This window comes from Pseudomonas sp. FSL W5-0203 (genome assembly GCF_001896155.1).
Classification (GTDB): Bacteria; Pseudomonadota; Gammaproteobacteria; order Pseudomonadales; family Pseudomonadaceae; genus Aquipseudomonas; species Aquipseudomonas paracarnis.
Map to the genome: position 1 here is coordinate 173,015 of NZ_MPOR01000003.1, position 115,343 is coordinate 288,357.

General features: G+C 60.1%; 103 protein-coding genes, 2 tRNA genes and 3 pseudogenes (2 of these 108 running past the window's edge). 56 read left to right on the forward strand and 52 right to left on the reverse strand.

Going from position 1 to position 115,343, the window contains the following annotated elements; genetic code table 11:
- The 9 genes and pseudogenes from hisI to BOP96_RS04585 form a co-directional block, all read left to right on the forward strand.
- Positions 1-124, forward strand: the end of a protein-coding gene (gene hisI, locus BOP96_RS04550) for a phosphoribosyl-AMP cyclohydrolase (RefSeq protein WP_073451960.1). The gene continues 269 nt to the left of window position 1, outside the view; the window shows 124 of its 393 coding nt (coding positions 270-393); its start codon lies beyond the left edge, outside the window; the stop codon is at positions 122-124.
- 2 nt (positions 125-126) lie between these two features.
- Positions 127-459, forward strand: coding sequence for a phosphoribosyl-ATP diphosphatase (locus tag BOP96_RS04555; protein WP_003187881.1), 333 nt, complete (start codon positions 127-129; stop codon positions 457-459).
- A 27-nt stretch (positions 460-486) separates the two neighbouring features.
- A complete protein-coding gene (locus BOP96_RS04560; RefSeq protein ID WP_003187877.1) occupies positions 487-765 on the forward strand; it encodes a twin-arginine translocase TatA/TatE family subunit in 279 nt (92 codons plus the stop codon).
- Between the two features lie 10 nt (positions 766-775).
- On the forward strand, positions 776-1,183 hold the full coding sequence (gene tatB, locus BOP96_RS04565) for a Sec-independent protein translocase protein TatB (protein WP_003187876.1): 408 nt from the start codon (positions 776-778) through the stop codon (positions 1,181-1,183).
- On the forward strand, positions 1,180-1,971 hold the full coding sequence (gene tatC, locus BOP96_RS04570) for a twin-arginine translocase subunit TatC (protein WP_003187874.1): 792 nt from the start codon (positions 1,180-1,182) through the stop codon (positions 1,969-1,971). Before tatB ends, tatC begins: the two co-directional genes overlap by 4 nt.
- The gene (locus BOP96_RS04575) at positions 1,968-2,675 is read left to right on the forward strand and encodes a 16S rRNA (uracil(1498)-N(3))-methyltransferase (RefSeq protein ID WP_014716554.1); all 708 of its coding nucleotides are present in this window, start codon (positions 1,968-1,970) and stop codon (positions 2,673-2,675) included. The genes tatC and BOP96_RS04575 overlap by 4 nt, the downstream gene beginning before the upstream one ends.
- 237 nt (positions 2,676-2,912) lie before the next feature.
- Positions 2,913-3,971, forward strand: a pseudogene (locus tag BOP96_RS30820) (methyl-accepting chemotaxis protein); the annotation flags it as partial.
- A gap of 144 nt (positions 3,972-4,115) precedes the next feature.
- Positions 4,116-4,829, forward strand: coding sequence for a methyl-accepting chemotaxis protein (locus BOP96_RS30825; RefSeq protein WP_370712509.1), 714 nt, complete (start codon positions 4,116-4,118; stop codon positions 4,827-4,829).
- 135 nt (positions 4,830-4,964) lie between these two features.
- Positions 4,965-6,872: a methyl-accepting chemotaxis protein gene (locus tag BOP96_RS04585; RefSeq protein WP_014716552.1), complete on the forward strand. Its 1,908-nt coding sequence runs from the start codon at positions 4,965-4,967 to the stop codon at positions 6,870-6,872.
- A gap of 113 nt (positions 6,873-6,985) precedes the next feature.
- On the opposite strand, the gene BOP96_RS04590 is transcribed toward BOP96_RS04585, so the two are convergent.
- The 20 genes and pseudogenes from BOP96_RS04590 to hutC all read right to left on the reverse strand — a co-directional run bounded on the left by BOP96_RS04590 (position 6,986) and on the right by hutC (position 31,905).
- Positions 6,986-7,720, reverse strand: coding sequence for an amino acid ABC transporter ATP-binding protein (locus BOP96_RS04590; RefSeq protein WP_060768085.1), 735 nt, complete (start codon positions 7,718-7,720; stop codon positions 6,986-6,988).
- Complete coding sequence (locus tag BOP96_RS04595; RefSeq protein WP_019820013.1) at positions 7,713-8,672, reverse strand: amino acid ABC transporter permease; 960 nt, start codon at positions 8,670-8,672, stop codon at positions 7,713-7,715. Before BOP96_RS04595 ends, BOP96_RS04590 begins: the two co-directional genes overlap by 8 nt.
- A 130-nt stretch (positions 8,673-8,802) precedes the next feature.
- A complete protein-coding gene (locus BOP96_RS04600) occupies positions 8,803-9,600 on the reverse strand; it encodes a transporter substrate-binding domain-containing protein (RefSeq protein ID WP_032901820.1) in 798 nt (265 codons plus the stop codon).
- A gap of 219 nt (positions 9,601-9,819) precedes the next feature.
- Positions 9,820-10,620 (reverse strand): transporter substrate-binding domain-containing protein, encoded by an 801-nt coding sequence (locus BOP96_RS04605; RefSeq protein ID WP_014716548.1) that lies wholly within the window; start codon positions 10,618-10,620, stop codon positions 9,820-9,822.
- A gap of 178 nt (positions 10,621-10,798) precedes the next feature.
- Positions 10,799-13,377: pseudogene (mdoH, locus tag BOP96_RS04610) on the reverse strand (glucans biosynthesis glucosyltransferase MdoH); the annotation flags it as partial.
- Positions 13,370-15,106: a glucan biosynthesis protein G gene (locus BOP96_RS04615; RefSeq protein WP_014716546.1), complete on the reverse strand. Its 1,737-nt coding sequence runs from the start codon at positions 15,104-15,106 to the stop codon at positions 13,370-13,372. The gene BOP96_RS04615 and the pseudogene mdoH, both read right to left, overlap by 8 nt.
- Positions 15,107-15,373: 267 nt before the next feature.
- On the reverse strand, positions 15,374-15,811 hold the full coding sequence (gene dtd / locus BOP96_RS04620) for a D-aminoacyl-tRNA deacylase (protein ID WP_014716545.1): 438 nt from the start codon (positions 15,809-15,811) through the stop codon (positions 15,374-15,376).
- A complete protein-coding gene (gene pip / locus BOP96_RS04625; RefSeq protein WP_014716544.1) occupies positions 15,808-16,779 on the reverse strand; it encodes a prolyl aminopeptidase in 972 nt (323 codons plus the stop codon). The genes dtd and pip overlap by 4 nt, the downstream gene beginning before the upstream one ends.
- A 610-nt stretch (positions 16,780-17,389) precedes the next feature.
- A complete protein-coding gene (gene hutG, locus BOP96_RS04630) occupies positions 17,390-18,190 on the reverse strand; it encodes an N-formylglutamate deformylase (protein WP_014716542.1) in 801 nt (266 codons plus the stop codon).
- Between the two features lie 12 nt (positions 18,191-18,202).
- A complete protein-coding gene (gene hutI, locus BOP96_RS04635; protein WP_014716541.1) occupies positions 18,203-19,408 on the reverse strand; it encodes an imidazolonepropionase in 1,206 nt (401 codons plus the stop codon).
- A 15-nt stretch (positions 19,409-19,423) separates the two neighbouring features.
- A complete protein-coding gene (locus tag BOP96_RS04640; protein ID WP_014716540.1) occupies positions 19,424-20,833 on the reverse strand; it encodes an amino acid permease in 1,410 nt (469 codons plus the stop codon).
- Positions 20,834-20,997: 164 nt separating this feature from the next.
- Positions 20,998-22,536, reverse strand: a complete 1,539-nt coding sequence (gene hutH / locus BOP96_RS04645) for a histidine ammonia-lyase (protein ID WP_020302387.1) — start codon at positions 22,534-22,536, stop codon at positions 20,998-21,000.
- Between the two features lie 26 nt (positions 22,537-22,562).
- A complete protein-coding gene (gene hutH, locus BOP96_RS04650) occupies positions 22,563-24,071 on the reverse strand; it encodes a histidine ammonia-lyase (RefSeq protein ID WP_058410923.1) in 1,509 nt (502 codons plus the stop codon).
- A 121-nt stretch (positions 24,072-24,192) separates the two neighbouring features.
- Positions 24,193-25,017 carry a quaternary amine ABC transporter ATP-binding protein gene (locus BOP96_RS04655; RefSeq protein ID WP_014716537.1) on the reverse strand — a complete coding sequence of 275 codons (825 nt, stop codon included), beginning with the start codon at positions 25,015-25,017 and terminating at the stop codon, positions 24,193-24,195.
- Positions 25,014-25,865, reverse strand: a complete 852-nt coding sequence (locus BOP96_RS04660; protein ID WP_020302389.1) for an ABC transporter permease — start codon at positions 25,863-25,865, stop codon at positions 25,014-25,016. The genes BOP96_RS04655 and BOP96_RS04660 overlap by 4 nt, the downstream gene beginning before the upstream one ends.
- Positions 25,866-25,936: 71 nt before the next feature.
- Entirely contained in the window at positions 25,937-26,902 is a 966-nt protein-coding gene (locus BOP96_RS04665; protein WP_014716535.1) for an ABC transporter substrate-binding protein, read from the reverse strand.
- A 69-nt stretch (positions 26,903-26,971) separates the two neighbouring features.
- Positions 26,972-28,417 carry a purine-cytosine permease family protein gene (locus BOP96_RS04670; RefSeq protein ID WP_014716534.1) on the reverse strand — a complete coding sequence of 482 codons (1,446 nt, stop codon included), beginning with the start codon at positions 28,415-28,417 and terminating at the stop codon, positions 26,972-26,974.
- A gap of 148 nt (positions 28,418-28,565) precedes the next feature.
- A complete protein-coding gene (hutU, locus tag BOP96_RS04675) occupies positions 28,566-30,236 on the reverse strand; it encodes a urocanate hydratase (RefSeq protein ID WP_014716533.1) in 1,671 nt (556 codons plus the stop codon).
- 401 nt (positions 30,237-30,637) lie between these two features.
- Complete coding sequence (locus tag BOP96_RS04680) at positions 30,638-31,198, reverse strand: HutD/Ves family protein (RefSeq protein WP_032901815.1); 561 nt, start codon at positions 31,196-31,198, stop codon at positions 30,638-30,640.
- On the reverse strand, positions 31,195-31,905 hold the full coding sequence (hutC, locus tag BOP96_RS04685; protein WP_224796965.1) for a histidine utilization repressor: 711 nt from the start codon (positions 31,903-31,905) through the stop codon (positions 31,195-31,197). Before hutC ends, BOP96_RS04680 begins: the two co-directional genes overlap by 4 nt.
- 147 nt (positions 31,906-32,052) lie before the next feature.
- Between hutC and BOP96_RS04690 the strand changes: the two genes are divergently transcribed.
- The gene (locus tag BOP96_RS04690; RefSeq protein WP_032901814.1) at positions 32,053-33,417 is read left to right on the forward strand and encodes a formimidoylglutamate deiminase; all 1,365 of its coding nucleotides are present in this window, start codon (positions 32,053-32,055) and stop codon (positions 33,415-33,417) included.
- Between the two features lie 126 nt (positions 33,418-33,543).
- Here BOP96_RS04690 and BOP96_RS04695 read toward each other — a convergent pair whose 3' ends face one another.
- Entirely contained in the window at positions 33,544-34,113 is a 570-nt protein-coding gene (locus BOP96_RS04695) for a lipocalin family protein (protein WP_014716529.1), read from the reverse strand.
- A 30-nt stretch (positions 34,114-34,143) separates the two neighbouring features.
- On the reverse strand, positions 34,144-34,398 hold the full coding sequence (locus BOP96_RS04700; protein WP_003187823.1) for a hypothetical protein: 255 nt from the start codon (positions 34,396-34,398) through the stop codon (positions 34,144-34,146).
- 220 nt (positions 34,399-34,618) lie between these two features.
- Here BOP96_RS04700 and BOP96_RS04705 point away from each other — a divergent pair, with 220 nt between their 5' ends.
- Together BOP96_RS04705 and BOP96_RS04710 are read left to right on the forward strand one after the other, a co-directional pair.
- Positions 34,619-34,891 (forward strand): type II toxin-antitoxin system Phd/YefM family antitoxin, encoded by a 273-nt coding sequence (locus tag BOP96_RS04705; RefSeq protein WP_003171142.1) that lies wholly within the window; start codon positions 34,619-34,621, stop codon positions 34,889-34,891.
- Complete coding sequence (locus BOP96_RS04710) at positions 34,888-35,211, forward strand: type II toxin-antitoxin system RelE/ParE family toxin (RefSeq protein WP_014716528.1); 324 nt, start codon at positions 34,888-34,890, stop codon at positions 35,209-35,211. The genes BOP96_RS04705 and BOP96_RS04710 overlap by 4 nt, the downstream gene beginning before the upstream one ends.
- Positions 35,212-35,268: 57 nt before the next feature.
- Here BOP96_RS04710 and BOP96_RS04715 read toward each other — a convergent pair whose 3' ends face one another.
- Positions 35,269-36,279 carry a class 1 fructose-bisphosphatase gene (locus BOP96_RS04715; protein ID WP_003187818.1) on the reverse strand — a complete coding sequence of 337 codons (1,011 nt, stop codon included), beginning with the start codon at positions 36,277-36,279 and terminating at the stop codon, positions 35,269-35,271.
- Positions 36,280-36,495: 216 nt separating this feature from the next.
- Positions 36,496-38,946, reverse strand: coding sequence for a glycogen/starch/alpha-glucan phosphorylase (locus BOP96_RS04720; protein ID WP_020302392.1), 2,451 nt, complete (start codon positions 38,944-38,946; stop codon positions 36,496-36,498).
- A 237-nt stretch (positions 38,947-39,183) separates the two neighbouring features.
- Between BOP96_RS04720 and BOP96_RS04725 the strand changes: the two genes are divergently transcribed.
- Entirely contained in the window at positions 39,184-39,618 is a 435-nt protein-coding gene (locus tag BOP96_RS04725) for a YkgJ family cysteine cluster protein (protein WP_003187815.1), read from the forward strand.
- 209 nt (positions 39,619-39,827) lie between these two features.
- Here the strand turns inward: BOP96_RS04725 and typA are convergent, their stop codons facing one another.
- Positions 39,828-41,648, reverse strand: coding sequence for a translational GTPase TypA (gene typA / locus BOP96_RS04730; protein ID WP_014716526.1), 1,821 nt, complete (start codon positions 41,646-41,648; stop codon positions 39,828-39,830).
- Between the two features lie 139 nt (positions 41,649-41,787).
- Entirely contained in the window at positions 41,788-43,242 is a 1,455-nt protein-coding gene (gene thiI, locus BOP96_RS04735; RefSeq protein WP_014716525.1) for a tRNA uracil 4-sulfurtransferase ThiI, read from the reverse strand.
- Between the two features lie 334 nt (positions 43,243-43,576).
- Between thiI and glnA the strand changes: the two genes are divergently transcribed.
- The 4 genes from glnA to ntrC all read left to right on the forward strand — a co-directional run bounded on the left by glnA (position 43,577) and on the right by ntrC (position 48,606).
- The gene (gene glnA / locus BOP96_RS04745; protein WP_003187811.1) at positions 43,577-44,983 is read left to right on the forward strand and encodes a type I glutamate--ammonia ligase; all 1,407 of its coding nucleotides are present in this window, start codon (positions 43,577-43,579) and stop codon (positions 44,981-44,983) included.
- A 204-nt stretch (positions 44,984-45,187) separates the two neighbouring features.
- On the forward strand, positions 45,188-45,724 hold the full coding sequence (locus BOP96_RS04750) for a chorismate mutase (protein ID WP_014716524.1): 537 nt from the start codon (positions 45,188-45,190) through the stop codon (positions 45,722-45,724).
- Between the two features lie 363 nt (positions 45,725-46,087).
- The gene (gene glnL, locus BOP96_RS04755; RefSeq protein WP_073451963.1) at positions 46,088-47,173 is read left to right on the forward strand and encodes a nitrogen regulation protein NR(II); all 1,086 of its coding nucleotides are present in this window, start codon (positions 46,088-46,090) and stop codon (positions 47,171-47,173) included.
- Positions 47,170-48,606, forward strand: a complete 1,437-nt coding sequence (gene ntrC, locus BOP96_RS04760) for a nitrogen regulation protein NR(I) (protein WP_003187806.1) — start codon at positions 47,170-47,172, stop codon at positions 48,604-48,606. Before glnL ends, ntrC begins: the two co-directional genes overlap by 4 nt.
- A gap of 440 nt (positions 48,607-49,046) precedes the next feature.
- Here the strand turns inward: ntrC and BOP96_RS04770 are convergent, their stop codons facing one another.
- Complete coding sequence (locus BOP96_RS04770) at positions 49,047-49,487, reverse strand: hypothetical protein (protein WP_019819992.1); 441 nt, start codon at positions 49,485-49,487, stop codon at positions 49,047-49,049.
- On the opposite strand from BOP96_RS04770, the gene BOP96_RS04775 reads away from it, so the two are divergent.
- Positions 49,486-49,941, forward strand: a complete 456-nt coding sequence (locus BOP96_RS04775; RefSeq protein ID WP_003171120.1) for a tRNA (cytidine(34)-2'-O)-methyltransferase — start codon at positions 49,486-49,488, stop codon at positions 49,939-49,941. The genes BOP96_RS04770 and BOP96_RS04775 overlap by 2 nt on opposite strands.
- 158 nt (positions 49,942-50,099) lie before the next feature.
- Here the strand turns inward: BOP96_RS04775 and secB are convergent, their stop codons facing one another.
- Genes secB through BOP96_RS04790 form a run of 3 tightly spaced genes read right to left on the reverse strand, consistent with a single transcriptional unit; the run spans position 50,100 to position 51,291 of the window.
- Positions 50,100-50,579, reverse strand: a complete 480-nt coding sequence (gene secB, locus BOP96_RS04780; RefSeq protein WP_014716520.1) for a protein-export chaperone SecB — start codon at positions 50,577-50,579, stop codon at positions 50,100-50,102.
- Positions 50,580-50,621: 42 nt separating this feature from the next.
- On the reverse strand, positions 50,622-50,876 hold the full coding sequence (gene grxC, locus BOP96_RS04785) for a glutaredoxin 3 (RefSeq protein ID WP_019819989.1): 255 nt from the start codon (positions 50,874-50,876) through the stop codon (positions 50,622-50,624).
- Position 50,877: 1 nt separating this feature from the next.
- A complete protein-coding gene (locus BOP96_RS04790) occupies positions 50,878-51,291 on the reverse strand; it encodes a rhodanese-like domain-containing protein (RefSeq protein WP_003187796.1) in 414 nt (137 codons plus the stop codon).
- A gap of 151 nt (positions 51,292-51,442) precedes the next feature.
- On the opposite strand from BOP96_RS04790, the gene gpmI reads away from it, so the two are divergent.
- The 4 genes from gpmI (at position 51,443) to BOP96_RS04810 (ending at position 56,643) form a co-directional block, all read left to right on the forward strand.
- Positions 51,443-52,969, forward strand: coding sequence for a 2,3-bisphosphoglycerate-independent phosphoglycerate mutase (gene gpmI, locus BOP96_RS04795; protein ID WP_038448523.1), 1,527 nt, complete (start codon positions 51,443-51,445; stop codon positions 52,967-52,969).
- A gap of 258 nt (positions 52,970-53,227) precedes the next feature.
- A complete protein-coding gene (locus BOP96_RS04800; protein ID WP_019819986.1) occupies positions 53,228-54,523 on the forward strand; it encodes a murein hydrolase activator EnvC family protein in 1,296 nt (431 codons plus the stop codon).
- A 30-nt stretch (positions 54,524-54,553) separates the two neighbouring features.
- Positions 54,554-55,867 (forward strand): S41 family peptidase, encoded by a 1,314-nt coding sequence (locus BOP96_RS04805; protein ID WP_020302395.1) that lies wholly within the window; start codon positions 54,554-54,556, stop codon positions 55,865-55,867.
- A gap of 2 nt (positions 55,868-55,869) precedes the next feature.
- The gene (locus BOP96_RS04810) at positions 55,870-56,643 is read left to right on the forward strand and encodes a divergent polysaccharide deacetylase family protein (protein WP_073451964.1); all 774 of its coding nucleotides are present in this window, start codon (positions 55,870-55,872) and stop codon (positions 56,641-56,643) included.
- Between the two features lie 136 nt (positions 56,644-56,779).
- Here the strand turns inward: BOP96_RS04810 and BOP96_RS04815 are convergent, their stop codons facing one another.
- The 7 genes from BOP96_RS04815 to BOP96_RS04845 all read right to left on the reverse strand — a co-directional run bounded on the left by BOP96_RS04815 (position 56,780) and on the right by BOP96_RS04845 (position 62,601).
- The gene (locus BOP96_RS04815) at positions 56,780-57,535 is read right to left on the reverse strand and encodes a substrate-binding periplasmic protein (protein WP_073451966.1); all 756 of its coding nucleotides are present in this window, start codon (positions 57,533-57,535) and stop codon (positions 56,780-56,782) included.
- A 66-nt stretch (positions 57,536-57,601) separates the two neighbouring features.
- The gene (gene hisF, locus BOP96_RS04820) at positions 57,602-58,372 is read right to left on the reverse strand and encodes an imidazole glycerol phosphate synthase subunit HisF (protein ID WP_003187786.1); all 771 of its coding nucleotides are present in this window, start codon (positions 58,370-58,372) and stop codon (positions 57,602-57,604) included.
- A gap of 9 nt (positions 58,373-58,381) precedes the next feature.
- Entirely contained in the window at positions 58,382-59,119 is a 738-nt protein-coding gene (hisA, locus tag BOP96_RS04825; protein ID WP_003187784.1) for a 1-(5-phosphoribosyl)-5-[(5-phosphoribosylamino)methylideneamino]imidazole-4-carboxamide isomerase, read from the reverse strand.
- A 39-nt stretch (positions 59,120-59,158) separates the two neighbouring features.
- A complete protein-coding gene (locus tag BOP96_RS04830) occupies positions 59,159-59,416 on the reverse strand; it encodes a DUF2164 domain-containing protein (protein WP_014716514.1) in 258 nt (85 codons plus the stop codon).
- Positions 59,416-60,054: an imidazole glycerol phosphate synthase subunit HisH gene (gene hisH / locus BOP96_RS04835; protein ID WP_014716513.1), complete on the reverse strand. Its 639-nt coding sequence runs from the start codon at positions 60,052-60,054 to the stop codon at positions 59,416-59,418. The genes BOP96_RS04830 and hisH overlap by 1 nt, the downstream gene beginning before the upstream one ends.
- Positions 60,054-60,650 carry an imidazoleglycerol-phosphate dehydratase HisB gene (gene hisB / locus BOP96_RS04840; protein WP_003187781.1) on the reverse strand — a complete coding sequence of 199 codons (597 nt, stop codon included), beginning with the start codon at positions 60,648-60,650 and terminating at the stop codon, positions 60,054-60,056. Before hisB ends, hisH begins: the two co-directional genes overlap by 1 nt.
- Before the next feature lie 292 nt (positions 60,651-60,942).
- Positions 60,943-62,601, reverse strand: coding sequence for an OFA family MFS transporter (locus tag BOP96_RS04845; protein WP_073451967.1), 1,659 nt, complete (start codon positions 62,599-62,601; stop codon positions 60,943-60,945).
- 326 nt (positions 62,602-62,927) lie between these two features.
- Between BOP96_RS04845 and BOP96_RS04850 the strand changes: the two genes are divergently transcribed.
- The 5 genes from BOP96_RS04850 to BOP96_RS04870 all read left to right on the forward strand — a co-directional run bounded on the left by BOP96_RS04850 (position 62,928) and on the right by BOP96_RS04870 (position 67,500).
- Complete coding sequence (locus tag BOP96_RS04850; protein WP_073451969.1) at positions 62,928-65,144, forward strand: AsmA family protein; 2,217 nt, start codon at positions 62,928-62,930, stop codon at positions 65,142-65,144.
- A complete protein-coding gene (gene mutY / locus BOP96_RS04855) occupies positions 65,141-66,208 on the forward strand; it encodes an A/G-specific adenine glycosylase (RefSeq protein ID WP_073451971.1) in 1,068 nt (355 codons plus the stop codon). The genes BOP96_RS04850 and mutY overlap by 4 nt, the downstream gene beginning before the upstream one ends.
- A complete protein-coding gene (locus BOP96_RS04860) occupies positions 66,205-66,477 on the forward strand; it encodes an oxidative damage protection protein (RefSeq protein WP_014716509.1) in 273 nt (90 codons plus the stop codon). The genes mutY and BOP96_RS04860 overlap by 4 nt, the downstream gene beginning before the upstream one ends.
- Positions 66,478-66,580: 103 nt before the next feature.
- A tRNA-Phe gene (locus BOP96_RS04865) sits at positions 66,581-66,656 on the forward strand.
- Positions 66,657-66,828: 172 nt separating this feature from the next.
- On the forward strand, positions 66,829-67,500 hold the full coding sequence (locus BOP96_RS04870) for a hypothetical protein (protein WP_038448516.1): 672 nt from the start codon (positions 66,829-66,831) through the stop codon (positions 67,498-67,500).
- 36 nt (positions 67,501-67,536) lie between these two features.
- Here the strand turns inward: BOP96_RS04870 and BOP96_RS04875 are convergent, their stop codons facing one another.
- On the reverse strand, positions 67,537-69,144 hold the full coding sequence (locus BOP96_RS04875; protein WP_014716507.1) for an ArnT family glycosyltransferase: 1,608 nt from the start codon (positions 69,142-69,144) through the stop codon (positions 67,537-67,539).
- 87 nt (positions 69,145-69,231) lie between these two features.
- Complete coding sequence (locus BOP96_RS04880) at positions 69,232-70,197, reverse strand: arsenic resistance protein (protein ID WP_073451973.1); 966 nt, start codon at positions 70,195-70,197, stop codon at positions 69,232-69,234.
- Between the two features lie 158 nt (positions 70,198-70,355).
- On the opposite strand from BOP96_RS04880, the gene BOP96_RS04885 reads away from it, so the two are divergent.
- The gene (locus BOP96_RS04885) at positions 70,356-70,769 is read left to right on the forward strand and encodes a hypothetical protein (RefSeq protein ID WP_014716505.1); all 414 of its coding nucleotides are present in this window, start codon (positions 70,356-70,358) and stop codon (positions 70,767-70,769) included.
- 119 nt (positions 70,770-70,888) lie between these two features.
- Here BOP96_RS04885 and gabP read toward each other — a convergent pair whose 3' ends face one another.
- On the reverse strand, positions 70,889-72,280 hold the full coding sequence (gene gabP / locus BOP96_RS04890; RefSeq protein ID WP_020302403.1) for a GABA permease: 1,392 nt from the start codon (positions 72,278-72,280) through the stop codon (positions 70,889-70,891).
- Positions 72,281-72,835: 555 nt separating this feature from the next.
- On the opposite strand from gabP, the gene BOP96_RS04895 reads away from it, so the two are divergent.
- The 9 genes from BOP96_RS04895 to BOP96_RS04935 all read left to right on the forward strand — a co-directional run bounded on the left by BOP96_RS04895 (position 72,836) and on the right by BOP96_RS04935 (position 81,368).
- Positions 72,836-73,609, forward strand: a complete 774-nt coding sequence (locus BOP96_RS04895; RefSeq protein WP_010213906.1) for an ABC transporter ATP-binding protein — start codon at positions 72,836-72,838, stop codon at positions 73,607-73,609.
- Positions 73,610-73,622: 13 nt separating this feature from the next.
- Positions 73,623-74,375 (forward strand): ABC transporter substrate-binding protein, encoded by a 753-nt coding sequence (locus tag BOP96_RS04900; protein ID WP_014716503.1) that lies wholly within the window; start codon positions 73,623-73,625, stop codon positions 74,373-74,375.
- Positions 74,376-74,449: 74 nt separating this feature from the next.
- Complete coding sequence (locus BOP96_RS04905; protein WP_005783890.1) at positions 74,450-75,145, forward strand: ABC transporter permease; 696 nt, start codon at positions 74,450-74,452, stop codon at positions 75,143-75,145.
- Positions 75,146-75,183: 38 nt separating this feature from the next.
- Positions 75,184-75,873 (forward strand): ABC transporter permease, encoded by a 690-nt coding sequence (locus BOP96_RS04910; RefSeq protein WP_032803763.1) that lies wholly within the window; start codon positions 75,184-75,186, stop codon positions 75,871-75,873.
- The gene (locus tag BOP96_RS04915; RefSeq protein ID WP_073451975.1) at positions 75,854-77,041 is read left to right on the forward strand and encodes a methyltransferase; all 1,188 of its coding nucleotides are present in this window, start codon (positions 75,854-75,856) and stop codon (positions 77,039-77,041) included. Before BOP96_RS04910 ends, BOP96_RS04915 begins: the two co-directional genes overlap by 20 nt.
- 501 nt (positions 77,042-77,542) lie before the next feature.
- Positions 77,543-77,618: transfer RNA gene (locus BOP96_RS04920), tRNA-Thr, on the forward strand.
- A gap of 412 nt (positions 77,619-78,030) precedes the next feature.
- The gene (locus tag BOP96_RS04925; RefSeq protein ID WP_019817886.1) at positions 78,031-79,374 is read left to right on the forward strand and encodes a CHASE2 domain-containing protein; all 1,344 of its coding nucleotides are present in this window, start codon (positions 78,031-78,033) and stop codon (positions 79,372-79,374) included.
- 37 nt (positions 79,375-79,411) lie between these two features.
- Complete coding sequence (locus BOP96_RS04930; protein WP_014716500.1) at positions 79,412-79,777, forward strand: hypothetical protein; 366 nt, start codon at positions 79,412-79,414, stop codon at positions 79,775-79,777.
- Positions 79,778-79,790: 13 nt separating this feature from the next.
- A complete protein-coding gene (locus BOP96_RS04935; protein WP_019817885.1) occupies positions 79,791-81,368 on the forward strand; it encodes a M48 family metallopeptidase in 1,578 nt (525 codons plus the stop codon).
- Positions 81,369-81,449: 81 nt separating this feature from the next.
- Here the strand turns inward: BOP96_RS04935 and BOP96_RS04940 are convergent, their stop codons facing one another.
- Entirely contained in the window at positions 81,450-82,766 is a 1,317-nt protein-coding gene (locus tag BOP96_RS04940) for an OprD family porin (protein WP_014716498.1), read from the reverse strand.
- A 407-nt stretch (positions 82,767-83,173) separates the two neighbouring features.
- On the opposite strand from BOP96_RS04940, the gene BOP96_RS04945 reads away from it, so the two are divergent.
- Complete coding sequence (locus tag BOP96_RS04945) at positions 83,174-85,249, forward strand: TonB-dependent receptor (RefSeq protein ID WP_038448508.1); 2,076 nt, start codon at positions 83,174-83,176, stop codon at positions 85,247-85,249.
- 317 nt (positions 85,250-85,566) lie between these two features.
- On the opposite strand, the gene BOP96_RS04950 is transcribed toward BOP96_RS04945, so the two are convergent.
- From BOP96_RS04950 to BOP96_RS04960, 3 genes are all read right to left on the reverse strand, one after another.
- Positions 85,567-85,782, reverse strand: coding sequence for a hypothetical protein (locus BOP96_RS04950; RefSeq protein ID WP_014716496.1), 216 nt, complete (start codon positions 85,780-85,782; stop codon positions 85,567-85,569).
- Between the two features lie 235 nt (positions 85,783-86,017).
- A complete protein-coding gene (gene aguA / locus BOP96_RS04955) occupies positions 86,018-87,124 on the reverse strand; it encodes an agmatine deiminase (protein WP_019817883.1) in 1,107 nt (368 codons plus the stop codon).
- Positions 87,125-87,244: 120 nt separating this feature from the next.
- On the reverse strand, positions 87,245-90,154 hold the full coding sequence (locus BOP96_RS04960) for an aminotransferase (RefSeq protein WP_073451978.1): 2,910 nt from the start codon (positions 90,152-90,154) through the stop codon (positions 87,245-87,247).
- 153 nt (positions 90,155-90,307) lie between these two features.
- On the opposite strand from BOP96_RS04960, the gene rfbB reads away from it, so the two are divergent.
- The 7 genes from rfbB to BOP96_RS04995 are packed head-to-tail and all read left to right on the forward strand — an operon-like array spanning position 90,308 to position 97,377.
- Complete coding sequence (rfbB, locus tag BOP96_RS04965) at positions 90,308-91,390, forward strand: dTDP-glucose 4,6-dehydratase (protein WP_003187719.1); 1,083 nt, start codon at positions 90,308-90,310, stop codon at positions 91,388-91,390.
- Positions 91,387-92,262 carry a glucose-1-phosphate thymidylyltransferase RfbA gene (gene rfbA, locus BOP96_RS04970; protein WP_003187717.1) on the forward strand — a complete coding sequence of 292 codons (876 nt, stop codon included), beginning with the start codon at positions 91,387-91,389 and terminating at the stop codon, positions 92,260-92,262. Before rfbB ends, rfbA begins: the two co-directional genes overlap by 4 nt.
- Positions 92,259-92,804 carry a dTDP-4-dehydrorhamnose 3,5-epimerase gene (gene rfbC / locus BOP96_RS04975; protein ID WP_054922633.1) on the forward strand — a complete coding sequence of 182 codons (546 nt, stop codon included), beginning with the start codon at positions 92,259-92,261 and terminating at the stop codon, positions 92,802-92,804. The genes rfbA and rfbC overlap by 4 nt, the downstream gene beginning before the upstream one ends.
- Entirely contained in the window at positions 92,801-93,670 is an 870-nt protein-coding gene (gene rfbD / locus BOP96_RS04980; protein WP_073451980.1) for a dTDP-4-dehydrorhamnose reductase, read from the forward strand. The genes rfbC and rfbD overlap by 4 nt, the downstream gene beginning before the upstream one ends.
- A 34-nt stretch (positions 93,671-93,704) precedes the next feature.
- Positions 93,705-95,513 carry a sensor histidine kinase gene (locus BOP96_RS04985; RefSeq protein WP_032901796.1) on the forward strand — a complete coding sequence of 603 codons (1,809 nt, stop codon included), beginning with the start codon at positions 93,705-93,707 and terminating at the stop codon, positions 95,511-95,513.
- Positions 95,510-96,895 carry a sigma-54-dependent transcriptional regulator gene (locus BOP96_RS04990; protein WP_020302411.1) on the forward strand — a complete coding sequence of 462 codons (1,386 nt, stop codon included), beginning with the start codon at positions 95,510-95,512 and terminating at the stop codon, positions 96,893-96,895. The genes BOP96_RS04985 and BOP96_RS04990 overlap by 4 nt, the downstream gene beginning before the upstream one ends.
- A 26-nt stretch (positions 96,896-96,921) precedes the next feature.
- Positions 96,922-97,377 (forward strand): thioesterase domain-containing protein, encoded by a 456-nt coding sequence (locus tag BOP96_RS04995; RefSeq protein ID WP_073452006.1) that lies wholly within the window; start codon positions 96,922-96,924, stop codon positions 97,375-97,377.
- A 127-nt stretch (positions 97,378-97,504) separates the two neighbouring features.
- On the opposite strand, the gene cysQ is transcribed toward BOP96_RS04995, so the two are convergent.
- Positions 97,505-98,341 (reverse strand): 3'(2'),5'-bisphosphate nucleotidase CysQ, encoded by an 837-nt coding sequence (gene cysQ, locus BOP96_RS05000; protein WP_073451982.1) that lies wholly within the window; start codon positions 98,339-98,341, stop codon positions 97,505-97,507.
- The gene (gene nudE, locus BOP96_RS05005; protein ID WP_014716485.1) at positions 98,338-98,904 is read right to left on the reverse strand and encodes an ADP compounds hydrolase NudE; all 567 of its coding nucleotides are present in this window, start codon (positions 98,902-98,904) and stop codon (positions 98,338-98,340) included. The genes cysQ and nudE overlap by 4 nt, the downstream gene beginning before the upstream one ends.
- Positions 98,905-98,991: 87 nt before the next feature.
- Between nudE and yrfG the strand changes: the two genes are divergently transcribed.
- Positions 98,992-99,654, forward strand: a complete 663-nt coding sequence (yrfG, locus tag BOP96_RS05010) for a GMP/IMP nucleotidase (RefSeq protein WP_014716484.1) — start codon at positions 98,992-98,994, stop codon at positions 99,652-99,654.
- A 47-nt stretch (positions 99,655-99,701) separates the two neighbouring features.
- On the opposite strand, the gene lysM is transcribed toward yrfG, so the two are convergent.
- Entirely contained in the window at positions 99,702-100,142 is a 441-nt protein-coding gene (gene lysM / locus BOP96_RS05015) for a peptidoglycan-binding protein LysM (protein ID WP_003187704.1), read from the reverse strand.
- Between the two features lie 242 nt (positions 100,143-100,384).
- Here lysM and fdhD point away from each other — a divergent pair, with 242 nt between their 5' ends.
- The 3 genes from fdhD (at position 100,385) to BOP96_RS05030 (ending at position 104,401) form a co-directional block, all read left to right on the forward strand.
- Positions 100,385-101,224 carry a formate dehydrogenase accessory sulfurtransferase FdhD gene (gene fdhD / locus BOP96_RS05020; RefSeq protein WP_003187702.1) on the forward strand — a complete coding sequence of 280 codons (840 nt, stop codon included), beginning with the start codon at positions 100,385-100,387 and terminating at the stop codon, positions 101,222-101,224.
- Positions 101,221-103,569, forward strand: a complete 2,349-nt coding sequence (locus BOP96_RS05025) for an FdhF/YdeP family oxidoreductase (RefSeq protein ID WP_020302413.1) — start codon at positions 101,221-101,223, stop codon at positions 103,567-103,569. The genes fdhD and BOP96_RS05025 overlap by 4 nt, the downstream gene beginning before the upstream one ends.
- A 349-nt stretch (positions 103,570-103,918) precedes the next feature.
- On the forward strand, positions 103,919-104,401 hold the full coding sequence (locus BOP96_RS05030) for a glycine zipper domain-containing protein (RefSeq protein WP_014716482.1): 483 nt from the start codon (positions 103,919-103,921) through the stop codon (positions 104,399-104,401).
- 146 nt (positions 104,402-104,547) lie between these two features.
- Here the strand turns inward: BOP96_RS05030 and BOP96_RS05035 are convergent, their stop codons facing one another.
- From BOP96_RS05035 to BOP96_RS05045, 3 genes are all read right to left on the reverse strand, one after another.
- On the reverse strand, positions 104,548-104,979 hold the full coding sequence (locus BOP96_RS05035; RefSeq protein ID WP_032894109.1) for an acyl-CoA thioesterase: 432 nt from the start codon (positions 104,977-104,979) through the stop codon (positions 104,548-104,550).
- Between the two features lie 12 nt (positions 104,980-104,991).
- On the reverse strand, positions 104,992-106,929 hold the full coding sequence (locus BOP96_RS05040) for a RecQ family ATP-dependent DNA helicase (protein ID WP_014716481.1): 1,938 nt from the start codon (positions 106,927-106,929) through the stop codon (positions 104,992-104,994).
- A gap of 225 nt (positions 106,930-107,154) precedes the next feature.
- A complete protein-coding gene (locus BOP96_RS05045) occupies positions 107,155-108,330 on the reverse strand; it encodes a tetratricopeptide repeat protein (RefSeq protein WP_073451984.1) in 1,176 nt (391 codons plus the stop codon).
- A 175-nt stretch (positions 108,331-108,505) separates the two neighbouring features.
- Here BOP96_RS05045 and BOP96_RS29435 point away from each other — a divergent pair, with 175 nt between their 5' ends.
- From BOP96_RS29435 to BOP96_RS05070, 6 genes and pseudogenes are all read left to right on the forward strand, one after another.
- The gene (locus tag BOP96_RS29435; RefSeq protein ID WP_120247828.1) at positions 108,506-108,676 is read left to right on the forward strand and encodes a YhfG family protein; all 171 of its coding nucleotides are present in this window, start codon (positions 108,506-108,508) and stop codon (positions 108,674-108,676) included.
- Positions 108,676-109,275, forward strand: a complete 600-nt coding sequence (locus BOP96_RS05050) for a putative adenosine monophosphate-protein transferase Fic (RefSeq protein ID WP_032901793.1) — start codon at positions 108,676-108,678, stop codon at positions 109,273-109,275. Before BOP96_RS29435 ends, BOP96_RS05050 begins: the two co-directional genes overlap by 1 nt.
- 300 nt (positions 109,276-109,575) lie before the next feature.
- On the forward strand, positions 109,576-109,872 hold the full coding sequence (locus tag BOP96_RS05055) for a hypothetical protein (protein ID WP_032901792.1): 297 nt from the start codon (positions 109,576-109,578) through the stop codon (positions 109,870-109,872).
- A 289-nt stretch (positions 109,873-110,161) separates the two neighbouring features.
- Positions 110,162-110,638, forward strand: a complete 477-nt coding sequence (locus BOP96_RS05060; protein ID WP_032901791.1) for a hypothetical protein — start codon at positions 110,162-110,164, stop codon at positions 110,636-110,638.
- Between the two features lie 281 nt (positions 110,639-110,919).
- Positions 110,920-111,276 (forward strand): DUF1493 family protein, encoded by a 357-nt coding sequence (locus BOP96_RS05065; RefSeq protein WP_032901789.1) that lies wholly within the window; start codon positions 110,920-110,922, stop codon positions 111,274-111,276.
- Positions 111,277-111,467: 191 nt separating this feature from the next.
- Positions 111,468-112,332 (forward strand): annotated as a pseudogene (locus BOP96_RS05070) (EamA family transporter).
- Between the two features lie 57 nt (positions 112,333-112,389).
- Here the strand turns inward: BOP96_RS05070 and BOP96_RS05075 are convergent.
- Together BOP96_RS05075 and hslO are read right to left on the reverse strand one after the other, a co-directional pair.
- Positions 112,390-113,931 (reverse strand): phosphoenolpyruvate carboxykinase, encoded by a 1,542-nt coding sequence (locus BOP96_RS05075; protein ID WP_005783824.1) that lies wholly within the window; start codon positions 113,929-113,931, stop codon positions 112,390-112,392.
- Between the two features lie 179 nt (positions 113,932-114,110).
- Positions 114,111-115,013, reverse strand: coding sequence for an Hsp33 family molecular chaperone HslO (gene hslO, locus BOP96_RS05080; protein ID WP_073451986.1), 903 nt, complete (start codon positions 115,011-115,013; stop codon positions 114,111-114,113).
- Positions 115,014-115,137: 124 nt separating this feature from the next.
- Here hslO and BOP96_RS05085 point away from each other — a divergent pair, with 124 nt between their 5' ends.
- Positions 115,138-115,343, forward strand: the 5' portion of a protein-coding gene (locus BOP96_RS05085) for a phosphatase PAP2 family protein (RefSeq protein ID WP_020302422.1). Its footprint extends 598 nt past the window's final position; the window shows 206 of its 804 coding nt (coding positions 1-206); its start codon is at positions 115,138-115,140; its stop codon lies off the right edge, out of view.

Sequence of the window (115,343 nt, forward strand, 5' to 3'; positions counted from 1 at the left end):
CGGCGGCATTGCCTGCCACACTGGCCGCCACAGTTGCTTCTATCGCGTGTTCGAGAATGGCGAATGGAAGGTCGTGGAGCCGGTGCTCAAAGACCCGCACACCATCTACCCAGCAGGACACTGAACATGAGCGATACCCTGAACCGTGTGGCCCAGGTGCTGGAAGACCGTAAAGGCGCGGATGCCGACAGCTCCTACGTCGCCAGCCTGTACCACAAGGGTCTGAACAAGATTCTGGAAAAACTCGGCGAAGAATCCGTCGAGACCATCATCGCGGCCAAGGACGCGCAAATCAGCGGTGATTACAGCGATGTAATCTATGAGACCGCAGACTTGTGGTTCCATAGCCTGGTGATGCTCGCCCAACTGGGGCAGCACCCACAGGCCGTGCTGGATGAACTGGACCGTCGCTTCGGCTTGTCCGGGCACGCCGAGAAGGCCTCGCGCCCGTCCGCCTGAATAACGTAAGACTTGAGGATTTGAAGCATGGGCATTTTTGACTGGAAACACTGGATCGTCATTCTGGTGGTGGTGGTATTGGTGTTCGGCACCAAGAAGCTCAAGAACCTGGGCACCGATGTGGGCGAGTCGATCAAGGGCTTTCGCAAAGCCATGAACGATGATGAAAAGCCAGCCGAGCCAAGCGCCAACCCGGTGCCACCGGCCCAGCCTGTTCACCCGCAGGCCACCCAGCCGATCACCGAGCGCCGTACCTTCGACGTGCAGGCTGAAAAGGTCCAAGAGCCGACCCGCAAAGACTCGTGAGCACTGACTAATGTTTGGTATCAGCTTCTCTGAACTGCTGCTCGTCGGCCTGGTGGCCCTGCTGGTACTGGGGCCGGAACGCCTGCCCGGTGCCGCACGCACCGCCGGCTTGTGGATCGGGCGCCTCAAGCGCAGTTTCAACGCGATCAAACAGGAAGTTGAACGGGAAATCGGTGCCGACGAAATCCGTCGGCAATTGCACAACGAGCACATCCTCTCGTTGGAGCAGGAAGCCCGCAAGATTCTTTCCCCGGTGCAAGAGCCGGCCAAGCCGGTAACGCCGGTGGCCGAGCACAGCATCGCGCCAGCCCCTGTGGCCGACGCCGCACCGGCAGCGCCCGCTCCTACGACGCCCGCGCCGACGCCCGTTGCGTCGCCCGCACCCCATGACCCTACATTGCCGCCGCGAGCCCCATGAGCGCTGATAAACCGGAAAACGACCAGCATATGCCGCTGGTCTCGCACCTCACCGAGCTGCGTACCCGCCTGCTGCGTTGCGTGGCGGCGATCTTCATCATCTTTGCAGGGCTGTTCGCCTTTACCCAGCAGATCTACACCTTCGTCTCGACGCCCCTGCGCCAGTACCTGCCGGCCGGCGCGACGATGATCGCCACCGATGTGTCGTCGCCGTTCCTGACGCCCTTGAAGCTGACCATGATGGTCTCGCTGTTCCTGGCGATCCCGGTGATCCTGCATCAGATCTGGGGGTTTATCGCGCCAGGCCTGTACAAGCATGAGAAGCGCATCGCCGTGCCGTTGCTGGTGTCGAGCATCCTGCTGTTCTACACCGGCATGGCCTTCGCCTATTTCCTGGTGTTCCCACTGATCTTCAAGTTCTTCGCCGCCGCGACTCCAGCCGGTGTGGAAATGATGACCGATATCACCAGCTACCTCGATTTCGTGATGACGCTGTTCTTCGCCTTTGGCGTGGCGTTTGAAATTCCGGTAGCGGTAGTGTTGCTGGTGTGGATCGGCGTGGTCGACGTCAAGTACCTGAAGAAGATCCGCCCGTACGTGATCATCGGCTGCTTCGTGGTCGGCATGATCCTCACGCCACCGGACATCTTCTCCCAGACCTTGTTGGCCGTGCCGATGTGGATGCTGTTCGAAGTGGGCATCCTGTTCAGCGGCTTGATCAGCAAGCGTGGCGAACACCCGGATGACGCGCCTGTCGACGACGACCAGCCGCCTGCGACCCAGCCGTGAACCTGCTGCTGCTCGAAGAGGCCGACTTTATCGCGGCCGACCGTGTAGTGCTGCGCGATCGGCGCCTGGTGCATATGCAGGAGGTTCACCGCGCCGCCGTCGGTGACTCCCTGCGCGTGGGCCGGATTGGCGGGCTAATGGGCAATGCCCAACTGCTGCGCCTGGAAGCCGCTGAAGCCGAACTGCAAGTGAGCTTCGACCAACCGCCACCGAGCAAATTACCCCTGACCTTGCTGCTGGCCCTGCCCCGCCCGAAGATGCTGCGCCGGGTGCTGCAAACCGTGGCGGCCATGGGCGTGCCCAAGGTGGTGCTGGTCAACAGCTACCGGGTGGAAAAAAGCTTCTGGCAAACCCCGTTCCTGGAGCCGGAAGCGGTGCGCGAGCAATTGATCCTCGGCCTGGAACAAGCGCGGGACACGGTGCTGCCCGAGATCATTATCGAGAAACGCTTCAAGCCGTTTGTGGAAGATCGGCTGCCGGCCATGGCGGCTGGCACCCTGGGCCTGATCGGCCATCCGGGCGATTACCCAGCCTGCCCCCGAGCCCTCGAGGAACCGGTGACCCTGGCGATCGGCCCGGAAGGCGGCTGGATTCCCTATGAAGTGGACTTGCTGGCCAAGGCCGGTTTGCAGCCGGTGCAACTGGGTGCACGTATTTTGCGCGTCGAAACCGCCGTAACGGCCCTGCTCGCCCGCCTGTTCTAACCCCCCGACTGATCGTTCCCACGCTCTGCGTGGGAATGCCGCTCAGGACGCTCTGCGTCCGCCCTTGTGACGCAGAGCGTCACGCCATTCATTCCCACGCAGAGCGTGGGAACGATCAGCAGAGCGTGAGAACGATCAGCAGAGCGTGGGAACGATCATGTGCATAGCTACAGAATCTCGCGCCCGTGCCGATAGCCTTTGAATAAGTCCAAGCCTTGTTCCAGGGGAGTTCGCAGCATGTATGGTTGGTTAGCCGAGAAGTTGGGGAATGTAAGCGTCAACCGCAAGCTGAGCGTCGGCTTTGGCCTGGTATTGGTCCTGACGCTGTTGATCACCTTTACCGGCTGGACCGGCCTGGGGGATGTGATCAGCCGCGGCGACAAGCTGGGCTTCATTTCCAGCCTCAATGGCCTGACCAAAGACCTGCGCCTGGCACGTCTGGACTTCGATATGCGCCGTGGCGAGCAAGGCACGGACAAGGTCGACGGCCTGCTCGCCCACCTCGACAGCGGCCTGAAGACCGCCGCCGAGCTGATCGAGCAACCTGACGACAAAGCCCTGGTCGAGCAACAGCAGGAAGCCTTGAACCAATACAAAAAGGCCTTCGCGGCCATGGTCCAGGCGGGCCTCAAGCGTGAGGGTGCTCGCAGCAAGCTCGGCGACACTGCCGACAATGCTGTCGCCAAGATCAATGAAATCGAAAAAGCCCTGCTGCAAGGTGACAGCGTCACCCAGTTCAACAGCGTGGTGGAGCAGAGCAAGCTGATCCAGCAATCGCGCTTCCAAGTACGCGGCTACACCTACAGCGGCAAGGTCGAAGCCGAGCAACCGGCCCTGGATGCTATCGACAACGCCCTGAAGAAAATCACCGAACTGCAAGGCCAGCTGCCGGCCCAATACCAGGCCAACCTGCAAGAAGCCGGGGCTTCACTGCAAGCCTACCGCGCCGCCGTCAGCCAGTATCGCGATTCCCAGGTCGCCAGCGCGGCTGCGCTGAAAACCATGATCGCCCAAGGCGACATCCTGCTGGGCCACAGCGAAAAACTCACCGTCTCCCAGACCGCCGTGCGTGACGCAGATGCCGCGCAGGCCAAATACCTGTTGCTGCTTGCCACCGTGCTGGCGCTGATCGTCGGCATCTTCGCAGCCTGGGCCATCACCCGCCAGATCGTCATCCCCCTGAACCAGACCCTCAAAGTCGCCGAGCGTGTGGCCTCCGGCGATCTGAGCCACAACCTGGAATCGGGCCGCCAGGACGAACTGGGTCAATTGCAGCGTGCCATGCAAAGCATGACCGTAGGCCTGCGCGAGTTGATCGGCGGGATCAGCGACGGTGTCACCCAGATCGCCAGCGCCGCCGAGCAGTTGTCGGCCGTGACCGAACAAACCAGCGCCGGGGTCAACAGCCAGAAGGTCGAGACCGACCAGGTGGCCACCGCCATGAACGAGATGGCGGCCACCGTGCAGGAAGTGGCGCGCAATGCCGAAGAGGCCTCGGAAGCCGCCGTGGCTGCCGACCAGCAAGCCCGTGAAGGCGACCAGGTGGTAGGTGAAGCCATCGCCCAGATCGAGCGCCTGGCCACCGAGGTGGGTAATTCCACAGTGGCCATGGGTGAACTCAAGCGCGAGAGCGACAAGATCGGCAGTGTGCTCGACGTGATCAAATCCGTAGCCCAGCAAACCAACCTGCTGGCCCTTAACGCCGCCATTGAGGCCGCGCGTGCCGGTGAGGCCGGCCGTGGCTTTGCCGTGGTGGCCGACGAGGTGCGCAGCCTGGCCCAGCGCACGCAGAAGTCCACTGAAGAGATCGAAGAGCTGATCGTCGGCCTGCAAAGTGGTACCCAGCAGGTGGCAACCATCATGGACAACAGCCGCGGGCTGACCGAGAGCAGTGTTGAGCTGACGCGCCGCGCTGGCCACGCGCTGGGCAATATCACCCGCACCGTCTCGACCATTCAGGCCATGAACTCGCAGATCGCCACCGCCGCCGAGCAACAAAGCGCCGTGGCTGAAGAGATCAACCGCAGCGTGTTGAATGTGCGCGACATCTCCGAACAAACCTCGTCGGCCAGCGAAGAAACTGCGTCCTCCAGTGCCGAACTGGCGCGCCTGGGGATCTACCTGCAGACCCTGGTTGGGCGCTTCCGGGTCTGAATTACCCTACACGGCGGCTTACCAAAGCCGCCGTAACTTGTGAAATTTCCTACGCAGTTATCAGCCCTCCACGGCCCCGAATCGAATTAGCGTTTCATGTGTTGCGAAATGCTTTCTCTGATTCGGAGGTTCACCATGTTTTCTCGGCTAACCCGCGTGCTGGTCAATGCCAGCGTCCGCCTCAAGCTCGCCCTGGGTTTTGGCCAAGTGCTGATCCTCAGTTTCCTGATCGCCGCTACGGGCTGGCAAGCCTTGAACGCCGTGCTTTACCGATCCAATAGCCTGACGACCCTGGGTCAATTGGCCGTTGACGCCGAGGCCATGCGCGCCGACCGCATCGTGTACCGCACCCTGACAGACAGCGATAGCCTGAGCAAAATGGCCGCGAAGATTGAACGGATGGACCAGCACTTGGCCGACCTATCAAACCGCCTGAAAGACCCGGCTGACCTGCAGCGACTTGAAGAAGCCAAGAGCCTTGCAAGCCACTTCAAGGCGGCCCTGACGCAACTTCCGCCCTTGGTCGAACAGCGTGAGCGCATCCGCCCGGTGCTGAAAAAAGTCGCCCTGCAAGCCAGCGATACCCTCGCCCAATTTGCCAGTGACCTGCCTGATCAGAACGACGAAAAGGCCCTTGATGCCATTGAGCAACTGCGGCAGGCCATGGAGCTGGCCGAAGATCGCGCCCAGAGCCCCGCCTGGGCCGCGCAATCGCTGGCAATGTATACAGAGGCCATCGGCAAGGCCCTTGACGCCCTGGAGACCGCGCAACTGGCAGTCACAGCGCTGCCCGTGGACTCAGCACTGCTCAAGACCGACCTGGCTAACTATCGCGAGCAGTTGATCGAGCTCAAGGAAGCCCAGCTCAACGTGGAGACCGTGCAAAACCGCTTCGAACAGCAACTCGATGACCTGCGCGACAACAGTAACCAGTTGAGCCAAAGCCAGAACACCAAGCGCAACAGCGAGGCAGACCACACCCGCACATTGCTGATGAGCGTGACAGTGGCCGCCCTGGCCCTGGGCGCGCTGGCCGCCTGGTGGATCGCCCGGCAGATTGCGGTACCACTGCGGGAGATCCTTGGCGCCGCACGCCGCATTGCCGAGGGCGACCTTAGCCACGACATGGCGGTCGACCGTCGCGATGAACTCGGCCAGTTGCAGCAAAGCATCGGGCAAATGACCCGCAGCCTGCGTAGCCTGATCAGCAGTATCGGTGACAGCGCCCGGCAGATCGCCGGAGCGGCCACGCAGTTATCCACCGTCACCGAGCAGACCCGCAGCGGGCTCAACGAGCAGAAAGATGAAACCGACCAGGTGGCGACGGCAATGAATGAAATGCTCGCCACCGCCCAGGAAGTGGCGCGCCACGCCGAACGCGCCTCGCTGGCGGCCCAAGAAGCCGACCATCAGGCCGGCGCCGGTGAGCAGGTGGTCACCCAGGCTATGGAGCAGATTGGCAACCTGGCCAGTGAAATGGCGCTGTCGGGCCGTGCGATGCTCGCGCTGCAACAGGAGAGCCAGAAGATCGCCAGTGTGCTGGATGTGATCAAGTCTGTTTCTCAGCAGACCAACCTGCTGGCCCTGAACGCAGCCATTGAAGCGGCGCGTGCGGGCGCTGCCGGCCAAGGCTTTGCGGTGGTCGCCGACGAAGTGCGCAGCCTGGCCCAACGCACTCAGGAATCGGCCGAGGAGATCGAAGGGCTGATCCTCGGCCTGCATAACGGCACCCAGCAGGTGGCGGATATCATGGACAGCAGCCGTAACCTGACCGATAACAGCGTCACCCTGACCCGCGACGCCGGCGACGCCCTGATCGCCATTGCCCGCACGGTGTCGATCATCCAGGAAATGAACCCGCAGATCGCCGCCGCAGCGGAACAGCAAAGCGCTGTAGCCGAGGAGATCAACCGCAGTGTGCTGAAGGTACGGGACGTATCGGAACAAACCGCCGCCGCCAGCGAGGAAACGGCGGCGGCGAGTGTTCAGTTGGCGAGGTTGAGCCTGGACTTGCAGACGCTGGTCGACAAATTCAAGCTCTGAAACACCGCCACTGTAGGAGCGAGCTTGCTCGCGATAAACCCAAGGCCGCCGCGTTCATTCAGGGTGCGTGGCGTTCTCGTTGACGTTTTTCGCGAGCAAGCTCGCTCCTACAGTCATAGCACCTGGCGCAGGAAGGCTTGGGCGCGTGGGTCTTTTGGCGTATTGAAGAACTCCGCCGGCGCGGCGTCTTCCAGCAATTTGCCGTGATCGAAAAACAACACCCGGTCTGCCACTTCCCGGGCAAAGCCCATCTCGTGGGTGACGCACACCATGGTCATGCCTTCCAGGGCCAGGGTCTTCATCACGTCCAGCACTTCACCGACCATTTCCGGGTCGAGGGCCGAGGTGGGCTCGTCAAACAGCATCACCTTAGGCTCCATCGCCAGGGCCCGAGCAATGGCAACCCGCTGCTGCTGGCCGCCAGACAGGCGCGATGGAAACTCGCGGGCTTTCTGCGCTATACCGACCTTTTCCAGCAGCGCCAGGGCCTTGGCCTCCCGCTCTTGCTTGCCGCGCTTGCGCACGACCTTTTGCGCCAGGCACAGGTTTTCCAGCACGGTCATGTGAGGGAACAGGTTGAAGTGCTGGAACACCATGCCGACTTCACGGCGGTAGGCATTCACGTCGGTCTTCGGGTCGGCCAGTTGCAGGCCGTCGATGCTCACCGAACCCGAGTCGAATTCCTCCAAGCCGTTAAGGCAGCGCAGAAAGGTGGACTTGCCGGAACCCGAGGGACCGATCACCACCAGCACCTCGCCCTTGGCCACTTGGGTGGTGACATGATCCACCGCGCGCACCACCTGCCCACGGGTATCGAAGACCTTTACCAGATCGCGTACTTCAATCACTTTGGGCAAGCCTCCGCTCAAGCCGGCTGGCCATCTTCGACAGCGGCAGGTTGATCAGCAGGTACAAGCCCGCCACACAAAACAGGATTTCAAACGGCGAGAACGAGGTGGTGATCACTTCGCGGCCGCTCTTGAGCAACTCGGTAATCGCGATCACCGACACCAGGGACGTGTCCTTGACCAGGCTGATAAATTGCCCGGCCAGGGGCGGCAGCACGCGCTTGAAGGCCTGCGGCAGCACCACGTGGCGCATCGACTGGCTGGCACTCAAGCCCAGGGAGCGCGCCGCTTCGTCCTGGCCACGGGTGATGGACTGCACGCCGGCGCGCACGATTTCTGCCACGTAGGCACCCGTGAACAACGACAGCGCGGCAATCCCGGCAAACTCCCGGGACAGGTTGAGCACCGTGCCGATAAAGAAATAGAAAATGAAGATCTGCACCAGCAGCGGCGTGCCCCGCACCAGCTCGACGTAGATTGTCGACAGGTCGCGCAAGGTGGGGTTTTTCGACAGCCGGCACAGCCCGGTCGCCAAGCCAATCGCCAAGCCCAGGATGCCGGACACCACCGACAGCCACAGCGTGGTCCACAAGCCCCACATCAACGGCCCCAGTGCCCATTGCCGAGTCACGCCGACCACATCGCCTTCAGCCACATCATCGCCGCGCGCCACTTGCAGGCTGTTATCGGCGACTGTGAGCTTTTGTTCCACTCCGGCGTCGTTGCGCAGGGTGACTTCGGCCATATCGCCTTTGCGCACCAACTCGACCACGGTGGAAATATCCGCGGCGCGCTGGGAGGTTTCGGCTTGATAGGCGAAGTATTGGGGGACGCGGTTCCAGCGCCACTCGTAGGACATCAACGACGTGGCGTAGTACAAGGCACCCGCCAGGCCGACCAGCACCACCACCGTCAGCAGGTGCCAGGGCCATTGGGCTTTTTTCTGTTTCATTTCACTTTCCGCATAGGTGTCGCCTGATAGGCCGCCATCGCGGGCAAGCCCGCTCCCACAGGTTGATGTGTGAATACAGTCAAATGTGGGAGCTGGCTTGCCTGCGATGCAGGCAACTCGGTGTCAGGCCTTATTCCATGTCCTTGAGCCACTCGGAGCTCTTGAACCACTTGTCATGGATGCGATCGTAGGTGCCGTCGTTACGGATCTGGTGCAGGAAGTTGTTGATGAAGTTGATGCTGTCGTAATCGCCTTTCTTCAAACCGAACGCCAGAGGTTCAAAGGTGAAGGGTTCTTCCAGGAACACCAGCTTGCCGTTCCCGACCTTCTTTTCGGCCACCACGTTGTACGGTGCGTCGTAGACGAACGCATCAGCCTTGCCGTTGACCACGTCGAGCACGCCTTCCTGCTCGTTGTCGTAGCCGTGGTACTTGGCCTTGGAGATCAGCTTCTTGGCAACCATCTCACCGGTGGTGCCGAGCTTGGAGGTCAGGCGGTATTTCTCGTCGTTCAGGTCTTTGTAGGACTTGATGGTACCTTCCAGTTCCTTGCGGATCAGCAGCGTCTGGCCGACCACGATGAAGGGTTCGCTGAAGTTCAGGCGCAGGTTGCGTTCCTGGGTCAGGGTCATGCCGCTGCCAATCATGTCGAACTTGCCGGTCAGGAAGGCCGGGATGATGCCGTCGTACCCGGTGGACACCAGCTCCAGCTTGACGCCCATGGACTTGGCCATAGCCTTGAGGATGTCCACTTCGAAACCAATGATTTCGCCGCGCTTGTCGGTCATTTCGAACGGCATGTAGGTGGGGTCCATACCGACTTTCAACGTGCCGCGCTTGACCGCCTCATCAATGGCGCCGGCTTGGGCCGCAGTGGCGGCGACCAGCGCGGTGACACCGAGCATCAGCATCGAAAGATACTTTTTCATCATCAAGACCCCTGAACGATTCTTATAAGGTGGGCGCACAGAAGGGCTGCGCCATTTCGGGGTGCGATCCTAACCCACTCGTTGTCCGCCACAAAGGTTTCACCGGTAAATGTTATCGGCGTGTGTCGCAAAACACTGACAGCGAGCCGGCCAGGCACAGAGGCAGACGCTTGCGCGCGACCTCTCGATTAGGGATTGATATGTAAGCATTTATGACGATCAGTCGATCTCGGCTATCCAGGCCGTGTCCCTGAACCACTTGTCATGCAGGCGATCGTAGGTGCCGTCCTGGGCGATCTGGTTGAGAAAATGGTTGATCCAATTGAGGCTGTCGTAATCGCCTTTTTTCAGGCCAAACGCCAAAGGCTCAAAGGTGAAGGGTTGCTCCAGTACCAACAAAGCACTGTTCTGCGGCCGACTCATCGCGATCAGGTTGTAGGGCGCATCATGGATAAAAGCATCGGCCTTGCCTTCAACGACCTGCCGCACGCCTTCTTCCGGGTTGGCCACACTGTTGAGCCGCGCTGATAGGAGAAAGCGCTGTGCCGCGGCTTCGCCGGTGGTGCCTTGGGTTGCAACGACGCGGTAACTGGGATCGTCCAGCTCTTCAATACTGGACACTTTCCCGCCCAGGCGCGGATGCAGTAGCACAGTCTGGCCCACCACGATAAACGAGTCACTGAAGTTGAGCTTGAGGTTGCGCTCCTGAGTGACCGTCATGCCGCTGCCAATCAGATCAAACTTGTTCGCCATCAGCCCCGACAACAACTCCGTGTAGGGCACCGCTACCAATTCAAGCTCTACGCCCAGCGCGCGGCTCATGGCGTGGAGCAAGTCAATTTCAAAGCCGACGATGCGCCCCTGCTTATCGAGCATTTCGAAGGGCACGTTATTGGGGGTGGTGCCGACCTTAAGCACGCCGCGGTGCACAGCATTGTCCAGCGCGCCGGCGTAAAGCAGGCCTGCCTGTCCCCCCAGGAAAAAGCCCATCAGCAATGCCAAACAATACCTTTTGATCATGAATGCCCCCGTAGCGAGTCCAATTTGGGGGGCGATCCTAACCCAGCCGCAGGCACGGCAATACGCTTCGAACAAAGGTCTTTTGTTTCGAAATAACAAGGAGTTAGCGATAAAAGGAAGAGGCTAAAAACGCTGTAGGACCAACGTTTGAAACACCCCCGAAGTGAGCCTTCGGGGGTGCCTGAATCAGGCCGGCTGGGCCTGGGGCGACTGTGGTTGCAGGGGCAGCAATGGCGCGTGCGGATCGGCCTTGATCGAGGCACGCCAAGCGCCTAGCCACTCGGCGTGACCTTCGCTCCACACCTGCTCATGCAGACGAGCCAAGGCCACCGGATCGCTGAGCAAGGCCAGGCGTTCGCTGTTGTTGAGGCCAGCCGGGCCGACTTTCAACGCGTGGCGAACACGCTCCATGCGCAGGTACTCGATGGGCTCGGCCTCACGGTGCCGCGAGGTTGCCAAGGCGCAGGCCAGAGCGTTCTGCTGCGGGTCTACCACCGAACGCACAAAGCCGTCGTTGAGGGCGTGCCAACGGTTTTCGTGGGTGTACTTCTCGGTCGACAGCAGGGCCTGCGGCGGGTTGTATTCCTCAGGGATCAGGAACAGGCTCTCGTCGCGGGACTTGAGGCCCAACTTGACCCGGCTGGAAATCACCGACACCGGGATCGACAGCATCAGCGAGCCGACAATCGGCACCAGCCACCACAGGAAGCTCGGGTTCAGCCACACCACCAGCAGCGCCCACAGGAAGCCCAGCACGGTTTGCGGACCGTGGCGCTTGACCGCTTCGCTCCAGGGCGTGGAGTCGTCGTCACGTTGCGGCGAGTTCCAGGTAGCGGCCCAACCGAGGAACGCGGCGAGGACGAAACGGGTGTGGAAAATCATCCGCACCGGCGCCAGCAGCATGGAGAACAACATCTCCAGCAGCATCGACAGGGTTACCTTAAACTTGCCACCGAACTCTTTGGCGCCCTTGGCCCAGATCAAGATGATGCTGAGCAGTTTAGGCAGGAACAGCAGCACGATGGTGGTGGAGAACAGCGCCACCGCCTTGTCCGGGTGCCATTGTGGCCATAGCGGGTACAACTGGCGCGGGGCCATGAAGTACTGCGGCTCCATCAGCGTGTTCACCGCCAGCAAGGCCGTGGACAGCACCAGGAAGAAGAACCACAACGGCGCCGACAGATAAGACATCACGCCGGTCAGGAACACCGCACGGTGCACCGGGTGCATGCCTTTAACCAGGAACAGGCGGAAGTTCATCAGGTTACCGTGGCACCAGCGACGGTCACGCTTGAGCTCGTCCAGCAGGTTCGGCGGCAGTTCTTCGTAGCTGCCCGGCAGGTCGTAGGCAATCCACACGCCCCAGCCGGCACGGCGCATCAGCGCGGCTTCAACGAAGTCGTGGGAGAGGATCGCACCGGCAAACGCGCCTTTACCGGGCAGCGGCGCCAGGGCGCAGTGCTCGATAAACGGCTTCATACGGATAATGGCGTTGTGGCCCCAGTAGTGGGATTCACCCAACTGCCAGAAGTGCAGGCCGGCGGTAAACAGCGGTCCGTACACGCGAGTGGCGAACTGCTGCATGCGCGCATACAGGGTGTCCATGCCCGACGCACGCGGCGCGGTCTGGATAATCCCGGCATCCGGCGTGGCTTCCATCAGGCGCACCAGGCTGGTCAGGCACTCGCCGCTCATCACGCTATCTGCGTCGAGAACGACCATGTACTTGTAGTCACCGCCCCAACGACGGCAGAAGTCGTCGAGGTTGCCGCTCTTGCGCTTAACGCGGCGGCGACGACGGCGGTAGAAGATCTTGCCGAAGCCACCGGCTTCGCGGCATACGTCGAGCCAGGCTTGCTGTTCGGCGATGCAGATGTCGGCGTCGTTACTGTCGCTGAGCACGAAGAAATCGAAGCGATCCAGGTCACCGGTCGCGGCCACCGATTCGAACGTTGCACGCAAGCCGGCGAATACACGCGGCACGTCTTCGTTACAGATCGGCATCACCAGGGCGGTGCGCGCATCTTTCGGAATCGGCTCGTCACCGGCACTTTTACCGGAAATACGGTATTTATCGTGACCGGTCAGCAGCTCCAGGAAGCCCATGAGCGCAGTCCAGAAACCGGCCGACACCCAGCAGAACAGAATCCCGAACATGATCAGGATGCTGGTTTGCAGCGCGTAAGGCAGTACCTGGGTAGCGGTTTGCAGCAGGGTCTGGTTGCGAATTTCGTCGAAGTCGACCAGCGACCAGCCCTGGTACGGCATGATGCCTTTCATGTACCAGCCGGCCACGATGGTCTGGCCCAGCATCAGCACCAGCAGGATGTAACGACGGATCGAGCCCACGGTACGCCAGCGCGCAGCCGGCAATACCCGCTCATCTTTCGGTGGCTTGGGCGGGTTGGTGCGGCCGGTCATCCGGCGCCAACCGCGCACCAGGATGTTGGTGCGCCAAGGCTCGGGCACCACTTTGGTCCGACGAATCGGCGGCGTGGCCTTGAGACACACACGACCGCTGGCATCGAGCGCCAGCATCTCGGCGTCTTGCAGCTCTTCGGCGCTGTTGAGGGTCAAGCGGCGGCCGACCGACGCTTGGGCAGCGTCGGTCGGTGCGTCGAAGGTCTTGGACGACAGACGTTCGTGCAACTCGCTGAAGGACTTGCAGCCCGCCAGCTCGGCGCGCTGCTCAGCCGTCATGGGTAGATGCGCCAGGTACTCGGACAGAGTCTCTGGCTTGACTTGAGAATTACTCATCGGCAGGCAACTGATAGCTCCAGGTTTCGGTCAGGACTTGCTCGGTCTTGATCGGCTCCGGTGTGGCTGGGGCAGCCTCAGGCTGTTTGGCTTCCTTGTCCTTGGCGTCTTTCTTGGCCTGCTTCTCATGCTGCTTGGCCAAGACTTTGTCGGCCTTGAGCACATGGTTGGAAACCGACTCAGGCTCAGGCTGCACGATATCCTGCACCAATGCCGCACGCATTTCGGTCGGTTTGCTTGCGTCCTTGATCTTCATACGCAGGGTCAGGCGCCAGCCTTTGGTGTGTTCGTTGTAGCGCACGCTGTTTTCGACCAGTTCAGCGTTATCACCCACGCTCACCTGGCTACGTACCGGAGCGTCCGGCAGCAGTTTCTTCAGGGACGGGCCCTCGAAATCTACCAGGTAGGCCACGCTGCCATCGGGCTGACGGATCAGGTTCGATTGCTTCACGTCACCGGTAGAACGCAGGGTCTGCTTGACCCAGGCACTGTCCGGCGAATGGAAGGCCGCGTCGTCCAATGTCCAGTGCAGACGGTAAGCCACGTCCAGCGGCTTGCCGACTTCCGGCAGCTCGGCCGGGCTCCAGAAGGCCACGATGTTGTCGTTGGTCTCATCGGCGGTCGGAATCTCGACCAGGTCGACGGAGCCTTTGCCCCAGTCACCTTCAGGCTCGATCCAGGCGCTCGGGCGCTTGTCGTAGTTGTCGTCCAGGTCTTCGTAGTGGCTGAAGTTGCGGCCACGCTGCAGCAGGCCGAACCCACGCGGGTTCTCGACGCTGAAGTTGCTGACCGACAGGTGTTTAGGGTTGTTCAGCGGACGCCAGATCCACTCGCCATTGCCGGCGTGAATCGACAGGCCGCTGGAATCGTGGAGCTCGCGACGGTAGTTGAGGACCTTGGACGGCTGGTTGGCGCCGAACAGGAACATCGAGGTCAACGGCGCAACGCCCAGCTTGCTGACCTTGTCACGCAGGTACATCTGTGATTTGACGTCCACCACGGTGTCGGTGCCAGGGCGCAGGATCAGACGATAAGCGCCAGTGGCGCGTGGCGAATCCAGTAGCGCGAAAATCACCAAATGCTTGTCACCCGGCTTTGGACGCTCGATCCAGAACTCGGTGAAACGCGGGAATTCTTCGCCAGACGGCAACGCGGTGTCGATTGCCATGCCACGGGCAGACAGGCCATACACTTGGTCCTTGCCTACGACGCGGAAATAGCTGGCGCCGAGCATGGTCATGATTTCGTCTTGCTTGTCGGCCTTGTTGATCGGGAAAAGCACACGGAAACCGGCGTAACCCAGCTGTTCGGTGGCTTTAGGATCAAATTTCACGTCGCCGAAATCGAAACGCGTCGGGTCGTACTTGATTTCGTGCACGCTATCGGCGGTGACTTCATTGATTTTCACCGGGGTGTCGAAATGCATCCCCTGGTGATAGAAGGACAGCTTGAACGGGGTGTTCTGATCGGCCCACTCGGCTTTTTCATTGCGGAAACGAATTTTCTGGTAATCCGCAAATTTCATTTCGCGGAATTCGTTCGGCAGATTGCTGCGCGGAGCTTCGTACTTCTGCCCAGCCAGCTCTTTTGCCTTGGCCGACACATCATCCAGACTGAACGCCCACAGTTGACCCGCGCCGAACAGGCAAAACAGGGCAGAGCCCGTCACCAGTGCGTTTCGTAACCGTTTGGCAGACAATTTTGGTGCATTACAGGGACTAACAATCACGAGCAACCCTCGCCGAAAACAGATCAAAAAACCAACGGCCAGCTATCTATATGCCAGGTTGGCGAGCAATGTTCCGACTCCTCTGGGGCAAAATGATTCCCCATGCGGTTGTCGGACAAGGCTCTACCTAAGTCAAAAATGGACCAAACAACGCTGATCCCCGTAGCGCGCGATTATCTAGTAGCCCGCGAGACAACGCATCAGGAACAGTGAAGTATTTGTAGCGAAACCCTGCGTTTTTAGGCATTAACGTCGTTTTTCATACATTCATGTCTGTAAGAGGAAGGTCACAGGGCCATCATTGACCAAGTGCACCTGCATATCCGCGCCAAAACGCCCCGAAGCCACCTTGCCATGCAATTGTTGCGCTTGTAACAACAAGTGCTCAAAAAGCGCCGCTCCCAGGGTCGGAGGAGCCGCTGTGGAGAAGCTGGGCCGTAGCCCGCTTTTGGTATCCGCCGCCAGGGTGAACTGCGACACCAGCAGCAAACCGCCGCCGATGTCCTTGAGGGACAGGTTCATCTTGCCCTCCTCGTCACTGAACACCCGATAGTTAAGCAGCTTGTGCAGCAGTTTGTCGGCGCTTTCGGGCGTATCTGAAGGCTCGACGGCCACCAGCACCAGCAAACCCTGGTCAATCGAGCCTACCACCTCCCCTGCGACCTCAACCCGGGCGCCACGCACCCGCTGCAACAGGCCCTTCATGCTTCTTCAGGCGGCAGGTCGAGCAGGCGCCGGGCCATTTCGCCGGTCGCACGCACCAGCGCGTCGGTGATGCCCGGCTCGGACGCCGCATGCCCGGCTTCGCGGATCACCTGCAACTCGCTGTTGGGCCAGGCCTGATGCAGCTCCCAAGCGTTATCCAGCGTGCAGATCATATCGTAGCGGCCATGGATGATGACGCCAGGCAGATGGGCGATCTTGTGCATATCGCGAATCAGCTGGTTGGGTTCCAGGAAGGAGTTGTTGGTGAAGTAATGACATTCGATACGTGCGATGGACAAGGCGCGCTGCGGCTCGGAAAACCGTTCCACATGCTGCGGGCTCGGGCACAGGCCCAACATACGGCCTTCCCAGCCCGACCAGGCTTTGGCCGCATGCATCTGGGCGATCTGGTCGTTGCCGGTCAGTCGCTTGTGGTAAGCGGCGATCATGTCGTGGCGCTCTTCCACCGGGATCGGTGCCACGTAGTCCTGCCAGTAATCGGGGAACAGGCGACTCGCGCCCTCCTGGTAGAACCAGCGAATATCCTGGGGGCGGGCAAGGAAGATGCCGCGCACGATCAGGCCGAGCACACGCTCGGGATGGGTTTGCGCGTAGGCCAGGGCCAGGGTTGAGCCCCAGGAGCCGCCGAACAGCACCCACTTGTCGATGCCCAGGTGCTCGCGGATGCGTTCAAGGTCGGCGACCAGATCCCAGGTGGTGTTGTTCTCAAGGCTGGCCCTTGGCGTAGAGCGGCCGCAGCCACGCTGGTCGAAGGTGACAATATGGTAGAGGTTCGGGTCGAAATAGCAGCGGCTCTGGGCGTCGCAACCGGAGCCGGGACCTCCATGGATGAACACGACAGGCAAGCCTTCGGGGGAGCCACTTTCATCGACATACAGGGTGTGGGTGTCATCGACAGCCAGATCGTGCCGGGCGTAGGGTTTGATCTGCGGGTACCAAGTCTGCATTGCGTGCTCCGTAGGGTGTCGGGTTCATCCCTGGGGGGACGTCTATTATTTTGCCGTCTGGCATCATAAACCCGAATTGTGCAATGAGCATGTCCTTGAGCACTTAGACCTGTGTCAGCAGTTCGCACCTCAGATAACCGAGCAGATAGTCATACAGCCGATCCACCTCCGGCACCTGTTCGCGTGCCCCCCCTGCGAGTTACTTTGGGCTGGGCCGGCATTCCGGCTCTTTTCCAAAGTGACCCGCCGTCAGGCGAAACCCTAAGTGGCCGTTACCGCAGCAATGGATATATACAATCCAACTGTGTTGACTGTCAGGCCGCCTTCGCGAGCAGCCCGCTCCCACAGTTTGATCGCGGGGTGTCAGGTGGATATGCGCCGGCTGTCCGGTCGTCACGGGAGCAAGCTCCCTCGCCACAGGATCAGCGTCGTACCAAAGTTGTGTAGATACCGATGCTGCGATGGCGGTGTGTCAGTTGATAAAAGTGTTGCTGAACCACCGTTATCGCAGGCAAGCCAGCCTCCCACATTTCGAGCGCATTCCATGATGGAGCGCGGTCAAGTGTGGGAGCGGGCTTGCTCGCGAAAGCTATTGCAGCAGCACCAACAATTACCGGTAGTGCTTCTGTCCCCAAGCCAACAGCCCTTCAAGCAACTGCCTCAACACCACCCGAGTCGGCTCGGCCAAATCCGGGCGATAACGGAACGGTTCGAACTCCTCCATATAGGTGCTCTGGCACAACTCCAGCTGCACCGCGTGGATATCCTGCGCGGGGTTGCCATAATGACGGGTGATATGGCCGCCCTTGAAGCGCCCGTTCAGCACATGGGTATATTGCGGATGCTGAGCGCAGATGGCTTCCAGCTGGCTGGCTAGCTGCGGGTCGCACGCAGCGCCGTTGAAGGTACCCAAATTGAAGTCCGGCAATTTGCCGTCAAACAGGTGCGGGATCAACGAGCGGATCGAGTGCGCATCGAACAGCAACGCATAACCGAACTCGGCCTTGAGGCGTGCCAGTTCTTCTTGCAGTTGACGGTGGTACGGCCCCCAGATTTTTTGCAGGTAACTGGCCCGCTCCTCCTCGGAGGGCGTTTGCCCTTCCCGGAACAACGGCACGCCATCGAACAGCGTCTCGGGGTACAGGCCCGTCGTAGCGCCGGCATACAGCGGCGTGTTGTCGGAAGGCCGGTTGAGGTCGATGACAAACCGCGAGTACTCCGCAGCCAGGGTGCTGGCGCCCAGTTCTTCGGCAAAGTCATACAACAGCGGGATATGCCAGTCGGTATCCGGCAGGCTTTGCGCCTCGGGGATCAACCCGGCCTCCACCGCAGGGGTGAGCCGCAGGCCGGCGTGGGGCATGCTGATCAGCAGCGGTACGCGGCCTTGCTTGAATGTCAGAACCTTATCCACAACTGCATCCTCTCAAACAGTGACGTCGGCGCCGTGGCGCACAACGCGTTTATCCAGCTCGCCACCCAGCCAGTAGGCCAGGTCGGCTGGGCGATCGATCTGCCAGGCGACAAAATCCGCGACCTTGCCCACTTCCAGGGAGCCATGGGTATCGCCCAGGCCCAACGCGGTGGCCGCGTGTTGCGTGGCACCGGCCAGGGCTTCTTCCGGGGTCATGCGAAACAGGGTGCAGGCCATGTTCAGCATCAGCCGTACCGACAGCGCCGGTGAAGTACCGGGGTTGAGGTCGCTGGCGATGGCGATCTTCACGCCGTGCTTGCGCAGGGCCTCCATCGGCGGCAGCTGGGTTTCACGCAGGAAGTAGAACGCGCCCGGCAATAGCACGGCGACGGTACCGGCCGCAGCCATGGCGATGGCGTCTTCTTCAGTCATGAATTCCAGGTGGTCGGCCGACAACGCGTGGTAGCGCGCCGCCAGGCTTGAGCCATGCAACGACGAGAGTTGCTCGGCGTGCAGCTTCACCGGCAGGCCAAGTTGCTGGGCGACCTTGAATACCCGCTCAACCTGCTCGGGGGAAAACGCCAGGTATTCACAGAAGGCATCGACCGCATCCACCAACCCCTCAGCGGCCAGGGCCGGCAGCATCTGGCTGCAGATGTGCTCGATGTAATCGTCGGCGCGGTCCTTGTACTCCGGCGGTAACGCGTGGGCGGCCAGGCAGGTGGCACGCACGCTGACCGGCAGTGCTTCACCCAGGCGCCGGGCCACACGCAGCATCTTGCGTTCGTTGGCCAGGTCCAGGCCGTAGCCGGACTTGATCTCCACCGTGGTCACGCCGTCACGCAGCAAACTGCGCAGGCGCTTTTCAGCGCTCGAGAACAGCTCATCTTCGCTCGCCGCACGGGTTGCGCGCACCGTGCTGGCAATGCCGCCGCCCTTGGCCGCGATCTCGGCGTAGCTGACACCTTCGAGGCGCTGCTCGAATTCGCCACTGCGATTGCCACCAAACACCGTATGGGTGTGACAGTCGATCAGCCCGGGGGTGACCCACGCGCCTTGCAGGTCATGCACCTGGGCGTAATCCGCGGTTGGCGCCTGGCTGCGGGGGCCGACCCACTCGATGAGCGAGCCGGCAGTCACCATGGCGGCATCCTCGATGATCGAGTATTTGCCGTTGGCCATGGTTGCGACGTGGCAGTGTTGCCAAAGCGTTTTCATCAACGCCTCCCTAAGTTATCGATGAGACAAAACCGGGTCGTAATCGACCTTGGCCGTTTGCCCGGCGGCAGGCTTGACCCACAGCCAGTAGGCGATGATCAGCAGCACGATCCACACGGCGCCCACCATCAACGCCGCCTGGGTATCCGGGAAGTAACCGAGTACACCAAACACAAACAGCATGAAAACAATGGCCGCTGCCGGCGCATAGGGCCAGAACGGCACCGGGAATTTCAGTTCGGCGACCTGCGCCTTGGTCATCGAGCGACGCATGGCGACCTGGGTAAACAGGATCATCAGCCATACCCACACCGTGGCGAAGGTGGCAATCGAAGCAATCAGCAGGAACACGTTTTCCGGGATCAGGTAGTTGAGCACCACACCGCCGAGCAAAGCGGCGCCCATGACCACCACGGTCATCCATGGCACGCCTTGTTTGGACAATTGCGCGAAGCCCTTCGGCGCCTGCCCTTGTTGAGCCAGGCCGTACATCATGCGGCCGGCGCCGAAAATGTCGCTGTTAATGGCCGACACCGCCGCCGAGATCACCACAATGTTGAGGATAGTCGCCGCCGAGCCAATCCCCAGGTTGCTGAAGATCTGCACGAACGGGCTGCCCTGGCTGCCGATCTGCGGCCACGGGTAGATGGCCATCAACACGAACAAGGTCAGCACGTAAAACAACAGGATACGCAGCGGCACCGCGTTGATCGCCTTGGGGATCACCCGCTGCGGGTCCTTGGCTTCACCGGCGGTGATGCCGATGATTTCGATGCCACCAAAGGCAAACATCACCACGGCAAACGAGGCGATCAGCCCACCGATGCCGTTGGGCATGAAGCCGCCATGGGCCCACAGGTTACTCAGTCCGCTGGCCTGGGTTTCGCCCGCCGAGTGAATGCCGAACAACATGATGCCAAAGCCGCCGAGGATCATCGCCACAATGGCACCGACCTTGAGCAACGACAGCCAGAACTCCATCTCGCCAAAGACTTTGACGTTGCACAGGTTCAGGCCGCCGATCAAAAACACGATGCCCAGCACCCAGACCCAACGGGCCACTTCGGGAAACCAGAAGCCCATGTAGATGCCGAACGCGGTGACGTCGGCGAGGCAGACGATGATCATTTCAAAGGCGTAGGTCCAGCCGAGGATAAACCCGGCCATGGGCCCCAGGTAGGTGCTGGCATAATGGCCGAAGGAGCCAGACACTGGGTTGTGCACGGCCATCTCACCGAGGGCGCGCATCACCATGAATACAGCAGCGCCGCCGATCAGGTAGGCCAGCAGCACGGCAGGGCCAGCCATTTGGATGGCGGAGGCGGAGCCATAAAACAGCCCGGTGCCGATCGCGGACCCCAGGGCCATGAAGCGAATATGTCGGGCGTTGAGCCCGCGTTTCAAACCTTTTTCTGGCTGGTGCATTTCTCGTCCCTAATTATTCTTATGAGGAGAAGATCGTTCCCACGCTCGGCGTGGGAACTCCGACCTGGACGCTCCGCGTCCGCTTTAAGAGCGGTGACGCAGAGCGTCACAGGATGCATTCCCACGCGGAGCGTGGGAATGATCAGGCACAGACCGAGTCGCGGTCAGAGGCTTGGCAGCAACTTGGCCGGCACCAGCTCATTCAGGCAGCGGCTGGCGAGCAGTTCGCTGGCGGCGTTGATGTCCGGGGCGAAGAAGCGGTCCTTGTCATAGAACGCCACCTTGTCGCGCAGGATGCCACGGGCTTTTTCCAGCTTGGGCGAGGTCTTCAGGCCGTCGCGCAGGTCCAGGCCCTGGCACGCCGCGAGCCATTCCACCGCGAGGATGCCCCGGGTGTTCTCGGCCATTTCCCACAAACGCTTGCCCGCAGCCGGGGCCATGGACACGTGGTCTTCCTGGTTGGCCGAAGTCGGCAAGCTGTCGACGCTATGGGGATGGGCCAGCGCCTTGTTCTCGCTGGCGAGCGCGGCGGCGGTCACCTGGGCGATCATGAAGCCGGAGTTCACCCCGCCATTGCCCACCAGAAACGGCGGCAGTTGCGACATGTGCTTGTCCATCATCAACGAGATCCGGCGCTCGCTCAGGGAGCCGATTTCGGCAATGGCCAGCGCCATGTTGTCGGCGGCCATGGCCACGGGTTCGGCGTGGAAGTTGCCACCGGAAATCACGTCACCCTCGGCGGCAAAGACCAGCGGGTTATCCGACACTGCGTTGGCTTCTACCACCAGCACCTCGGCGGCCTGGCGCAATTGAGTCAGGCACGCACCCATGACCTGCGGCTGGCAACGCAGGGAATACGGGTCTTGCACCTTGTCGCAGTTCTGGTGCGATTGGGACACCTGGCTGCTCTCACCGAGCAGGTCGCGATAGGCCGCTGCCGAGTCGATCTGGCCACGCTGGCCACGCGCTGCATGAATACGCGCATCGAACGGCGAACGCGAACCCAGTACCGCCTCCACAGTGAGGCCGCCGCAAGCGAGGGCGCCGGCGAACAGGTCTTCGCCTTCGAACAGGCCACGCAGGGCATAGGCCGTGGACACCTGGGTGCCGTTGAGCAGGGCCAGGCCTTCTTTGGCGGCCAGGGTCAGCGGCGTGAGGCCGGCGATTTTCAGCGCCTCGGTGGCTTCCAGCCATTGGCCCTTGTGGCGTGCCTTGCCTTCGCCAAGCAGTACCAGGGACATGTGCGCCAACGGCGCCAGGTCACCGGAAGCACCCACTGACCCCTTGAGCGGAATGTGCGGGTACACCTCGGCGTTGATCAGCGCGATCAACGCGTCGATCACCTGGCGACGAATCCCGGAGAAGCCACGGCTCAGGCTGTTGACCTTGAGCACCATGACCAGTCGCACCAGCGCATCGCTGATCGGCTCACCGACGCCGGCGGCGTGGGACAGCACCAGGGAACGCTGGAGGTTTTCCAGGTCTTCGCTGGCGATGCGGGTCGAGGCCAACAGGCCAAAACCGGTGTTGATGCCATAGGCGGTGCGGTTCTCGGCGAGAATCTGCTCCACGCAGGCAACGCTGGCTTCGATCTGGGCCGAGGCGCTGTCATCCAGGCTGAGGGTTACTGGCTGCTGGTAGATGGCACGCAGTTGGGCGAGGCTCAGTTGGCCTGGAATCAGGTTTAGCGCAGTCACATTCATTCTCCTTGTGAATTGTTCTTAGGTGTTCAGTGCAAATTCGGTAATGCGGTGTCTTTAAGCAGCTGGGCAGCGGCGGCAATATCCGGCGCCAGCCAGCGGTCCTGTTCATAAGCAGGGACCACTTCGCGCAGCAAACGCCAGGCGCGGTCGGTACCGGCACCGAAGCGCTGGTCCTTGAGAAACTCGAAAGCCTGGGCCGCCAGCAGGTATTCGATGGCAAGAATCTGGGTGACGTTGACCAGCACCTGGTGCAGCTTGAGCGCGGCGTTGGTGCCCATGCTCAAGTGGTCTTCCTGCAGGCCCGAGGTGACGAAATTGTCGAGCACCGCGGGTTGCGCCAACTGGCGGTTCTGCCCGCACAAGGACGCGGCGACGTACTGCACGATCATCATCCCGGAGTTGACCCCCGGGTTGCTCACCAGGAAGGCTGGCAGGCCGCTGACATGCGGGTTGACCAGGCGGTCCAGGCGACGCTCGGCCACCGAACCGATCTCGGCCATGGCGATGGCGAGCATGTCGGCCGCCATCGCGACGGACTGCCCGTGGGGGTTGGCCTGGGACACCACGCGGTAGCTGTCTGGCGTGCCCAGCACCAGCGGGTTGTCGGTGGCGCTGTTGAGTTCGGTCTCGATCTGGCGCGTGGCGTGTTCCACCTGATCGCGGGCCGCGCCGTGAATCTGCGGGATCGAGCGAATGCTCAAGGCATCCTGGGTGCGAATACCTTTACTGCTGGCAATCACCTCACTGCCGTCGAGCAAGGCACGCAGGTTGATACCCACTTGCTGCATGCCAGGATGCGGCTTGAGAGCAATGATTTCTTCGTCAAAGGCGTCGATCTGGCCGCGCTGGGCTTCGAAGCTCATGGCACCGATCACGTCGGCCCATTGCAGCAAGTGATGTGCATCGGCCAGGGCCAGGCAGCTCAGGCCGGTCATGCACGGCGTGCCATTGACCAGGCACAGGCCGTCCTTGGCGCCGAGCACCATCGGCTGCAAGCCTTCAGCCTGCAACGCGTGTTGCGCCGTGACGATCTGGCCGCGATAACTCACATTGCCGACGCCCAGCAGGGCCACGCCGATATGGGCCATGTGGGTCAGGTACCCCACCGAGCCTTGGGACGGCACTTGCGGGGTGATGCCGTGGTTGAGCAACGCCAGCAGCGCGTGCACCACCTGCGGATGCAGGCCGGACTTGCCATGGCTGTAGTTGATGATCGCCGCGCAGATGATCGCGCGGGTTTGCTCATCGCTGAGCACCGGGCCGACACCACAGGCATGGCTCAACAGCGTATTGCGCGACAGTTGGCTCAGTTGCTCGGTCTTGAGCGAGACGTTGCACAGCGCGCCCAGGCCGGTGTTGACACCATAGGCACGCTCGCCGCTGGTGACGATGCGCTGCACGATGGCTTGGGCATTGTCGATGCGCGCCCAGGCGTGGCCCGACAGTTCGAGCATGGCGCCGTGGCGGGCGACGGCGACCACGTCCTGCCAGCGCAGTGGGGTGTCGGCGATGATGATTGTTGTTGCCTGGGACATCGTTGACCTCTTCATAATCTCTACAGCATTGCCGGCGTCATCGCGGGCAAGCCCGGCTCCCACATTTGAACTGTGTGAACCCAATCAAATGTGGGAGCTGGCTTGCCTGCGATGGCGTCCGTCAGACCACCGCCGCCCGCCGCTGAACAAAGCGGTCCACATATTCATCCGCCGGCGAATGCAGGATCTCCCGCGGCGTGCCGACCTGGATCAGCTTGCCGTCCTTGAGGATCGCAATGCGATTGCCGATGCGCACGGCCTCGTCGAGGTCGTGGGTGATGAACACGATGGTCTTGTGCAGGGTCTTTTGCAGCTCGAGCAATTGGTCTTGCATCTCGGCGCGGATCAGCGGGTCGAGGGCGCTGAAGGCTTCGTCCATCAGGATGATATCGGTGTCGGCCGCCAAGGCGCGGGCCAGGCCCACGCGCTGGCGCATACCGCCAGAAAGCTGGTGGGGATATTTGTTTTCATAGCCTTTGAGGCCCACTGTTTCGATCCAGTGCAACGCACGTTCGGCGCAGACTTGCTTGGTTTCGCCACGCACTTTCAGGCCGTAGGCAACGTTGTCGAGCACGCTCTTGTGCGGCAGCAGGCCGAAGCTCTGGAACACCATGCTGATCTTGTGCCGACGGAATTGGCGCAGGGCTTCCATGTCCAGTTGCAGGATGTCTTCGCCGTCCACCAGGATCGCGCCACTGGTGGGGTCGATCAGGCGGTTGAAGTGGCGCACCAGGGTGGATTTGCCCGAACCCGACAAGCCCATGATGACAAAGATCTCACCGGTGCCGATGCTCAGGGACAGGTCATTGACGCCGACCACGCAACCGGTCTCGGCCAGTACCTGGTCCTTGGTCTTGCCCTGGCCGACCATGGCCAGCGCATCCTTGGCGCGTGCGCCGAAAATCTTGAAGACGTTTTTGACTTCGATTTTGCTGACAGTCGTCATTTGCTCGCCTCATGCCGTGGGCGGCCATAAGCCTGGGTAATGCGGTCGATGACCACTGCGAGAATCACGATCGCCAGCCCGGCTTCAAGGCCGCGGCCGACGTTGAGGGTCTGGATGCCGACGAGCACGTCTTCACCCAAGCCACGGGCGCCGATCATCGAGGCGATCACCACCATCGACAGCGCCATCATGGTGGTCTGGTTAATCCCGGCCATGATGCTCGGCAACGCCAGCGGCAATTGCACGCCGAACAGTTGCTGCCAGCGGTTGGCGCCGAAGGCGTTGATGGCTTCCATGACTTCGCCATCGACTTGGCGAATACCCAGGTCTGTCAGGCGAATCAGCGGCGGCGCGGCGTAGATCACCGTGGCGAAAATCGCCGGGACCTTGCCCAGGCCGAACAGCATCAGCACCGGGATGAGGTACACGAAGCTGGGCATGGTTTGCATGATGTCCAGCAGCGGCATCAACACTGAACGCAGGCGATTACTGCGCGCCGAGAGGATGCCCAGGGGGATGCCGATCAACACCGAAATCACCGTGGCCACCATCATCAATGCCAGGGTTTGCATCAGCTTGTCCCACAGGCCAACCGCGCCCACCAGGAACAGCAGACCGACAATCACCGCCGTGGTCACCACCTTGCGGGTGGCATGCCAGGCAATACCGCCGACGATGGCCAGCATCAGCCACCAGGGCGCTGCGCGCAGCAGGCCTTCCAGGTTGACGATGGCCCACAGCAGCGTATCGGAGATGTGCCGGAACACATCGCCGTAGTGGGTGACCAGTGCGTCCACCCAACCGTTGACCCAGTCGGCGATGGAAAAGGTAATGCTCTCAGGAAACATATCGTGCTCTCGATCCAGTGGGTTGTGGCCAGCCGCCCGGCCACCCTTGAGGGTAGCCGTGCACACTTGACCTACAAGGCCGCGTCGATTTTCTTGGCTGCGTCGTCGCTCACCCAGGCGTGCCAGACTTCAGGATGTTCCTTGAGGAATATTTTCGCCAGTTTCGGCGACTCGATCCGCTCCTTGGCCATGCGGCCCAGGTTCTGGTTCAGCAGGTCGATGGGCAGGTTGACCTTTTCCAGCACGGCCACCAGTTCCGGGGCTTGCTCGTGGAAAGTCTTGGAGAGGCCGACCTTGATGCTCACGGTTTTGTCCACGCCGGGCTTTTCTTCCAGCTTGACCAGATCGACCTGGCCCATCAGCGGTGTCGGTGACCAGTAGTAGAACAGGATCGGCTCGCCACGCTTGTAGCTCGACAGCACCGCTGCATCCAGCGCCGGGCCGGTGCCCGGGCGGAAGTTGGTGTAGGTGCTTTCCAGGCCGTAGCTCTTGAGCATTTCGCTGTTGTCCAGCTCGCAGGTCCAGCCGGCCGGGCAGTTGTAGAAGCGGCCCTTGGACGGCTCTTCCTGGTCCTTGAACACCGAGGCGTACTTGGCCAGGTCGGCGATGTTTTTCAGGTCCGGCGCCTTGGCTTCCAGCTTGCGCTTGGCGTCGCCTTCGATCACATAGCGCGGCACGTACCAGCCTTCGACCGCGCCGACCACCGGAGCACCGACGCCCACGACTTTGCCGGCCTTCTCGGCTTTGTTCCAGACCTCGCTGCGACCTACCCACTCCTCGGCGAACACTTGGATGTCGTTACTGCCCAGGGCGTTTTCCATGGTGATGGAATTGCCCGGCAAGCTGTCGGTTTTGCAGTCGTAGCCTTTTTCCAGCACGGTTTGCAGGATGTCGGTGAGCAACATGCCGCTTTCCCAATTCAGGCCGGCGAATTTCACCGGTTTACCCGACTCGCACCAACCAGCCGCCTGGGCGCCGGCACTTGCCAGCACGCCAGCTGCGAACAAAGTAGCCAGCAAGGTCTTATTCATAGTCATTGTTGTGACGCTCCCAATCATGAAATGGATTACGGCAGTCAGTAGGCGTCCTGCCCTGTCCACGTCCCATCAGGCTTGTGCAGCCAGCCCGTTTGTTGTGGGTGAAGCGCCCTGCTCTTTTGGCAGGATCAGGTGATCGGGTACCGTGCCGTGCCATTTTTTTGCACACACGTAATACAGGGCCGCCGGCAGTACCAGGCCGATGATCCAGGAGATATCCACATCCCCCAGCGCGGCCACCAGGGGGCCGGTGTAGAACTTGGTAGAGATGAACGGCAACTGCACCAGCACGCCGAATACGTAGACGCTGATGCCCAGCAGGTTCCAGCGGCCGTAACGACCGTTCGGGTCGGCCAGCGCCGGCACGTCATAACGCTCGCGGGTGATGCAGTAGTAATCCACCAGGTTGATCGCGCTCCAGGGCGTAAAGAACGCCAGCAGGAACAGGATGAACGACTTGAATGCACCGAGGAACGAATGCTGGCCGAGCAACGCGATCAGCGTGGCCGTGCCGACGATCATCAGCACAAACACCAGACGCTGCAGACGCGTGACCTCCAGACGCCCACGAAAGCCGCTGATGATAGTGGCGATGCACATGAAGCTGCCGTAGGAGTTGAGCGTCGAGATGGTGACCTTGCCGAACGCGATGCTGAAGTACAGCAACGCAGCGGTAGCCCCCGTGCCGCTCAAGCCAACGATGTACGCCACCTCGTGGCCGGCAAACTGCCCGTTGGACATGGCCGCGGCAAACACGCCGAGGACCATCGCCACTTGGGCACCGATGACCGAACCTGCGCCAGCAGCGAGAAAGGTTTTCACCGATGACGTGTGGCTCGGCAGGTAACGCGAGTAATCTGCCACGTAAGGGCCGAACGCAATCTGCCAGGAGGCCGCCAGCGACACGGCCAGCAGGAAACTGCTCCAGCTGAAGTGGCGGATCTGCAGGAGCGCGCCAACGTCGGTCTGGCTCATCAAGCGGCTGAACAGGTACACAAAGGCAACCACGCCAATCAGGCTGGCGACCCGGCCGATGAAGTGGATCACCCGGTAACCCAGCACCGTGACCAGCACGATGACACTGGCGAAGATCAGGATGCCGACGCTGTCGCTGACCCCGAACAACTGGCCCAGCGCCTGGCCCGACAGCACGGTGCCGGTGGCGGTGAAGCCCAGGTACATCAAGCACACCAACACGATCGGAATGGCCGCGCCGTACACGCCGAACTGCACCCGGCTGGAAATCATCTGCGGCAGGCCAAGCTTGGGCCCTTGCGCCGCATGCAGCGCCATGACGCCACCGCCGATCAGTTGACCGATCAGCAAGCCGATCAACGACCAGAACACATCACCGCCCAGCACCACGGCCAACGCCCCGGTGACAATCGCAGTGATCTGCAGGTTGGCACCCATCCACAGGGTGAATTGACTGAATAGACGACCATGTCTTTCCGCTTCCGGGATGTAGTCGATCGAACGTTTCTCGATCAACGGGGTGGTGTCGTTTGCAGCCATGTTGTTCAACCTCTGATGGATTGTTTTGTATGCATCTTGCTCTTCCGTGGGCGCTGGCTTGCCTGCGATAGCATCACCGCGGTCTTACTGTCAGACCGCGTCGTCTGCATCGCAGGCAAGCCAGCTCCCACAGGTACTGCGCCACCCGTTACTTGATCATCGGCAGGTTCAGGCCTTGTTCCTTGGCGCAGTCGATAGCGATCTGGTAACCCGCATCCGCATGACGCATCACCCCGGTCGCCGGGTCGTTGTGCAGCACGCGGGCAATCCGCTCGGCCGCTTCGTCAGTACCGTCGCAGACAATCACCATCCCTGAGTGCTGGGAGAAGCCCATGCCCACGCCACCACCGTGGTGCAGCGACACCCAGGTCGCGCCGCTCGCGGTATTAAGCAAGGCGTTGAGCAGCGGCCAGTCGGACACAGCATCGGAGCCGTCCTGCATGGCTTCGGTTTCGCGGTTCGGGCTGGCGACCGAGCCGGAGTCCAGGTGGTCACGGCCGATCACGACCGGCGCGGACAGCTCGCCGCTGCGCACCATTTCGTTGAACGCCAGGCCCAACTTGGCACGCTGGCCCAGGCCGACCCAGCAGATACGTGCCGGCAGACCCTGGAAGCTGATGCGCTCGCGGGCCATGTCCAGCCAGTTGTGCAGGTGGGCGTCGTCCGGGATCAGCTCTTTGACTTTGGCGTCGGTCTTGTAGATGTCCTGCGGGTCACCGGACAGCGCCGCCCAGCGGAACGGGCCGATGCCACGGCAGAACAATGGGCGGATGTAGGCCGGTACGAAACCTGGGAAGTCGAACGCGTTTTCCACGCCCTCTTCCTGGGCCATCTGGCGGATGTTGTTGCCGTAGTCGAAGGTCGGGATGCCTTGCTTCTGGAATTCGAGCATGGCTTTGACGTGGACGGCCATCGACTGCTTGGCGGCCTTGATCACGGCGGCCGGCTCGGTCTTGGCGCGAGCGCGGTATTCGTCCCAGGTCCAGCCGGCCGGCAGGTAACCGTTGAGTGGGTCGTGGGCGCTGGTCTGGTCGGTGACCATGTCCGGGCGCACGCCACGCTTGACCAGTTCTGGCAGGATCTCTGCGGCGTTGCCCAGCAGCGCGATGGAGATGGCCTTGCCTTCCTTGGTGTATTTGGCGATGCGCGCCAGGGCGTCGTCGAGGTCGGTGGCCTGCTCGTCGACGTAGCGGCTGTTCAGGCGGAAGTCGATGCTGACTTGCTGGCACTCGATATTCAGCGAGCAGGCGCCGGCCAGCGTCGCGGCCAATGGCTGCGCGCCGCCCATGCCGCCGAGGCCGGCGGTGAGCACCCAACGGCCGGTCAAGTCGCTGTTGTAGTGCTGGCGGCCGGCTTCGACGAAGGTTTCGTAGGTGCCTTGGACAATGCCTTGGCTGCCGATGTAGATCCAGCTGCCGGCGGTCATCTGGCCGTACATGGCCAGGCCCTTGGCATCCAGTTCGTTGAAATGCTCCCAACTGGCCCAGTGCGGTACCAGGTTGGAGTTGGCAATCAGCACGCGCGGGGCGTTGCTGTGGGTCTTGAACACGCCGACTGGCTTACCGGATTGCACCAGCAGGGTTTCGTCGTCGTTCAGATTGGTGAGGCTCTCGACGATCTGGTCGTAGCACTCCCAGTTGCGCGCCGCGCGGCCGATACCGCCGTACACCACCAGTTCTTTGGGGTTCTCGGCCACTTGTGGGTCGAGGTTGTTCATCAGCATGCGCAGCGGCGCTTCGGTCAGCCAGCTTTTGGCGGTGAGCTTGTTACCGCGGGCGGCGCGGATTTCGACGTCACGGTATTTTGTAGGCTTGGTCACAGCTAGGACTCCTCGGCGATCGATGCGCGAACAGGGATGGTGCAAAGTCTTACGCACACATCTTTACTTGTATGTACAAGCATATGCAATCGAGCGGCCAACTTTAGCCAGGAGTGGTTGGGTTTTTTTTGCACGGGGCGTGCGAGCCTTGTAAATCAAGGCTTCAAAGCTTGATGAAATTTCTTACGGAGGTTTGTTGCAGCGCGGGGAATTTGTCACGGCAGCGAAGCTTTGCGTCACGCTGGGGCATTCGGTAACAAATTGGTGCGCGGAGTGGAAACAGATTTTGTGAACAATGCAAAAACAAAGGTGGGAGCTGGCTTGTCTGCGATAGCGGTGTGTCAGTCAGCGCATCAGCTACTGATATACCGCTATCGCAGGCAAGGCAGCTCCCACAGTTTTTAATCGCGTGCGGTCAGTTCGATGATGCAGCAGCGGCCAGTGACAGAGATATCCAGCAGGCCCGTGTTACCGTCCACTTGCAGGCAATCATGGTGGCCGAGCTTCTCGCCCAGCACCTTCACCTCATCCGCCACGCTGAACACCAGCACCGTCTGCGCGGTGCTGAAAAACTGCTGCACGCCATCCACCCACTGCAAGCGTGCGTGGTAACGCTGTGGCGAGTAGATCAGGTTGAAGTCGCGAATCGGCCCGGTGATCAAGCGGCATGACACCTGGCTTTCACCCTTGAACGCGAACGGCTGCAACGGTAACAACCCGCGTTGCTCCTCACCGTCTACGGTCAACACCATGCCGGCGCCTTTGATCACCGTAATCACGCGCTGGTAGCCAGCGAAGGTGGAAAACCCACCCGATTCGGCGATATCGGCAATCGACAAACGCCAGCCAAAACCCTCCAGGCCGGTGCCGGCGTCGCGACTGATTTCTTCGGTACTGCCGCCGCCGTTCTTCCACGGCATGCGCACGTAGTCGGCGGCGCGCCAGACGTTGATCTCACTCATTTACTGAAGCGTCCTTCGAGGCTGTGACGGGAACCGGGGTGGATCAATCGCGCCGCAGTCACCGGCTGGCGACCCGACCAGGTGCGTCGGCGAATCAACAGGCACGGCTCGCTCGGCTCGATCTGCAACAATTTGCACTCGGCGGCATCGGCGAGGATCGCCTCAACCACATGCTCGCCCTCAGTCAACGGCGCGACCTGGTTCAAATAGGCATACGGGGTTTGCTGGGTGAAGTCCTGCTGCAAGTATTCCGGCGCGACCAGGGCGTTGACGAAACGGTCTTCTATTTGCACAGGAATGTCGTTCTCGTAATGCACGATCAACGAGTGGAACACCCGCCCGCCTTCGCGCATTTCCAAGGCAACGGCGCGTTCGGAGCCGGCGGCCTCTTCGCCCAGGGTGATCACCTGGCAAGTGTGCCGATGCCCGCGGGAGGCGATTTCATCGGCGATGTTATGCACTTCAAACAGGGCTGACTGGCTTTTCGGCTCGGCAACAAACGTACCCACACCCTGCATACGCACTAGAAGGCCTTCGGCGGTCAGCTCGCGCAGGGCGCGGTTGATAGTCATGCGGCTGAAGCCCAACTGGCTGACCAGCTCGCTTTCCGACGGCACGCGGTAATGGGGCGGCCAGTTGCCGTTGAGGATCTGCTGGCTGATCATCTGTTTGACGCGGGCATACAAGGGCGCCGGACTTTCGTCCATGTGGGCAGCCAGCGAAGACTTGGCGGGCGGAGTCGGCACAGGGAATCCTTGCAGGGGAAAAAGATGCATAGATTGCCGGAGTTTACCGAGCAGGCAAACGTCTGTATATGTATATACAAATAAACACACGACCGGGGTGCCTTGATCATGTCCGCTTTCTTTGCCGAACGCGCACTGCTGCCTAATGGATGGGCCAATGATGTACGTCTTGAAGTCAGCACCGATGGCCTGCTGACAAAGGTTGAGCCCAACGCCAGTGCAGAAGGTGCGGAGCGGCTCAGGGGCCCGGTGTTGGCGGGCATGCCGAACCTGCATTCCCATGCCTTCCAGCGCGCCATGGCGGGCTTGGCCGAAGTGGCCGGCAACCCCAATGACAGCTTCTGGACCTGGCGCGACTTGATGTACCGCATGGTCGGCAAGATCAACCCCGAGCAGTTACAGATCATCGCCCGCCAGCTGTATATCGAAATGCTCAAGGCCGGCTACACCTCGGTGGCCGAGTTCCATTACGTGCACCACGATCTCAGCGGCCAGCCCTATGCCGACCGTACGGAACTGTCCCGCCAGATCAGCCAGGCGGCCGCCAGCAGCGGGATCGGCCTGACCTTGCTGCCGGTGCTCTACACCCACGCGGGCTTTGGTGGCCAAGCGCCGAATGAAGGCCAGCGACGGTTTATCAACAGCACGGAACACTACCTGGACTTGCAAGCGCGCCTGCAGCCCATTCTGGCGGCACAACCGGCGCAGCAACTGGGTCTGTGCTTCCACTCCCTGCGCGCCGTCACCCCCGAACAAATCCATACCGTGCTGGCCGCCAGTGACAAGAGCTGCCCGGTGCATATCCACATCGCCGAACAGCAAAAAGAAGTCGACGACTGCTTGGCCTGGAGCGGCAAGCGCCCGTTGCAATGGCTGTATGACAATGTCGAGGTGGATGAGCGCTGGTGCCTGGTGCACGCCACCCATGCCGATGCCGACGAAGTGACACGCATGGCCAACAGCCGAGCGATTGCCGGTTTGTGCCTGACCACGGAGGCCAACCTGGGCGATGGGATTTTTCCTGCGGTGGACTTCCTCGCCCAGGGCGGCCGCATGGGCATTGGTTCCGACAGCCATGTGTCACTGAGCGTGGTGGAAGAACTGCGTTGGCTGGAATACGGCCAGCGCCTGCGTGATCAACGGCGTAATCGGTTGTATCGCAGTGACCAACCGATGGTGGGTCGCACGCTGTTCGATGCTGCGCTGGACGGTGGCGCACAAGCGCTGGGCCAGCCGATTGGTCGACTGCAAGTGGGCAAGCGTGCGGACTGGATAGTGCTGGACGGTAGCGACCCGTACCTGGCGACGGCCAGTGAGGATGGGATTCTCAACCGCTGGCTATTTGCCGGTGGTGATCGGCAAGTGCGCGATGTACTGGTCAATGGCAAGTGGGTGGTGCGAGATGGGCATCATGCTGGCGAAGAAGACAGCAGCCGGGCATTCACCCAGGTCCTGAAGGACTTGCTGAACTAACGGCCAACCCATAACAACTGTGGGAGCTGGCTTGCCTGCGATAGCATCAACCCGGTGCAACTGATGCACCGAGGTGCCTGTATCGCAGGCAAGCCAGCTCCCACATTGGGTTGAGGGTACTCAGGATTACTGAGAGGACTTTGCCATCTGCTTGTCCGACGTACGCCAGATCAGCCGCGTGGTGTCATACCCTTGCTGTCGCGCCCTGCTCAGCAGGTCTTCGCGGGTATCGGCACTCACCGTCGGCGTGCGCGACAGGATCCACATATAGCGCCGGCTCGGGCTGCCGACGATGGCGGTCTTGTAGTCATCGCTGACATACAGCACCCAGTAGTCGCCCTTGGCAACGCCCGGCAACAGTGATGTAAACCAGTTATTGAATTCCACCCACAGCTTGTCGGTCTTGCCTGGTACCTGCGGCGTAGCCGTGCCTTTGGCCTCTTGCCACTTCCACTCAGGCGTCAGGCAGCGGTTGAACACCGACATGTCACCATCAGGCAGCAAGGTATAGCGGGCTTCGGATTGCGCACAGTTGCGCTGAAAGTACATCGGCAACCGGGCCAACTCATACCAGGTGCCCTGGTAACGCTTGAGGTTGACGTTGCTCGCAGTCTTGGGTTGCAGATCATCGCCAGAATGGCTGGCGCAGCCCGCCAAAAACAGGCTGGCGCAAAGGAACAAAACAAAACGCATCATTCTTCTTCTCCCGCAGGCTCGCGCCCCGGTTTACTTCAGGCCTTGCCCGGAAAACATCAGAACTTTGTCACCGGCGTACTGCACGCTGATAAAGCTGTTTTTATCGCCCCAGGTGCAGCTGGACATGCCCAGTGCGCCGGAACAATCGGTTGGCTTGCCCAGCAACGACTCCACCTCGGCCTTGGCCATGCCGGCTGAGAGCTTTTGGTAGTTTTCTTGGGTGACCTTGCTGCAAGCGGCTAAGAGCACGCAAAAAGCCAGCAGGGCGAGACGGCGTATAGACATGGAAAAGCTCCTGGAGAGACAAAGCAGCTGGGGTATCTGCCAGAAGCTTAGAAGGGAAAAGGGGTGTCTGGTTCCCGATGGGGGGTGCTATTTATTTTTTATGTGAACTGGCCCCTTGAACCGTGTTTTCGAGTGAAAAATCACCGCCTTTCATCAGTTGCTGTCTAGCAAAGACCAAATTAAGACTAAAATCAGTCACACCTTGAGCAGGGGTCATCCCATGAAATTTTCTTCGCAGATAAAGCCGATCAGCTACTTGAAAAGTCATACCGCCGAGATCGTCAAAACACTCACGGAAAGCCGCGAACCCCTGGTCATCACCCAAAATGGCGAAGCGAAGCTGGTGGTGATGGATGTGAAGAGTTTTGAGGAGCAGGCAGAAACCATGGCCTTGTTAAAGCTATTGGCCCTGGGCAACCGGCAGATTGAATTGGGGCAGTTTCAAGACATGGAGGACGTGTTCGCCGAGCTGGACAAGGACGACGCTCAATGACATTCAAGGTTGTGATTCTTCACTCGGCAAAACGCGACCTTAAAGATATCAAGTCATACCTCATCCGGCAGTTCTCGACATCGACCTGGCAGCAGTCCTACGACGCGATGAAACAGGCCATGCGACTGCTTGAGTCTCAACCCTATGCTGGCTCGATACCGCAAGAGATCGAGAAGTTGAATCTCAGCCAATATCGACAGGTTGTCTGTGGCATGAATCGGATCATCTACGAAATTCGAGACCCGATCATTTACGTCCACATCATCGCCGACACTCGGAAAAACCTGCAGGCGTTGCTGCTGAAAAACCTTATTCAATAAAAACAAAAGCCCCGAAGCGCTGAGCGCATTTCGGGGCTTTTTTGTTACCGCAAGCTCTTACTTCTTGTGATAAGCCGTCACGCGCTCAACTTCTTCCTTCGAACCCAGGAACACCGCCACACGCTGGTGCAGGCCTTCAGGCTGGATGTCGAGGATGCGCTGGTGGCCGTCGGTAGACGCACCGCCTGCCTGTTCAACCAAAAACGACATCGGGTTGGCTTCGTACATCAGGCGCAGCTTGCCTGGCTTGGACGGCTCGCGGCTGTCGCGTGGGTACATGAACAGGCCACCACGGGTCAGGATGCGGTGCACGTCGGCAACCATCGCGGCTACCCAGCGCATGTTGAAGTTCTTCTTCAACGGGCCTTCTTCGCCTTCCATCAGCTCGTTGACGTAGCGCTTCACCGGTTCTTCCCAGTGGCGCTGGTTGGACATGTTGATGGCAAATTCCTGGGTAGAAGCAGGAATCGAAATGTCTTCGTGGGTGAGTACGAAGCTGCCCATTTCACGGTCCAGGGTGAAGCCTTTGACGCCGTCGCCCAGGGTCAGCACCAGCATGGTCTGTGGGCCGTAGATCGCGTAGCCGGCAGCAACCTGCTCGGTGCCTGGTTGCAGGAAGGCCTTTTCGTTCAGGGCTTCGTTCTGGCTCAGGTATTCGTTGGGGCAACGCAGCACCGAGAAGATGGTGCCGACCGGTGCGTTAATGTCGATGTTGGACGAACCGTCCAGTGGGTCGAATACCAGCAGGTATGCGCCCTTCGGGTATTTGCCTGGGATCTGGTAGGCATTGTCCATTTCTTCGGACGCCATGCCGGCCAGGTGGCCACCCCATTCGTTGGCTTCGAGCAGGATTTCGTTGGACAGAACGTCCAGTTTCTTCTGCACTTCGCCCTGCACGTTTTCAGTGCCCATGCTGCCCAGGACACCGCCCAGTGCGCCTTTGGAAACGGCGTGGCTGATTTCCTTGCAAGCACGCGCCACCACTTCGATAAGGAAGCGCAGATCGGCAGGCGTGTTGTTGCTGCGGGTCTGCTCGATCAAATAGCGACTCAAGGTAACGCGGGACATGGACGGCTCCGGAGAATGGGGGGCTGAAAACCCGCGCAGTTTAGCGCGAGTCGAGGCTGATTTCCTCTAATCAGAGGATTTAACGCCAATAGAGTTCACGACCAGGCTTGATGTGAGAGGGGGCTTGCCCCCGATTGCGGTCATTCAGTCAATGCATGAGTGACTGATCAACCGCTATCGGGGGCAAGCCCCCTCCCACATTTTTAACCGCGGCCGTCAGTCGAGGGCTTTCCAGATCTCGGTGGCATATTCGCGGATGGTGCGGTCCGAGCTGAACCAGCCCATGCGCGCTGTGTTGAGCACGGCCGAGCGCCACCAGGCCTTGGAGTCGTGCCAATGCGCCTCGACCCGCGCCTGGGCGTCCCAGTAGGCGTCAAAGTCGGCACACACCAGGAACCGGTCGTAGTCGATCAGCCCATCGATCAGGCCCACATAGCGGCCCGGGTCGTCCGGCGAAAACACCCCGCCACGGATCGCTTGCAGCACATCATTCAAACGATGGGAGGCAGCGATATCCGGCCCGGCGTTGAACTCGCCGGCGTGTTTGCGGGCCTCCACCTGCTGGGCACTGAGGCCAAAGATAAACATGTGCTCGGCGCCGACACGCTCGTGCATCTCCACGTTGGCGCCGTCCATGGTGCCGATGGTCAGCGCGCCGTTGAGGCCGAACTTCATGTTGCTGGTGCCGGACGCTTCGAAACCGGCGGTGGAAATCTGCTCCGACAAATCCGCTGCCGGAATGATGCTTTCCGCCAGGCTGACGTTGTAGTTGGGCAGGAACACCACCTTGAGCAGGCCGCGCACGGTCGGGTCGTTGTTGACGGTGCGGGCGATGTCGTTGGTCAGCTTGATGATCAGCTTGGCCTGGTGGTAGCTGGCTGCCGCCTTGCCGGCAAAGATCTTGACCCGAGGCACCCAGTCGATGCCCGGCTCGGCACGGATCGCCTGGTACAGCGCCACGGTGTGCAGCAGGTTGAGCAGTTGGCGCTTGTATTCGTGGATGCGCTTGACCTGCACGTCGAACATCGCCGCCGGGTTGATCGCAATGCCCAGGCGCTCATGGATGATCTGCGCCAGGGCGCGCTTGCTGTGCAGGCGCTGCTCAGCGAACGCTTTGCGGAAGGCCGGTTTCTCGGCAAAGGGTTCCAACTCGATAAGACGCTGCTCGGGCTGGTCGAGAATATCCGGGCCCAGGGCTTCCACCAGCATATCGGTCAACTTGGGGTTGGCCTGATACAGCCAACGACGGAAGGTAATGCCGTTGGTTTTGTTGTTAATGCGCTCGGGGTAGAGCTTGTGCAGCTCGGAGAACACCGTGCTGCGCATCAGTTGGGTATGCAAACCGGACACGCCGTTGACGCTATGGGAGCCCAGGAACGCCAGGTTGCCCATGCGCACGCGGCGGCCGTTGTCTTCTTCGATCAGCGACACAGCGCGCAAGACGTCGAAGTCGTGTATGCCTTTGGCACGCAGCGAGTCGATATGCTGGGCGTTGATCAGGTAGATGATCTGCATGTGCCGGGGCAGCATGCGTTCCATCAAACCTACCGGCCAGGTTTCCAGCGCTTCGGGCAGCAGGGTGTGGTTGGTATACGAAAGGGTCTCGACGGTGACATCCCACGCGGCTTCCCAGGGAATGTCATGCAAATCGACCAGCTGGCGCATCAACTCGGCCACGGCGATGGACGGGTGGGTGTCGTTGAGTTGGATGGCGGCGTGCTCGCCCAGGCTCAATACCGAACCGTGCATGTTCTTGTGGCGGCGCAACAAGTCCTGCAGGGACGCGGAGACGAAGAAATATTCCTGGCGCAGGCGCAGTTCCTGCCCTGCTTCGGTGCTGTCGGCCGGGTAAAGCACTCGGGAGATGCTTTCGGCGCGGGCCACTTCGGCGACGGCGCCTAAATGGTCACCTGCGTTGAAGCGCTCCAGGTGCAGGTCTTCTACGGCCCGTGCACGCCAGAGGCGCAGGGTGTTGACGCTGGCCCCGCGCCAACCGACGACCGGCGTGTCATAGGCCACGGCACGTACGGTTTCGTTGGGCGACCACACCTGGATCATCTTGCCGGAGGCGTCCGCAATGGTTTCAACGCTCCCGCCAAAGCCGATCGGGTAAATCACCTCGGCGCGCTCGAATTCCCAAGGGTTGCCGAAATCCAGCCAGCGTTCGGTCTGCTCCTGCTGCCAACCGTCGACAATGGCCTGGCGGAACAAGCCGTGTTCATAACGAATGCCGTAACCGTGGCCCGCAATGCCCAGCGTCGACATGCTTTCCATAAAGCACGCCGCCAGACGGCCCAGACCACCGTTGCCGAGCGCCGCGTCGGGCTCCAGCAGGCGGATGCGCTCCAGATCCACGCCCAGCTCCGACAGCGCTTCGCGAGCGATCTCCAGCACACCCAGGTTGCTCAGGCTGTCGTAGAGCAAGCGGCCGATGAGAAATTCCAGGGACAGGTAATAAACACGCTTCTGGCCTTTGCGATAAATACGCCGCGTGTGGTCCATCCAGTGGTCGACCATCTGGTCGCGGGCGGCCAGGGCAATGGCTTCGAACCAGTCATGGTCGAAGGCGTGATCCGGGTCCTTGCCCACCGCGTAGGTGAGTTTGGTCAAGACAGCATCGCGGAATGCGGCTACCTCTGCTTCTCGTGCAAGCGGTTCCTGAGACATCGGTGCGACCTCGGGCGAGATTGAAGGAGTTGCTAGAGCCTAGTCGGTCTGACAGACGGTAGACGTGCTGGTTCGGCAGTTTTTTAACTCATTCGCCATGGACTGAATATGATGCAGGGGTCGTGCCCGATCAGGCAGTGGCCAAACCTTTGAGCTGAAACCTGCAAAATATTGTTCAAAAAACCACCAATCCCGGTATGATCCCGCGCCCGTATACCGCCCCACCCTGGAACCCTGATGAAGCCTCAACTGATCGCCGCCGCGGAACTCGACCGTTTAGAGACCTGGCAGAAATATTCCGCCCACATGTGCGGCGGCTGCGTGTCCAGCTGCTGCACCCTGCCGGTTGAGGTGAAGATCAAGGACCTGATCCGCATTGGCATCGTCGATGAGTTCGAGCGCGGCGATCCGCCGAAGAACATCGCCAAGCGTTTGCAGAAAGAAGGCATCGTCGAGCGATACAACAACAAGTCCGAAATTTTTACCCTGCAGCGCATGAGCAACAACGACTGCCTGTACCTGGATCGTAAGACGCGCTTTTGCACTATTTATGACAAGCGCCCGGATACGTGCCGCAACCACCCGAAAATCGGGCCGCGGCCGGGGTATTGCGCGTATAAGCCCAAGGAAGTGGTGCGCGAGACTAACTTCAAGACCCTCGACAAGTTCTAAGTTTTTGATCGTTCCCACGCTCTGCGTGGGAATGCAGCTGTGGACGCTCTGCGTCCGCTCTTGAAAGCAGGACGCGGAGCGTCCCACGCGGCGTTCCCACGCGGAGCGTGGGAACGATCACAACGGCACAGTCACCACAAAACCTGCAGGCATAAAAAAACGCCCCCGGCCTTTCGACCGGGGGCGTTTTTCATTCAGCCTGAGTTAACTCAGTTCTTGGCTTTCTTGGCAGCGCGGGTACGCTCGCCTTCGTCCAGGATCTTCTTACGCAGGCGGATCGACTTAGGCGTGACTTCGCACAGCTCGTCGTCCTGGATGAATTCCAGGGCCTGTTCCAGGGTGAAGCGAACAGGTGGAACCAGAGCGATGGTTTCGTCTTTGCCCGAAGCACGCATGTTGTCGAGCTTCTTGCCTTTGGTTGGGTTGACGCCCATGTCGTTGTCACGGCTGTTCAGACCAACGATCTGGCCGTTGTAGATCTCTTGACCGTGTTCAACGAACAGCTTGCCACGCGCCTGGAGGGTTTCCAGGGAGTAGGTCAGCGCCTTGCCGGTTTCTACCGATACCAGAACACCGTTCTGACGGCCGGACATGTCGCCGGACTTCATGGTGTCGTAGCGATCGAAGATCGAGGTCAGGATGCCAGCACCGTTGGTCAGGGTCAGGAACTGGTTACGGAAACCGATCAGACCACGAGCAGGGATGTTGTATTCCAGACGCACACGGCCTTTGCCATCCGGCACCATGTTGGTCAGGTCGCCCTTACGCAGGCCCATCTCTTCCATGACCTTGCCCTGGGATTCTTCAGGGGTGTCAATGGTGACGTTTTCGAACGGTTCCTGCTTCACGCCGTCAACCTGACGGATGATCACTTCCGGACGACCAACACCCATTTCGAAGCCTTCGCGACGCATGGTTTCGATCAGTACCGAGAGGTGCAGCTCACCACGGCCGGAGACCTTGAACTTGTCAGCCGAGTCGCCTTCTTCAACGCGCAGAGCAACGTTGTACAGCAGCTCTTTGTCCAGACGCTCCTTGATGTTACGGGAGGTCACGAACTTGCCTTCTTTACCGCAGAAAGGCGAGTCGTTTACCTGGAAGGTCATGGAAACGGTTGGCTCGTCAACGGTCAGAGGCTTCATCGCCTCGACGTTGTCCGGCTGGCACAGGGTGTCGGAGATGAACAGCGAGTCCATACCGCTCACGCATACGATGTCGCCAGCGAAAGCTTCTTCAACGTCGATGCGGTGCAGGCCGTGGTGACCCATCAGCTTCAGGATACGACCGTTACGCTTCTTGCCGTCAGCGCCGATAGCAACAACCGGGGTGTTCGGCTTGACGCTACCACGAGCGATACGGCCAACGCCGATAACACCCAGGAAGCTGTTGTAGTCCAGTGCCGAGATTTGCATCTGGAACGGGCCTTCACGGTCGACTTTCGGTGCTGGTACGTTGTCGACGATCGACTGGTACAGCGGGGTCATGTCTTCAGCCATGTCGGTGTGGTCAAGACCAGCAATACCGTTCAGGGCCGAGGCGTAGATGACTTGGAAGTCCAGCTGTTCTTCGGTAGCACCCAGGTTGTCGAACAGGTCGAAGATCTGGTCCAGAACCCAGTCCGGACGCGCGCCTGGACGGTCAACCTTGTTGATGCACACGATCGGACGCAGGCCGGCTTCGAAAGCCTTCTTGGTCACGAAACGGGTTTGCGGCATAGGGCCGTCTTGAGCGTCAACCAGCAGCAGAACGGAGTCAACCATCGACATTACGCGTTCTACTTCGCCGCCGAAGTCGGCGTGGCCCGGGGTATCCACGATGTTGATGTGGTAGCCGTTCCAGTTGATAGCGGTGTTTTTAGCCAGGATGGTAATACCGCGCTCTTTTTCCTGGTCGTTGGAGTCCATCACGCGCTCGTCGTTGAGCTCGTTGCGCTCCAGGGTGCCGGATTGACGCAGGAGTTTGTCTACCAGGGTGGTTTTACCATGGTCAACGTGAGCAATGATGGCGATGTTACGTAGATTTTCGATCACTTGTGTATCTCGATCAGAGGATTCGGTGTGCTGACAGGTCGTGGCAGCGATTAACAGTAGAGTCAGGCCTTGCCGTTACAGCTTGACGGCAGAGTCGGGGGGCCGGTGACGCAGGCCACAGGCAAACAGCCCCGGGCTCTTAGCTCGGTCGATAAACGCGCACATTGGCATGCCCCTCACTGAGCAAATGGTGGGCATGCAGGCGACTCATCACGCCTTTGTCGCAATACAGCAGGTACTGACGGCTGTCATCCAGTTCCTTGAAACGCGCGTTCAATGCATAGAACGGCAGCGTTTGTACGTCGATGCCAGGAATCTCCAGCGGCTCGTCGTCGGCGGCATCCGGGTGACGGATGTCGATGATGATCTGGCCGGCCAGGGCTTCGCTGACTTCTTCGATCTGCACATCCTGGCCCAATTCGTCGATCACTCGATCGATTGGGACCAGCTTGGCGTTCTCGAGCGCACGCTCCAGAATCGCCATGTCGAATTCTTTTTCTTCATGCTCCACGCGGTGACGCTTGGCGTGGGTCTTGGGGTTCACCGAAATGACCCCGCAGTATTCAGGCATATGCTTGGCAAAGTCGGCGGTGCCGATTTGCTCGGCCAGGTCGATGATGTCCTGCTTGTGGCTGGCGATCAGCGGGCGCAGCACCAGCTTCTCGGTCACGCAATCAATGATCGACAGGTTCGGCAGCGTCTGGCTGGAAACCTGGGAAATCGCTTCGCCGGTCACCAGGGCGTCGATCTGCAATTGATCGGCGATTCGGGACGCAGCGCGCAACATCATACGCTTCAATACTACGCCCATATGACTGTTATCGACTTTGCCGAGAATTTCGCCCAGCACTTCCTCGAACGGCACGCTTACAAATAGCACGCGCTGGGAGCTGCCGTACTTCTTCCAGATAAAGTGCGCGACTTCCATCACGCCCAATTCGTGTGCACGCCCGCCCAGGTTGAAGAAGCAGAAATGGCTCATCAGGCCGCGACGCATGATCTGGTAGGCCGCCACCGTGGAATCGAAACCGCCGGACATCAATACCAGGGTCTGTTCCAAGGCACCCAGCGGGTAGCCGCCGATGCTGTTGTGCTGGCTGTGGATCACGAACAACCGTTGGTCGCGAATTTCCATGCGCACTTCAATTTGCGGCGCTTTGAGGGAAATTCCAGCGGCACCGCACTCGCGACGCAGCTTGCTGCCGACGTATTTCTCGACATCCATGGAGCTGAACGGGTGCTTGCCGGCACGCTTGCAACGCACCGAAAAAATCTTGCCTTCAAGCGCATTGCCGTAGTGCTGCTTGCACTTTTCGGTGATGTCGTCGAAGTCGCCCAGCGGGTACTCATCCACCTGCAGGAAATGCGCGATGCCCGGCATGCAGCTCAGGCGCTCGGTCATGTCCTTCAAGGCTTTGGCGTCGGTAATGCGGGTTTCCAGCTCGAGGTTGTCCCACACGCCGTTCACCACCACAGCCGGGTCCAGGTCACGGAGCACGGCACGGATGTTCTTGGCCAACTGACGGATGAAACGCGTCCGTACCGGTCGGCTTTTGATGGTGATCTCGGGGAAGACTTTAACGATTAATTTCATGGAAACAGCGCGCGCCGGGCCTGCTGAAAAAGGGGGGCGCGGATTATAGCGGAAATCGCTCAAGGTTTAACCAGTTAATATGCATTGCCTACGCAATGCACCAAAACGGGTCATTTACACAAATAAACGCTACATTGCAGTGCGCGATTTATGCCGTTTTTGCCGATTGCACCGTTATAGGGGCTATTTTGAGGCAAAACGGCCATGTTGGCGCACTGGCATGCAATTTGCTCTCTTGTGAGGCAGGTTGCCTTGGCGGAGTATCCGCGCCGGCATCACCCAAATTCTAAGGGCTAACTCCACTACCCAAGCCCGAAGCCACCCGGAGGACACCATGTCGAAGTCGGTTCAACTCATCAAAGATCATGACGTTAAATGGATTGATCTGCGCTTCACGGACACAAAAGGCACTCAGCACCACGTGACCATGCCGGCTCGCGATGCGCTGGAAGATGACTTCTTCGAAGTCGGCAAGATGTTCGACGGTTCCTCCATCGCCGGCTGGAAAGGCATCGAAGCCTCCGACATGATCTTGCTGCCAGACGACAGCACCGCCGTACTCGACCCGTTCACCGAAGAGCCAACCCTGATCCTGGTGTGCGACATCATCGAGCCTTCGACCATGCAAGGCTATGACCGCGACCCACGCGCCATCGCCCACCGTGCCGAGGAATACCTGAAGTCCACCGGTATCGGCGACACCGCATTCTTCGGCCCTGAGCCAGAGTTCTTCATCTTCGACTCGGTGAAGTTCAAATCCGACATCTCCGGCTCCATGTTCAAGATTTTCTCCGAGCAAGGTTCGTGGATGTCCGACCAGGACGTGGAAGGCGGCAACAAAGGCCACCGTCCAGGCGTGAAAGGCGGCTACTTCCCAGTACCACCGTTCGACTTCGACCATGAAATCCGTACCTCCATGTGCAACGCACTGGAAGAAATGGGCCAGACCGTTGAAGTTCACCACCACGAAGTGGCGACTGCCGGCCAGAACGAAATCGGCGTGAAATTCAACACGCTGGTGAAGAAGGCTGACGAAGTTCAAACCCTGAAATACTGCGTACACAACGTTGCCGATGCCTATGGCCGCACCGCTACCTTCATGCCTAAGCCGCTGTACGGCGATAACGGCTCGGGCATGCACGTTCACGTATCGATTTCCAAAGACGGCAAGAACACCTTCGCCGGCGAAGGCTATGCCGGCCTGTCCGATACCGCCCTGTACTTCATCGGCGGCATCATCAAGCACGGCAAGGCCCTGAACGGCTTCACCAACCCGTCGACCAACTCCTACAAGCGTCTGGTCCCAGGTTTTGAAGCGCCGGTGATGCTGGCCTACTCGGCACGCAACCGCTCCGCCTCGATCCGTATTCCTTACGTCAACAGCCCTAAAGGCCGTCGTATCGAAGCGCGCTTCCCAGACCCGGCTGCCAACCCTTACCTGGCCTTCGCCGCCCTGATGATGGCCGGCCTGGACGGTATCCAGAACAAGATCCACCCTGGCGACGCCGCCGACAAAAACTTGTACGACCTGCCGCCTGAAGAGGCCAAAGAGATCCCACAAGTGTGCGGCAGCCTGAAAGAAGCTCTGGAAGAGCTGGACAAGGGCCGTGCGTTCCTGACCAAAGGCGGCGTTTTCAGCGACGACTTCATCGACGCTTACATCGCCCTGAAAAGCGAAGAAGAAATCAAAGTACGCACCTTCGTACACCCACTGGAATACGAGCTGTACTACAGCTGCTGATCCGGTAGCGCTGCTTGAGGCAGCGTGATGAAAAAGACCTCCTTCGGGAGGTCTTTTTTTTGCCTGGGCGTTACGCTAGCCCAACTCTTCAAACCCAATCAAAGTGTGGGAGCTGGCTTGCCTGCGATAGCGCACTGCCGGCCACCTGCTGTATCACTGACACACCGCCATCGCGGGCAAGCCCGCTCCCACAGGAGATCACCTTTGAGATATCGACTTGTATTTGCCCTGCTGTTCATCAGTGCCAGTGCGAGCGCTGCGCCGCCTACGCTCGAACCCCTGCTCAACAGCATCGCCGAACGCCTTGAGATTGCCGACCAGGTAGCACTGAGCAAGTGGGACAGCCACAAGCCCGTGGAGGACAAGAAGCGCGAACAAGAGGTGATCGCCAGCGTCACTGCCCAGGCGCCGAGCTACAAGCTGGACCCGGCCGCTGCCGAGCAGTTCTTCGCCGCCCAGATCGAAGCCAACAAACTGGTGCAATATACCCACCTGTCCGACTGGCAGTTCCAGGGCAAAGCGCCCGACGACCCGCGCCCGGACCTGGTCCAGCAGATTCGCCCGCAATTGGACGCGCTGCAAAAAAGGCTGCTGCAGCAGCTGGCTGACTTCACGCCCCTGCGCACAGACCCCAAATGCCCCCAATGGCTGGCCGAGGCCGTGCACGAACCGCTGAATGATCCGCTGCGCCAGCTGGCGATGATCCGCGCCACCGCCGAGCTTTGCATCTATAAAGGTTAAAAGGACTGCAAATCCAATTAAAAATGTGGGAGCGGGCTTGCCTGCGATAACGGTGTTGAATGCACCACAGCTATCGCAGGCAAGCCAGCTCCCACACTGACTGCGATTTGCCTTCAATCTTCAGTGGCTGAACAACCTTCACAAAACCGCACTATATTGGTGCGATAGCCTGCACCCTTCTCAATTGCCCAGCCCATTTTGGTTCGAAACTTCCCGTTGAGGCTGGCAGAACGCCACAGTTTCGCGCCTGAACCCCTTATTTCAGGGCATTAGCGCTTCTTTTCGGAGCCTTGGTTTGGTTTTTGCATTTTCCTTGTATCAGCGTGTGCCTCAAGCCCGCGCCTTGCTCCAAAAGAGGTCCCGATGACCATCAGCGATGCACTGCACCGTTTGTTACTCGACAACCTGACCACCGCGACCATCCTGCTCAATGCCGACCTGCGCCTTGAGTACATGAACCCGGCGGCGGAGATGCTCCTGGCGATCAGCGGCCAGCGCAGCCATGGGCAGTTCATCAGCGAATTGTTCACCGAGTCGGCCGAAGCCTTGAGCTCGTTGCGCCAGGCCGTGGAGCAGGCACACCCGTTCACCAAGCGCGAAGCGATGCTCACCGCGCTGACCGGGCAAACGTTGACCGTCGACTACGCCGTAACCCCAATCCTGAGCAATGGCGCGACCCTGTTGCTGCTCGAAGTCCACCCCCGCGACCGCCTGCTGCGTATCACCAAGGAGGAAGCACAGCTGTCCAAGCAGGAAACCAGCAAGATGCTGGTGCGCGGCCTCGCCCATGAGATCAAGAACCCGTTGGGCGGCATTCGCGGCGCGGCACAGTTGTTGTCCCGCGAGCTGCCGGACGAGCACCTCAAGGACTACACCAACGTCATCATCGAAGAAGCCGACCGTCTGCGTAACCTGGTAGACCGTATGCTCGGCTCCAACAAGCTGCCGTCCCTGGCGATGACCAACGTGCATGAGGTGCTGGAGCGCGTCTGCCAATTGGTCGAGGCCGAAAGCCAAGGTTGCATCACCTTGGTGCGCGACTACGACCCAAGCATTCCCGACGTGTTGATCGACCGCGAGCAGATGATCCAGGCGGTGCTCAACATCGTGCGCAACGCCATGCAGGCCATCAGCAGCCAGAACGAGCTGCGCCTGGGCCGCATCAGTTTGCGCACCCGCGCCCTGCGCCAGTTCACCATCGGCCATGTGCGCCATCGCCTGGTGACCAAGGTCGAGATCATCGACAACGGCCCCGGCATTCCTGCGGAGCTGCAGGAAACCATCTTTTTTCCCATGGTCAGCGGCCGCCCGGACGGTACCGGGCTGGGCCTGGCCATTACCCAGAACATCATCAGCCAGCACCAGGGCCTGATCGAATGTGATAGCCACCCCGGCCACACCACGTTCTCGATCTTCCTGCCATTGGAACAAGGAGCCCCCACGACATGAGCCGTAGTGAAACTGTCTGGATCGTCGACGACGACCGTTCTATCCGCTGGGTCCTCGAAAAAGCCTTGCAACAAGAAGGCATGACCACCCAGAGCTTCGACAGCGCCGATGGGGTGATGAGCCGCCTGGCACGTCAGCAACCGGACGTGATCATTTCCGATATCCGCATGCCTGGGGCCAGTGGCCTGGACTTGCTGGCGCGCATTCGCGAGCAGCACCCGCGCTTGCCGGTGATCATCATGACCGCCCACTCGGACCTGGACAGCGCTGTCGCGTCCTATCAGGGCGGCGCCTTTGAATACCTGCCCAAGCCATTTGACGTGGATGAGGCGGTAGCGCTGGTCAAACGCGCCAACCAGCACGCCCAGGAACAACAGAACCAGGAAGCGCCGCCGACCCTGACCCGTACTCCGGAAATCATCGGGGAGGCGCCGGCGATGCAGGAAGTGTTTCGCGCCATCGGGCGCTTGAGTCATTCCAACATCACCGTGCTGATCAACGGCGAATCGGGGACCGGTAAAGAACTGGTGGCCCACGCCCTGCACCGCCACAGCCCTCGGGCGGCCTCGCCGTTTATCGCACTGAATATGGCGGCGATTCCCAAGGATTTGATGGAGTCCGAGCTGTTCGGCCATGAAAAAGGCGCGTTCACCGGGGCAGCCAACCTGCGTCGCGGACGTTTTGAACAGGCGGACGGCGGCACACTGTTCCTTGATGAAATCGGCGACATGCCGGCCGACACCCAGACTCGCTTGCTGCGGGTGCTGGCTGACGGCGAGTTCTATCGTGTGGGCGGGCATACGCCGGTGAAGGTGGATGTGCGCATCATCGCGGCCACCCACCAGAACCTGGAAACACTGGTGCATGCGGGTAAATTCCGTGAGGACTTGTTCCACCGCCTCAACGTGATCCGCATCCACATTCCGCGCATGTCGGACCGCCGCGAAGATATCCCTACCCTCGCCCGCCATTTCCTCAGCCGCGCCGCCCTGGAGCTGGCGGTGGAGCCCAAGCTGCTCAAAAGCGAGACCGAGGAATACCTCAAGAATCTGCCGTGGCCCGGCAACGTGCGCCAGCTGGAGAACACCTGCCGCTGGATCACCGTAATGGCCTCCGGGCGCGAAGTGCACATCAGCGACCTGCCGCCGGAGCTGCTGAGCCTGCCGCAGGACTCGGCTCCCGTGACCAACTGGGAACAGGCGCTGCGCCAATGGGCCGACCAGGCCTTGGCACGCGGCCAGTCGAACCTGCTGGACAGCGCCGTGCCAGCGTTCGAGCGGATCATGATCGAGACCGCGCTCAAACACACCGCCGGCCGCCGCCGTGATGCCGCCGTGCTGCTGGGTTGGGGGCGCAATACCCTGACGCGCAAGATCAAGGAATTGGGGATGAAGGTGGATGGTGGGGATGATGACGAGGGTGATGAAGCCTGAACCCCAAGACCGCTGAAGGTCCCGTGTGGGAGCCGGGCTTGCCCGCGATGACGGTGTGTCAGTCACCCGGTATAGGGCTGACACGCCGTCATCGCAGGCAAGCCAGCTCCCACATTGGTTTTGTGCCTGCAGACTGTGCACCGCTTCAATGCACGATGAACCGGCATTGAGCACAGACCAGAAAACTCGCCTATCGCTTTCGCTACAAATTTCTTGGCAGTAGAAACAAACAAAGCCCCGTATTCCGGGGCTTTGCGCTTTTTGGCATTTTTTTCCAGCAGCAATTGCAAGTTTTGGCACGCCCCCTGCAATAACCCCAGTACTACCCAGTTTCGGGGACCTTGGTACAGGCAGGCCGAGAATCCCCTCTTTAACACCGAAGCCTTAGGCTTCACCCCGTTTTGGGAGCCCTGGTACAGGCAGGCCGGGAACTCCCTCTTTTATTGCTCTTGGAGATGGATCTCCAGCCGCCAGCGGCCATCGACCTCTGCACCGCTCCACTCCCCACGCAACGGCCGAGCCGCCACCAGGTTCAGCAGCAGGCCAGCATCGGTCTTGCGGATGCGCCAATTCACGTCCTTGTCATTGACCTTGAGCTGCCCGCTGGCAGCCTTGCCCTGGGCGTCAAACAGCAACGCCACGGTGCCGTCGATATGCTCGCCGTGCAGCTTGGGTTCGTCGTTGAACCACACCACCAAACCATCCGCCGCAGGTTCTACCTGTTGCAGCTCAAGCGGCTCGGGGGTGGTCAAGCGACCGATCATCAAGCCAATCATCAAGCCGACAATCGCCAATGAGCCCAACACCCTCGGCAATAGCTTCGGTCTCGGGTCGTCTTCGGGGGTAGAATGCAGCGCATCTTTGCCTTCGGAGCCGTGCATGTTTCACGTCATCCTTTTTCAACCAGAAATTCCGCCGAATACCGGCAACGTTATCAGGCTGTGCGCCAACAGTGGCTGCCACCTGCATTTGATCGAGCCGCTGGGCTTTGACATGGACGACAAGCGCCTGCGCCGCGCCGGGCTGGACTACCACGAGTACGCCACCCTCAAGCGCCATGCCGACCTGGCCAGTTGCCTGGAGAGCCTGGGCCACCCTCGGCTGTTCGCGTTCACCACCAAGGGCTCGCGGCCGTTTCACGATGCCAGCTTTGCCGAGGGCGACGCGTTCCTGTTCGGCCCGGAGAGCCGAGGCCTGCCGGCCGAGGTGCTTGACGCATTGCCCGATGGCCATCGCCTGCGCTTGCCGATGCGTGAAGGCTGCCGCAGCCTGAACCTGTCGAACACCGTGGCCGTCGCTGTTTACGAAGGCTGGCGACAACTGGGCTTTAAATAAAACGCAAAACAAATGTGGGAGGGGGCTTGGGTGGGAGCCGGGCTTGCCCGCGATGCAGGCACCTCGGTGTGTCAGTCACACCGCAGTGATGCTATCGCAGGCAAGCCAGTTCCCACCCAAGCCCGCTCCCACATTTTTGATCGGCGCCGCTCAAAAAATCATTGAACGGTCGGAGCGCCTTCCTGTTGCATGCGCTGCAGCTCTTGGGCGTACAGGGCATCGAAGTTCACCGGGGCCAGCATCAGGGCCGGGAACGAACCACGGGTGACCAGGCTGTCCAGGGTCTCACGGGCATACGGGAACAGGATGTTCGGGCAGAACGCGCCCAGGGTGTGGCTCATGGACGCTTCGTCCAGGCCCTGGATCAGGAAGATACCGGCCTGTTGCACTTCAGCGATGAAAGCGACCTCTTCACCATTCTTGACGGTAACCGACAGGGTCAGCACGACTTCGTGGAAGTCGCCTTCCAGGGCTTTCTGACGGGTGTTCAGGTCCAGCGCAACGCTTGGGGTCCATTCCTGACGGAAGATCGCCGGGCTTTTTGGCGCTTCGAACGACAGGTCACGCACGTAGATGCGCTGCAGCGAAAACTGTGGGCCTTGAGCTTCTGCTGCTTCGGTGTTCTGTTGATCAGTCATCGCAGATCCTTCTTTATCTTGGGGTTCTTAAGGGGTTGGCAGTCAGACGGACAGCAGCGCATCAAGTTTACCGGCGCGCTCCAGAGCGAACAGGTCATCGCAACCACCGATATGCCGGGTGCCGATCCAGATCTGCGGGACCGACGTGCGGCCAGCCTTCTGGGCCATTTCGGCGCGCACCTGAGGCTTGCCATCAACCTTGATCTCTTCGAAGGCGACCTTCTTGCTCTGCAGCAGCTGCTTGGCTCGAATGCAAAACGGGCAATAATCGCTGGAATATACGACAACCTGGCTCATATCACTTCACCAACGGCAGGTTATCGCCACGCCAGCTGCTGATACCACCCGACAGCTTGGCGGCGGTGAAGCCGGTCTTGAGCATCTCGCGGGCGTGGGTGCCCGAGTGCTGGCCTTGGGCGTCGACCAGGATAATGGTCTTGGCCTTGTATTTTTCCAGCTCGGCCAAGCGCGCGATCAGCTTGTCCTGAGGAATGTTCAGGGCACCAACGATATGGCCGGCGGCATAATCCTTGGCCGGGCGAATATCGACGACGACGGCCTCATCCTTGTTGACCAGCGCGGTCAGCTCCGACGTGCTCAGGCTGCGACCACCGCGGCTCAGTTCGTGAGCGATCAGCAGCGCCAGCAGGATGACGAAGGCGCCCACAAGCAGGTAGTGGGCAGTGGCAAATGCAATCAGGTGATCAACCATCAAGGAGGTTCCAGGGCGTTAAAATGGCGGTAAGTATACACAGCCGCCAAGGAGGGCCAACCCCCGTAAAGCGGTGACGCGCTCGGAACTTCGCTTTAAACTGCCACTCCCTTTTCCATTGTCTTCCTTTATTACCGCCGCGAGAGGATCTATGACTACCACGCCTAAACCTTTGGTCCTGATAATTCTCGATGGCTTCGGACACAGTGAAAGCCACCACGACAACGCCGTGTACTCGGCCAACAAGCCCGTGCTGGACCGCCTGACTGCAACGGTTCCCAACGGTTTGATCTCAGGTTCCGGCATGGACGTGGGCCTGCCGGAGGGCCAGATGGGTAACTCGGAAGTCGGCCACATGAACCTCGGCGCCGGACGAGTGGTATATCAAGACTTCACGCGTGTGACCAAAGCGATCCGCGAGGGTGAGTTTTTCGAGAACCCGACCATCTGCGCCGCGGTCGATAAAGCCGTTGCCGCGGGCAAGGCCGTGCACTTCATGGGCCTGTTGTCGGACGGCGGCGTACACAGCCATCAGGATCACTTGGTCGCCATGGCCGAACTGGCGTTCAAGCGCGGCGCTGACAAAATCTATCTGCACGCCTTCCTCGACGGCCGCGACACGCCGCCTAAAAGCGCGCAATCCTCCATCGAACTGCTGGATACCACCTTCGCCGCTCTGGGCAAGGGCCGTATCGCCAGCCTGGTGGGCCGTTACTTCGCCATGGACCGCGACAACCGCTGGGACCGTGTCGCCCAGGCGTACAACCTGATCGTCGACGGCCAGGCCGAATTCAACGCAGCCACCGCCCAGGAAGGCCTGGAAGCGGCCTACGCCCGCGGTGAAAGCGATGAATTCGTCAAAGCCACCACCATCGGCGAACCGGTGAAGGTCGAAGACGGCGACGCCGTGGTGTTCATGAACTTCCGCGCCGACCGCGCCCGTGAACTGAGCCATGTGTTCGTCGATGAAGGCTTCAAGGACTTCGAACGCGCGCGCCAGCCGAACGTCGAGTTCGTCATGCTCACTCAATACGCCGCCAACATCCCGGCCCCGTCGGCATTCGCCCCGGGCAGCCTGGAGAACGTGCTGGGCGACTACCTGTCCAAGAACGGCAAGACCCAACTGCGCATCGCCGAAACCGAGAAATACGCCCACGTGACGTTCTTCTTCTCCGGTGGCCGCGAAGAGCCGTTCCCCGGCGAAGAGCGCATCCTGATCCCGTCGCCAAAAGTCGCTACCTACGACTTGCAGCCGGAAATGAGCGCACCGGAAGTGACCGACAAGATCGTCGACGCCATTGATCACCAGCGTTATGACGTGATCGTCGTCAACTACGCCAACGGCGACATGGTTGGCCACAGCGGCAACCTGGAAGCGGCGGTCAAGGCCGTGGAATGCCTGGATAAATGTGTTGGCCGCATCGTCGACGCGCTGGAAAAAGTCGGCGGCGAAGCACTGATCACCGCCGACCACGGCAACTGCGAACAGATGTCCGACGAATCCACTGGTCAGGCTCACACAGCCCACACCACCGAGCCGGTACCGTTCATCTATGTCGGCAAACGTGACCTGAAAGTGCGGGAAGGTGGCGTGCTGGCGGATGTGGCGCCGACCATGCTGAAACTGATGGGGCTGGAGCAACCGAAGGAGATGACCGGGACCTCGATCCTGGTCTGATCCAAAGTGCGCCACAAAACAGTGTGGGAGCGGGCTTGCCCGCGATAGCGGCTAATCAGTCGACATCTATGTCGCTGACCCACCGCAATCGCGGGCAAGCCCGCTCCCACATTGGTTTTGTGGTGTTTGATAGATGTCTTTTTGCCATACCATCGCCACTCGGCGGCTATCTTGCCCTACCGCCCCAATTGGGCGTTTTTTTTGCAGCGCTTGGCGGGCATACTAGGCCGTCCTTTTCCCCTGGTGTCGCCCGCCTCTATGCTTCGCGCCTTGATCACTCTTGCTCTTGTCTGCCTGCTCCAACCGGCATTTGCCGATGAGCGCGCACAAACCCAACAACAGTTGGACGCTACGCGTCAGGACATTACCGAGCTGAAAAAACTGCTCGGCAAGCTCCAGGAAGAAAAATCCGGGGTGCAGAAAGACCTGCGCGGCACGGAAACCGAGATGGGCAAGCTGGAGAAGCAGGTCCAGGAGCTGCAAAAAGAACTAAAGAAGAGCGAGTCGGAACTGGAGCGACTCGACGCTGAGAAAAAAAAACTCCAGAGCGCACGCGTTGAACAGCAACGCCTGATCGCGATCCAGGCCCGTGCGGCGTACCAGAGCGGCCGCCAGGAGTACCTCAAGCTGCTGCTCAACCAGCAGAACCCGGAAAAATTCGCCCGTACCCTCACCTATTACGACTACCTGAGCCAGGCACGCCTGGCGCAATTGAAGGGGTTTAACGAAACCCTGCGCCAATTGGCCAATGTCGAGCAGGAGATTGCCGACCAGCAATCGCAACTGCTCGACCAGAAAACCGCCCTCGACACCCAGCGTGATCAGTTGGACAAGGTGCGCAAGGAACGCCAGCAGGCCCTGGCCAAGCTCAACAGCGACGTAAAAGCCCGCGACGCCAAGCTCCAGGCACGCGAGCAGGACCAGGCCGACCTGGCCAAAGTCCTCAAGACTATCGAAGAAACCCTGGCCCGCCAGGCACGCGAGGCCGAAGAAGCGCGGCAAAAAGCGCTGATCGCCCAGCAGGAAGCCGAAAAAAAGCGTCAGCGTGAGGCCGAACTGGCTGCCACCAGCGACGCTCCGGCCCCGCGCAAACCGGCGCGTGCAGCCCCTGGCCCGCTGGTTTCCAGCAGTGGCGAGTCCTTCGGTGGCCCTTTTGCTTCAGCTCGGGGCAAACTTCCATGGCCGGTTGATGGTCGATTACTGGCACGCTTTGGGGAAACCCGTGGCGATGACACCCGTGCCAAGTGGGACGGCGTGATGATCAGCGCCTCTGCCGGCAGCCAGGTCCACGCCGTGCATGGTGGGCGCGTGGTGTTCGCCGATTGGTTGCGGGGCGCCGGCTTGCTGGTGATTCTTGACCACGGTAATGGCTATTTGAGCCTTTACGGCCACAATCAGACACTACTCAAGTCGGCAGGTGATGTTGTAAAAGCCGGTGAATCCATCTCCACTGTCGGTAACAGTGGTGGTCAGGACACCCCGGCGCTGTACTTTGCTATTCGTCAGCAGGGCCGCCCGAGCGACCCTGCACAATGGTGCCGGTCCCAAGGATAGGGTCGCATCTACATTAGGAGTTCGTTCGACATGCTGCATTTGTCCCGCCTCACTTCGCTGGCCCTGACGATCGCTCTGGTGATCGGCGCGCCTCTGGCTTTTGCCGACCAGGCCGCACCGGCTGCACCTGCCATGGCTGCGACGACCAAGGCGCCATTGCCGCTGGACGAGCTGCGCACCTTTGCCGAGGTCATGGACCGGATCAAGGCAGCGTATGTCGAACCCGTAGACGACAAGGCCCTGCTGGAAAATGCCATCAAGGGCATGCTCAGCAACCTCGACCCGCACTCCGCCTACCTGGGCCCGGAAGATTTCGCCGAGCTGCAGGAAAGCACCAGTGGTGAGTTCGGCGGCCTGGGCATCGAAGTGGGCTCCGAAGACGGCCAGATCAAAGTGGTCTCGCCCATCGACGACACCCCAGCGTCCAAGGCCGGCATCCAGGCCGGCGACCTGATCGTGAAGATCAATGGCCAGCCGACCCGTGGCCAGACCATGACCGAAGCCGTCGACAAGATGCGCGGCAAGCTCGGCCAGAAGATCACCCTCACCCTGGTACGCGACGGCGGCAACCCGTTTGACGTGACCCTGGCCCGTGCGACCATCACGGTCAAGAGCGTGAAGAGCCAGTTGCTGGAGTCGGGCTACGGTTACATCCGTATCACCCAGTTCCAGGTCAAGACCGGCGACGAAGTGGCCAAGGCCCTGGCCAAGCTGCGCAAAGACAACGGCAAGAAGCTCAACGGCATCGTGCTTGACCTGCGTAACAACCCAGGCGGCGTGTTGCAGTCGGCGGTTGAAGTGGTCGACCACTTTGTCACCAAGGGCCTGATCGTTTATACCAAAGGCCGGATTGCCAACTCCGAACTGCGCTTCTCGGCCACCGGCAACGACTTGAGCGAAAACGTGCCGTTGGCGGTGCTGATCAACGGCGGCAGCGCCTCGGCCTCGGAAATCGTCGCCGGCGCCCTGCAAGACCTCAAGCGCGGCGTGCTGATGGGCACCACCAGCTTCGGCAAAGGCTCAGTGCAGACTGTGTTGCCGCTGAACAACGAACGCGCACTGAAGATCACCACGGCGCTGTACTACACGCCTAACGGCCGCTCGATCCAGGCCCAGGGCATCGTGCCGGACATCGAAGTACGCCGCGCCAAGATCACCAACGAGATCGATGGCGAATACTACAAAGAGGCCGATCTGCAAGGTCACCTGGGCAATGGCAACGGCGGCGCCGACCAGCCAACCGGCAGCCGCGCCAAGGCCAAGCCGATGCCCCAGGACGATGACTACCAACTGGCCCAGGCACTCAGCCTGCTCAAGGGCTTGAGCATCACCCGCAGCCGTTGATCATGCGCTTTGCCCTGATCTTCGCTGTGCTGTGCAGCCTGGCAGGGGTCGCTCAAGCGGCCCCTGCCGGCGAACCGCACAAAGCCTACCTGACGCTTATCATCGACGATCTGGGGCAAAACCTGCCTCGGGATCGTCGCGTGCTTGCGCTACCCGGCCCGGTGACCGCCGCCATCATGCCGGACACGCCCCACGCCGCCGAATTTGCCCGTGAGGCCCACAAGGCTGGCAAGATCGTGATCCTGCACATGCCTATGGACCCGGCCACCGGTCCATTCGCCTGGCACCCGGAGCTGTCCTTCGAAGAACTGGGCAAGCGCCTGGACGCGGCATTTGAAGCCGTGCCCTACACCGCCGGTATCAACAACCACATGGGCAGCCGCATGACTGCACAACCGGTAGCGATGGCCTGGCTGATGGGTGAGTTGCAACGGCGTCACAAGTTCTTCGTCGACAGCCGCACCAGTGCGCAAACCGTCGCCGCCGCCGAGGCACAGAAGATCGGTTTGGCCCATGTGTCGCGGGATGTATTTCTCGATGACGAACGCACCGAGGCAGCGATTACCACGCAACTGCAGACCGCGATCAAACTGGCACATAAGCAGGGTTCGGCAGTCATGATCGGGCATCCTTACCCACAGACGCTGGCGGTGCTGGAGCGCGAACTGCCCAAGCTCAAGGCCCAGGGCGTGGAGTGGATCGATATCAAGTTGATGATCAGCGTGCGCAGTAATCGGGCGATGGCCGGGCATGGCAAGGACGGTATTTACCGTTAAGGAAGATCGCAAAGATCTACTGTGGGAGCGGGCTTGCCCGCGATGGCGGAGTGTCGGTCACACAGGTATTGGCTGATCCAATGTTATCGCGGGCAACCCCGCTCCCACATTGTTGATCATGTTCATCCTGCCGACTTCAGAGGTAACGCGCCATGATTTCGTCTATACGGCCGCTGTTGCGTAACTCATCCAATGCGGCCTGGAGCCTGACCACCACCTCATCCGGCACGTCCTTGTTCAACGCCAGGTAAAGCTGCGCACTGTTGAACCGCAACACCGTCTTGAGCCCGTTTACCCCCACCTGCCGCGCCAGGTAACGCCCGGCAGGATCGCCGGTGGCCCACAGGTCGATCTGACCTTCCATGAGCTTTTGCGCATTGTCCTGGTCACGCAGGGCGACCATCGGCTTGAGCCCCTGCTTGTCGAGGCTTTCGGCAATGGCGTCGCCTTTGTAGGCGCCAATCTTGTAGCGGCGCGCTTGCTCCAGGCTTTCTAGCTGAATCTTGCTGTCGGCCTTGGCCAGCATTACCCAATCATCCGGGCCGATGGGGCCGACCCATTTGAACAAGGCTTCACGGTCTGGCAGACGCGCCATCACAAACACACCGTAACCGGGTTTTTCCAGGGCGAGCTTGTAGATTCGTTCCCACGGGAAGCGCAGGGTCAGGTTGTAGGAAATGCCGGCACGCTGGAAGGTTTCGCGCATGATGTCTACGGCGATGCCTTCGATGTTCTCGTCCTTGGCGAAGTTCTTGCCGTTTTTCGCCATGTTGTAGGGCGGAAAATTTTCCGTCAGCAACACCAGGGAGGCGTCAGACGGTTGTTCGGCGTGTGCCGTAGCCGCCATGAACATGGAGGAACTGGCGAGGGCGAGCAGCAGGTGTTTGAACATGAAGGCTACCGGAATCCATGGCAAGCGCAGAGAGTGCCGCGAGCCTGCCATGGTGTCCAGCAGCGTTTAGCGCACGACGATACCGCGCGCCGCCATATAGGCCTTGGCCTCGGGCACGGTGTATTCACCAAAGTGAAAAATACTCGCCGCCAGCACCGCGCTGGCATGGCCTTCGAGCACGCCATCGGCCAAGTGTTGCAGGTTGCCGACGCCGCCCGACGCGATCACCGGGATGCCCAGGGCATCACTGATGGCGCGGGTGACGCCCAGGTCGAAACCGTTTTTCATGCCGTCCTGGTCCATGCTGGTCAGCAGGATTTCACCGGCGCCCAGGCCTTCCATCTTCATCGCCCACTCCACCGCGTCCAGCCCGGTAGGCTTGCGCCCGCCGTGGGTGAAGATCTCCCAGCGCGGGGTTTCGCCCGGGCCGGACACCTTCTTGGCGTCGATAGCCACCACGATGCATTGCGAGCCGAAGTGTTGTGCGGCTTCGCCGACAAACTCGGGGTTGAACACGGCGGCGGTGTTGATCGAGACCTTGTCCGCACCGGCATTGAGCAGGTTGCGGATGTCTTGCACGGTGCGCACGCCACCGCCCACGGTCAGCGGGATAAATACCTGGCTGGCCATGCGCTCGACGGTATGCAGCGTGGTGTCGCGGCCATCGACGCTGGCGGTGATGTCGAGGAAGGTGATCTCGTCGGCACCTTGCTCATCGTAGCGACGGGCGATTTCTACCGGGTCGCCGGCATCACGGATGTTCTCGAACTTGACGCCCTTGACCACACGACCGTTGTCGACGTCCAGGCAAGGGATGATGCGTTTGGCCAGCGCCATGGTCAGTCCTCAGCCGTTGTAGGCGTCGCAGTAAGCCTGAGCTTCGGCGACGTCCAGGGTACCTTCATAGATCGCACGGCCGGTGATGGCGCCGATAATGCCTGGAGCCTTGGCGTCCAGCAGCGACTTGATGTCACCCAGGTTGTGAATGCCGCCCGAGGCGATCACCGGAATCTTGGTGGCCGCTGCCAGGGCTGCGGTGAACGGAACGTTGCAGCCCTGCATCATGCCGTCTTTGGCGATGTCGGTATAAACGATGGCGGACACGCCGTCGGCTTCGAACTGTTTGGCCAGGTCGATCACCTGCACGGTGCTGATTTCAGCCCAGCCATCGGTGGCAACAAAGCCGTCTTTAGCATCCAGGCCGACGATAACCTTGCCGGGGAACGCGCGGCAGGCTTCGGCGACGAAGGCCGGGTCTTTCACGGCCTTGGTGCCGATGATCACGTAGCTCACGCCCGCCTTGACGTAGTGCTCGATGGTTTCCAGGGAGCGGATACCACCGCCGATCTGGATCGGCAGGTTCGGGTAGCGTTTGGCGATGGCGGTGACCACCTCGCCATTGACCGGCTGGCCTTCGAAGGCGCCGTTCAAGTCCACCAGATGCAGACGACGGCAGCCCCCTTCTACCCATTTGGCAGCCATGCTCACCGGGTCATCGGAGAACACCGTGGAATCTTCCATGCGGCCTTGGCGCAGGCGGACACAAGCGCCGTCCTTGAGATCGATAGCGGGGATAATCAGCATCTGGCAAACCTTATTCGATATTCAGCAATGCTTGGGAAATCAGGGTTTCTCAAGCGACCACAAGTCGCTTTCGATGCTTTCGAACCTTTCTTTAAGGAGCGTCTGCGTGTCGAAAACCGCCCTGTTGTAATAATGCGGCGCCACTTCGGTGGTGAACAGCTCAAGAATCTCGGCGACCTCGAACGAACCCAGCTTGAGCTCGAAGCGGTCTTCCATGAAACGTTTGATCTTGTCGGTGGCCGCACGCTCCTGCTCGGGCGTGAGGTTCAAGATCGGCGGCTTCGGTTTCTTGGCCATTACCAGCGACCATCCCACGCGGCGAAGTTCTGCAGCAATTGCAGGCCATGGGTATGGCTCTTCTCCGGGTGGAACTGCACGGCAAAGCGCGAACCATCGGCCAGCGCGGCGGCAAAGTCGACGCCGTAATGCCCGCCACCCACCACCTGGCGCGGGTTACCGGCGGCGATGTAGTAGCTGTGCACGAAGTAGAAACGCGCCATGTCCGGAATGTCGTGCCACAGCGGGTGGTCGACGGTGCGGCGCACTTCGTTCCAGCCCATGTGCGGGACTTTGAGGTGCTCGCCCTCTTCATGCAGGTCTTTGCCGAAGAACTTCACCTGGCCCGGAAACACCCCGATGCAGTCGACACCGCCGTTCTCTTCACTGCTGTCGAGCAAAGCCTGCATGCCCACGCAGATACCGAGGAAGGGGCGGTCCTGGCTGACTTCGCGCACCAGGCTGTCAAAGCCCAGGCGGCGGATCTCGGCCATGCAATCGCGAATCGCGCCAACGCCGGGGAACACCACGCGGTCGGCTTCGCGAATCACGTTGGCATCGCTGGTGATCAGCACCTTGCCGGCACCTACATGCTCAAGGGCCTTGGCCACCGAGTGCAGGTTACCCATGCCGTAATCGATAACCGCGACCGTCTGCATTACAGAACGCCCTTGGTCGACGGCATTTGCCCGCCCATGCGCTCATCGACTTCCACAGCCATGCGCAACGCGCGGCCGAAAGCCTTGAACACGGTTTCGATCTGGTGGTGGGTGTTGGTGCCGCGCAGGTTGTCGATGTGCAGGCTGACCAGTGCGTGGTTGACAAAGCCCTGGAAGAATTCCTGGAACAGGTCAACGTCAAAGCCACGGCCCACGTTCGCGCGGGTGTAAGGCACGTGCATCTGCAAACCCGGGCGGCCGGAGAAGTCGATGACCACCCGGGACAGCGCTTCATCCAACGGGACATAGGCATGGCCGTAGCGACGGATGCCTTTTTTGTCGCCGATGGCCTTGGCAAACGCCTGGCCGAGGGTGATGCCCACGTCTTCCACCATGTGGTGGTCGTCGATATGCAGGTCGCCTTTGCCGACGATATCCAGGTCGATCAGCCCGTGACGGGCGATCTGGTCCAGCATGTGCTCAAGAAAAGGGACACCGATATCGAATCGGGCCTTTCCGGTGCCATCCAGGTTGATCGAGGCTTTGATCTGGGTTTCCAGAGTGTCGCGCTCGACAGATGCCTTACGTTCGGCCATCACCAGCTCCGCAAAATCATTGGGCGAAAAAGGCAGCCATTATAGGGGCGCAGGCGCTAAACAGAAACAACGAAGGGGATAAGACTGACGAGTTGGAGCGAGGAATGTCGGGGATAGACATGTGCATACATGTGAGCATGGGCTTATGTTGGAGCTGGCTTTTGTGGGAGCTGGCTTGCCTGCGATAGCATCACTGCGAGGCAACTGGTACACCGAGGTGCCTGTATCGCAGGCAAGCCAGCTCCCACATTAGCCCGGCCCCACAGGAGCCGGGCCCACCCTTATTGCGGTGTCAGTGGAACAGTACCGCCGTCTTCTGCAGGGTCACCCACACACCCCACGCCAGCGGAATACCCACTACCAGCCACGCGGCAATCGCCAGCGGCTTGCTGGCGGCGGAGGCCTTCCACTCCAGCACGGTGGTGGCATCGGCACCTTTGTCATGGCCCAGCGCCTGTTCGGCGGCAAGTTCTGCATCAGTCATGAAGTACTTATCGGCCACCGGGCGCACCAGCAGGTTGCAGATGAAGCCCAGCACCAGCAAGCCGGCGAGGATGTACAAGGTGATGTCGTAGGCCGCGGCGCGTTCAACGCCGATGCTCAACTGGTATTCACGCAGGTAGTTCACCAGCACCGGGCCCAACACGCCCGCAGCGGCCCAGGCGGTCAACAGGCGACCGTGGATCGCGCCAACCATCTGGGTGCCGAACAGGTCGGCCAGGTAGGCCGGAACCGTGGCAAAACCACCGCCGTACATCGACAGGATGATGCAGAACGCCGCCACAAACAGCGCCACGTTGCCCAGATGCCCCAGGTTCGGGATCAGCGCGTACAGGGCAAAGCCCAGGGCGAAGAACACGAAGTAGGTATTTTTACGCCCCAGGTAGTCAGAGAACGAGGCCCAGAAGAACCGGCCACCGATGTTGAACAGGCTCAACAGGCCGGTAAAACCAGCGGCAATGGCTGCAATGGAGGCCAACTGGCCCGCATCCAATTGGCCGAATGGCACATCAACACCCAACAACTTGCCGCCGAACACTTCCTGCAGCAGCGGCGAGGCCATGCCCAAGATGCCGATACCGGCAGACACGTTCAGGCACAGCACCAGCCATACCAGGCGGAACTGCGGGGTTTTCCACGCCACATTCACATGCACGTGACGGTGAGTGATCATCGCATTGCTGGCTTTTTTCGCCGGCGCGGTCCAGCCCTCAGGCTTCCAGCCGGTCGGCGGTACGCGATACAGCAGGGCGCCACCGATCATGAACACGAAATAAATCGCCGCCATGACCACAAAGCTCTGCCATACGCCCACGCTGGTGGGCGAAGAGAAATGGCCCATCAGTGCCGCAGCCAGGGGCGCACCCACCATCGCGCCGCCGAAGCCCATGATCGCCATGCCGGTCGCCATGCCGCGCTTGTCCGGGAACCACTTGATCAAGGTCGAAACGGGCGAGATATAGCCCAGGCCCAAGCCGATACCGCCAATGACACCGGAGCCGATCCACATCAGCCAGATCTGGTGGGTATAGATACCCAGCGCCGAGATCAGCAGGCCACCGCACCAGCACAACGCCGAGACAACGCCGGCCTTGCGTGGCCCGGCATGTTCCAGCCAGCCGCCCCAGATCGCTGCCGAGCAGCCCAGGAAGATGAAGAACAGGGTGTAGATCCAGCCCAGCATGGAGATGGGCCAGTCACATTGGGACGAGAAGACTTGGGCGATAAAGCTCATGTCCGGCGCGCAGGCCACCGGTGCGGTGATACCCAGCGCCTTGGACAACGGCAGCCAGAACACCGAGAAGCCGTAGGCCATGCCGATGCACAGGTGGATGGCCAGGGCGGCCGGTGGAACCAGCCAGCGGTTGAAGCCCGGCTTGGCGATGATGCGCTCCTTGGACAGGAACGCAGGCTGTGCGGCGGCAGTGCCGGCCACAGTGCTAGTGCTCATTGGTGTTTCCCCCAGTTATTGGTATGCGTCCGTCAGGCGCTCTCTCCCTCGGCCTTGCACGCAAAGCGTGGCCGTTTTGTTGAGTGAAGCTCCCTTTTAGGCGCGACCTTAAGTCGCAGAAGGCGGACGAACGTGCAGAGATTAGCACCAGTGGATGACAGAAAAATCAAACTGCCACTACCTTTTTTGGATTATCTGTATTTTTCTGACGTCAAAATCCCATTTCCACGCCGGTGGATACAATGTAACGATCCGTGAACTGACGCCGGCCTTCGGGCGTTATACTCTGCGGCTAAATTTTGAATTCGACATACAAGGACTCGCCCATGAAAGCGTTCGGCAAAATCCTGGGTCTGGTACTTCTGGGGCTGTTGCTGATCATTGTGGCGCTCGGCTTTGCCCTGACCCACCTTTTCGATCCCAACGACTACAAAGAAGAAATTCGCCAGATAGCCCGCGACAAGGCCCACATCGAGCTGACGCTCAATGGCGATATCGGCTGGAGCCTTTTCCCCTGGCTGGGCCTGGAACTGCACGAGGCCAGCGTCGCGACCCTGACCGCACCCACCCAACCTTTCGCCGACTTGCAGATGCTCGGCCTGTCGGTACGCGTACTGCCACTGCTGCGCCGCGAAGTGCAGATGAGCGATGTGCGTGTCGAGGGCTTGAACCTGCGCCTGAACCGCGACAAACAGGGCCACGGCAACTGGGAAGACATCGGCAAGAACCTGCCCGACGAAACCACAGGCACCCCCGCTCCCGCGCCAGTCGAACCCGTGGCTGAAACCAAGCCGGAAAAGCCGCCGCAGCCGATCCGCCTGGACATCGACAGCCTGACCATCAACAACGCTCGTGTTGAGTACACCGATGAACAGACCGGCAAGCAATTGAGTGCCGAGAGCATCCAACTGAGCGCCGGAGCCATCCACGAAGGCGCCAGCATTCCGCTGAAACTCACGGCGTTCCTGGGTAGCAACCAGCCGCTGATGCGGGTCAAGACCGAGCTGAACGGCAACTTGCGCATCCAGCGGGCCCTCAAGCGCTACCAGTTCGAAGACATGCGCTTTAGCGGTGAAGCCACCGGCGAGCCGCTGCAAGGCAAGACCGTGAGCTTCTCTACCCAGGGCCAACTGCTGGTGGACCTGGCGGCCAACGTCGCCGAATGGACCAACCTGAAGCTGTCGGCCAACCAGTTGCGGGCCCTGGGCGAACTGAAGGTCAACGACGTGGACAAGACCCCGCAGGTCAGTGGCGCGCTGTCTGTGGCCCAGTTCGACCTCGCCAAGTTCCTTGAAAGCATCGGCCACCCGCTGCCGGCCATGGCACCGGGCAGCCTGAGCAAGGTCGAACTGGTGAGCCGCCTCAAGGGCACGCCCAACAGCGTGGCCCTGGAAAACCTGAACCTGAAACTCGACGAAAGCACCTTCAGCGGCCGTGTCGCTGTAGAAGATTTCGCCAAGCAGTCCCTGCGGGTACAGCTCAAGGCCGATACCTTCAATGCCGACAACTACTTGCCGGCCAAATCCGAAGCAGCCAAAGGCGCAACCGCCGCTCGCCAGGCCGAAGTGCAGAGCAGCGAGGCCGGTGCGATGGCGGCTGGCGGCAACACGCCGCTGCCGGACGCCCCGACCAAAGGCGCCTGGAGTACCGACAAACTGCTGCCGCTGACCCGCTTGCGCAGCCTGGATATCGACGCCGACCTTGCGTTCGGCCAACTCACCCTGAGCCAGTTGCCGATCCAGAACGCGGTACTCAAAGCCTCCGGCATCGACGGCCAGCTCAAGCTCGACACCCTGAGCGGCGGTCTCTATAACGGCACCTTCCAGGCCAACGGCACGCTCGATGTGCGCCAGGATCTCCCGCTTCTGGCCGTGCAAACCCATATCAAGCAAGTACCGGTTGAGAAAATCCTGCAGGCCCAGGGGAAAAACCCGCCCGTCAAAGGCCAGGTCACGCTGGACAGCAACCTGACCGGGCGCGGCAACAGCCAGAAGGCATTGATCGACAGCCTCAACGGCACCGCCAGCTTTGTGATCAATAATGGGGTGTTGCTCAACGCCAACATCGAGCAGCAGGTTTGCACCGGGATCGCCCTGCTCAACCGCAAGACCCTGAGCACTGTGCCGCCGGGCAAGGACACCCCCTTCCAGGAACTGCGCGGCAACCTGACGTTCCGTAACGGCGTGGCCAGCAACCCCGACCTGAAAGTGCGCATCCCTGGGTTGACGGTGAATGGCAATGGCGATGTCGACTTGCGCGTGCTGGGCATGGATTACCGCGTCGGTATCATCGTTGAAGGCGACAAGCGCGAGGTGCCGGACCCGGCTTGCCAGGTCGGCGCCAATTTCCAGGGCATTGAAGTGCCATTGCGCTGCCGTGGCCCGCTGGAGCTGGGCGCCAAAGCCTGCCGCCTGGACAAGGACGGCCTGGGCCAGGTCGCCCTCAAGGCGGCCGGCAATCGCCTGAACGAGAAGCTGGAAGAGAAACTCGACAAGGTTAATCCCAAGCTCAAAGACGCATTGAAAGGCCTGTTCAACCGATGAAAAACGAGCAGTTTTCACAGGCGGTGCTGAACTGGTACGACCGCCACGGCCGCCACGACCTGCCCTGGCAACAGGGCATCACGCCGTATCGGGTGTGGGTGTCGGAGATCATGCTGCAACAGACCCAAGTGAGCACCGTGCTCAATTATTTCGACCGGTTCATGGCGTCCCTGCCCACGGTCGAAGCCCTGGCCGCCGCGCCGGAAGACGAAGTGCTGCACCTGTGGACGGGCCTGGGCTACTACACCCGGGCACGCAACCTGCAAAAGACCGCGAAGATCGTGGTGGCCGAATACGGCGGCGAATTCCCCCGCGACGTCGAAAAGCTCACCGAGCTGCCGGGCATCGGCCTGTCCACCGCTGGTGCGATAGCCAGCCTGAGCATGGGCCTGCGCGCGCCGATCCTCGACGGCAACGTCAAACGCGTGCTGGCCCGCTTTACCGCGCAAGAGGGTTACCCTGGCGAGCCCAAGGTGGCCAAGCAGCTGTGGGCCACTGCAGAGCGCTTTACGCCCCATACCCGCGTCAACGCCTACACCCAGGCAATGATGGACATGGGCGCCACGCTCTGCACTCGCAGCAAACCCAGTTGCTTGCTGTGCCCGCTGGAAAAAGGCTGCGAAGCCCACATGCTCGGCCTGGAGACACGTTACCCGACCCCCAAGCCGCGCAAGACCATCCCGCAAAAGCGCACGCTGATGCCCATGCTGGCGAACACCGAGGGCGCGATCCTGCTTTACCGTCGCCCGTCTACGGGCTTGTGGGGCGGCTTGTGGAGCTTGCCGGAGCTGGATGACCTGGGCGACCTTGACCACCTGGCCAACCAGCATGCACTCGCGCTGGGCAAGCATCAGGAACTGCCGGGGCTGATCCACACCTTCAGCCACTTCCAGTTGGCCATCGAACCCTGGCTGGTCCAGGTCGAGGAAACCGCCCATCACGTGGCCGAGGCCGACTGGCTCTGGTATAACCTCGCCACCCCGCCGCGCCTGGGCCTTGCCGCCCCGGTAAAAACATTGCTCAAGCGCGCGGCCGACGTATTGAACGCAGGAGTTTCGTCATGACCCGCACCGTTATGTGCCGTAAGTACAAAGAAGAACTGCCAGCCCTGGAACGTGCCCCTTTTCCGGGTGCCAAAGGCCAGGACATCTACGATAACGTTTCCGCCCAGGCGTGGGCCGACTGGCAAAAACACCAGACCCTGCTGATTAACGAAAAACGCCTGAACATGATGAACGCCGAAGACCGCAAATACCTGCAGGGCGAAATGGACAAGTTCTTTTCCGGCGAGGAATACGCCCAGGCCGAAGGCTACGTCCCACCTGCTCAATAATTGATCAAAAACCGGGGTCTGCACGTAAGCGACGGTAATAATTAAATATTTTTTGAAAACTTGCTTGACGACCCCCTGAAAAACCCGTTTAATGCGCCCCGTTGCCCAGATAGCTCAGTCGGTAGAGCAGGGGATTGAAAATCCCCGTGTCGGCGGTTCGATTCCGTCTCTGGGCACCAAAATACCGAGAAACCCCAAGGAACAATGTGTTCCTTGGGGTTTTTTATTGCCTGCGATTTAATACGACTCACGCATTTACGGACACGATGTCGCAGGAAGACGATTGAGGGTTATTTTTGGCTGGACTCAATCGTTCAGCCTTTACCCAAATCTCAGTTGTAAGGTTTTTTCATGACCCGCTTCTTGCTTTGCACCTTATTCATACTGACCGCCCTGCTCAGTGGGTGTGCCACGCAGTTGGACGTAGCAATCAACGCAACGCCTGACCCGGACTACCACTTTGACCGACAGGCAACCGTGCTGGTGACCTCCACTGGCGGCAGTGACGAAAACTCGCTCAACGCCCGCTACTACTTGCGTGACATGGTCCGCGCCATGCAGGATCAGGGCTTTCGCAATGTCTTCACCGACACCACGCTGCCCAAGAACCACGCGCCGATCAAAATGACCGTTACCCTGGATGTCGACAGCAAGCAGGTGACGTATCGCTACACCGCCACCGAATACGGGCAAGTGGCAAACAGCACCACCACCCAATGCAAGAAGAACAAGAAAAAGACCGACCAACTGACCTGCACCAGCACCCCGAACACCTCCTACGGCCCGGTAGGGACCTCGGAGCGCACCGGCTACACCACGCTCACCACCTTCCGGGTCACCGCTCGTGATGAAGTGAGCAGGCGCGCTGTCTACCTGCTAAGGGCGTCGTCCTATAACGACGACTGCCAAGCCGCCAAGGTCGAAGCCTTCCTGGTGCAGCAGGGTTTGCAGAACCTGAATTTCCAGGACCGCGTGCAGCGCAACTATACGGTCACGATGCCTGAAAGCTTCCGTTGCAAATAATCATCTGCTCGACAGGCCCTTGGCTCAAGGGCCTCCTTACTTGAGCAAAAACACCATCAACGGGTTGTCATTCAAGCGCCCTTGATAGCTCGGCGCCAAGTGCTCCACCGGCGACCCCTTCAACAGCGCGGTCTCCTTGCGCGACACGATCACCCACGAGGGCCGGGGCAGCGCCGCCAATTTCTCAAGCTCGTGTCGCCCGACAAACAGCGGCTGTTCATCGTGATCCAGGTTCATCATGTAGCGCACCGCCCAGGTATCCCGTGCCAGGTCGACAAATACCAAAGGGCCCGGCTGCGCCTGGCGCAACGCCTCCACCTGGCTGACAAACCGCCGAGTATCGAATTGCAGGTCCTTGGCCGGCTCTATCACCGTCACCAGCAACAGCCATTGCGCCGCCAGGGCGATCAGACTGAGCCACACCAACCGCCATGCTCGCTGCCAGGCAATCAACGCTGCGGCTTGCAGCACCACCAGCACGCCGATCATCAACGGCAAGGAAATCTCCGGCCAGTAGCCCTGCTTGTGCCAGGCGTGTCGACACACAAACAACACAACCACGCACAACGCCGGCAGCGCCGCGACCAGCCATTCGTAGCCACGACGCACGCCCACCAGCCAGCCTTGCGCATGCAGCAGCCCGTAGGCAGCGACAGCCGCAAACATCGGCACCATCGGCAGAATGTAATAAGCGCGCTTGAAGTGCGGTACCGACAGGCCGAGCAGAATCATCAAGCCGCAGCCCCCGAACCGCACCAGCAATTGCAGGTGCTCATTGCCCCAACGCTCGGGCCAGCGATGGCGCAACGCAAACAGGGTTGCAAACGCCAGCGGTACCACCGGGAAGTAGCGGTACAAGCTCAGTTGGAAGTAAAAGTAAAACGGCTCACCCGACTCATCCAGACGCCCACCGACTTGCATCTTGAAGACTTCATCGGCAAACGCATTGCCACCACTGAACCGCGCAAGCTTCATCAATAACCACCAGCACGCGGCGAGCAACACCAGGCCGACAACGCCGTGGATCAGGATCTGCCGGACACGCACCCCCGGTTTGCCCAACGCCCAATACACACACACCACCCCGCAGACTTCAATCAACCCCAGCGGCCCACGTATGGCGAAACCCAGGATGAACAACGGGAACACCGCCAGTTGCCTCAGCCGTGACCCGAGGCGTTCGCCGGTGTGCAGCAGATAGAAACTGCCCACGCATAACAACGCGACCATCTGGTCCAGGCACACCGAGCGCGACTTTTCGAGCAACTGGGCGGTGAGCAGCGTGAGCAGCATCGTCAGCAGCGACCAGGCACGGCTGTAGGGTGCCAGCAGACGATACATCAGCGCGATCACACCCGCCGAGGCGAGCGCCGTGGGCAGCACATTCGCCAAGTGGTTCGGCGCGTCGAACAAGCGGGCGAATAGATAACTGAAGAAGGTCGCGGTGCCTGGGTAATCCGCATAGGGCTGGCCGTAGGTGGTGGGGAAAAGACTCGCGCCATGGCGATACATTTCCTGCAGGAAAAGCGCCCACCGCCCGTCAAAACCCTGGGGCTGCTGATCCCAGATGCCTACTGTGAACAACAAGAGAGCGACCAGGAAAATACCCAGTGACTCCAGGCGAAAACGGTTGCGGTGATCCATCGGGTGACCTGTCAGGTGGGAAGCGCTGGCGTATGGTGCCGAACGCGCCCCTGAATGGCGCCTGAACAGACCTGAACATTCACGCGGTTACCGACTGGAGGGCCACACCACTGCCGGGATCAGGCGAACGTAGACCAACTCGGCAACCAACTCGATCAGGGTCTGCAGGACCACCACCGCTGCGGCCAAGCCGCGCACATCCTCCGGCAGGGCCAGCGCCAACGGTAAAACCACCAGCGAATTACGGGTCGACGCACTGAACGTTACCGCCCGCGCCGTCAAAGCTGGCAGTGCGAACAGGCGCGCAGCTCCAATGCCCATCAACGGCGCCAGCAACACAAAGGCCACGTAGACCGGAATAACTGGCAGCAACACATTGATATCCTGCATTACCGCCGTGATGTGCGAAGCGAGCACGACAAACAGCACCAACGCCATCGCCGGCACCGGCAACCACGCCCAGGCACTGTTCCAATGACTGATTATGCTCGACCGCCGCGCAAGAGTGCTGGTCAAAACCGCCAGAAGCATCGGCACCACAATCAGCCCCAAGAACGCCTCGACAAACGGCCTCGCAGCCACCACCACGGCCGATTGCTCGCCCAACATCAACCCTAGGTATACCGGCAACAGCAGCAGTTGCAGCAACAGCAGCAGCGGGGTTGCCGCCAGCATCGACCGCGAGTCGCCCTTGCCGATATGGGTAAACACCACCACGTAGTCGATACAGGGCGTCAGCAACACCAGCAGAGCGCCCCCCAGCAACGCCGGGCGCTCCACCAGGCCGCGGGTCAACCCCCACACCAGTAAAGGCACCAGGATGAAATTGGCCAGCAGCAAGGCCCCCATGAAGCGCTTGTTGCCCAAGCCTTGGCGCAGCTCAAGAAAGGGTATCTGCAAAAACATCGCATACATCAGCACGGCGATGGCAGGGGTCACCCAAAGACTGAGGCCCTGCGCCGACAAGGGCCAGAGCAGGCCAAACGTGACGGCCGCAAAGACGGCAACGAAGTAGATCGGGACCTGATGGTGTTCCAGGGTGTCACGGGTCATGGGCGGGCTCTGGTGGATCCATAGACTGTCAGCCTAAGTACCCGCGCAGATAAGGTCGAGCACTACAGCAATCATTGCCGCCCGAGAAACCCTTGGGATTTACCCCAACCTGCGCTTCAATACACCCTCTAAACCCAGACCCCAAGGACGTTAAGCCCATGGCCTCGCCAAACAAGCAGCAAAAACGCGCCCACCGGGCAAAAGCCAAGGCCAAGCAAAACCGCACCCAGCGCGCCGTGGCGCACAAGCCGGATGCTTTTGCTGGCGACGACAGCCGCATCGACCTTGAGTCGGTGGATTTGACTGAACTGTTCGTCGAAATGCGTACCGCCGGCGAGATCAGCCAGCAGGCGCTGTGTGCGGTGTTCCTGGCGCACCCGTTGCTGGCGTTGGTGCTGGAGCAGGAAGGCGAAGAGGAAGCGACCGACTTTATCCTGGCGGCGCTGATCGAGTATCGGCAGTGGGCGACGGACAGCGATGATGAAGCCGCCGCATTGGCGTGGATTGAGTCGCCGCAGTTCCAGGCCGACTACGTGGCGGCGTCCCAGGCGCTGGCCAACGCCCCCGACTGACGCAAAATAAAAATGTGGGAGCGGGCTTGCTCGCGAATGCATTCTGACAGTCACTCAATTATTGACTGGTCTAGCGCATTCGCGAGCAAGCCCGCTCCCACAGTTTCAATAGCGGCGTATCAGTTAAGCGCCGCAGCCCCCACTCTTTGAGCCTTGCGACGGCTCGCCACCACCAACCCCGCCAACACCACCAGCAAGCTCAGAATCCCGGTGGCGATGATCTCGACCCGGTGCGCTTCCTGGAACAGCATGATGGTCAACGTACCGACGATAAACACCATCACCGCGTACGTCAGGCCAGGAAACAACCACATCTTGAACACAATCTTCTCGCCCGCCGCCGCACGCTTCTGACGCATGCGCAGTTGCGACACGGCAATCACCAGGTACACCAGCAACGCAATGGCGCCGGAGCTGGCCAGCAGGAATTCGAACACGGCCGCCGGGGCGACGTAGTTGGCAAATACCGCCAGGAACGCAGCGCCGGTAGACAGCAACACTGCCCAGTAAGGCGTGCCGCTCTTGTTGGTACGCTTGGCCACGGCCGGTGCGTCACCGCGACGGCCCAGGGAGAACAGCATGCGCGACGCGGTGTACAGCGCCGAGTTGAGGCAGCTGGTCACGGCAACCAGCACCACCAGGTCGACAATCAGCTTGGCGTTCGGAATGCCCATGCGTTCCAGCACAGTCTGGTAGGAACCTACGGCAGCCAAGGTCGGATCGTTCCAAGGCACCAGGGAGACCACGATGAAGATCGACAACAGGTAGAACAAACCAATCCGCCAGATCACCGAATTGGTGGCCTTGGTGATTTGCTGGCCAGGGTTCTTCGATTCGGCGGCAGCAATGGTGACAATCTCAGTGCCCATGAACGAGAACATGGTGGTCAGGATCGCCGCCAACACCGCGCCCATGCCGTTGGGCATGAACCCTTGGGTATCGAACAGGTGCGAAACACCGCTGACCTGGCTGGTGGGCAAGAAGCCGAAGATCGCGGCCAGGCCGAGGATCACAAAGCCGACGATCGCAACGACTTTGATCAGCGCAAACCAGAACTCGAACTCACCGTAGTTCTTCACACTGAACAGGTTGGTTGCAGTCAGCAACAACGTAATGATTAGGGTAAACGCCCAAATCGCCACGTCGGGGAACCAGGCGTGCAGGATGGTCGCCGCTGCGTTGGCCTCCAACGGAATCACCAGCACCCAGAACCACCAGTAGAGCCAGCCAATGGTGAAACCGGCCCAGTGGCCGATTGCCCGGTCGGCATAGGTAGAGAACGAACCGGTATCGGGTGACGCAACGGCCATCTCGGCCAGCATGCGCATCACCAAGACCACCAGTGTACCGGCGGCTGCATAGGCCAACAGTACAGCCGGGCCGGCAGCAGCGATCGCATGGCCGGAGCCGACAAACAAACCGGCGCCAATGACGCCGGCAATCGACAGCATGGTGACGTGCCGCGGTTTGAGCCCCTGTTCGAGGTCATTGGAGCTTTGCGTACTACTCATTGACACACCTTTGCGAGGAATTGCGAAAACGGTTCGCCCGGCCTGCAGCCTTTCTCGTGAAAAGAATCCAACAGGGCGTTCTTTATTTTTTACGCAAGATTTGCGCCAAAATATTTCAGAGCCAGAGTTGACGGGGGCTGTAGGACAATTCGCCATCTATCGCAAGTCATTGAGAACAATGGCATTCCGCTATAGCGTTACCGTGCGACTCAAATTCTCGGCACACCGACGCACCAAAAACACACACAAAAAGTACATGACGCCCCATAAACGGGCTGATATGGACCGTTTGCCCGGTTAACCCTTCCAACACCCGGCCAAAGCTGGCACCATCGCGCCCTTTTTTACGCGAAGCCTGTGGATCTTTCCGGTTCAAACGTCTGTAGGTTGTTGATGGCGCGACACGCTACTGCGCCGATGCGACACCCTGCCGCAGACCATCGGTTAACCGTCCGCAGCGCTGTTGGCTGTCATCCAAACGCTATGCTAGCTTGGCGCCTCGCCAGGAAGGCGGCCCAACAGCGAAGATCGCAACGAACACAATGAGGACCGCACATGGCCGAGGCCACGCCCGCGCTTGAAATCCGCAACTTGCACAAACGCTATGGTGAGCTTGAGGTACTCAAGGGTATCTCGCTGACCGCTCGCGACGGCGATGTGATCTCGATCCTGGGTTCCTCCGGTTCCGGCAAGTCCACCTTCCTGCGCTGCATCAACCTGCTGGAAAACCCGCACCAGGGCCAGATCCTGGTGGCCGGCGAAGAACTCAAGCTCAAGGCCGCGAAAAACGGCGAACTGATGGCCGCCGACGGCAAGCAGATCAACCGCCTGCGCAGCGAAATCGGGTTTGTGTTTCAAAACTTTAACCTGTGGCCGCACATGAGCATCCTCGACAACATCATCGAGGCCCCTCGTCGCGTGCTCGGCCAAAGCAAGGCAGAAGCCATAGAAGTGGCCGAGGCCCTGCTGGCCAAGGTCGGTATTGCCGACAAGCGCCACGCTTACCCTGCGCAACTCTCCGGCGGCCAGCAACAGCGGGCGGCGATTGCCCGCACCCTGGCGATGCAACCTAAAGTCATCCTGTTCGATGAGCCGACGTCGGCGCTTGACCCGGAAATGGTTCAGGAAGTACTTAATGTGATCCGCGCACTGGCCGAAGAAGGCCGCACCATGCTGCTGGTCACCCACGAAATGGGTTTCGCCCGTCAGGTATCCAGCGAAGTGGTGTTTTTGCACCAGGGCCTGGTCGAAGAGCAAGGATCGCCACAGCAGGTGTTTGAAAACCCGCTTTCGGCGCGCTGCAAACAATTCATGTCCAGCAACCGCTAACGGAGCAACATGCATGCAGACCTATAAGAAATTCCTTCTGGCCGCGGCCGTCTCGATGGCGTTCAGCGCCACGGCCATGGCAGAAACCTTGAAAATGGGGATCGAAGCGGCCTACCCGCCGTTCAACAATAAAGACGCCAGCGGTAACGTTGTCGGCTTCGACAAGGACATCGGCGACGCCCTGTGCGCCAAGATGAAAGTCGAGAAGTGCGAAGTGTATGTGTCCGACTGGGACGGTATCATCCCCGCCCTGAACGCCAAGAAGTTCGACTTCCTGGTGTCTTCGCTGTCGATCACCGACGAGCGCAAGCAGGCGGTGGACTTCACCGACCCGTACTACTCCAACAAGCTGCAGTTCATTGCGCCCAAAGCCACTGCGGATTTCAAGACCGACGCCACTTACCTCAAAGGCAAGGTGATCGGTGCACAGCGCGCAACGCTGGCCGGTACCTACCTGGAAGACAAGCTGCCGGACACCGAAGCCAAGCTCTACGACACACAGGAAAACGCCTACCTCGACCTGACCTCCGGTCGCCTCGACGGCATCCTGGCTGACAAGTACGTGCAGTACGAATGGCTCAAGAGCAAAGACGGTTCGGCCTATGAATTCAAAGGCGACCCGGTGGTAGAAAGCGACAAGATCGGTATCGCCGTACGCAAGGGCGACCCGCTGCGCGAGCGCCTGAACAAAGCCCTGGCAGAGATCAAGGCAGACGGCACCTACAAAAAGATCAACGACAAGTACTTCCCGTTCAGCATCGAATGATCTGAACGGCCTGCCCGGCGCGCTCCTGCGAGCGCGCTGGCTTTTAGCAATGCCTGCCGCGATATGAAAACACCATGAATTTCGATCTCTACGGATTCGGCCCGGCGCTCGCCGCCGGCGCGCTGATGACCGTCAAACTGGCGCTCACGGCCCTGTGCCTGGGGCTGGTGCTCGGCCTTGCCGGCGCCTTGGCCAAGACTTCGCCGTACAAGCCGCTGCAATGGCTGGGCGGTGCGTATTCGACCATCGTTCGCGGTATTCCCGAATTACTGTGGGTGCTGCTGATTTACTTCGGCACCGTCAATCTGATGCGTGCCCTGGGTGAGTTCTTCGGCAACCCCGACCTGTCGCTGAGTGCCTTCGCCGCCGGCGTCATCGCCCTGGGCCTGTGCTTCGGCGCCTACGCAACGGAAGTGTTCCGCGGCGCGATCCTCGCCATTCCCAAGGGGCACCGCGAAGCCGGTGTGGCGTTGGGGCTGTCGAAGTTTCGGATTTTCACCCGGCTGATCATGCCGCAGATGTGGCGCATCGCCCTGCCGGGCCTGGGTAACCTGTTCATGATCCTGATGAAAGACACCGCGCTGGTGTCGGTAATCGGCCTGGAAGAAATCATGCGCCATGCGCAAATCGGCGTGACCGTGACCAAGCAACCCTTCACCTTCTTCATGGTCGCCGCATTCATGTACCTGGGCCTGACCGTACTGGCGATGACCAGCATGCACTTCCTGGAAAAACGCGCCGCCCGCGGCTTTGCAAGGAGCACCCAATGAGCGGCGACTACAGCTGGCTATCGCACTTTGACCTGGGCCTGAACTGGGCCGTGATCATCAAGTGGCTGCCGAAGTTGGCCCAGGGCGCAACCTTGACCCTGGAGCTGGTGGCAATCGCCGTGATCGCCGGTCTGCTGCTGGCGATCCCACTCGGCATCGCCCGCTCTTCGCGCCGCTGGTACGTGAGCGCCCTGCCCTACGGCTACATTTTCTTCTTCCGTGGCACGCCGCTGCTGGTGCAGTTGTTCCTGGTGTATTACGGCCTTGCGCAGTTCGACGCCGTGCGCAACAGCTTCATGTGGCCGTACCTGCGCGACCCGTTCTGGTGCGCCACCGCCACTATGACCCTGCACACCGCCGCCTATATCGCCGAGATCCTGCGCGGTGCGATCCAGGCCATCCCGCCGGGAGAAATCGAAGCGGCGCGGGCCCTGGGCATGTCCAAGCCCAAGACGCTGTTCTACATCATTCTGCCACGCGCCTCGCGTATTGGCCTGCCGGCCTACAGCAACGAAGTGATCCTGATGCTCAAGGCCAGCGCCCTGGCCAGTACCGTGACCCTGCTGGAACTGACCGGCATGGCGCGCACCATCATTGCGCGCACTTACCTGCCGGTGGAGATTTTCTTCGCTGCGGGGTTGTTCTACCTGCTGATGGCCTACGTGCTGGTGCGCGGCTTCAAACTGCTGGAAAAATGGCTGCGCGTCGATGCATGCCAAGGACGTTGAGGCACGCTTCCAGGCACTGGATGCATTCCTGATCGAGCACCAAGGGCTGTGGCGACCACGGCCCTTTACCCAGTTGCAGTTGCCCTGGGAAACCGAGCATCCGGAATTATCCCGGTGGTTGCGTCAGCGCTCGCTGGCCGAAGCTGAAGCCAGTCATAACCAACCCCACGACCTGCCCGCGCCCGCACCGTTTCCACAGCTGGCCGCTCGCGCGCTGCGCCTCGGCGCTGTGGATAAGTTACCCACGCACACCCTGGAGCCCGCTCGCCATCGCCTGAATGTCGACGTGCCCGGGCGCAAATGGCAACAGATCGAAGCCTTCGGCGCCGCGCTGACTTTTGCCCAAACGCCTGCCCACTGGCTGGACTGGTGCGCCGGCAAAGGCCACCTCGGACGTCGCCTGCTGCAACCCGGTCAACAACTGACCTGCCTGGAGTACGACCCCGCCCTCATCGCCTCCGGCCAAGCCTTGAGTGATCGCCACGACCTCCACGCAACCCATCACCTCCAAGACGTCATGGCGGATGTCGCGATCCAGCCCGAACACACACCGGTCGCCCTGCATGCCTGCGGCGACCTGCATGTGCGCCTGCTGCAACTGGCCAGCGCCGCCGGCTGCAAACAACTGGCCCTGGCGCCCTGCTGCTACAACCGCATCACCGCCGACCGTTATCAGGCCGTCTCCGCCGCCGGGCGCGCCTCACTGCTGCAACTGTCGATTGATGACCTGGGCCTGCCCCTGAGCGAAACCGTCACCGCCGGCAACCGTGTACGCCAACAACGAGACACCTCCATGGCCAGGCGCCTGGGCTTTGACCAACTACAGCGGCAAGTGCGCGGCTGCGACGACTACCTGCCGACACCCTCCCTGCCCGCCAGTTGGCTGGATAAATCCTTTGCCGACTACTGCCAGGAACTGGCGAGCCTCAAGGGCTTATCCACAGGTGAACAGGATTGGACGACGCTGGAAGCCCACGGCTGGCAGCGCCTGGCCGAAGTGCGCAACCTTGAGTTAGTGAGAGGCTTGTTTCGACGCCCATTGGAACTGTGGTTGGTATTGGACCGGGCACTGTTCATGGTGGAACAGGGCTACAACGTCGAGGTCGGCAGCTTCTGCGAACCATCGTTGACCCCTCGCAACCTGATGGTGCTGGCCGAGCGCGAATAAAGGGCAAAAAATCCTACAAGCGCCTTGTGGATAACTCTGTTGATGAATAGTTTGCAGAGGCCCTAGATATAGGCACTTCACACCCAAAGCCGGCCTGGTTATTTTTTGTTCACAAAATAAAATGCACACAAAACAGGCAGTTGCAGCGTGTTGAGAACTGCTGCACAAAATGGCTGTTTCGGGACAACCGTTACCAACCGATTGTGCATAAGCATCTGGCGCCAGACGCATAACGGGCTCTTTGTGCGGGCTGTTTGGCGCGTTTGGCAAGGGGTAAAGCCCGTTGTGCATCAGGTTACGAGGGGGTCTGTCCAAGGGATGCTTGAACCCTATCGATCTCGTCTACTGCATGGAGTTGGACCCGTACTTTGCACGCGCTCTTCAACCTGTGAAGACACGGGGAAAACGCCCTAATCGCGAGAAACCTCCGACTTTGCAAAAATAGTCAGAATTCAGGGGTTTACAGAACCTTTCCAATCGCTATAATCGTCGCCCTAACACGCCGGTATAGCTCAGTTGGTAGAGCAACTGACTTGTAATCAGTAGGTCCCGGGTTCGACTCCTGGTGCCGGCACCATACAAAACAAAGCCTCCACAGAAATGTGGAGGCTTTGTTGTTTCCGCATGTCCACATCCTGTCCACACCTTGCCATCCTGCAGCGCAAGCCTCATCGCGGTGAGATCGACAAATCAACCGACTACCAGGGTGGCAAATACAAAGACTGCCTTTTCGCACTCCTATTTCCAGGAGATGAGGGAGGTGATGATTGAATAGCCCAGGAACGTTGAGCAATAGCGAAGTGATGTGGTGCCTAGGCTGGCCGCCCGAAGCCCACGGAATAAAACCCCGGCCTGGACACGCCCGGGCTTTTTTACGAATGACGATCCATGCGCCCATCGCGATATGGCACTTAGCCACTTTTCCAATTGACACCCCCTCCCCACTCCGTTAAAAACCCCGCCTTGCTTGCGTTTTTATCGAGACATGGATGTTGTCCAAACCCCCGCTATTCAAATACCGCCGCTATTGGCTGGCGGTCATCATCGTGTTGCTGGCGATTCTTGATCCTTTCGGCCTGGCCAGTTCCAGCGACAAGGCGTCGGCGCAGTGGCTCAATCGCATGTTCGCCAGTCACTACCCGAGCCTTGGGCAGCAGCGGGTGGCGGTGGTGTTGATCGATGATGCCTACCTGATGCGCAATAACAGTTCATGGCCCATGCCGTATGGCGAGCAGAGTAAGTTGTTCAAGCGGTTGCTGGCGTACAAGCCCCAGGCGGTGTTTGTGGATTTGCTTTATAGCCACGACCACTCGTTCGGTGACCCTGCGCGGGGCAGTCAGTTGCTGGCGAATGTGTTTGAGCGTTATCAGCGCCAAGGCATCCCGCTGTGGCTGGCCAATACGGGGTTGATGCGCGCAGAGGCGGGCCAGGCGAATACGCTGGCGCCGTTTATGCAGGTGAGCCAGCCGGCCCTGGTGGTGTGGGAAGGCGTGGATGACAAATATCCACTGGCGATGAAGACACAGGCAGGGTTGTTGGAAACCCCTGCCATGTCGCTGTACCGGGTGTTCTGCGCCACGCAGCACTGCAAGCCGCCGCCGGTGGATGCGCAAACCGCTGCTCAGCGCCAGCCCATCGCGGTGCAATGGGGGCTGAAGCTGGCACCCGAGCAGGCGCGTATTGCCGATATCCGCCACTGCGCGCCGGCACGGCATTTTTTGCTGGATGGGGTGGCGCAGTTCTTCCAGGCGGTGTTCTGGAAACTCGATGACTCGGCCCAGGCGCGCTGCCCTTATACGCTGACGTTGTCGGCCAGTGACCTGGAGGTCAGCGACCCCGACGACCAGGCACTGGTCGCCGAATTGCTGCGCGACCGCCTGGTGTTGGTGGGCGCCAATATCGCCTCGACAGGGGACTTGGTGGAGTCGCCGGTGCACGGCCAGCTCCCCGGCGTTTACCTGCACGCCATGGCGCTGGACAACCTGATCAATACGGGCATGGACTACGACCATGAACCGGCCAATTTCCCCCACCTGCCGTTCAATTGGCTGGACCTGCTGGAGCTCGGGCTGCTGGCGTTGATCGCCGTGCTCAAGGCGCTGCACGCACGTCGCCTGGCGGGCCATCGCCCCTGGAGCCGGTGGCGTCGCCAAGAAATCTGGTTTTTTACCTCGCCATGTCCGTCGTGGCTGTTGGTGATGTCGATGTTAGCGGGGGTCAGTGTGTTGCTGAGCCTCAATGACATCACCCCGGTCAACGTGCTGGGCATTGTGTTGCTGTCGTTGGTGCTGTTCAGCGAGCGGATCGAAGCCTTCTTCGACCGCGATCGCTGAGTGCGCCGCTCTGCTATCTGACTCAAGGAAACCAAGGATGAACAGAAGCCTCATCGTCTTGCTCGCCGCCCTCTTCACCCAGGGCGCCTGGGCAGAAACCCACAGTATCAAGGCGTTCCTCGCCGACCCGGTGACAGTGCTGGACGAGCAGGGCAAGCAACAACGTGAGCTGGCGAAAAAGGACGCGCCCACCCAGCCCCTGCCGGTGTTGCAGTACAACCAGGCACTGGACCTGGTGCAGGTAGAACTGGCAGGCCAGAAGGTGTGGCTGGACACCATGGATTTGCGCATCGAGCCCCCGCTGAACGTCGTGGACCTGCCCTGCCAGGGCCTGACCAAAAGCCAGGCCAAGGACAGCCGCAACAACTCCACCATCGGTTTTGGTGCCGGCTGCAATCAATAAAAGGAGCGTTGCGGTGAAGGGATATCTAGTAGCAGCCAGCCTGTTGGCCAGTTCGGTGCTCAGTGGTTGCGCCACCTTGAAAGGCGCAGACCAGGCATTTCTGAACCTGGTGGGGCCCTCGACCCAGTCCCGGGTTCAGGGCCACTACGTGGACAACAGCGACGTACGCCAGTATTACAAGCTCGACCCACAGCGCCAGAGCCAGCAGCGTTTGAGCTACGACGGGCGTGCGGTACCGGCCGCTGAAGCGCGCCAGCAGAACCTGGTGGATATCCCGATGCTGCAAGGCTACTTGCAGGGCATCGTCACGCGCTTGTCCAAGGGCTGGCCGGGGGAGTTGCCGCCGCTGCAGGTGAAGATCACCGACAGCTATGGCTTCGGGCCGTCGGCAGACCCCTACGGCAATCTGTTCGTGCCGCTGGGCATGCTGGACAACGTCGCCAGTGAAGATGAAATCGCCGCGATGCTGGGCCATGAAATGAGCCACGTATTGCTGCATCACCATGACCGCATGGCCGCTTTCCAGCAGCAGAAAGACATGTTCACCACCGTGGCCTCCACGGTCGCCTTGGCCACCATGGCTGCCGATACGGGCGTGGACCGCAGCTCCGGTACGATGAAACTGTTCAGTAAAGACCCGGCCGGCACCCAGAAGACCATCGGTAATACCGTGCTGTACACCGCCCTGGCCAATACCTTTTCCGATCAGGTATGGAGCACCGCCTGGGGCCGCAGCCAGGAAGACCAGGCCGACTTGCTGGGCACCGACTTGATGATCCGCGCCGGTTACGCGCCGCGAGCCGCCACCCATAGCCTGGAACGCCTCAACGACTTCCAAGGCAAGCAGAAACCCTTGCTCACGGGGTTCCTCACCGCGCGCAAGAATGCCATGCAGGATTCGCTGCAGCAGTTCAATCTCAACCAGTTCACCAAAGAGCTGGACGTGCTGGTCAAGGATGGCTTGACCACCGGCCTCACCGCGACCAGCCAATATTTCAACCGCTCACATATGTCGGCCATGGACCGCGACACCGAGCTGCGCCAGTACTTGCAACGCGAATATCGCCAGGAACGCCGCGCCCGGGTCAACCCGCAAAGCTGGGCGAAAATGAAGAGCACGCCCCAGGTCGCGAAGGCTTTGCAGGGCTATAAAGACGCGTACTTCGCGATTGATGCCCTGGAGAAAAACAAGGTGCCAGACGCTGACGCTTTCATCCGCAAGGCCCTGGCTTCGCCGGTAAAAGACCAGCCGAGCATTCGGCGCACTGCCTATACTGTGCGCTTGGCCCAAGGCAAAAACAGCGAAGCGGTGAAAGAGTTGCAGGCGATCAAGGACTGGTCCCTGGCCGGGCCTTCCACCTATGACTTGATGATCAGCTACCACCTCAAACGCGGTGACGGGCAATCGGCACTGGCGATGATCGATAAGGCAGAACGCAACCTGGGCTCGGAGGAACTGTTTATTACCGAAAAGCTGCTGGCCAACCAGCAACTGCAGAATGCGCAGCAGGTGCAAACGGTGTTGCGCAAGTGCGAGAAGTACCCGACACGCAAGGAAAACTGCAAGAAACTCGCGCCAGCCAAGGCCTAGGTAGCGGCCTCCAGGCATAAAAAAAACCCCGAACCAGTCGGGGTTTTTTATGGCCTGGCATCAGGCACGACATTCGATCAATTAGAAAACGTTGATCGGGTAGTCGGCGAACAGACGGATTTCGTTACCGCCTACGTTGTACTCGCTGGCGTTGTTGGAAACGCGCAACCACGAGGCACGAGCACGCAGGCTCAGGTCTTTGGCTGGGCCGCTCTGTACCACGTACTTGAACTGGTTCCAGATTTCACGCTCGGTACCATCGCCACGGTTGGTACCGTCGTCGATGTTGGTACCGCGCACGTAGGCAATGTTGTAGGTCAGGCCCGGTACGCCGAAGGTGGCGAAGTCGATGCCGTAACCTGCTTGCCAGGAGCGCTCGTCCTTGCCGTTGAAGTCGGACCAGTAGGAGTTGGCCAGCAAGATGGTATTGCCGCCGTCGCCGATACCGCCGGCGTTGCGGTAGCCGCCGTACAGGTAGCCAGTGTCACCGGTGCTGCGCTGGTGAGCGATGGTGAAGCTGTGCGGGCCAACGGCCCACGTGGCGCCCAGGCTCCAGATTTTGTTGTCGCGCGCGTCAGCGTCTTTTTGGTTTTCCAAGGCGAAGCTGCGATCCAGCTTGGTCTTGTAGCCATTGAAGTCAAACGTCAGCGACTGCTGCTGCGGCAAGGCCAGCACGTAGTTGACGTTGACGTATTGCTTCTTCAACACGTCCTGCATGTCGGAGGCGTAAAGGGCAGCCGACAGGCTCTCGGTGAATTTGTAGCTACCACCGATATAGTCGATGCTTTTCAGGCGGCCGCTGTCGGTGCCTTCCATGCTCTTGCGCGCTTCTTTAGTGAAATGACCCGCGTCCAATTGCAGACCGGCGATTTCTTTAGAGACGATCGAAGTACCGGTGTAGGTTTCCGACAACAGGCGAGAGTTGTCGTACTGCAGCACAGGCACAGCCGGGAACTGATCACCGTACTTGAGTACAGTGTTGGAAACGCGGAACTTAACGGCAGCGCCGCCTTTGGCCAGGTCGTGCGGTGCCGAGCCTGGGTTTGGCTTGCCGTTGTCATCAAGAGTGCCGTTGCCCTGCTTGAAGAAGTCGATACCGCCGGCGCCAGCGCGACCTTTACCACCGTCCAGGCGGATAGCGTATTGGCCAATCACATCCACACCCACACCCACGGTGCCTTGGGTGAAGCCGGACTCGAACTTGCCGATGAAGCCTTGGCCCCATTCAGCTTTGTCCTGCTTGCCGTTTTTGTAGTCACGGCTGATGTAGGCGTTACGTGCTGCGATGTTCAGGTGGCTGTCTTCAACGAAACCCTTGGATTGCTCCTGGTCGTTTGCCATTGCTGTCGATGCGCTCAAAATCCCCAGAGCGATCAGACTCATCCGTTGCTTCAACATTTTCTTATATTCCTTATTACGGGTTGAGTACGCGCTGTGACACCAGGCTCCTGTTGCTTTTTCTGGTGTCGACTTTGCCGGCAAAAAGAAGGCCCGCGGACGACTGAACTGCCGCAGGCCTTTTTTATTGGGATTAGTCATGGTGGTTAGCCACAGGCGTTGGGCGCAATCCTATGCGGGCGTTGAACTATGTGTCAATTTCGTGAATCGTCTGTATTTAGGCGATATTCGTCTAAGCGGCGAGCGGAGGCGCAGGGATGAAAGCCTGAAAAGCGCCTTGAATCCCCCTCGAAACACATTAAGTAACAAATCCGACAGAGCGGACGTTAGGGAATAGATAACACGCGCAAATGCAAAGCATTACCATTCGCGCACATTTTCCTGCCACGTCATTTGGATACGCTCCCATGCCTGCCCCTCGCCTGACGCCCCTCTCCCTTGGGCTCTCTGTTCTGCTGTCTGCCGGCTTTGCCGGTGCGGCCACGGTCTTGCCTGAAACCTCGATCAGTGTGGAAGCGGACGAAGACGACCCACGGGTCAAGGAGACCAGCACCGCGACACGTACCGCGACGGCTGTTCGCTATGTGCCACAGGCGATCGACTCAGTCAAAACCGAAAGCCTGCGCTCCTATGGCACCAACGAGCTGGGCCAGGCGTTGAGCGGTATCCCCAACGTCAGCAGCGGCGCCGATACACGCTTCGACAGCCTGCGCATACGTGGTTTCGACGCCAGCAATGACTTCTATCTGGATGGCATTCGCGACGACAGCCAGTACGTGCGCGACCTGCATAACATCGAGCGTATCGAAGTACTCAAGGGGCCGGCTGCGGTGCTTTACGGGCGAGGCGGCCAGGGCGGCATCGTCAACCGGGTGAGCAAAATGCCCACCCCAGGGCAAAAGTCCAGTATCGAAGCCCAAGGCGGCAGCAACGATTTGCGCAGCCTGTATGCCGACCTGAGTACCGACCCCACCGATAACATCAGCCTGCGCCTGAACATGGGTAACCAGGACAACAACAGCTTTCGCGATGGCGTCAGCGGCAACCGCCAGTTGTTCGCGCCGTCAATGAGCTGGCAGCTCACTCCAGAGCTGAACTGGCTGGTGCAATACGAATACAGCCGTTACAACCGCACGCCAGACCGTGGCATTCCCGGGGTCAACGGGCGCCCGGCGGATGTGAGCCGCAGCACCACTTACTTTGATCACGGCGATTACATCGACGATAAATCCCAGTCCCTGCGTTCCAAACTCGCCTACGAGCTCAACGCCGACTGGCAACTGCGCCACACCCTCGGCGTGTTCAAGCTCGACAGTGATTTCGACAATACCTACCAGACCGGCTATGACCCGAAAACCAACAGCGTCACCCGCCAACACTGGCAGCAGGACCTGACCACCCGCAACGTGTTCAACAACCTGGAACTGGAAGGCGGTTTCGACACCTTTGGCCTGGAACACCGCCTGCTCACCGGTATTGAGCTGGGCAGCCAGCGCCGCGATCCGAAGCTGTACTCCGCTCGGGATGGCAGAACAGTGCCGAGCCTGGACCTCAACCAACCCAATCGCCGCCTGAGCCACACCGGGAGCATGCGACTGTCGAGTAACAACCACACCGAAGTCGAAAGCCGCGCCCTGTATGTGCAGGACCAACTGCGCCTGAACGACCAGTGGCAACTGCTGGGCGGGCTGCGTTACGACCGTTTCGAAGTGGACACCACCAACAAGCTGCTCGACATCCAACAGAACGTGAAAAGCCACAGCACCAGCCCGCGGGTCGGCCTGGTGTGGACGCCCCTGGAACACCACTCGTTCTATGCTTCGTGGAGCAAGACCTTCACACCAGCCGGCGGCGGCCTGATCGGCATCACGCCGAACGCCACCGGCAACGCCAACGACCTGAGCCCGGAGCTGACCAAGCAAAAGGAAATCGGCGTGAAGAGCGACTGGTTCGACGAACGCCTGAGCACCACCCTGGCCGTGTACGAACTGGAACTCTACAACCGCCGCACCAGCGACCCGCTGGACCGCACCATTACGCTGCTCACTGGCGAGCAACGCTCACGCGGCGTGGAGCTGACCGCCACCGGCAAGATCGTCGACAACTGGTATGTGCGCGGCGGCGTGGGCCTGCAGGACGCCAAGGTCGAGAAGGACAACAATGGCTTTGAAGGCAAACGAATCAGCGACGTGGCCAAGCGCAACGCCAGCCTGTTCATCACCTGGAAACCGCAGATGGGCTGGTACGCGGAAACCGGTTTGACCCTGGTGGGTGATCGATATGCCGACAACCTCAACACCGTGGTGTTGCCGGGTTATGGCCGCTGGGACGCGCTGGCCGGGTTCCGTCAGAAAGAGTGGGACGTGAGGGCGGCGCTGAACAATATTGCCGACAAAAACTACTACGCCTCGGCGACCAGTGCGGCGCAGATTCAACCGGGGGAGCCGCGAAGCCTGGTGGTCACCGGTACCTACAGCTTCTGACACGCCTCATGTGAAACAAAGCCAGCCCCCACACTGGTTAGGCATTGCCCACAACATCAGCGCCTGGCGCAGATCCCTGTGGGAGCGGGCTTGCCCGCGAAAGCGGCGTGCCAGTCACCACATCTTCAACTGAACCACCGCCCTCGCAGGCAAGCCAGCTCCCACACTGGTTAGGTAGTGCCCACAACATCAGCGCCTGGCGCAGATCCCTGTGGGAGCGGGCTTGCCCGCGAAAGCGGTGTGCCAGTCACCCAATCTTCAACTGAGCCACCGCCATCGCAGGCAAGCCAGCTCCCACAGTTGGTTTCAGGTGTTCTTTAGTTGCTCATTACCTCGCACAACGCCTGCACTTCATCCTCCGTGAACAACCCCAACGGGTAGCGCTCACTCATCACACTGCGCAAGTCAGACGCTTGTCTGGCCTGTCGCGAGCCGTTCGCCTTCAACCAAAGGGCCAACGCATGGATGGCGTCACCGTCGACCCGCAAAGGGTGGAACGTACGCGTGTTCATCAGGTGGACATCGGCATTCATTTCAGCGCTCTCTCCTGCTGCGTGAGCGGCTAACTTACTCAAGGTTTGTGACAGAACTACGCGGTCATCCCCCTTGGGCCACTGTAACCACAGCGATACAAGAGCTATGCCAATGTGCCCTGTTCACCGGCATGCAGGCATGAAAAAGCCCGCGACCGGGCTGGGTCGCGGGCTTGCGGGGAACACTGCAAACGCGCGGTGCTCGTGCGCCATCAAGGCGCTGTTACAACTGCACTCACTTTCGCTGCGGGGCTGGCTGCTGCTGGGTCAGGCAATGGATATTGCCCCCACCCAGTAACAGTTCGCGGCCCGGCACCATCACCACTTCATGCTGTGGGAAAAGGTTCTGCAGGATCTGCTTGGCCTGGTCGTCCAACGGGTCATCGAAGCTCGGCGCGATGATGCCGCCGTTGACGATCAGGAAGTTGACATAGGAACCGGCCAACCGCACGGTCGGATTACGCTCCTGGCTGCCCTCAACCAGGTCTACCCCGGCGCATTCCTCCTCAGTGGCATACAGCGGACCCGGGATCGGCATTTTATGCACGATGAACGAGCGGCCCTGGGCATCGGTGCTGCTTTGCAGCACGTCCATGGCTGCGTGGCAGCGTGGGTAGTTCGGGTCTTGCGGGTCATCGGTCCAGGCCAGCAACACTTCGCCCGGGCGCACGTAGCAGCAGAAGTTATCCACATGGCCGTCGGTTTCGTCGTTGAACAGGCCATCCGGCAACCAGATGATCTTATCCACAGCCAGGTTATCGCTGAGCACCGCCTCAATAGCCGCACGATCAAGGTGTGGGTTGCGGTTGCGGTTCAACAGGCATTCTTCGGTGGTGATCAGGGTGCCTTCGCCGTCGACATGAATCGAACCGCCTTCAAGCACAAAGCCTTCAGTGCGGTAACGCGGTGCGCGCTCCATCTCGAGGATCTTGCCTCCCACTTGGGAATCGCGGTTCCACGGGGAATACAGGCCGCCGTCAAAACCACCCCAGGCGTTGAAGTCCCAGTTCACACCCCGTACTTCACCACTGCCGTTGATCACGAAAGTCGGGCCGGTGTCGCGAACCCACGCGTCGTCATTGGACATTTCCACCAGGCGGATATTGGGTACGTCCAGGCGGGCACGGGCGTTTTCGTACTGGCTGGCGGAGACCGCGACGGTCACCGGCTCAAAACGTGCGATAGCCTTGGCCACCGCCACATGGGCCGCCTGCGCAGGCTTACCGCCCAGGCGCCAGTTGTCTGGGCGCTCGGGCCAGATCATCCAGGTCTGGGTCTGGGGCGCCCATTCGGCAGGCATATGAAAGCCATCGGCGCGAGGTGTGCTGTGCAAGGTGGTCATGTCGATCAGGGCTCCGAATGGGGTGAAGGGCAACTTATAATGGATAAAAATCGGCTTTAACAGACTAAAAACATGATAGGTGCTCGGGTCTGCAAAAAATAGCCGATAACAATCGATGAATCACAGTTGTTCATCCAGCACTTTCGACAGCATGTCCACAAAGAAGTCCACGCTGCGCCTGGACGTCACCATCGGCGGCTTGATTTTGAGGATATTCAGATAATCACCGGTAGGTTGCATGAAAATCCCCAGCTCCCGCAGGCGATCACACAACAAGGCGGTTTCTGCCGTCGCAGGTTCCAGGGTGTGGCGATCACGCACCAGTTCAAGGCCCAGATAGAAGCCCGAACCGTGCACGGCACCGACGAGTGGATGGCGATCAATCAATTCCTCCAGTCGTGCCTTGAAATGCCCGCCTACCACTTGGGCGTTTTCCCACAGCTTTTCCTCTTCCATCACGTCCAGCACTGCCATGCCGATCCGGCAACTGACCGGGCTGCCTCCCGATGACGAGAAGAAGTAACCCTCGGCCTCCAGCGCCTCGGCAATCTCTCGGCGGGTAATCACTGCGCCCAACGGCTGGCCGTTGCCCATGCCCTTGGCCATGGTAATGATGTCAGGCACCACACCCTGCTGTTCAAACCCCCAGAAGAAATGCCCCATGCGGCCGTAACCCACCTGCACTTCATCGGCGATGCACACGCCCCCCTGGGCACGCACCAAGCCATACACCTGTTGCAGGTAACCCGCTGGCAGGGAGATGCCACCGGCGTTGCCGTACACCGGTTCACAGATAAACCCGGCCAATTGACGCTGGCTCGCGGCGATTTTCGCCAGGTTATGCTCAACACTTCGTACATAGTCCGGCGCGCTGTCCGGCCCGCGGAATTCACCGCGGTAAGTATTGGGCGCGGTCACCGGGTGTACCCAATCCGGGCGGCTGCTCAAGGCCTGGGGGTTATCGGCAATCGAGGTGGACACGGCATCCGCCGCCACCGACCAGCCGTGGTAGGCCTCCAGCACGCTGAGCATGTCGCGCCCGCCGCTGTAGGCCCAGGCCAAACGAATCGCCAGGTCATTGGCCTCCGTGCCGCTGTTGACCAGGAACACCCGGTCCATGCCCTGTGGCGCCAACGCCAGCAGGCGCTCGGAGAACTCGGCAATTGCCGCATAGTGAAAGCGCGAGTTGGTGTTGAGCAACGACCATTGCCGAGCCGCCACCTCAGCCATGCGCGGGTGGCCATGGCCCAGCACGGCCACGTTGTTAAGCATGTCGAGGTAGGACCGGCCCTGCATATCGATCAGGTGGTTACGCCAGCCGCGCTCGATACGCGGTGGGTCGGCGTAGTAGTGCTTCTGGGAGCGGGCAAAGCTGGCATCCCGCCGGGCCAGCAGGGCCTGCGGGTCCAGTTCGGGCTCAGCATCACAGGCCAGGCCCAACAGCGCCGAGGGTGACGGGCACAACGCCTGCCACGCCAACGCCCGGGAAGGTGTGCAGAACAGCGGCGGCTCAAGGTCGGCGCGGCATAACTGCACAGTCAACGGCGCCTGCACCTCGCCCAGCACCTGCCCTTTGACCAGCGTTGCGCCGGGCTTGAGTGACGTGCGCACGCCCCACAGGCGCAGGCTCAGCTCACTGTCGTGCAAGCACAGCAAGCCGTCGGCACCTTCGCGCAGCGTTCCCGCAAAGGGTGCTTCCAGAACCGTGCCGTGAGGCAGGTGCAGTTCGACATGCAGGGGTAATGTCTCGGGCTCTAGCGCACTGTCGGGGCGGGTGCGCGACAAGCGGTATTGCCCATAACGACTGGCCGCCAGCCCATGCACCGTCGCCGCTTGATCCAGCAAGCGCCGATCGATGCCGGGAGTTTCCCAATTGCCAGCCTCGAAATGCGGGCTGAGTACGCACAGGTCGATCAGCGCGAACTCGCGCCCCACCAAGCCTGGCAATAAAGGCGCGAAGTCTTGGTTGGCGACGGGCGGTAATGTTTCACCGACGCTGCGCAGAATCGCCGCTTGCATGAGTTCAAAGGGCACCGACGTGGCGATATGGAAGATTTCCCACTCGTGTTCGGCGTTTTTCTTTAGATAAACGTTATCCGGGTCCAGGCATTGCTGCTGCTCACTGCTGAGCACCAACACTGCCGCGCGGGCGACGATCAACGGCCACAACACCTCCAACTCTTCGCGCTGCAACGGCGTGACAGCGTGGCAGGCCTGGATCGCCGGCAAGAGGGCAAACGGATCACCGTCGGCATGGTGCAACAGCGCCGCGCAGGTCACCGACAGGTCGGCAACTCGCCAGGTACGCACCAGATCGCCAAAATCGATCACGCCTTGTATACGCCAGTGCCGCTGGGCATCACGCTGCCACACCACATTGTCATCGGTGATATCCATGTGCACCGCTTGCCACGGCAGGTGTGCCGCCAACGGCTGGACATGCGCCTCGACCTGCCTGGCCACCTGCTCCAAAGCAGCACGCTGCGGCAGGTCGGGCAAGGTTGCCAGCAGGTGGGCGATCAATGCCTGCGCGTGGCGCGGGTCCCATTGCAGGGTGCGCGCAAGGCCAGGGTGCTCGAAATCTGCCAGCGCGAGGCTCATCTGCCCGCACAGCTCACCAAAGCCTTCGATCACGGTGCGGCTCAGGTGGGGTAAATGCGTCAGGGGCTGGCCGTCGATGTAGTCCAATAGCCGCAGGTGCAGGGTTTGGCCATCGACGTTGACCGTCAGTAGATCCTCGCCCTCCACGGTCGGGATGACCTTGGGCACGCGCAGGCCGGGATGCGTGCTCAGGCTGTTGAGGGCCGCATGCTGGGCCTGGAGTTCAACCGCGGCGTAGTCACCTCGGCAGATCTTCAGAACAAAGCGGCCCCGAGTGCTGTCAACTCTATAGTTGAGGTCTTGTTGACTGCCCAATGAGCGTAATTTGCCCGTCATTCCATAATGTCGCTCGAGCAGGTGTGCTGCTTGCTCGGGGGTTACTTGTGGGCAAGGCAAGCTGGCACGGTGGGTCAACGTGGCTAACGACATTGTGACGACCTTTGTTTTTTCAGGCGTCTATATCGCCATTGTTCAGGGGCACAAGGCAACCCCCTAGTAATACAGCGCTTGCACCACCCGGCTCGCACCACTCAAGCTATGCTTCATCCGCATAATGTCTATCTAAGGAAAGGGCCCTCCGATATGCGCATTCTCGTTACTGGCGGCGCTGGCTTTATCGGCTCAGCCCTGATCCGCCACCTGATCCAGCACACCGAGCACGAGGTGCTCAACCTGGACAAGCTGACTTACGCCGGCAACCTCGAGTCGCTGACCAGCATCGCGTCCAACAGCCGCTATGAGTTTGTCCAGGCCGATATCATCGACCAGGCCACCGTCAGCGCCGTGCTCGCACGCTTCGAACCCGATGCGATCATGCACTTGGCGGCCGAGTCCCATGTCGACCGCTCCATTGACGGCCCGTCGGATTTTATCCAGACCAATATCGTGGGCACCTACAGCCTGCTGGAAGCCACGCGCGCCTATTGGCAGAAGCTGGCAGAGCCGGCAAAAAGCGCATTCCGTTTTCACCACATATCCACTGATGAGGTGTATGGCGACCTGCACGGCGTGGACGACCTCTTCACCGAGACCACGCCTTACGCACCGAGCTCGCCGTATTCCGCGAGCAAGGCAGCGTCCGACCACCTGGTACGCGCCTGGCAGCGCACCTATGGCCTGCCGGTGCTGTTGACCAACTGCTCGAACAATTACGGGCCGTTCCATTTCCCGGAAAAATTGATCCCGTTGGTGATTCTCAACGCCCTGGCGGGCAAGCCACTGCCGGTGTATGGCGATGGTCTGCAGGTGCGTGACTGGCTGTTCGTCGAGGATCACGCCCGTGCGCTGCTCACAGTGGTCACCACTGGGGTTGTGGGCGAAACCTACAACATCGGCGGCCATAACGAACAGAAGAACATCGACGTGGTATGTGGCATCTGCGCCCTGCTGGAAGAACTGGCGCCGCAACGCCCAGCCGGTGTGGAGAAATTCACTGACCTGATCACCTTCGTCAAGGATCGCCCAGGCCACGACCAACGCTACGCCATCGACGCCAGCAAGATCGAACGCGAACTGGGCTGGGTCCCGGAAGAAACCTTCGAGACCGGCCTGCGCAAAACCGTACAGTGGTACCTCGATAATCTGGAATGGTGCAGCAGGGTCCAGGACGGCAGTTATCAGGGAGAACGATTGGGCAACACCGACTTGAAGGATCTAATCGCATGATGAAGGGAATTGTGTTGGCTGGCGGCTCCGGCACTCGCCTACACCCCATTACGTTGGGAGTGTCCAAACAGCTGTTGCCGGTGTATGACAAGCCGATGATCTACTACCCGATATCCGTGCTGATGCTCGCAGGCATCAAGGACATTCTGGTGATTTCCACTCCGGTAGACCTACCGCAGTACCGAAACCTGCTGGGAGATGGCAGCCAGTTTGGCGTGCGTTTCACGTATGCCGAACAGCCTTCCCCGGACGGGCTGGCTCAAGCATTTATCATTGGCGAAGAGTTCATCGGTGATGACGCGGTGTGCCTGATTCTGGGGGACAACATCTTCCACGGCCAGCATTTTGGCGATCAGTTACGCACCGCAGCCGAGCGCTCCTCGGGCGCTACTGTTTTCGGCTATTGGGTGAAAGACCCGGAGCGCTTCGGTGTGATTGATTTCGATAAAGAGGGCCGCGCCCTTTCCATCGAAGAAAAACCGGCAAAGCCCAAGTCACCGTATGCCGTGACCGGCCTGTACTTCTACGACAACGACGTGATCAAGATCGCCAAGGCGGTCAAGCCTTCGCCACGCGGCGAGCTGGAGATCACCGACGTCAACAATGCCTACCTTCAGCGTGGCGATCTTCACGTTGAACGCTTCGGCCGTGGGTTCGCCTGGCTCGACACCGGCACCCATGACAGCCTGCTGGAAGCCTCGACCTACGTTCAGACCATCGAGCACCGCCAGGGCTTGAAAGTGGCCTGCCTGGAAGAGATCGCCTATGAAAATGGCTGGATCGATCGTGATTATCTGCTGGAGCGCGCCAAGTACTTTGGCAAGACCGGCTACGGCCAATACCTCTACTCGCTTGCCGGAGAGACCCAGTGAATGTAGTTGAAACCACACTACCCGGCGTACTGATCCTCGAGCCAAAGGTATTCGGCGACGAACGCGGTTTCTTCTACGAAAGTTTCAATGCGCGCGCCTTTGAAACGGCCACCGGGCTCAAGCGTAATTTCGTGCAGGATAATCACTCACGCTCGCAAAAAGGCGTGCTGCGAGGTTTGCACTATCAGCTTGAACACACTCAAGGCAAGCTGGTGCGTGTCACCTACGGTGAAGTGTTGGATGTGGCGGTCGACATCCGTCGCAGCTCACCCAACTTTGGCCAGTGGGTGGGTGTCCGTTTGTCGGCACAGAACCATCGCCAACTCTGGGTGCCGGAAGGCTTCGCCCATGGTTTCGTGGTGTTGAGTGAGTACGCAGAGTTCCTGTACAAAACCACCGACTACTACCAGCCAAGCGCCGAGCGCAGCATTCTCTGGAATGACCCGACGCTGGCCATCGACTGGGAGCTGGCCGAACCGCCGCAACTCTCCGCCAAGGATCAGGTCGGCAAACTGCTGATGGAAGCTGACCTGTTCCCATGAAAATCCTCATCACCGGCCAACACGGCCAAGTCTCCCAGGAGCTGCAACAGCGGCTCCAGGACCTGGGCGAACTCATCGTCCTGGGCCGCGACCAGCTTGACCTGGCAAACGCAGACCTTATCCGCCAACAAGTGCGCGCCCATCGCCCCGGCCTGATCATCAACGCGGCGGCCCACACCGCCGTCGATCTGGCCGAGAGCGAGCCGGACGCTGCGTTCGCCATCAATGCCATCGCCCCCCGCATCCTCGCCGAAGAAGCCAAGGCCCTGGGCATCCCGCTGATTCACTACTCGACCGACTACGTGTTCGACGGCACCAAACCTGCCCCGTACACCGAAAGCGACACGCCGAACCCATTGGGTGTCTACGGCCAGAGCAAGCTGGCGGGTGAGCAGGCGATTGCGGCTGTTGGCGGCCAGTACCTGATCTTGCGTACCAGCTGGGTCTATTCGGGCCATGGCAAGAATTTCCTGCTGACCATGCAACGCCTGCTGCAGGAAAAAGCGCAGATGCGCATCGTTGCCGACCAGATCGGTGCGCCGACCTGGGCCGGGACTATCGCCAACAGCACCCGCGTGCTGATCGAGCAGTGGCAGGCCGGTAAGGCAGGGGATTGGGGTGTTTACCACCTCACTGCCCAGGGTGAAACCTCGTGGTTCGGTTTTGCCGCGGCGATTGGCGAGCAACTGCGCGCCGAAGGCAAGGCCTGCGCCGAGCTGGAACCGATTCCTTCCAGCGCCTACCCGACCCCCGCCAAGCGCCCGCTGAACTCGCGCCTGGACTGCACGCGCCTGCAACAGCAATGGCACGTCAGCCAGCCACAATGGCAAGACGCATTGCACGAGTGTCTTGCACAGCAGCACTAGGCATAATGCGCCTGTACTCACAGGCGCGACTTCCATGACCCCACCCCTTGCGCGAAGACCCCGCTGGCGCAGCCTAGCCCTGCTGGCTCTGTGCCTGGCACCGCTGTTGTGGCCGCTGGAGCATTTGGCCGAGCGCTATTACCGCAGCGAACTGGCCGGGCAAAATCGCCAGACCCTCGACCTCTACGTCGCCAACTTGCTGGGCACCCTGCACCGCTACGAAATACTGCCGCAGATCCTCGGTGACTTACCGGCCCTGCGTACTGCATTGGACGCTCCCCATGTCAGCACCCACCTGGTCAGCGCCAACCAGTTGCTCAAGGATGTCGCCGCCCAGGCCGGGGTAGAGGTGATGTATCTGATGGACACCACCGGCAAGACCCTCGCCGCGTCCAACTGGGACAAACAAGACAGCTTTGTCGGGCGCAACTTTTCCTTCCGTCCGTATTTCAGCGAAGCCATGGCCGGGCGCCTCGGCCGGTTCTTCGGCCTGGGCACCACCTCGGCCAAGCGCGGCTACTTCTTCGCAGCAGCGGTACGTGACGGCGATACTATCATCGGGGTGCTGGTGGTGAAGGTCGACCTGGACCACACCGAAAGCCTGTGGGGCAATACCCCGGAACAATTGCTGGTCACCGACCACAACGGCGTGGTGATCCTCACTTCGCGCCCGCAATGGCGATTCCGCGCCACGCGGCCACTGACCGCCGAAGAACGCCAGGCCATCATTGCTATCCAGCCCTACCCCACCCGCGACCCGCAGCCGTTGAGCCTCAGCAGCAGCGCTTGGCTGCGCCAGTCCACGGCTATCGCCGAGACCGGCTGGAACGTGGAAATCCTCGCGCCGCGCTCGCTGATCAACCGTCCGGTGCGCACGGTCGTCGCCGTGGGCGGTGCCACGTTGTTGGTGCTGATGCTGTTGCTGGGGTTGCTGATGCAGCGCCGCCGGCACTATCTGGAACGCATCGCCTTCGAAGCCAAGGCCCGCCGCGAGTTGGAAATGCGCGTGGCCGAGCGTACCAGCGACCTGGAGGGCCTTAACCGGCGCCTTAAACAGGAAGTGCTGGAGCGCGAGCATGCCCAGCAAGAACTGGTGCGCGCCCAGGACGATCTGGTCCAGGCCGGTAAGCTCTCGGCGCTGGGCACCATGTCGGCGAGTATCAGCCATGAATTGAATCAGCCACTGGCGGCGATTCGCAGCTATGCCGAAAACGCCGAAATCCTGCTCGACCATGAGCGCACCAACGATGCCCGTGGCAACCTCAAGCTGATCAGCGAATTGACCGGGCGCATGGCTTCGATTATCGCCCACCTACGCGCCTTCGCCCGTCGCGACCGGCATGCGCCGGAGAGCGTGGCTTTGCAACCGGCGCTGGACGACGCCCTGGCATTGCTGGCCAAGCGTCGGCGTTCGATGGAGGTGGAGTTGATCCGCGACCTGCCAGAGGCAACCCTGTGGGTGCAGGCTGGTGAAACCCGCCTGCGCCAGGTGCTGGGTAACCTGCTGGCCAATGCCTTGGACGCCCTCACCGAAAAAGGCCCGCCACGCAAACTCTGGCTGAGTGCCGAAACCACGCCCCATGGCGTCAACTTGTATATTCGCGACAACGGCCCAGGCTTTTGCATGGAAGCCCTGGGCCGCGCCAGCGAGCCGTTCTACACCACCAAGACGCGCACTCAGGGCCTGGGCCTGGGCCTGGCGATCTGCGACACGCTGATGCGCGCCTTTGGCGGCGAACTGTTGTTCGCCAACCACAAGGAAGGCGGCGCGCTGTTAACCTTGAAATTACGTGCCGGCTCGCCGGGCGTCAGTCTGCAACCGTCCGAGGACCGCAGTGTATGAGTATCGACAACTCGATTCAGGTGGTATTGATCGACGACGATCCACACCTGCGTCAGGCCCTGTGCCAGACCTTAGACCTGGCCGGCCTGAACGTCCTGCCCCTGGGAGAAGCCAACGGGCTCACCGCACGTCTGTCCCGAGACTGGCCGGGCGTGGTGGTCAGCGACATCCGCATGCCCGGCATGGACGGCCTGGAATTGTTGGCCGAACTGCACGGCCAGGACCCCGACCTGCCGGTGCTGCTGATCACCGGCCACGGCGACGTACCGCTGGCGGTGCAAGCCATGCGTGCCGGCGCCTATGACTTCCTGGAAAAACCCTTCGCCAGCGACGCGCTGCTCGACAGCGTGCGCCGCGCCCTGGCCCTGCGCCGGCTGGTACTGGACAACCGCAGCCTGCGCTTGGCCCTCAGCGATCGCCAGCAACTGAGCACGCGCCTGGTAGGGCACTCGCCACAGATGTTGCGCCTGCGCGAGCAAATCGGTGCGCTGGCCGCGACCAAGGCCGATGTGCTGATCCTCGGCGAAACCGGCGCTGGCAAGGAGGTCGTCGCCCGCGCCCTGCACGACCTCTCAAGCCGACGCAGCGGCCCGTTTGTGGCGATCAACGCCGGAGCACTGGCGGAATCGGTCGTGGAAAGCGAACTATTCGGCCATGAACCGGGCGCGTTTACCGGCGCGCAAAAGCGCCGCATCGGCAAGTTCGAGTTCGCTAATGGCGGCACGCTGTTCCTCGATGAAATCGAAAGCATGAGCCTGGATGTACAGGTCAAGTTGCTGCGCCTTTTACAGGAGCGCGTCGTGGAGCGCCTGGGTGGCAATCAGCTGATCCCGCTGGATATCCGCATTATCGCCGCCACCAAGGAAGACCTGCGCCAAGCCGCCGATCAGGGCCGTTTCCGTGCCGACTTGTATTACCGCCTCAATGTGGCGCCGCTGCGCATTCCCCCGCTACGGGAACGGGGTGAAGATGCGCTGATGCTGTTCCAGCACTTCGCCGACGAGGCCAGCAGCCGCCACGGCCTGCCCTTACACGAACTGCAACCGGGCCAGCGCGCGCTGTTGCTGCGCCACAGCTGGCCGGGCAATGTGCGGGAACTGCAAAACGCCGCGGAGCGTTTCGCACTCGGCCTGGAGTTGGCCCTGGATAACGCCCAGGACCATCCCGCCGCCGGCGTGCTGACCTCCACGCCCGGAGGCCTGAGCGAGCAAGTCGAACAGTTCGAAAAAAGCCTGATCGCCGCCGAACTGACCCGCCCCCACAGCTCCGTGCGCAGCCTCGCCGAAGCCCTGGGCGTGCCGCGCAAAACCTTGCACGACAAACTGCGCAAACACGGCCTGAACTTCGCCGACAGTGCCAGCCAGAGCGCCGATGACGAATGACATCGTCCACCTACGAAGAGGCCGCCATGAGCCGCGATAGCCGTTACCTGGAATCCATCCTTCACCATGACATCCCACTCACCCGGGAAATGGGCCTCAGGGTGCTCGACTGGCAACAGGACCAGCTGCAACTGCACCTGCCCCTGCAAGCCAATATCAACCACAAGAGCACCATGTTTGGCGGCAGCCTCTACTGCGGCGCCGTGCTGGCGGGTTGGGGTTGGCTGCACCTGAAGCTGCGTGAAGCCGGGATTGAAGACGGGCACATCGTGATTCAGGAAGGGCAGATCAGCTACCCGCTGCCGGTGACCCAGAACGCGACAGCCGTTTGCGCGGCGCCGGATGAAAAGATTTGGAAGCGCTTTATGGCGACCTATCAGCGCTATGGGCGGGCGCGGTTGGCGCTGGAGACGTGGATTGTGAATGAAGGCAGTGCAGCGCGTGCCGTAGTCTTTACCGGCCAGTACGTCCTGCACCGCTAGCAGCCATTACATAAAACAAATGTGGGAGCTGGCTTGCCTGCGATAGCGGTGGATCAGTCAATACCTGTACGACTGACACTCCGCCATCGCGGGCAAGCCCGCTCCCACATTTTGCTCTGCAGTGATCTTAAGATCTGGCCAGGGTCAGCAGCCGATCACGCCAGGCGGCCTTGGCTGGCAATGCCAGAAAGAACGGGTTCAGCAGCGACTCCCGCGCCGGGTAGCTGAACGGCTTGCCATCCAACTCCAGCACTTCGCCCCCCGCCCCTTCCAATACACCCTGGGCCGCTGCGGTATCCCACTGCGACGTCGGCGCCAGGCGCGGATAACAATCGGCACTGCCCTCAGCCAGCAAACAAAACTTCAACGAGCTGCCGATATTCGCCAGTTTCAACTCGCCCAAGCCCTCGCTCAAACCATCTAACAGACGCTCCTGCTCAGGGCTGGTATGACGACGGCTGGCCACCACGGTAAAGGCTTCGCCCGCAGCCCTGGCCCGGCGCACTTGAATCTGCTTGGGCGCGGCATTGACGTCCGAACGCCAAGCCCCCAGGCCCGCGCCGCCGAAGTAGCAACGGCCAGTGGTCGGTATCGACACCACGCCGAACACCACGCGGCCCTGTTCGATCAATGCAATATTGACGGTGAATTCTTCACTGCCAGAAATGAATTCCTTGGTTCCATCCAGGGGGTCCACCAACCACCAGCGCTGCCAGCCGGCACGCACACTCTGATCGATATCGGCGTCTTCTTCAGACAACACTGGGATGCTTGGGTCCAGCGCGGTGAGGCCTGCGAGAATCAGATGGTGGGCAGCCAGGTCAGCAGCCGTCACGGGAGAATCATCCGCCTTGGACGTCACGGCTACCTCGGCACGCCAGTACGGCAGGATGGCTTCACCCGCCTGCCGAGCCAGTTCAATGACCGGTGCGATAAACGGGTGGCCTAAAAACAGTTCGCTCATGCGGTGAACGCTCCACGCTGGGTCAACAGGTCTCTCACCAGATACAGCGCCGCCAGGGCGCGACCTTCGCTGAATTGCTCGTTTTGCGCCAACGCCGACAGCTCACGCAGATTAACCCGGTCTACCCGCATCGGTTCGGGCTCATCACCTTCAAGGCGCTCTTCGTAGAGATCGGTAGCCAACACCACCTGGATCTTCTGGCTCATATAGCCGGGCGACAATGACAGCTCGGTGATGTGCTCCAACTGCCGTGCGCCATAGCCGGCCTCTTCCTTGAGTTCGCGGTCTGCCGCTGCAAGCACGTCTTCGCCGGGCTCGATCAGGCCTTTGGGCAACGACAATTCATACTCGTCAGTGCCGCCGCAGTATTCTTCCACCAGCACTGCATGGTCTTCATCGATCATCGCCACAATCATCACGGCGCCGTAGCCCGTACCGCGCCCGACAAGACGCTCGTAGGTGCGCTCAACGCCATTGGAAAAGCGCAATTGCACTTCCTCCACGCGGAACAAACGGCTACTGGCGACTATTTCGCGGGCGAGGACAGTGGGTTTCTGGCGCATAAACGGCTCCTTGGCGTGATCGGGTTACTATACCGTGGCTTTTCCGATTGTCTGTGTCGGATATCTTTACTTACGTGAGACCCCACCATGCCCTCTTTGCCCTGGCACGCCATCGATACCGTCCTGCTGGACATGGACGGCACCCTGCTCGACCTGCATTACGACAACCACTTCTGGATGGAGCACCTGCCCCAGCGCTACGCCGAACTGCACGGTGTGAGCCAGGCCATGGCGGAGATGGAGCTGCAACCGCTGTTTGAGCGTAACGCCGGACAGTTGCAATGGTATTGCCTGGATTTCTGGAGCGCCGAGCTCAAGATCCCGGTGCGCGAACTCAAGCTGGAAACCGCCCACCTGATCGCCCTGCGTCCGGATGCCGATACGTTCCTGGCGGCGATCAAACAGGCCGGCAAGCGCGTGATCATGATCACCAACGCTCATCGTGATTCGCTGTCATTGAAGTTGGAACGCATTGAATTGGCGCCGTATTTCGAGCGTTTGATCAGCTCTCACGACTACGGTTTTCCCAAGGAAAACCCGCAATTCTGGCAAGCCTTGCAAGCGGATATCCACTTTGACCCGGCCCGTAGCCTCTTTATAGATGACACTTTGCCGATCTTGCGCAGCGCCCGGGATTTCGGGGTCGGTCATTTGCTGGCAGTGAAAGAGCCTGATAGCAAGAAAGGACCAAAGGACACCGCAGAATTTTTAGCAGTGGGGGATTATCGAGATCTCATTGCCGGACTTTGATCAAGTGTGGGAGGGAGCACGCCCCTTCCCACATTTTGCCCTGCGTATTACTCAGGGATGCGCAGTGTCTGGCCGGGGTAGATCTTGTCCGGGTGCGACAGCAGCGGCTTGTTAGCCTCGAAAATCTTGTTGTACTGGTTGGCATTACCGTACACCGCCAGGGAAATCGCGCTGAGGGTATCGCCCTTTTTCACTACAACGAAGCGAGCAGCGGTAACCGCAGGGCCAGTAACAGTGATCTGGTCATCCACACTTGCCACGCCGGCAATGTTACCCAGCGCCAACAGGATCTTCTCTTTCTCTTCCTGCGTGGCCACTTCACCGGTCACCGTGACCTTGTCGCCATCCACCGTGGTCTGCACGTTTGGATTACCCAGGCCCACCTTGCTCACATGCTCCTTCAACTGCTCACTCGCGTTCGCATTACCCGGCGTCAACAGGTCAACAATCTTTTCGCCGGCTTCTTTGATAAAGCTAAAAATACTCATGGTGCGCTCTCCTTGGGATTTAATTTCCAGATGCCCAAGACTAGACCAGTCCTGCCGACTTGGGTTCCAGACTGGCTAAAGACTCAAAAGTATCCAACTCACCCCTGCCTGGAATAAGCCCGACGCAAACGCCGGTGAACCTTGATCGACGCCCTCTATCAATAGATCAATACTGGCGATTAGACGTGACCCTTTGTCGCGCCTAGTCTAAACACTGATCAATCCGCCGGTGGTACTGCCCCATGAACGCCAAGCGCCCTCACTGCGCGGCGCCCGCTCTCGAATCGACCGCGCCCGTCGCTAGCCAGAGCTATCACTATTGCAATCTTGAACACACGGAAGTCGCCAGCACTGCGCTGGCCGAAGAAGTGGCGTTGGCGATTGCCTACAACGATATCAGCCAGGCGGTGATGCTGGTGACGCCTACGGACCTGGAAGACTTCATTGTAGGTTTCAGCCTCGGCAGCGGCATTATCACCGACGTTAACGACATTTATGACCTGAAAATCAGCGGGTCAGGCGCAGCCCAGTACGCCCAGGTACAGGTTTCCAGCCGTGCGTTCTGGAACCTCAAGCAGCAACGCCGCCAATTGGCGGGCACCAGCGGCTGCGGCCTGTGTGGCGTGGAAGCGGTAGAGCAAGCATTGCCCGACCTCCAGGTACTGCCCGGCGCGCCCTTGCCGCCGGCGCAGTGGCTCGACGGCCTGCGCCAGCGTATCAGCGCATTCCAACCCCTGGGCCAGCACAGCGGCGCCGTGCATGCGGCGGTTTTTATGAACAGCCAGGGGGAATTGCTGATGGGTCGCGAAGACATCGGCCGGCATAACGCCCTGGATAAATTGATTGGCGCGTTGATCCGCCAAAAGATTCCGACCGACGGCGGCCTCGCGATTGTTACCAGCCGCTGCAGCCTCGAATTGATTCAGAAAGTCTTGCGCGCGGGCATCCAGACCCTGGTCAGCCTGTCGTCGCCTACCGGCCTGGCCTTGCAATGGGCGCGCCGGCACAACCTCAACCTCATCCACCTGCCGCAAAAAAGCGCGCCACGGGTCTATAGCCCTGCGATGGAGCACCAGCCATGAGCCTTCACCACCAAGCCGACCAGACCCCAACCCCACGCTACAAGCCCTATAAAGGCCCAGCCGGTGGCTGGGGCGCTCTGATCAGTGTGGCGCAAGCCTGGCTAACCAGTGACAACGCCCTGAAAAACCTGCGCATGATGCTCAAGACCAATCAGAACGGCGGCTTCGACTGCCCGGGCTGCGCCTGGGGCGACTCGCCGGAAAGCGGCATGGTCAAGTTCTGCGAAAACGGCGCCAAGGCGGTCAACTGGGAAGCCACCAAGCGCCGCGTCGATGCGGCCTTCTTCGCCAAGCACAGCGTCACAGCGTTGCTGGAGCAAAGCGACTATTGGCTGGAATACCAGGGCCGCCTGACCGAGCCGATGCGCTATGACGCCGAGACCGATCGCTACACGCCCATCAGTTGGGAAGCCGCCTTCGACTTGGTCGGCAAGCACCTCAACGCACTGCCCAGCCCGAACATGGCCGAGTTCTACACCTCGGGCCGCGCCAGCAACGAAGCCGCCTACCTGTACCAGTTGTTCGTACGCGCCTTTGGCACCAACAACTTCCCGGACTGCTCGAACATGTGCCACGAAGCCAGCGGCGTAGCCCTGGCGCAGAGTGTCGGCGTGGGCAAAGGCACTGTGACCTTTGATGACTTCGAACATGCCGATGCCATTTTCGTCTGGGGCCAGAACCCCGGCACCAACCACCCACGCATGCTCGAGCCGCTACGCGAAGCGGTGAAACGCGGCGCTCAGGTGGTGTGTATCAACCCCCTGAAAGAGCGCGGCCTGGAGCGCTTCCAGCACCCGCAACATCCGCTGGAAATGCTCACCAACGGCGACAAGCCGACCAACACCGCCTACTTCCGCCCGGCGCTGGGTGGCGATATGGCTATCTTGCGTGGCATGGCCAAGTTCCTGCTGCTGTGGGAACGCCAAGCCCTGGCCGAAGGCAAGGAAGCGGTGTTCGACCACGACTTCCTCAACGAACACACTGCCAACGTCCTGGAATACCTGGGTCAGATCGACGACACCTCGTGGGAGGAGATCGTCGAGCAGTCCGGCCTGACCCTGGTGGAGATCGAGCAAGCGGCACGCATGTACGCCAAAGGCAAGAATGTAATCATGTGCTGGGCGATGGGGATTACCCAGCACCGCCACTCGGTGCCGACTATCCAGGAAATCGCCAACCTGATGCTGCTGCGCGGCAATATCGGCCGCCCAGGTGCCGGGCTGTGCCCGGTGCGTGGCCACAGTAACGTACAGGGCGACCGCACCATGGGCATCAACGAACGCCCACCGGTGGCGTTTCTGGACGCGCTGGAGCGTCGTTTCCAGTTCCAGGTGCCGCGCGACAATGGCCATAACGTGGTGGAAGCGATTCACGCCATGCTTGAAGGCCGCTCCAAAGTCTTTATCGGCCTGGGCGGCAACTTTGCCCAAGCCACGCCAGACAGCACGCGTACCTTTGAAGCGCTGCGAAATTGCGACCTGACCGTGCAGATCAGCACCAAGCTCAACCGCAGCCACCTGATGCACGGTAAAGATGCGTTGATCCTGCCGTGCCTGGGCCGCACCGACATAGACATCCAGGCCGACGGCCCGCAAGCGGTGACGGTGGAAGACTCGTTCAGCATGGTCCACGGCTCCAACGGCCAACTGCAACCGCTGTCGAAACTGATGAAGTCCGAGCCGGCGATCCTGGCGGGCATTGCTGCCGCCACCCTGGGCAGCAAGCCCGTGGATTGGAACTGGCTGGTGGCCGACTACGGGCGCATCCGCGACCTGATCGCCGACACCATCCCAGGCTTCAAGGACTTCAACGAGAAAATCAAACATCCAGGCGGCTTCTATCTGGGCAACTCCGCCGGCGCACGCCGCTGGAACACTCCATCAGGTCGCGCCAACTTCCGCCCGAACATCTTGCCCAAAGACCTGATCCACGAACGCACCCACGCCACGGGCCGAGTGCCGGACCTGATCATGCAGTCGATGCGCTCCCATGATCAGTACAACACCACCATCTATGGCCTGGACGACCGTTATCGCGGAGTCAAAGGCCAACGTGACGTGCTGTTCGTCAACGAAGCCGACATCATCCGCCTGGGCTTCAAGCCGGGGCAGAAGGCAGACATCGTGTCGCTGTGGGAAGACGGTCGTGAGCGCCGCGTGAAGGGTTTTACGCTGCTGGCATTTGATATTCCGGCGGGGCAGGCGGCGGCTTACTACCCCGAAGTGAACCCGTTGGTGCCGTTGGAAAGCACTGGCGACGGTAGCCATACGCCAACGTCCAAGTTTGTTGCGATTCGCTTGGAAGCGGCGAGTGACAGTGGGTTGATCATGGCGCGCTCGGCCTGACTCGATCCGAGATATGTGTTGCTTGAACTAACGCTTTCGCGGGCAAGCCCGCTCCCACACTGGGATGGGTTCACCATTGAGACTGTGTGGACCGATCTGATGTGGGAGCGGGCTTGCCCGCGAAGAGGCCAGCACAAGCACCACACATTCGGCAGGCACAAAAAAAGGCCGCTTTTGCATAAAAGCGGCCGTTCCGAAGTAGCTAAAGACCCGTAAAAACGACTTAAGTTCCCCGTACAAAACAGTAACTTAGCAAATTGTATACAACCTCTGCCGCCGGTCGGATTTCGATTGTCAGCGCCTCGATACAACCTCAGGATCGCGCCGTCATCCCTTGAGGTTTCCCTGAATGAAGTTCTCCTCGATTCTCTTGTTGTCCCTTGGCCTGGTCAGTGGCGCAGCCATGGCAGGCGGCACCACCGAAGCCGGTGTAGGCGGCGCATTGGGTGGGGTTCTAGGTTCCGTTGTCGGCCAGCAGCTGGGCGGCAACACCGGTTCGACCATCGGCGCGGCCCTCGGCGGCGCAGGCGGTAGTGCAGTCGGCGCCGACAAACGCAGCCGTGGCGAAGCCGCCATTGGTGGCGCATTGGGCGCAGCCGGCGGTAACGTCGTGGGCCGCAGCGTCGGCGGCAGCACCGGCGCACTGATCGGCTCCGCGGCCGGCGGTGGCGCGGGCGGCGCGCTAGGCAACTACATGGGTAACGAAAGTGATCGCGACAACCGCCATTACCGCGATCGCGACCGTGACGATCGTCGCTACTACCGCGATGGCCACCCAGGTCGCGGCCATGCCTATGGGCATCGCAAGAACAAGCACCGTTATCGCGACTGATAAACCCGCGCTCTGACGAACACATCCGATGTGGGAGCCGGGCTTGCCCGCGATAGCAGTGAATCAGGTTTGGACGTATTGCCTGATACTGCGCCATCGCGGGCAAGCCCGGCTCCCACATTTGGTCTGTATTGCTTGTAGGTGCGTCAAACCACCAAGCGCTGCATCGCTTCGCGCAACATTCCCGGAATCGGCACTGGCTGGTTCGAGGCTCGGTCCACAAACACATGGACAAAGCGCCCCGCCGCACACGCCTCCTGCTCGCCCGCCTTGAATACTGCCAGCTCATACTGCACCGAACTATTGCCCAGCTTGCCTACCCGCAGGCCGATTTCAATGCGCTCGGGAAAAGCAATCGAGGCGAAGTAATCGCAGGCCGAACTCACCACAAACCCCACCACCTCACCGTCATGAATATCCAGCCCGCCCTGTTCGATCAGGTAGGTATTAACGGCTGTGTCGAAGAAGCTGTAGTAGGTGACGTTATTCACATGGCCGTAGGCATCGTTGTCGTGCCAACGCGTGGTGATCGGTTGGAAGTGGCGGTAGTCGTCGCGCACAGGCGTTGAGTCAGGCATCGGCAAGTCTCATCAAAGTTGATCCAATTGAGCATGGGCCCAGTCGCGCACCTCGGCGTAGGGGTAGTCTTCCAGCGCAGCAAAACCGGGAATGCCCCGCGCCTTCAACTTGGTAAACAACGGTACGCTGATACCGCCAAGGAAACGCGTCAAACGCTCCGCATTCGGCAAGTGCCCCGTGTGCTCATGATGCCTGTGGATAAAATCACCGCACAGCCCCATGAAGTTTTTATCCACAAGCGGCGGCAGGCTCGGCGGCGCCGGCAGATGGGCGACCTGGCCGTGGCATACCGAACAATGCCCGCAACGCTGGGGTGCATTATCATCACCAAAGTAGTGCGCCAGACGCTGCCCCAGGCAGTGGTCGGTGGCGAACAGGTCGAGCATGGCGTGAATCCGCGCGACCTCCGTCACCTCATGCTGCTTGAAGCCTGTGTATAACTCGGCGCTTAACGCGTGCGGGTCGAAATGGGTGTCGAGCAAACTGTAGACCTCAGTCATCTGCTTGCTTTCGAGCTCGATCAGGCCCTGCTCCTGAAAATAATCCAGTGCCTTCACCACCCGGCTACGCTCGGCATTGTGCTGTTGATAAAGCGCATCGAAATCGACCGTCGCCCAGGTTTTAGCGCGCTTGCACACCTGGATGATCGCCGCGACAAACTGCTGCCGCTCGCCGGAAAAACGCGCCAGCAAGGCTTCGGGTTCGATCAGGTATTTGAAACGGTATTCCGCATAAAACGCATAGCGCGGCGCGATCACGCCCTTGAGCTCCAACTGCACCAAGAGCGTCTTGAGCGGCAGCTCGCGAATATTGCTGTGGTCCGACAGCGACCTGAGCAGGAACTCCCACTGCCCTTCACTACGCGCGGACTGCAACTCCTCCAATACGCGAAAAATGCCGTCCTGCTCCGGCGTATCACCGTACACGAAGTTTTCCAGCACATTGAGGCTGTCGCGGTTGGCCAACACCAGGCAATCCGACGGCTGCCCGTCACGCCCTGCGCGGCCGATTTCCTGGCTGTAGTTCTCGATGGACTTGGGCAGGTCGAAGTGCACGACATTGCGGATGTCACTCTTGTCGATGCCCATGCCAAACGCGATAGTTGCGACAATGCAATTGGAACGCCCGCCCATGAAACGCTGCTGGATACCTTCGCGTTTTTCATGGGGCAGCCCCGCGTGATAAGCCTCGGCCTGAATACCGTGGCGGTTCAGATGCTCGGCAATCTGCTCGGCGGTTTTCTGCAAGGTGACGTAGACGATACTCGGCTGGTTGGCCCGCGCTTTCATCCACTCCACCAGCCTGCGGCGTTTGTCATGGCCGCTGACGGGTTCCACCAGCAGGTTGAGGTTGGGCCGATAGAAGCCCGTGGTCACTACATCTTCGGCAGCAATGGCGAACTTGGCCTGCATGTCAGCGATCACCTTGGGCGTGGCCGTTGCCGTCAGCAACAGCGCCTGAGGGATGTTGAACTGGCGCTGGTAGTCCGGCAGCTTCAAATAATCCGGACGGAAGTTGTGGCCCCATTCGGAGATACAGTGCGCCTCGTCTACCACCAGCAACGAGATCTGCACGCTGTTCAGGAAATTACGGAAACGCTCGTTCTTCAAACGCTCCACGGAAATCATCAGAATCTTGAGCTCGCCCGACCGCGCACGGGCCATTACATCATTGGCCTCATCACGGCTCTGGGCCGAGTCGATACTGCCCGCCGAAATGCCATGGCGCTGCAGGAAACCCAATTGGTCCTGCATCAACGCCAGCAAAGGCGACACCACCAACGTCAGGTGCGGCAGCAACACGGCCGACAACTGGTAACACAAGGATTTGCCCGAGCCCGTAGGGAAAATGGCGGCGGCAGATCGCCCAGCCAGCACGGCGCTGACCGTCTCTTCCTGGCCCAAGCGAAAGTGTGGGTAACCAAAGACCTGCTGGAGGGTGTCGTGCATAAGGCTGTCACTCCATTGACCGCTGAGTTGGCTCAAAAACATAGCCCGGGATTCTCAGCGAATCGAGAAAGGTCGCATGGAAAAAAGAGACAGGATGATACACAGGGGGAGGGATGGCTCAGGGCCGAAGTGGGAGTTTTCTGAGAAAGTAACAGGAAGCAGCAGATTAAAAATGTGGGAGCTGGCAAGCCCTCCCCCACATTTCACAACCGAGCTACTGCTGAATCAGCGGTTCTGCACCCGCTCGATCGCAGTGTCATACACCGGGTTGGCCTTTTGCTCCTTGGCCAATTGGTAATGACGCAATGCATCCGGGAACTGCCCAGCCGCTTCATAGATGCGTGCAATGTTGTAGTAAGCACCGGCACGCACAGTCGCGGCATTGGTACCGGTGGCCAGGGCGATAGCCTTGCGGTTGGCCCAGATCGACTCCGCGGTATTGCCGGCTTTCTGATACGCCAGGCCCAGGTTGCCGTAAGCCTTGCCGAAGCTGTTATCGAGCTCGATGGCTTGACGGAAGAAGTCGATGGCCTGGTCCAGGTTACCGGCCTGGTAGGCCGCTTCGCCCTTGAGGTTCAGCCTCTTCGCATCGGCCTGTACCGACGAGCTCACTGTCACGGCGGTGACGGCCACGCTGTCGTCCAGCAAAGGCTTGACCTCGTTGAGTACATCTTCGGCGCCGACTCTCACGCCGGTGAAGGTGTTGATGTCCTGGAAGTCGCCACTGCCGGTCATGCGGAACACGGTCCACAGGTTGCCCGTGCGGTTCTGCGGCACATAGTAAGTGCGTACCAGGGATTGCCCCATGTACACGAACACCTTGGCCTCACTGTTGGACAATTCGCTGGAAGCGGGAGAGCCGCTGTTGGAATAGTCGTGCACGGCATAGACGTAGCTTTCGCCGTAATGCTTTTTCTGCAGGGTGATGGTCTCCGGGCCATAGCTATCGGTGTCATCCACGTCCAGTTCGGCGTCGGTGCCCTTTTTATTGTTGAAGAAGATGTTATTGCCGGGGAAGATCATATGGGAGTCGAGGTCGCGCGGAGCCTTGCCCCAGGTCAACACCACACGCAGGCCGTCGAGATTTTCCATCACCGGGCTGATGGCATAGGTCATGCCTTTGCACGGGCACTTCACCACCAGGTTGGAATAGCCAGGCTTCTTGATGATCAGCAGGTTGCTGGCATCGTCAGCCGCTTCACTGGTCAGCGTTACCTGGCCTTGCGCGTTGGTACGGCCCACCACGTTCTGCGCGCCATTACGTTGCAGCAGCACTTCGGCATCGGCGATTTTCTGGTCCTTGACCACCGCGCTGAGCACTTCAATCGGCAACTGCTCGGCCTGGGCAGAAAACGCCACCGCACACAAAGATATCGCCGAGGCGACACGAAGCAAACCCATGCTTAACTCCCTTTAAGTAGTGGGCGGAATCGCCCTGCAAGATTTTGCGGTGAAACATACGCTGAAATGAGCTCGCTGGCAGATTTTTTATACAAGTTGTGACGGGCGTTTTATCCCGCCTACCGAGCTACGCATTGCGCTACAATCAAGCCTTGCTTTCCAAGAGGACGCAGCGATGAGCGAACTGACGTTTGAGCAAAAACAGGATCACTATCACAAGATCCGGCGTTCCAATTACTTGGCCAGCCTGCGCCTGGAAGGGTTCGATACCCAACCGACCGACGTCGAAAAACCCCTGCCGACACGCGAAGCCGTCCTTGCCAAGTACCGCAACACCTCACGCTGATGCTCGACAAATACGGGGTGGGCCAGGACCCATACTGCTACCCCGGTAGCAGTACTCTGCGCAACCGCCTCGATTTGCTCGATGAAGAACGCCTGCACCAGGCCGAGCGGGAATTATCCGAAATCGCCGTAGCCAACCTTCCACTCTTTCCGCCGCCCTACGACCTTGATCGCCTGCAACACATTCACCGCATCCTGTTCGGTGACATTTATGACTGGGCCGGCGAACTGCGCAGCGTCAACATCCAGAAAGGCGACACGCTGTTTTGCACCCCGGAGCGTATTCCACCGGAAGCGGCAAAAATTGTCCGGCATATGCAAGACGCCAATTGGTATGTCGGTGCGACTCAGGCTGACCTTGTGCGTCAAATCGCTGAAGCTTATGGCGACCTGAACGTCATTCATCCCTTCCGCGAGGGAAATGGACGGGCGCAGCGGATCCTGTTTGAGCAGATCATCGTAAACGCGGGGTTTTCGGTGAATTGGTGGTTGGTGAAACACGCGGCGTGGATACCGGCAAATATTGATGCGGTGGCGTGTGACTATCGGGGATTGGAAGCGATTTTTGAGCGGTGTATCGGTAGGCCTCTGAGTGCTTGATCGAACTTCGAACGACTAAACTATCTGTTTATTGCTCGAGAACAAACTCACTTTTAAGGTTCGGCTCGTCGCTGCCAATTCAGCGACCGGGTTTGGTCACCTGAAAACAGCACACATAAGTGCCATTACTTGCCTTGCGAGCGTCTATCGTCTCGTAACGCACTGCTATGGCGGCTGTGTGTGGGACGTCTTCGGACGTGTCGGATTGCTGTTTCCGGCTGGCCAACCCGCGCACAGTCCGCCACCCACCGTTTGGCCACGGTGATGTCGGTTACCTAACAGCAAACCGAGTACGTTCAAATGCAAATACCTGAAACGAGGGACCGCTATCGTCAGTTACGCACCAACTTCACCGATACCCACCCTCTTGTCATAGACACCGCAGCCAAAGCTGAAGATATCCAATCGGCCGCCCACCAGCGTATCCGCGCTGCCAGCGACTTATTGGAAACCTTCTCCTGCCTGACCTTCGACCACGCCGACCTCAAAGACATTTCCCACATCATTAATGCGCTGTACCTGCTCGTTCAGGACGGCTGTGATTTGTTGGAAGCCGCGCAACACGTTCAGCTGCAACCTGAACAAGCGCAAGTCTAAGCAACACCTGTGTAGGAGCGAGCTTGCTCGCGAAAATCGCCAACGATGACGCGGTAAATCAGAAAAAACGCGGCGCCCCTGAGTTTTTCGCGAGCAAGCTCGCTCCTACAACTGATCAGCTTTACCTATTACATCGTTGCAAGCCATAAATGCCGGAGGCTTTTGTAAGACACCGCCAAACGTCACGCCATCCGTTTCCCAAACTGCTTCAAATACCCGCTCAACCCTCTATACGAGTTACGCGTAGCCGACTGAACATAACCTCCTATCAACTGTCTCGGAAAAAACCGTGAACATCGAAAGGACTCAATATATCGGCCACTATGGCATCACTTTCACGGTAATTCGACTCACCGTGATGCCAAACAATCAACAAGAGCTAGCCACACTTTGCTTGCTGGAAGTAAAAGCTTCAGCGATAGAGGTCCGCTTGCGGCTTCAGAAGTTGTACGAAAAGATGCTCGCCCGAGATCTACCCTGCGTCATGACAGTGGCCGTCTCAAAGCCACTGACCAGGAAGCAGGCAGATAGCTTGAACAATCGGAACAACCTCATAAAAGAAATCATTTCTGGCGCAGTTGCAGCCCCTGTCGGGATCATATCCAGCAAAGCAGAATCGATAGTCGAGAACGCTATCAGCGATTTGATTTCTCGCAGGATCCGCAACTTTCACAGCGCAGACATCGTCATTGGCCTGGATGCTCAGGTCAGCGGTGGCATAGGCCCGCAGCGCTCAAGCGTCTCAATGCATGTGTACTCCAGATGAACTTTAGTCAATGGCTTTACCTACAAACAGCGCTATTATTCGCTCTCCATCTGCTGCTGTATTACAAAATCACTGACTGCACGTTAAGAACGCGTTTCGCCGTTACCTTCATCGTAACGGGACTGCTTCTGTTGTTCTGGCTACCCTACATTGCCATTGTCCTGAACATTCAACTTCTTCCCCTGGCCTTGTTCTTGATAGGCTTGGCTCTCTTCGTCACGCGAAACAAATACCGCCTGCAACGTAAAAGGCCCCCTCACCCACTCCTACGCACCCCCACTATGAACCTGGCCCCCAACTTCCCCGAAGATCCAGTCATGCAGCAGCTCCTGCAATTGCTGCATGAAGAAATCGGCTTGCCAAAACACAAGACCATCGGCCTGCACACCTCACTGAACTTCGACCTCGGGTGCGATGGCGCTGAGGCCAAGCAATTCATGGAGGCGCTTGAACAGGATTTCGGGGTCGACCTGGGCGACTACGACGCTTATCGTTACTTCCAGCCGCCGGTGTTCGACGTGTTCCTGAAGCGTCGCGCCAAGGGCCGTGGTGACAAGATCCCGCTGACCATCGGCATGCTCTACCTGGCGATCAAGACCCACCGCTGGGACACGCAGATGCTGGAAAACCTGAGCTGATTCCAATGAAGGTTTTTTTGTAGGAGCGAGCTTGCTCGCGAAAAACTCACAGGCGCCGCGTTCATTCAGCAAGCACGCGTTATCGTTGACGTTTTTCGCGAGCAAGCTCGCTCCTACAGTATTAGGGCAAGCCCGCTCCCACAGTGGATCTGCGCTCATCTGACGAGCCGTATAAATAACAAGGACCTTACATGGACGTGACAATGGGCCTGCTGGCCGCTCTGCTCTGGGGTGGCACGGACTTTCTGGTGGGCCTCAACGCCCGAGCCGTTGGCGTAAAACGCGCGGTGTATTTCGGCCAAGCCCTCGGTTTTTTGATCATGACCCTCCTGCTGGTCATTTTCCCGGCCTTCCTTTTCAAATCCCTTGATGCGCCGTTAAGCGTTTGGGCTCCTGGGCGTCGCCGCCGCTCTGCTGACGGTGTCCGGCGCCCTTGCGCTGTCCAAAGCCTTTGCCTTGGGCAAAGCGGCCATCGTCGCGCCATTGGTGACGTCCTATGGGGTCGTGACCACCTTGCTGTCCTGGGCCAGCGGTGAACACATCAGCCTGATACAACTGGGCTGCATCGCCCTGTGCGTGATCGGCGTTGTGCTGTCCAGCGTTCACAAGGACAACGGTACGCCTCACAACAACCCGCGCCTGTCCATTGCCTACGCCATGTTCGCCGCAACCTTGTACGGCACCAGTTTCTGGCTGCAAGGCCGCTACACACTGCCAGCGCTGGGGCCAATCACCATGTTGTGGCTGGGTTACCTGGTAGGCCTGTGCGTGCTGGTGGTGATGGTGCTGAAAATCAGGGATGGCCTGAAGATCCCGCCGCTGAAAAACTGCGCGACGTTGACCGGGGCGAGCTTGATGAACCTCGGCGGTTTCTCGGCGTTTTCGTGGGGCGCAATGGCCGGCTCGGTGTCGGTGGTGACGGTGATCAGTACGCTCTCTGGAGGGATCGCGGCGATCCTGGGGTTTGTATTTTTCAAGGAGCGGTTGTCAGCGGTGCAGGTGGCAGGTGTCGTCCTGGTGCTGGTCGGTGCAGTGGTACTGCATATCGCCGGCTAACGTCGCGCACAAAAAAGCCGCCTACTTAAGAGGCGGCTTTTTTACAACCAGCGAATCTTACAACTTAGGACCCGCCGCCTTGATCGCATCGCTGACTTCAAACTTCTTGAAATTCTCGATGAACAGGCCAGCCAGCGCCTTCGCTGCTTCGTCGTAGGCAGCCTTGTCAGCCCAGGTGTTGCGTGGGTTCAACAGGCCGGTTTCAACGCCCGGTACGGCCAATGGCACGTCGAGGTTGATGGTGTCCAGGTGTTCGGTTTGCGCACCGATCAACGCACCGCTCTGGATCGCTGCAATCACGCCGCGAGTGGTCGGAATGTTGAAGCGTTTACCAACGCCGTAACCGCCGCCGGTCCAGCCGGTGTTGACCAGGTAGACCTTGGAGCCGAAACCACGGATACGCTTGATCAGAAGCTCTGCGTATTCGCCAGCCGGGCGTGGGAAGAACGGCGCGCCGAAGCAGGTGGAGAAGGTCGACTTGATGCCGCTGCCCGAACCCATTTCGGTCGAGCCCACCAGAGCGGTGTAGCCGGACAGGAAGTGGTAGGCCGCTTGTTCTTCGCTGAGGATCGACACAGGCGGCAGTACGCCGGTCAGGTCGCAGGTCAGGAAGATCACCGCGTTTGGCTCGCCGCCCAGGTTCTTCTCGGAACGCTTGGCAACGTGCTCCAGCGGGTAGGCGGCACGGCTGTTCTGGGTCAGGCTGACATCGGCGTAGTCGGCGTGCTTGGCCTCGTCGATCACGACGTTTTCCAGCACCGCGCCGTGCTTGATGGCTTTCCAGATAACCGGCTCGTTCTTCTCGGACAGGTCGATGCACTTGGCATAGCAGCCGCCTTCGATGTTGAACACCACGCCTTCGCCCCAGCCGTGCTCGTCGTCACCGATCAGGTAACGGCTTTCGTCGGCAGACAGGGTGGTCTTGCCAGTGCCGGACAGGCCGAAGAACAGGGTCACATCGCCTGCTTCGCCAATGTTGGCGGCGCAGTGCATCGGCAGCACGTCGGCAGCCGGCAGCAGGAAGTTCTGCACCGAGAACATGGCTTTTTTCATTTCACCGGCGTAACGCATGCCGGCAATCAGTACTTTTTTCTGGGCGAAGTTGAGGATCACGCAACCGTCGGAGTTAGTGCCGTCACGCTCTGGCACGCACTCGAAGTTGGCCACGTTGAGCACTTGCCACTCTTCACGACCGGCCGGGTTGTACTGGGCCGGGTTGATGAACAGGCAACGACCGAACAGGTTCTGCCAGGCAGTCTGGGTGGTCATTTTCACGGCCAGGTAGTGGTCTTCTGCAGCCCCTACGTGAACATGGGAAACGAAATGCTCTTGCGCGTTATTGAACGCCTCGACGCGAGCCCACAGGGCATCGAACTTGTCGGCCGGGAACTTGCGGTTGATCGGGCCCCAGGCGATGGCGTCCTGGGTGGAAGGCTCTTCAACGATGAAACGGTCAACCGGCGAACGACCGGTGCGGTGACCGGTTTCTACGACCAGCGCGCCAGTATCGGCAAGCACGCCTTCACCGCGCTGCAGGGCTTCTTTGACCAGATCGTCAACACTCAGATCGGTGTATACGGCGTTATTGGCTTGCGTCATGAGGTTCCCCGTCGGCCTATGGCCGAGTGCTCCAAACGTTTTGTAGTAGAAAGTTGCGCACTACTACCGCGAAAAAAGTGGGCCGGATTATGCCAGAAAAGCCCAAAAAGAGTAGGGCCCTCCCGTCAGAACACCTCTAATCCGGCGTTTGTCAGGTGATTTACCTGTGCTTAAACGTTTTAGTGGCGGGTGTCGGAAGGGGTGTCGCTGCCTGCGCCAGCGAACAATTGCGCTACATCAGCCGCATCGAACAGGTAGCGCTGGTTGCAGAACTGGCAGTCGATCTCGATATGGCCGCCATGTTCCACCACCAGGTTTTGCGCATCTTCCAGGCCCAGGCTGACCAGCGCGTTACCGGAACGCTCGCGCGAGCAACTGCAGCGAAAATGCAGGCCCTGTGCGTCGAACAGGCGCACGGCCTCTTCGTGGTAGAGGCGGTGCAGGATGGTTTCGTTGTCCAGGCCCAGCAGTTCTTCGGCCTTCAAGGTGTCGGCCAAGGCGATGATATGCCGCCAGCTTTCGGCACGATCATCCTCATCCTTGATGCGATCGGCCGGCAGTTGTTGCACCAGCAAACCACGGGCGCGCTTGCCGTCGGCGTTAAGCCAGAACTTGGTGCCCACTTGCTGGGACATAACGAAGTAGTTGGTGAAGCATTCCGACAGGGTCTGACCGTCGAGGTCGACAATACCCTGGTACCGCTGGCCCTCGGTCGGGTCGACAGTCAGTGCCAGGACGCCATTGGGCATCAGGTCGGCCAAGGTGGCATCTGCGGCAATCTGGTCAGGCTCGTAACGGGCCAGACCACGGATCTCGCGCTCGCTCGAGCACTCGATCATCAACATGGGCACTGGCCCTTCGGAACGAGCCTGCAAGATCAGCAAACCGTCGAACTTCATGGTGCCCACCAGCAGCGCCGCAGCGGCCATCAACTCGCCGAGCAATTGCGCGACCGGCTCCGGATAGGCGTGTTTGGCAAGGACTTCGGCATAGCTGAGCTCCAACGAAACCATCTCGCCGCGGGCATCGCTCTCATCGAAGATGAAGCGTTGGGTGAAGTCGGTATCCGGTAGATCAGTCATAGGTCTGGGTATCTGAAGTGATGACAAAATGATTACAAGGTTTATAAAATTAAACGCTTTAGCACCATCTTGGTGCGACTTCTCCTGAATTCAAGGAGCTGAATAGAGCGATGAGGGACAGTTTATGAACAATCCGGGTTTGTTCCAAGCCAACTGGAACCTCCGGCGATGGGCTCTTTGCAATCTACTCGCTATCGGGCTGCTGTGTTTTTGGCTGTGGCCCACGGGCCAGATGCTCTGTGTGATTTTCGACGAGTGGCTGTTTCATCTGCTCAATGGCCCATTGGCCACGAACTCGACCTGGTTGCATATATGGGCCGTGGCCAGCCT

Excerpts from the sequence above, each read along its gene's own strand:
- BOP96_RS04555 (WP_003187881.1), top strand. The coding sequence starts at position 127 with ATGAGCGATACCCTGAACCGTGTGGCCCAGGTGCTGGAAGACCGTAAA.
- BOP96_RS04560 (WP_003187877.1), top strand. The coding sequence starts at position 487 with ATGGGCATTTTTGACTGGAAACACTGGATCGTCATTCTGGTGGTGGTG.
- tatB (WP_003187876.1), top strand. The coding sequence starts at position 776 with ATGTTTGGTATCAGCTTCTCTGAACTGCTGCTCGTCGGCCTGGTGGCC.
- tatC (WP_003187874.1), top strand. The coding sequence starts at position 1,180 with ATGAGCGCTGATAAACCGGAAAACGACCAGCATATGCCGCTGGTCTCG.
- BOP96_RS30825 (WP_370712509.1), top strand. The coding sequence starts at position 4,116 with ATGAACGAGATGGCGGCCACCGTGCAGGAAGTGGCGCGCAATGCCGAA.
- BOP96_RS04585 (WP_014716552.1), top strand. The coding sequence starts at position 4,965 with ATGTTTTCTCGGCTAACCCGCGTGCTGGTCAATGCCAGCGTCCGCCTC.
- BOP96_RS04595 (WP_019820013.1), bottom strand. The coding sequence starts at position 8,672 with ATGAAACAGAAAAAAGCCCAATGGCCCTGGCACCTGCTGACGGTGGTG.
- BOP96_RS04600 (WP_032901820.1), bottom strand. The coding sequence starts at position 9,600 with ATGAAAAAGTATCTTTCGATGCTGATGCTCGGTGTCACCGCGCTGGTC.
- BOP96_RS04605 (WP_014716548.1), bottom strand. The coding sequence starts at position 10,620 with ATGATCAAAAGGTATTGTTTGGCATTGCTGATGGGCTTTTTCCTGGGG.
- dtd (WP_014716545.1), bottom strand. The coding sequence starts at position 15,811 with ATGAAGGGCCTGTTGCAGCGGGTGCGTGGCGCCCGGGTTGAGGTCGCA.
- pip (WP_014716544.1), bottom strand. The coding sequence starts at position 16,779 with ATGCAGACTTGGTACCCGCAGATCAAACCCTACGCCCGGCACGATCTG.
- hutI (WP_014716541.1), bottom strand. The coding sequence starts at position 19,408 with ATGAAAACGCTTTGGCAACACTGCCACGTCGCAACCATGGCCAACGGC.
- BOP96_RS04640 (WP_014716540.1), bottom strand. The coding sequence starts at position 20,833 with ATGCACCAGCCAGAAAAAGGTTTGAAACGCGGGCTCAACGCCCGACAT.
- hutH (WP_020302387.1), bottom strand. The coding sequence starts at position 22,536 with ATGAATGTGACTGCGCTAAACCTGATTCCAGGCCAACTGAGCCTCGCC.
- hutH (WP_058410923.1), bottom strand. The coding sequence starts at position 24,071 with ATGTCCCAGGCAACAACAATCATCATCGCCGACACCCCACTGCGCTGG.
- BOP96_RS04655 (WP_014716537.1), bottom strand. The coding sequence starts at position 25,017 with ATGACGACTGTCAGCAAAATCGAAGTCAAAAACGTCTTCAAGATTTTC.
- BOP96_RS04660 (WP_020302389.1), bottom strand. The coding sequence starts at position 25,865 with ATGTTTCCTGAGAGCATTACCTTTTCCATCGCCGACTGGGTCAACGGT.
- BOP96_RS04665 (WP_014716535.1), bottom strand. The coding sequence starts at position 26,902 with ATGACTATGAATAAGACCTTGCTGGCTACTTTGTTCGCAGCTGGCGTG.
- BOP96_RS04670 (WP_014716534.1), bottom strand. The coding sequence starts at position 28,417 with ATGGCTGCAAACGACACCACCCCGTTGATCGAGAAACGTTCGATCGAC.
- BOP96_RS04680 (WP_032901815.1), bottom strand. The coding sequence starts at position 31,198 with ATGAGTGAGATCAACGTCTGGCGCGCCGCCGACTACGTGCGCATGCCG.
- hutC (WP_224796965.1), bottom strand. The coding sequence starts at position 31,905 with ATGGACGAAAGTCCGGCGCCCTTGTATGCCCGCGTCAAACAGATGATC.
- BOP96_RS04690 (WP_032901814.1), top strand. The coding sequence starts at position 32,053 with ATGTCCGCTTTCTTTGCCGAACGCGCACTGCTGCCTAATGGATGGGCC.
- BOP96_RS04695 (WP_014716529.1), bottom strand. The coding sequence starts at position 34,113 with ATGATGCGTTTTGTTTTGTTCCTTTGCGCCAGCCTGTTTTTGGCGGGC.
- BOP96_RS04700 (WP_003187823.1), bottom strand. The coding sequence starts at position 34,398 with ATGTCTATACGCCGTCTCGCCCTGCTGGCTTTTTGCGTGCTCTTAGCC.
- BOP96_RS04705 (WP_003171142.1), top strand. The coding sequence starts at position 34,619 with ATGAAATTTTCTTCGCAGATAAAGCCGATCAGCTACTTGAAAAGTCAT.
- BOP96_RS04710 (WP_014716528.1), top strand. The coding sequence starts at position 34,888 with ATGACATTCAAGGTTGTGATTCTTCACTCGGCAAAACGCGACCTTAAA.
- BOP96_RS04715 (WP_003187818.1), bottom strand. The coding sequence starts at position 36,279 with ATGTCCCGCGTTACCTTGAGTCGCTATTTGATCGAGCAGACCCGCAGC.
- BOP96_RS04720 (WP_020302392.1), bottom strand. The coding sequence starts at position 38,946 with ATGTCTCAGGAACCGCTTGCACGAGAAGCAGAGGTAGCCGCATTCCGC.
- BOP96_RS04725 (WP_003187815.1), top strand. The coding sequence starts at position 39,184 with ATGAAGCCTCAACTGATCGCCGCCGCGGAACTCGACCGTTTAGAGACC.
- thiI (WP_014716525.1), bottom strand. The coding sequence starts at position 43,242 with ATGAAATTAATCGTTAAAGTCTTCCCCGAGATCACCATCAAAAGCCGA.
- glnA (WP_003187811.1), top strand. The coding sequence starts at position 43,577 with ATGTCGAAGTCGGTTCAACTCATCAAAGATCATGACGTTAAATGGATT.
- glnL (WP_073451963.1), top strand. The coding sequence starts at position 46,088 with ATGACCATCAGCGATGCACTGCACCGTTTGTTACTCGACAACCTGACC.
- ntrC (WP_003187806.1), top strand. The coding sequence starts at position 47,170 with ATGAGCCGTAGTGAAACTGTCTGGATCGTCGACGACGACCGTTCTATC.
- BOP96_RS04775 (WP_003171120.1), top strand. The coding sequence starts at position 49,486 with ATGTTTCACGTCATCCTTTTTCAACCAGAAATTCCGCCGAATACCGGC.
- BOP96_RS04770 (WP_019819992.1), bottom strand. The coding sequence starts at position 49,487 with ATGCACGGCTCCGAAGGCAAAGATGCGCTGCATTCTACCCCCGAAGAC.
- secB (WP_014716520.1), bottom strand. The coding sequence starts at position 50,579 with ATGACTGATCAACAGAACACCGAAGCAGCAGAAGCTCAAGGCCCACAG.
- grxC (WP_019819989.1), bottom strand. The coding sequence starts at position 50,876 with ATGAGCCAGGTTGTCGTATATTCCAGCGATTATTGCCCGTTTTGCATT.
- BOP96_RS04790 (WP_003187796.1), bottom strand. The coding sequence starts at position 51,291 with ATGGTTGATCACCTGATTGCATTTGCCACTGCCCACTACCTGCTTGTG.
- gpmI (WP_038448523.1), top strand. The coding sequence starts at position 51,443 with ATGACTACCACGCCTAAACCTTTGGTCCTGATAATTCTCGATGGCTTC.
- BOP96_RS04800 (WP_019819986.1), top strand. The coding sequence starts at position 53,228 with ATGCTTCGCGCCTTGATCACTCTTGCTCTTGTCTGCCTGCTCCAACCG.
- BOP96_RS04805 (WP_020302395.1), top strand. The coding sequence starts at position 54,554 with ATGCTGCATTTGTCCCGCCTCACTTCGCTGGCCCTGACGATCGCTCTG.
- BOP96_RS04810 (WP_073451964.1), top strand. The coding sequence starts at position 55,870 with ATGCGCTTTGCCCTGATCTTCGCTGTGCTGTGCAGCCTGGCAGGGGTC.
- BOP96_RS04815 (WP_073451966.1), bottom strand. The coding sequence starts at position 57,535 with ATGTTCAAACACCTGCTGCTCGCCCTCGCCAGTTCCTCCATGTTCATG.
- hisF (WP_003187786.1), bottom strand. The coding sequence starts at position 58,372 with ATGGCGCTGGCCAAACGCATCATCCCTTGCCTGGACGTCGACAACGGT.
- hisA (WP_003187784.1), bottom strand. The coding sequence starts at position 59,119 with ATGCTGATTATCCCCGCTATCGATCTCAAGGACGGCGCTTGTGTCCGC.
- BOP96_RS04830 (WP_014716514.1), bottom strand. The coding sequence starts at position 59,416 with ATGGCCAAGAAACCGAAGCCGCCGATCTTGAACCTCACGCCCGAGCAG.
- hisH (WP_014716513.1), bottom strand. The coding sequence starts at position 60,054 with ATGCAGACGGTCGCGGTTATCGATTACGGCATGGGTAACCTGCACTCG.
- hisB (WP_003187781.1), bottom strand. The coding sequence starts at position 60,650 with ATGGCCGAACGTAAGGCATCTGTCGAGCGCGACACTCTGGAAACCCAG.
- BOP96_RS04845 (WP_073451967.1), bottom strand. The coding sequence starts at position 62,601 with ATGAGCACTAGCACTGTGGCCGGCACTGCCGCCGCACAGCCTGCGTTC.
- BOP96_RS04850 (WP_073451969.1), top strand. The coding sequence starts at position 62,928 with ATGAAAGCGTTCGGCAAAATCCTGGGTCTGGTACTTCTGGGGCTGTTG.
- mutY (WP_073451971.1), top strand. The coding sequence starts at position 65,141 with ATGAAAAACGAGCAGTTTTCACAGGCGGTGCTGAACTGGTACGACCGC.
- BOP96_RS04860 (WP_014716509.1), top strand. The coding sequence starts at position 66,205 with ATGACCCGCACCGTTATGTGCCGTAAGTACAAAGAAGAACTGCCAGCC.
- BOP96_RS04870 (WP_038448516.1), top strand. The coding sequence starts at position 66,829 with ATGACCCGCTTCTTGCTTTGCACCTTATTCATACTGACCGCCCTGCTC.
- BOP96_RS04875 (WP_014716507.1), bottom strand. The coding sequence starts at position 69,144 with ATGGATCACCGCAACCGTTTTCGCCTGGAGTCACTGGGTATTTTCCTG.
- BOP96_RS04880 (WP_073451973.1), bottom strand. The coding sequence starts at position 70,197 with ATGACCCGTGACACCCTGGAACACCATCAGGTCCCGATCTACTTCGTT.
- BOP96_RS04885 (WP_014716505.1), top strand. The coding sequence starts at position 70,356 with ATGGCCTCGCCAAACAAGCAGCAAAAACGCGCCCACCGGGCAAAAGCC.
- gabP (WP_020302403.1), bottom strand. The coding sequence starts at position 72,280 with ATGAGTAGTACGCAAAGCTCCAATGACCTCGAACAGGGGCTCAAACCG.
- BOP96_RS04895 (WP_010213906.1), top strand. The coding sequence starts at position 72,836 with ATGGCCGAGGCCACGCCCGCGCTTGAAATCCGCAACTTGCACAAACGC.
- BOP96_RS04900 (WP_014716503.1), top strand. The coding sequence starts at position 73,623 with ATGCAGACCTATAAGAAATTCCTTCTGGCCGCGGCCGTCTCGATGGCG.
- BOP96_RS04905 (WP_005783890.1), top strand. The coding sequence starts at position 74,450 with ATGAATTTCGATCTCTACGGATTCGGCCCGGCGCTCGCCGCCGGCGCG.
- BOP96_RS04915 (WP_073451975.1), top strand. The coding sequence starts at position 75,854 with ATGCATGCCAAGGACGTTGAGGCACGCTTCCAGGCACTGGATGCATTC.
- BOP96_RS04925 (WP_019817886.1), top strand. The coding sequence starts at position 78,031 with ATGTTGTCCAAACCCCCGCTATTCAAATACCGCCGCTATTGGCTGGCG.
- BOP96_RS04930 (WP_014716500.1), top strand. The coding sequence starts at position 79,412 with ATGAACAGAAGCCTCATCGTCTTGCTCGCCGCCCTCTTCACCCAGGGC.
- BOP96_RS04940 (WP_014716498.1), bottom strand. The coding sequence starts at position 82,766 with ATGTTGAAGCAACGGATGAGTCTGATCGCTCTGGGGATTTTGAGCGCA.
- BOP96_RS04945 (WP_038448508.1), top strand. The coding sequence starts at position 83,174 with ATGCCTGCCCCTCGCCTGACGCCCCTCTCCCTTGGGCTCTCTGTTCTG.
- BOP96_RS04950 (WP_014716496.1), bottom strand. The coding sequence starts at position 85,782 with ATGAATGCCGATGTCCACCTGATGAACACGCGTACGTTCCACCCTTTG.
- aguA (WP_019817883.1), bottom strand. The coding sequence starts at position 87,124 with ATGACCACCTTGCACAGCACACCTCGCGCCGATGGCTTTCATATGCCT.
- BOP96_RS04960 (WP_073451978.1), bottom strand. The coding sequence starts at position 90,154 with ATGTCGTTAGCCACGTTGACCCACCGTGCCAGCTTGCCTTGCCCACAA.
- rfbB (WP_003187719.1), top strand. The coding sequence starts at position 90,308 with ATGCGCATTCTCGTTACTGGCGGCGCTGGCTTTATCGGCTCAGCCCTG.
- rfbA (WP_003187717.1), top strand. The coding sequence starts at position 91,387 with ATGATGAAGGGAATTGTGTTGGCTGGCGGCTCCGGCACTCGCCTACAC.
- rfbD (WP_073451980.1), top strand. The coding sequence starts at position 92,801 with ATGAAAATCCTCATCACCGGCCAACACGGCCAAGTCTCCCAGGAGCTG.
- BOP96_RS04985 (WP_032901796.1), top strand. The coding sequence starts at position 93,705 with ATGACCCCACCCCTTGCGCGAAGACCCCGCTGGCGCAGCCTAGCCCTG.
- BOP96_RS04990 (WP_020302411.1), top strand. The coding sequence starts at position 95,510 with ATGAGTATCGACAACTCGATTCAGGTGGTATTGATCGACGACGATCCA.
- BOP96_RS04995 (WP_073452006.1), top strand. The coding sequence starts at position 96,922 with ATGAGCCGCGATAGCCGTTACCTGGAATCCATCCTTCACCATGACATC.
- cysQ (WP_073451982.1), bottom strand. The coding sequence starts at position 98,341 with ATGAGCGAACTGTTTTTAGGCCACCCGTTTATCGCACCGGTCATTGAA.
- nudE (WP_014716485.1), bottom strand. The coding sequence starts at position 98,904 with ATGCGCCAGAAACCCACTGTCCTCGCCCGCGAAATAGTCGCCAGTAGC.
- yrfG (WP_014716484.1), top strand. The coding sequence starts at position 98,992 with ATGCCCTCTTTGCCCTGGCACGCCATCGATACCGTCCTGCTGGACATG.
- lysM (WP_003187704.1), bottom strand. The coding sequence starts at position 100,142 with ATGAGTATTTTTAGCTTTATCAAAGAAGCCGGCGAAAAGATTGTTGAC.
- fdhD (WP_003187702.1), top strand. The coding sequence starts at position 100,385 with ATGAACGCCAAGCGCCCTCACTGCGCGGCGCCCGCTCTCGAATCGACC.
- BOP96_RS05025 (WP_020302413.1), top strand. The coding sequence starts at position 101,221 with ATGAGCCTTCACCACCAAGCCGACCAGACCCCAACCCCACGCTACAAG.
- BOP96_RS05030 (WP_014716482.1), top strand. The coding sequence starts at position 103,919 with ATGAAGTTCTCCTCGATTCTCTTGTTGTCCCTTGGCCTGGTCAGTGGC.
- BOP96_RS05035 (WP_032894109.1), bottom strand. The coding sequence starts at position 104,979 with ATGCCTGACTCAACGCCTGTGCGCGACGACTACCGCCACTTCCAACCG.
- BOP96_RS05040 (WP_014716481.1), bottom strand. The coding sequence starts at position 106,929 with ATGCACGACACCCTCCAGCAGGTCTTTGGTTACCCACACTTTCGCTTG.
- BOP96_RS05045 (WP_073451984.1), bottom strand. The coding sequence starts at position 108,330 with ATGGGTTTGCTTCGTGTCGCCTCGGCGATATCTTTGTGTGCGGTGGCG.
- BOP96_RS29435 (WP_120247828.1), top strand. The coding sequence starts at position 108,506 with ATGAGCGAACTGACGTTTGAGCAAAAACAGGATCACTATCACAAGATC.
- BOP96_RS05050 (WP_032901793.1), top strand. The coding sequence starts at position 108,676 with ATGCTCGACAAATACGGGGTGGGCCAGGACCCATACTGCTACCCCGGT.
- BOP96_RS05055 (WP_032901792.1), top strand. The coding sequence starts at position 109,576 with ATGCAAATACCTGAAACGAGGGACCGCTATCGTCAGTTACGCACCAAC.
- BOP96_RS05065 (WP_032901789.1), top strand. The coding sequence starts at position 110,920 with ATGAACCTGGCCCCCAACTTCCCCGAAGATCCAGTCATGCAGCAGCTC.
- BOP96_RS05075 (WP_005783824.1), bottom strand. The coding sequence starts at position 113,931 with ATGACGCAAGCCAATAACGCCGTATACACCGATCTGAGTGTTGACGAT.
- hslO (WP_073451986.1), bottom strand. The coding sequence starts at position 115,013 with ATGACTGATCTACCGGATACCGACTTCACCCAACGCTTCATCTTCGAT.